Raw genomic sequence first — 115,070 nt, forward strand, 5'->3', positions numbered from 1 at the left:
GAACTGATCGCCAAGGCGACGCAGCGCCCGGCCGGGACGGTACCGGTGCCGATCGGCGTGACCGACTCGGGCGCGTCGCTCATGCTCGACGGCGGTGACCACCTCAACCCGCACGTTCTGATCACCGGCGCACCCGGCGCGGGCCGCGTCGCCCTGCTGCGCACGATCGTGGCGAGTCTCGCGCTCACTCATCCACCGCAGAGCGTCGTCTTCGCGCTCGCCGACCTGGGCACGGGGAACGCGTTCGAGGGCCTCGGCGATACGCCCGGAGGTATCGTCGCCACCACGTTCGGGGCCGCGGAGGCCGCGCTGCTGGCCACAGCGCTGACGGACGAGATCGAACGCCGGGAAACGGGCCTGCGCGACGAGCTTCTGCCAACCCTGCCCGCCCTCTTCGTCGTGGTCGACGAGTTCGGGCCCGCGCTGGCGCGGAGCCCCTCGCTCGCTGAGGTGCTCGAACGGCTGGTGGAGCAGGGAGCTCGCCTCGGCATCAAGCTGGTCCTGGCATCGACGGAAGCGCCGCCCTCGTTCGCCGAGTGGCAGACGTCGCGGATCGTTCTCCAGAACGAGGCGGGTGTCGGCCACCTCTATCTGCGCGGGTTCCCGCCGACGCGCTTCCGCGTCGCGAAGGCACCCTCGGAACTGGCCTCCATCCTCGACCGGATGTGGCGGGGCGACGAGTGGCGGGTGGAGGAGTGGCGCAGGGACGAGTGGGTGCCGGTCACGCTCGGGACGAACGAGGAGGGGCCGGTCCGGCTCGACGTCATGGACGGCCTCGTGCCGGGCCACGGACTGATCGTCGATGAGCAGGCGTCCGGCCGGTCGGAGGTGACGCGGAGGCTCGTGACAGAGCTGGCCGCCGCCCATCCGCCCGAGCGGATCAACTTCCTTCTGGCCGACTACTCGGCGGGCGCCACGTTCGCCGGCGGTTTCGAGGAGCTGCCGCATGTCGCCGACGTGGTCGTCGGCATCGAGGACGATCCCGGCCTGGCCGACCGGTTGCAAGAGGCGCTCCTCCGCGAGCTGGACCGGCGGCAGGGCTTCCTCGATCAGGCGACTGCGAGGGCCTGGCATCACTACCAGACGGCCGCGGCGCGGGACGCGTCGTTCCCGCCGCTGCCGGCCCTCTTCGTGCTCGTGAACGGGGTCGACCGGCTCACGGCGGCACGACCGGACTTCGATGAGGTGATTGGGCAACTCGTGGCGCGCGGGCCCCTGCTCGGCGTGCAGCTCACCATGATCTCGACCGGTGGCACGCTCACCCCCCGGCATACCCCGGACTGGCACGTCACGGCTTCCGCGGAACGCGGTCGCGTGTATCTGCGCAAGGGGTCCATCGCGTTCGAGATGACCAGGCCCGGCCGGGACGTCCTCGCGCTGGCGCGGGCCATGTCCGCGTACGGGTCGGAGGCGCACTGGCTCATGCCGAGGCGGCGTCCTGGCCAGGTGACCCTCGACGACGCGCTGGCGCCCGTCAGGGTCTCGGTCCAGTCGAGCTCCGTCCAGGCGCAGCTCACAGCACTCGCCGAACGGGAACTGGAAAGGCTTCACGGGAACGAGCCGCCACGTCACCTGCACCTGGCGTTCACCGGTCCCCAACTGGCCGGCAAGAAGCCGGCTGCCCGGGCCTACGCGTCCGCGCTCATCCAACTCGGCGTCCTGCGTAAGCCCGGGATTGTCGAGAGCACCTGGCAGGGCCTCACGCTGCACGACATCTCGGAGGCCTACGGCGGCCTGCTCTACGTCGAGGACAACGGGGAAGGCCCAGTGGGCGACGCGGAGGCCGGCGCGATGATGGAACGGCTCCGCCCGGAGGCGGTCGTCGTCTTCGGGGGCGAGAGCGAGGCCGTCGCGCGCTTCCTGCGCGACCACCCGGCCATCGCCGCGAGCGTGGACGCGACGGTCACCTTCGAACCGCCGTCCACCACCGGGATGGACAGCGATCTGCGGTTGCAGGACCTCGATCTCGGCGAGCGGCTGGGCATGGGCGGGATGAGCACGCTCTATTCGATGATCCGGCTGAGCGACGAAATGCTGTACAAGGAGTATCGAGGTCAAACGACCGAGACCGACGCCGACGCGGTCGGTCGGCTGGTGTCGTTCCCCGCGACTCTCGGGCCGGATCTCCGAGAGCTGCTGCTGAGCCAAACCGCCTGGCCGGTGGCCCGGGTCATGGACGGTGACCGGCTCGCGGGGGTCGTGGTGCCGCGCGCTCCAGAGCGGTTCTACGGCCGGTTCGGGCCGCGCGGTGCCGATTCGGTCCGGGTACGTGACCTCAGCTATCTGCTGTACCAGCGCAGGACCACCTGGGGCGAATCCGAGACACCGCCGGATGCGGCTGATCGGATCGAGATAGTGCGGCGGATCGCGGCGCTGTTCGGACTGCTGCATGAGCACTCGCTGGTCGTCGGGGACGTGTCCCCGACCGGCGTTCTCTGGTGCGCGAGTCCCATGAGCGTCTATCTGCTCGACTGTGACGGCATGCGGTTCGCCGGCGCGCCACTGGGCCGGGCCGCTCTGGAAACCGTCGACTGGGACGACCCGCTGGGCCTCGACGAGACCGCAAGCCTGGACAGCGATCGTTACAAGCTGGCGCTGCTGATCACCCGCGTTCTCGCCCGGTCCGCACACGTGCGGCCGGGTCAGGCGTTCGAGTTCGTCGAGGGCGTCCCGCCGCGCATCGCCGCCAACGTCTCGAACCTGTTCACCCGAGCCGCAGGGCCTCGGGGCACTCGTCCCACCGCAAGCGAGTGGGTGCAAGCACTCAGCGAGGGCACTGAGGGCTGAGCGTCAGCGCATTGCGGCGATGGATGTGCGGAGGCGTAGGTCTCGGATGCGGTGTTCGTACGACGCGCCTGTGAAGAGCAGGGCCAGCCCTGTGACTGCGATCGGTGCCCAGCGCGGTCCCTGGCCGACGAGGTCGAACAGCGCCGGGCCCACCTCGTGCGCCGCGTTCAGCACCAGCACGCCGCCACCCAGCAGGAGGGGCGCCTGGAGCCGGGTTCACGCTCCCGCCAAGGTCGCGGTGAATGCGGCTCGGACGCGGACGATCCGATCGGCAGCCTCGTGGTCAACTCGACCGTCGAGCTGGGCCCGCACGATCCGGCTGTCGTCGCCGTGCTGCGGAGGGATCTGGAGCGGCGGCTCGACGCGTTGACGGCGGCGATCGAGGCCGGGCAGCGCCGAGGTGAGATCGGCACCAGTAGGGACGCCCGGGAGCTCGCCAATTTCGTGAACGCCACGATCAGCGGGCTCTTCTCGGCCCTGAACGGCCAAGCAGGGAGGCAGAACGATGCCGTTGGCCATCTACATCCTCGGGTTGTCCATCTTCGCGCAGGGCACGTCGGAGCTCATGCTCGCCGGGCTGCTCACCGAGATGGCCACGGACCTGGGCGTCTCCGTCCCGCAGGCAGGCCTGCTGATCTCCGCATTCGCACTCGGAATGCTTGTCGGCGCGCCGGTCCTGGCGGTGGTGACGTTGCGATGGCCACGCCGGGACGCACCGCTCGTGTTCCTGGCGGTCTTCATCGTGGCGCACATCGTGGCCGCGCTGACGCCTGGATACTGGGTGTTGTTCGCGACTCGCGTCGTGGGTGCCTTCGTGTACGCCGGGTTCTGGGCTGTGGCGGCGACGACGGCGCTCGGCCTCGTTCCCGCGAACGCGCGCGGCAAGGCGATGAGGATCGTCGCGGGTTCACCGTGGCCTCGATCGCCGGTCTTCCGGCGGGCACCGTCATCGGCTGGCGCGCCGCGTTCTGGACGGTCGCCGCCCGTACGGAGTCGGCGCGCTCATCGGCATCACCACCGGCGGCCGCACATCGGACACACACCCCTTCCGCACTCTCGCGGGCGTCACTGGTCTGACCGTGATCTCAATGGCACTCGCGCTGACCGCAGGGATGGCGATCCCGGTGGTCGCGCTGGTGTTCTTCTGGGCGCGTTCGGATTCGCCACCAATCCCGCGCTCAACACCCGGGTGTTAGCGCTGGCCGAGGGCATTCCGACGCTCGCCGCCGCAGCCGACGTCTCCGCGTTCAACGTCGGCATCACAGCCGGCACGAAGCAGGCTCACTCCGTACCGGCCCTCGCGTGTCAGCGGCACTCCCTGGCGGGCATGCTGTAGAGCACTCGCCCCTGCCACTTACCGCTCTTCGTCTGTCGCTTCTCGGGATGTTCGGCGACGGTCCAGACCTGGTGCGTATCCCGGTAGCAGGACATGTCCTCCGGGCCGTACGAGATCGTCGACCTGGAGAGGACCGTGAACTTTCCGCCCGCGTACTTCGCCCGGACGAGCTGGCCGCGGTTGCGCACGGTGCCAGGTTCGAGCGGCTTCTCCTGCTTGGGCACGTTGCGGGTGAACCACCAGTTGCCGCGCGTCCCGACACCGCCCTGGACGTTCGTCACCGGCAGGTTGACCACGAAGGAGGGGTTGGCCCGCCCGTTCCTGTCCATCACCAGGTCGCTGCCGCCCTTGCTCCCGATGGGGAACGCGGCGACACGCCCGCCCCCGCCCATGCAGAACTCGCCCGAGATGAGCTTGTCCTTGCCCGCGCGGTCGATGGACAGCCACGAATGGTTGGGCGTGCCAGCGGCAGTGCAGGCCTTGCCAGACCGTGTGTTCGGTACGTACGAGGCGACCTGCGGCATCACGTAGCGGTAGCCATAGCCGTAGTACGTCTTGCCGTGCAGGCCGATCAGCTTGGGCTTGCTGGTGGAGCCGTTCTTGCTCTTGCCCAGGTCGAAGATCTGCCGCATGTCGAAGACGCGGATGCCCGTGCTGGTGTCGGCGACGTAGAGCCTGTTGCCGTACCACGCGAGTCCACCGGCGTGGATGCCCTTGTCGGTGCCGTGAGTGCCGACCGGCTCGTACGTGGTCTTGCCCTTGGCGTTCTTGTACGGCCAGACCAGGATCGCGTGGCGGTAGGTGTTGTTCTTCAGGTTGACGAACGTCACCCGCGCGCTCTTGTGATAGCCGTCCTTGCGGTTGTCGTACCAGCTGACGAGCAGGGCTTTCCCGCCCTTGCCCCACGAGCCGTCGGCCTGGGCGTCGGACGTTCCGGTGACACCCTGCGGGTACCACTGGACGGTCTTGGTGTCGGCCGAATCGAAGCAGAACCAGTCACCCTGCTTGGGGGCCGCGGCCTTGGTTGCGCAGGCTCCCTTCCGGGAACCTTTGCGGTTGCCCGCCTTGTCATTGAGCAATGCGGTGACGCTGCTGGTCTTGAGGTTCTTCGCCATGCCGCCGAGGGCAGCGCTGGCCGGAGCCTTGCCGACCTTGAGCACGTAGGCGCTCTTGCTGGACGCGGTCGCGGCGACCGCCTCGGCGTTATTCGCTTTATCTGAAGCCACGTGGGCGTATGCAGGAAAACCGGCCGCCAGAGCCGCCAGCGAGGCGACGACGACGAGGGAGCGCCGGACGTTCAAGTGATCACCTCCAGGTGATCATGGAACGTAACATTTCCCCACTCTCCGTTAAAAGATCACCAATCGCCCCACAATGGTCACCCTGGGAGAGATGACGCAGGTCAGCGGCAGATGCTTGGCACGGTCCACAAATGCACGCCGGACGTGAGGTTCGTAACAACGCAGACGGGCCGGTCCCGATCGGCATGACCGGGACCGGCCCTTGTCGGTGATGTCGGCGCTGCCGGCGTGCCGGACGTCCTAGCGGACGCGGCAGCTACCGGTGTCGACCTTGGTCGGGTCGCTCTCCGAGGTCGCCTTCACCACGAGCCTCGCCTTGCGGTCGGCGCCGGGCGCGGCCTTGGCCCACACCTGCACCGCCGTGGTCCGGCCCACCTTGGCGGTGGCCAGCGCGTTCGGCAGCAGGGTCGTCCAGCCCTTGCCGGTCGACGAGGCGCTCAGCCGGAAGACGTCCGAGCCGTACACGCCGGTGCCGCCCTTGCCGGAGTTGCGCAGCGGCACGGTGCACTTCACCCAGCCGGAGCCGGCTGGACGCGCGAAGCCGTTGCCCACCTTGACGCCGCGGCGCTGCTTGCCGGCGCCGTCCAGCGAACGGACGGCGACGGTGTAGGACAGCACGCCCTTGCGGTCGCGCTTGAGGTCGAGCACGTAGAAGTGCAGGCGGTTGGCCGCGTCCACGTGCTCGTACTCGCTGCCGGAGTTGGTGCCGGCGTGCATGAGCGCGTCCGACAGCTGCCGGTAGTCACCGATGGTCATCTTGACCTGCTGACCGTTCGGCAGCACGTAGTCGACCTTGTCGATGTCCTGCGGGTTGGAGTCCTTGACCCAGATGAACGGCGCGTCGGTGTCGGCGTCCTTGGTCTTCGCCAGCAGCACGCCCGAGTCCGGCGTGAACGAGTCGAAGCCCATCCGGTCGACGACCTCGACCGTGTAGTTGTTGTACTTGCCGCCGTCGCACAGCGGGTCCTTCTTCACGTCACAGGGAGGGCTCAGGTCGGCTTTCTCCCCCGCGCCCAGCCGCACGTTGATACCGGCCAGCGCGTCCCGGCCCGGCTGGACGGCGCGCGCGGTCACCTTGGCCACGACCGTGCCGTCCTTAGGCAGCGTCGCCCGGTCGAGCTGGAGGACCTTCTTCGGGTCGACGATCTTCAGCGCGAGCTTGTTGCGCAGCGTGTGCTGCGCGCCCATGGACGCGCCGCCGGTCGCCGGGATCATCCAGCGGCTGTGCGGGCCGCCGGGGCCGTTGAAGCTGCCGCGGCTCAGCATCTCCCACGGACCGGTGTACGCGCGCCGCGGCGGGTCGCTATACGGGTTGTTGTAGTTGTCGAGGATGCCGAGGATGTGGCTGAACTCGTGGGCGAAGACCCCCATGCCGGAGCTCTCGGCCTGGGTCGAGCTGCGCGGCGGAGCACCGATCACGGCGTTCGGCCAGTGGTTGGACGCGGCCTGCCACGACGTCCAGGGCACGTAGCGGGTGGTGGCCCAGTTGGGCATCTTCGAGTCCGGCGGCCCCCACTCGTCCGGCACGTCCTCCCTGGTCGGGAACTTCATCATCCCGAACTCCTGCCAGGTGGCCGACTCGTCCTGCCCGGCGGTGAGGAAGAAGACGAACTCGTACTGGTCGGCGACCTTCTTGCCCACGTCGGCCTCCCAGGCCTTCCGCGCGTCGGCGCGGATGTCGCGGAAGCAGGTGTCGCCGAACGGGCAGTCGGTCTTCTCCTGGAACTGGCCGATGCCGTACTCGTGGTCCTTGGCCGGCATGGTGTACGCGCCGAACGCCTTCAGGTCGACGCCGTACCGGCCGCCGGAGTCCTCCATCCAGTACTCATGGAGGGTGTGCCCCTTGTTGAGGGCCTGCGGCTTGTTGAGGAAGTCCTGGTAGAACTGCGCGACCTTGTCCTTCGGCACGTTGCCGACGAGGCTCGGGTTGCCGTAGATCGTCGAGTTCTTGGGCTGGGTGACCACGAACGGCTGGTTGGGGTAGTCGACGAGGACGACCGCGCCCTTGAAGTTCTTGATCGACCCCTTCTTCTTCGGGTCGGCCCACTTCGTGCCCGGGATCGGCTTGTAGTCGTCCCAGGTCATCGTGTCGGGAAGCTCGTAGTTCTGCGGGTCGATCGGCTTCGGGGCGCCGGGCGCCGCGAACGTCCGCACCTGCTGGCCCTGCTGCCAGGGTTGCGTCTGCGGCCAGTGCCGCATCTGCCAGGGGTTGGGGGTGGGGTCCGGGATCGGCGCCTTCGCCTGCGCGGTGGCCGCGGTGGCCGGGACGGCCGCCAGGCCCGCGGACAGCAACATCGCTGCCACGGCGGGCGCCAAGAGGAACTTTCTGGAGTTCATGTCTCCCCTGTCTCAAATGTCATCCGAGACGGTAGAGACGGCCCCGATCATGATCAATGGCTGTTGTGGCCGACGTTCCCGCCGGTCCGCTGGCAGGTGACGACAGATGTGACGAAGCATCGCCCGCGCGCGTCAGCCGCGACGGCGCCGGGTATCGATGCGGCATGAGCAGCCGGACCGTGGCCGAGAAGCTGGGCATCAAGCCCGGGCACGCCGTGCACGTGATCAATGCGCCCGGCGATTACGCGCAGCTGGTCGGGGGGCTTCCCGAGGGAGCGGAGGTCACCGCGACCGGGCCGGCCGACGCGGTGCATCTGTTCGCCGAGGGCAAGCTCCAGCTCGACGCCTCCATCCAGCGGGCCATCGACGCCGTGCGCCCCGGCGGACTGCTGTGGGTGTCCTATCCCAAGGGCGACGCGTCCGACATCAACCGTGACAGCCTCTGGCCGACGTTCACCCCGTACGGCTGGCGGCCCGTCCGGCAGATCTCGGTCGACGCGCGCTGGTCGGCCCTGCGGTTCCGGCCGGAGGACGACATGCGCGGGACGGGTGAGCGGTCGCCGTAGCAAGAGGGCGGTCGCCGTAGCAAGAGGGCGGTCGCCGTAGCAAAAGGGCGAGGGCCCCTAGACGAGCTTGCGGGCGGCCACGACGATGCCGTCCTCGTCGCTGTAGAGCCAGTCGTTCTCGCGGAACTCCACGCCGCCGAAGCTCACCGGCTCGTCCACCTCGCCCGCTCCGTCCTTGGCGCTCTTGCGCGGGTTGGAGCCGAGAGCCTTGACGCCGAGTTCCAGCGTGCGGAGCGTCGCGACGTCCCGGACGGCGCCGTTGATGACCACCCCGGCCCAGCCGTTCCGTACGGCCGCCGCCGCGATCAGATCGCCCATGAGGGCGGACGCGAGCGAGCCGCCGCCGTCCACGACCAGTACCCGGCCGTCGCCGGGAGTGTTGAGCAGCCGCTTCACCAGCCCGTTGTCACGCAGGCAGCGCACGGTCGCGATCGGACCGCCGAACGTGGTGAGCGCGCCGTACTGGCGGAACTGCGTCTCGCAGCTCTGCAGCTCGTCCCCGAAATCATCGATCAGGTCAGCGGTAGCGAAGTCCATGGGGAGATCCTACTCACTGGTAACCCTGGGCCCGGAGCCGATGGAGGGCATGATCACCTGACAACGGGCGCCGGTTTCGATAGAACCATGGACAAACTCCACCAGGAGGTCACACATGCAGCCGCCTGCCCCGCCTGCCCCGCCGGCTGCGGCCCTCGCGCCGCTCAGGGCTGGCGACCCGCCGCTCGTCGGCGGCTACCGGGTCCTCGCTCGGATCGGCGCGGGGCGGGTGGGCCGGGTCTACCTCGCCACGACGCAGAGCGGGCGACGGCTCGCGATCAAGGTCGCGCGGCCGGAGTTCGCGGGCGACCCGGAGTTCCGGCGGCGCTTCCAGGACGAGGTCAGGGCGGTACAGCGCGTGGCGCACCGCTTCGTCGCCGCGGTCGTCGACACGCATCCGGACGGGCCGCAACGCCCTTGGGTGGCCACCGAGTTCGTACCGGGGCCCTCGCTCGCCCGCGCCCTCGCCGAGCACGGCCCGCTGCCGACCGACACCGTGCGGGCGCTGGTCGCCGGGCTGGCCGAGGGCCTGCGCGCACTCCACGACGCGGGCGTCGTCCACGGCGACCTCAAGCCGTCCAACGTCCTGCTCGGCGCGGCCGGACCCACGATCGTCGACTGCGGGATCGCCCGGGCCGCCGCAGCGGTCCAGGCGACCGGCTCGCCGTTGTTCATGGCCCCCGAGCAGGCGCGGCCCCATGACGTGACCCCCGCCGCCGACGTCTTCGCGCTCGGCCACCTCGCGTTCCACGCCGCCACCGGACGCACGGCCTTCGGGACGGCCGCGGACGAGATCATGGTGGCGCCGGTCGCCTACGACCGGCCCGACCTGACCGGATGCCCGAGCGTCCTGCGCGGCCTGGTGCAACGGTGCCTGGCGCCGAGCCCCGGCGACCGGCCGTCCCTCGACGCGGTCCTCGCCGAGCTGGAGCAGGACCCGCCCGGCGAAGGCTGGCTCCCCGCCGCGGTGGCCGCCCGGCTGCCGCTGTACGAGGCGGATCCTCCAAAGCCGGCCCCGCCGCCGCTCGCTTCGTCCGCCCCGGCCATGCCGCAGATCCTGCCACCGGTCGAGATCCCGGTCGCCCACGGGACGCCGGTCCAGGCGCCGCCCGTCACGGCCGGGCGCGACTCCACCGCGATGCTGATCCTGATGGCCGTGCTGGTCGCGGTCGGCGCGGTCTGCTCGTTCGTGCTGGTCGCGATCCTGCTCTGAGATCGGCGGCCCGGAGGCGATCGATCAGGAGGCAGGGGTCAGGAGGCAGGGGTCAGGAGGCGGGGAGTCAGGAGGCGGGGGCGTCGATCGGGCGGCCGATCAGGCGCGACAACACGATCGCGGTCTTGGTCGCGGTGATGTTGTCCTCGCGGCGCAGCCGCTCCAGGGCCTGCTCCAGGTGCTGGATGTCGCGGACCCGGACGTGCACGAGAGCGCTGGCGTCCCCGCTGATGGTGTAGGCGGCGACGACCTCGGGATGCTTGCGGATGCTGGAGTAGATCTCGTCCGGCGACGTGGCCCCCGTACAGAAGATCTCGATGAACGCCTCGGTCGTCCAGCCGAGCGCGGCGGGTTCGACGACCGCGGCGAAGCCGGTGATGACGCCGTCCGCGCGGAGGCGGTCGACCCTTCTCTTGACCGCCGGAGCCGACAGTCCGACGCGGTCCCCGATCTGCGCGTAGGACGCCCGGCCGTCCTGGAGCAGCTGCGCAACGATTCGGTGGTCAAGGTCGTCAATACGCAATGAATATCTCCCCCCAAGTTCTCTTTCGTCATTGGTCGTCGGTCATTCCCGAACATACGCTGGCCACGGGACCGATGACCACCATCCCCGTCGGCCCGCCCACCCCCCGCCGGCACCGGGCACCCCGGTGTCATCAGCGATCCCGGCCACCCGGCCGGGCCGACCGGTGTGAAGGAGCGTCGTGAGCAGAGCCGACGAACTGCGTGCGATGTCTGAGGAGCACAGCGCGCACAACTACCATCCGCTCCCCATCGTGATCGCGGAGGCCGACGGGGCCTGGGTGACCGACGTGGACGGCAACCGGTACCTCGACATGCTCGCCGCGTACTCGGCGGTCAACTTCGGCCACCGCAACCCGCGGCTGACCGCGGCCGCCAAGCGTCAGCTCGACCAGGTCACGCTGGTCAGCCGGGCGTTCGACCACGACCAGTTCGGACCGTTCGTCACCGAGCTCGCCGAGCTGTGCGGCAAGGACATGGTCCTGCCGATGAACAGCGGCGCCGAGGCCGTGGAGACCGCGCTCAAGACCGCCCGCAAGTGGGGCTACGAGGTCAAGGGCGTGCCCGCCGGCCAGGCCAACATCATCACGTTCGAGGGCAACTTCCACGGCCGGACGACCACGATCGTCAGCTTCTCCACCGACTCCGACGCCAAGGACTCCTACGGCCCGTACACGCCGGGGTTCCGGACCGTGCCGTACGGCGACGTCGAGGCACTCAGGGCCGCGATGGACGGCTCCACCGTGGGCGTGCTCATCGAGCCGATCCAGGGCGAGGCCGGTGTCAACGTGCCGCCGAGCGGCTTCCTGGCCGCAGTGCGCGAGCTGTGCACGGCGAACGGCACGCTGATGATCGCCGATGAGATCCAGTCGGGGCTCGGGCGGACGGGCACCACGTTCGCGTGCGAGCACGAGGGCGTCGTGCCGGACGTCTACATTCTCGGCAAGGCGCTGGGCGGCGGCATCATGCCGGTGTCCGCCGTCGTCGCGGACTCGGACATCCTCGGTGTCTTCAAGCCCGGCCAGCACGGCTCCACCTTCGGCGGCAACCCGCTGGCATGCGCGATCGCGCGTGAGGTCGTCGCCATGCTGCGGACGGGCGAGTTCCAGGAGCGGTCGCGGGAGCTGGGCGCGCACATGCACGAGCGGCTCGGCCGGTTGCCGGGCGACCTCGTGCGCGAGGTGCGCGGCCGCGGACTGTGGGCCGGCGTCGAGCTGCACGGCAAGGCGCGGCCGGTCAGCGAGCGGCTCATGGAGCTCGGCGTGCTCGCCAAGGAGACGCACGAGACCACGATCCGGCTGGCGCCGCCACTGGTGATCAGCCGCGCGGACCTGGACTGGGCGCTGGACCAGCTGGAGATCGCCCTGAAGGGCTGACGGACCCCTGACTCCCCTCGCAGGGGACTGAACGAGGGCTTCCCACAACGGCGTGGGGAGCCCTCGTCGTCGTTTCGGCCACGTTAGACAGCTCCATCCGTCTGGATTAGTCTACTTGGACTAATACAAGTCGGACTAAGGCTGACATTTTATGGCACGTCCCATCACACCCCTGGCGCTGATCGTGCTCCGGATGTTGCACGAGCAGCCCATGCATCCGTACGAGCTGCAACAGCGGATCCGCATCCGCGCGTACGACGTGGCGGTGAAGCTCACCCATGGTTCGCTCTACAACACGGTCGAACGGCTGGCGGCCACCGGGCTCATCGAGCCCATGGAGACCAGCCGCGACGGACGGCGGCCCGAGCGCACCGTCTACATGATCACCGAGGCGGGGAAGGACGCGGCGTCCTGCCGCCTGACCGAGATGCTCGGCCGGTACACCCCCGAGTTCCCGCTCATCGGTGCCGCCCTCGCCGTCATCACCCTGCTGCCGCCCGCCGAGGCGCTCATCCACCTGCGCACCCGCGCGGTGGTCCTGGAGTCCATGGTGGCGGCCGAGCAGACGGCCTACGACGCCCTGCGCAAACGCGGGCTGGAGCGGTGCAGGCTGCTGGACGGCGAGCTGAAGATCGCCCAGCTGCGCACCGAGCTGCGCTACGTCCAGGACCTCGTCGCCGACATCGCCGCGGGCCGGGTGGACTGGGAACCGGTCGTCATCAACTGTCGCCTGGACAGTGGCGACAGCGCTGACGCTGACGCTGACAAGGAGCACGCATGAGCAAGTGGCGCGGCAACCCCTGGGCGATCCTGCTCACGCTGTCCCTCGGGTTCTTCATGACCCTGCTCGACCTCACGATCGTGAACATCGCGATCCCGAACATGATCGACAATCTGCCCGCGACGCTGGACCAGGTGCTCTGGGTCAACAACTCCTACATCCTGGTGCTGGCCGTCCTGCTGATCACCGCCGGCCGGCTCGGTGATCTGTGGGGCAAGAAGAACCTGTTCATCGCGGGCGTGACGCTGTTCACGCTGGCGAGCCTGGCGTGCGGGATCTCCCAGGACCCGGCCCAGCTCATCGCCGCCCGCGCGGTCCAGGGCCTCGGCGCGGCGATGCTGATGCCGCAGACCATGTCGATCATCATCGACACGTTCCCCTCCGAACGGCGCGGCACCGCGCTCGGCGTCTGGGGCGCGGTGGCCGGGGTGTCCACCATCGCCGGGCCCACGCTGGGCGGCCTGCTGGTCAGCACGCTCGACTGGCGGTGGATCTTCTTCGTGAACCTGCCGATCGGCATCCTGGTGCTGACGATGGCGGTGCCGATCCTGCCCGCCAACGTGCGCACCGTCCGGCACCGCTTCGACATCGTCGGCGTGCTCCTCGCCTCGGCCGCGCTGTTCTGCCTGACCTTCGCGTTCACCGAGGGCCAGAAGTACGACTGGAACGGCTGGATCCGGGGACTCATCGGCGCGTCCGCCGTGCTCTTCACGGTCTTCCTGCTGCACCAGCGCGGCAAACAGGACGACGAGCCGCTCGTCCCGTTCGTCCTGTTCAAGGACCGCAACTTCAGCATCCTCAACTTCGTCGGCGCGACCGTCTCGATCGGCATGGTCGGCATGTTCCTGCCGATGACGATCTACCTGCAGTCGGTGGAGGGCTTCAGCGCCCTGGAGGCGGGGCTGGTGATGGCGCCCTCGTCGGTGGCCTCGATGTTCCTGGCACCGGTGGCCGGCCGGCTCTCCGACAAGATCGGCGGCAGGTTCATCCTGATGGCCGGGCTGACGCTGTACGCGACCGGCACCCTGTGGATCATCGCCGTCGCGGACGTGGACACGCCGTGGACCTCGTTCATGCTGCCGCTCATCATCACCGGCATCGGCGTCGGCGGGGTGTTCGCGCCGATGGCCACCGAGGCCACCCGGAACGTTCCACCACGCCTGGCCGGGGCCGCGTCCGGCGTTAACAACACCATCCGCCAGGTCGGTTCGGTGCTGGGCAGCGCGGCGGTCGGCGCCGTTCTGCAGAACCAGCTGGCGAACGCGCTCAAGGAGCAGGCGGCCGAACGTTCCGCGGCGCTCCCGCCGGACGTGCGGGGACGTTTCGTGGACGGCTTCGCGCAGGCGGCCAAGGGCGGGCTCGAAGTCGGCGCGGGCCAGCACGACGCGCCGCGGCAGCTCCCGCCGGGCACACCGCCGGGCCTGGCCCAGCAGTTCCAGCAACTGGGCGACGCGGTCTTCAAGCACGGTTTCGTGGACGCGATGCGGCCGACCATGCTGCTGCCGGTCGTCGCCGTCCTGCTCGGCGCGGCGGCGTGCTTCGGCGTCCGGCGCTACCGCGCCCCGTCGCCGGGCCCGGCCGATCAGGCGAGCGAGCGGTACGTGCCCTCGTAGAAGATCAGCGGCTTGCCCCGCGGGTCGGGGACGTCGAGGCTCAGCACCTCGCCGACCACGATGCTGTGGTCACCGGCGTCGTGGACCGCGTAGGTGCGGCACTCCAGTGCCGCCACCGCGGACGCGAGGATAGCCGCGCCGGTGACCGGCCCGCGGGTGTGGGGCCAGGCCTCCAGCTGGCCGTCCAGGGCGCGCCCGCGGGTCGCGAACCAGTTGGACGCGTCCCGCATGTCGTCGGTGAGCACCGAGACCGCCCACTGCCCGCCGGCGAGCACGAACTCGTGGAACCGCGCGATCTTCTCCACGCAGAACAGCACGAGCAGCGGCTCCAGCGAGACCGAGGTGAACGCGTTCACGGTCATCGCGTGGTCGGTGCCGCCGGCCACGGTGGTCACGACCGCCACGCCGGTGGCGAAGCGGCCGACCACCTCCCGGTAGAGCGCCGGATCGACGAGAGGTTCGGAGCTCACGACGCGTCCGGCCTCATCCGTGGGTACGGCCGGCGCCCCCGAGCAGCCAGTCGCCGGGCTGCCGCCGGGACGGCACCATCGAGATGGCGATCACCGCGGCCATCAGTCCGCCGATGAGGAAGACGTAGCCCGCCAGGCTGCCGGGGATGACCAGATCGCCCTCGGGCCGCTGCTGGGACATCAGGAACACGACGACGGCCCAGGTCAGTGTGGGGACGACCGCGCCCATCCGGCCGCCCATGGCCCAGCCCGCCAGCCGGACGAAACCGAAGTTGAGGACCACGAGGAGGATCGCGGCAACCGGGACCGAGCCGATCGTCCAGTCCTGGAGGAACGAGCCGACGACGGCGAACAGCGCGCCGAGCAGCCCGAGCGCCCCGTAGGCGGCGCCGCCGACGAACGCCTCGGCCCGCGGTCCCAGGACCGGGTCCGCCGGGTTCACCGAGTCCGCCGGGGCCGGTGCGGCCGGTGCGGCCGGGGCGGCAGGCTCGGGCGGCGCGGCCGGGTTGGCCGGGCCGACCGGCTCGGCCGCGGCGGGTGCGGCCGGTACGGCGTCCTTGGCCAGCGACAGCTGGGCGTCTTCGTCCTTGTCCACGGTCGTCAGGGTATCCGGGTGCGCGGCCGTCAGACCTGCCGCGTGCCAGGTCCGGCGAACAGATCGGTCTCCCGGCCGCCGGGAGCCACGGGCCCGCGCTCCCCGGCCAGCAGGATGAAGAACTCGGTGCCGAAGGCCTGCTGGCCCAGCCCGTTCGACAGGGCGAAGAACGGCCCCACCTCGTCCGGCGCCACCACGATCTGGGTGCGGTGGGCGCGGAGCGCGGCCAGCTTGGCGGGCAGGTAGGGGCGGGCGTCCACCATCGTGGTGATCCGGTCGTCCGGGACGCCCGAGCCCAGCTCGTCGAGTCCGGCGACCCGGTCGAACGGCAGCTTGGCCTCGCGCATCACCGCGATGGCCCGCGCGAGGACCGTCCTGGGAGTCGCGTACGCGTAGAACTTCGCGGCCTGCCACGGCTCGCCGTCCCCGTAGGCCGGGTCGGCCGCCAGTTCGAAGGCCCGCCAGGTCACCCGGTGCGCCTGGATGTGGTCGGGATGCCCGTAGTTGCCGCGCTCGTCGTAGGTGACGATCACGTGCGGGCGCACCTCGCGGATGATCTTCACCAGCTCGCCCGCCGCCTCGTCGGCGTTGGCGCGCCAGAAGCAGCGCGGGTCGTCGTTGGTGGAGCCGCCCATCATCCCCGAATCACGCCAGCGTCCGGCGCCGCCGAGGAACCGGTGGTCGGCGACGCCGAGCGCCGCGCACGCGTCCGCCAGCTCGCCGATCCGGTACTCGCCGAGGCGGTCCTCCTTGTCGGAGGCCAGATGACGCAGCTCCGCGGGGATGATCTCGCCCTCCTCGCCCAGCGTGCAGGTGACGAGACAGACCTGGGCGCCCTCGGCCGCGTACTTGGCCATGGACGCCCCGGTCCCGATGGACTCGTCGTCCGGATGCGCGTGGACGAACAGGATCCGCGGCTGGTTCATAGGAAACGAGCGTACTAACAAGGATGAGCTCAGCCTGAGCCGCCGCCCGCGCCGCTGCGGGCACCCGTGCCGGCGCCCTCGCCGGGGTCGGCGCCACCGCCACCGCCGCCGCCGTTCCCGCCGCCGTCACCGTCACCGCCTCCGCCGCCTCCACCGCCGCCGCCGGACGACGGCGGGGTGGACGGAGGCGTTGACGGAGGCGTGCTCGGCGGCTCCGAGGTCGGCGGGGTGCTCGGCGGCTCGGAGCTGGGCGCCGTGCTCGGCGGATCGGAGGGCGGCGTGCTCTGCCGCCGCGTCGGGGTGTCCCTGGTCGGCGGCGTGTCGGCCGTCTCGTCGTCGCTCGGCGAGACCGAGTCCGGCTCGGAGGTCGTGGGCGTCGCCGGGCCGCCGCCGGGCTCGTCGTTGTTGGTGGCCGCCATCACCACGCCGACGATGACCGCGATGAGGAGGATGGCGGCCACTCCGGCGACGATCGGCCACGGACCGCGCCTGCGCTGCGGCTCGTAGTAGCCGGGCGCGGCGGGAGGGGCGGCGCCCGGAAGGGTGCTGCCGCCCGCCGCGCCCATGCGCTGCGTACGGTCGTAGGACACCGTCTGGTCGGCCGCCGACATCCCGGCGGCCCCGCCCGCGGCCCCGGCGGCGCCCGCCGCCATCATCGTCGTGGCCTGCGCGGCGTCGTCGAGCCGGGTCTCCTGCGAGCCCGTCCCGATCATCGCCATCATGATCTGCTGGGCGGTCGGCCGCCGCTCCGGCTCCTTGACCAGGCACGCCGAGATCAGCCCGCGCAGATCCGCCGGCACGCCCTCCACCGAGGGCTCCTCGTGCAGCACCCGGTTGATCACGGCCATCACCGTGTCGTCACCGAACGGCGGCGTCCCGGTGGCGGCGTAGACCATGGTCGCCGCCCACGCGAAGACGTCCACGGCCTCGGTGAGCGTGGCCCCCGCCACCTGCTCGGGCGCCATGTAGGAGGGGGTGCCGATGGCCTTGGTCGCCGCGGTCTGGCCGGCGTCCAGCGCCCGCGCGATGCCGAAGTCGATCACCCGCGGCCCGTCCGGCGCCATGAGCACGTTGTGCGGCTTGAAGTCGCGGTGCACGATCCCGGCCTGGTGGATGGCGACCAGCGCGGTCGCGGTGCCGATCGCGAGCCGCTCCAGCGCCGCCCCGATGATCGGTCCCTGCTCCTTGACCTGCTTGTACAGGCTCGGTCCCCGCACGTACTCGCTGACGATGTAGGGCTGGTCGCCGGCGACGTCGGCCTCGATCATCTGCGCCGTGCAGAACCGCGCGACCTGCTTGGCCGCCTGCGCCTCCCGCACGAACCGGTGCCGCGCCGACTCGTCCTCGGTCAGATCGGCCCGCAGCAGTTTGATCGCGACGTTGTCACCGGAGGCGTCCCTGCCGAGATAGACGACCCCCTGGCCGCCCTCGCCGAGCCGTTCGAGCAGTTCGTACGAACCCAGCCGCCGTGGATCACCCGGCTGCAGTTCCGGCATGGACCTTCTCCTCTGACCGGTGACGTTGCGTAAAGCGGGAAGCCTTGAGCCTACGCGACCTTAAAACGCAATCATGGGTTGTTCCCCAGGGACGGGGAACAACCCATGATCTTCAAATCGAAACGTCAGGCACCGTACTTCCACAGCATGGCCTGGATGTCGTACATCGGAGTCGGGCGCCGGTGATGCCCCGCCGCCCACACCGAACGCGTGCCGGGGATCAGCGTGAAGTCGCTGATCGAGTCCATCCGGTTCCGCACCCCGGGCACCCGGTGGAACCTGACCTTGCCCTTCGACCAGTGCGCCATGGCCTGCACCGCGCCTCGGCCCGGGTCGCCCGCGAGGGCCCAGATGCCGCCGGCCCCGTCGCCGTCCAGCGCGCTGAGCACCTTGGTCCTGATGACGTGCTGCCGCCAGGACTTGCCGTTCCAGTGGGCGAGGACGCTCTTGTTGACGGCCGTGCCGCCCTTGGTGATCGTGATGGTGGTCCACACGTCCCTGGGTCCGCGCGCCAGGACATCGGTGGCATGGCCCTCATGGCCCCTGGGCAAGACGACCTTCGGCCCGGTGACCTTCTGCCACCGCTTGCCCGTCCAGCGCACCAGCCCGGGCCGGTACGCGGTGGAGCGCACAGGCGTCGAGTCGGTGGTCGCCCAGACACCGGTGCCCTTGCGCGCACTGAGGCGGTAGGCGCCGGCCTTCGACTTGGGGACGGGCACCTTCCGCCAGGCCTTGCCGTCGAACCGCTGGATCCACGGGCCGCACACCTTGCCATGGCCACAGGAGTGCCTCGCCGCCGCCACCCAGACCTCACCGGGCTTGCCGGTGGTGATCACGTCATTGATCCGGGCGAAGGGGAACTCCTTCTTGGTCCAGCGAGTTCCGTCCCAGTGCAGCCCGTAGACGACGCGGCGTTCGTCGGCGTCCTGCCAGAACGCCGACCCGAAGACCCAGACGTCCTTGGGAGACGTGGCGACGACGCGGCCTACCTCGACCTGGTCGGCGCCGACCAGCGAGGTGGGCACGGCGACCGCTCGCCACGAGGTCCCGTTCCAGTGCCGTAGGAGCGAGCCGTCGGCCCCTCCCAGCGCCCAGGCGTTCTTGGGCCCGAGGGCGAAGACGTCTTTGAAGGAGTCGCTGCCGTGCTGCGATGTGCTGGCGTAGACGGTCCGCCATCCTGGTGCGGCGGCGGATCCGGAGGCGGCGGATCCGGAGGCGGAGGCGGCGGCAGTGCCGGCCCCGGCCGCCATGACGCCCACCGCACCGACGCACACGATGCGGCGAAGGAGTTCGGTCATACGCGAGTTCCCTTTCCCTGGACAGAACGAAGAGCCCGGGGCGGGGAGCCGGAAAGGCCAACGAAGATCGTTGACCTTGGGTGGCACGTGACAATACCGGCAAAGTCATGGGTTGTCCCGGAACCCCGGGACAACCCATGGTCTTGAGCGAGTCGTCAGGAGCCGTACTTCCAGATGACTCCGGTCTCCCAGTTGTCCTTGTTGCGAATCGTCCCGGCGGCCCACAGCGACCGCGTCCCGGGAATCCGCAGGAGGGAGCCGACCTGGTGCCCGGTTCCCGCGCCCGGCGCCTTGAGCCGCGCCGTCACCTTGCCGCCCACGTAGTGGAGCAGCATGGCGTCCCAGGACCGCGCCCAGAAGCCGCTGCCGCCGTCACTCTCGATGTCCCGCAGGCTGTCCTTGGCGTTGACCTTGACGAACTTCCAGCGCTTGCCGTCCCAGCGCCCCAGGTAGGCGCCGGGCAGGTAACCGTCGGCCAGGTTGGACGCGGTGACCGAGACCCACACGCTCTTACCGCTGCGGGCATGGATGTCGCTGAAGTGCCAGATGCGCTTGCCCGTGCTCGTGAGCTTCGGCCGTGGGACGTACCGCCACTTCCGGCCGTTCCAGTGCGCCAGCGTGTTCTTGGCGAGCGGGGTCTTGCGCGCGTTGGCCAGATTGACCGTCGCCCAGATGTCCTTGGCCGAACGTACGTGAAGCACCCCCACACTCGCCGGCACGGAGAACGGCTTCCAGGCCTTGCCGTCGAAGCGCTGGCCGATCGGCTTGCACGTCCAGCCCGCACAGGCACCACGCCCGACGACGAGGACCTGGCCGTTCTTGCCGATCGACGCCGCCTGGCCGATGCGCTTCACGTGGGACGGGAAGATCTTGCGGGTCCACTTGGCGCCGTTCCAGTGGACGCCGAACACCACGCCTTCGTCCTCGGTCGTCCGGTGCGTCGCCACGCCGAAGGCCCAGACGTTGTTCCACGCGCTGGCCGCGACGGTGGTCAGCTTGGCGTTGGCCCGTGGCGCGAGGGACGCGGGGACCGCGACGCGGGTCCACGCACGCCCGTCCCAGCGCTTGAGCAACATCTCGTACCGGTAGGGGGCGCGTACGTACCCGGCCGCCCACGCACCCTTGGCGCTGGTGGCCGCCACGTCGGTCACCGCGGCGTCCCCGCCGTCCGGAACGGACGTCACGTTGCTCACGCGCCAACCCGGCGCGGGAGCGGCCTGCACGGCGGGAGCCATGGAGGCGATGGCCAACGCGCCCGCCGCGCCGGCGAACAGTGACCGTTTGAGAGGGGTCATGCCTTGCCCTTTCGGGGGGTATCGGTGTCCCGGGGCGGGGGGCCGGGCCGGACGGTGATCGTCCGAATAAGTGATCGAGAACACTACCGGCGGCACCGGCGAAGCGGAACGGGGTTTGCGGTGAGCCGAAACGTCCGCCGGATGGGCGGATCACGCGGGTCCGGCTGGCAGACTTCGTTGTCATGACCATCAGCTATCCGCGGCAGAGCGCCCGCACCCGGCGGTTCACCCTCGGGGTGCCGCGGGCCTTCCAGATCGCGGCGGACGAGTCGTACGTGGCGTTCCTGCGCACGAAGGCCGGCGACGACCCGGTCACCTGCCTGTGGACGCTCGACACCGCGACGGGCGCGGAGCGGCTGGTCGCCGACCCGACGGCGCTGGACGTGCCGGGCGAGGAGAACCTGCCTCCCGAGGAGAGGGCCCGCCGCGAGCGCGCGCGCGAACAGGCCGGGGGCATCGTCGGGTACGCCGTGGACCGCGACGCGCGGCACGCCGCGTTCACCCTGGGCGGCCGGCTGTACGTGGCCGACCTGCGGTCCGGGACGGTGCGCGGCCTTGAGGCGCGGACGCCGGTCTTCGACCCGCGGCCCGACCCTGCCGGGCGCCGGGTCGCCTATGTCTCCGGCCGGACGCTGCACGTCGTCGAGCTGGACGGCCGCGACGACCACGCGCTCGTCACGCCCGAGAGCGACCAGGTGTCGTACGGGCTCGCCGAGTTCGTGGCCGCCGAGGAGATGGACCGGATGCGCGGCTACTGGTGGTCGCCGGACGGCGGCTCGCTGCTCGTCGCCCGGGTCGACGAGACCCCGGTCAACCGGTGGCACATCGCCGACCCCGCCAACCCGGAGCGGCCCGCGACCGAGATCGCCTATCCGGCGGCGGGCACGCCCAACGCGATCGTGTCGCTCGTCCTGCTCAAGGTGGACGGCGGCCGGGTCGGGGTGGCCTGGGACCGCGGCGAGTTCCCCTATGTCGTGACCGCGTCGTGGGACCGGCACGGTCTGCTGATCGTCGTCCAGTCGCGGGACCAGCGGGCCCAGCGGATCCTCAAGGTCGATCCGTCGAACGGGGAGACCGCCCTGCTGCACAACGCGCACGACCCGGTCTGGACCGACATCGTGCCCGGCGTGCCCGCCCGCGCCGGCAACGGAGACCTGGTGTGGGTGACCGAGGACCGCGAGACCGAGACGCGCCGGATCACCGTCGCGGGCGAGCCGGTCACGCCCGGCGGGCTCCAGGTGCGGTCGGTGCTGGGGGCCGAGCGCGACACGATCCTGTTCACGGGCTCGGAGGAGCCGACCGAGATCCACGTCTACGAACACGGCCCGCAAGGCCTCACCCGGCTGACCGAGGGCCAGGGGGTCTTCGGCGGCACCCGTTCCGGCAGGACGACCGTGCTGAGCGGCTCACTCCTGGACCGCCACGGCGTCACGGCAGAGGTCCGCACCGCGAACGGGACGCACCCGATCGAGTCCCGCGCCGAGACCCCGGTCATCACCCCGAACGTGGAACTCCTGCGCGCGGGCGAACGTGCCATCCGTACCGCCCTCGTACTGCCGACCGGATGGGAACCGAGCCAGGGTCGCCTGCCCGTGCTGATGGACCCCTACGGCGGCCCGCACGCCCAGCGGGTGCTCGCGGTGCGGCGGGCGTACTGCGAAGCGCAGTGGCTGGCCGACCAGGGCTTCGCCGTCGTGATCGCGGACGGCCGCGGCACGCCCGGCCGCGGCCCCTCCTGGGACCGCGCGGTCCGCGGCGACTTCGTCGGCCCGGTCCTGGAGGACCAGGTGGCGGCGCTGGAGGAGGCCGCCCGCCGCCACCCCGCGGCCCTCGACCTCGATCGCGTCGGCATCCGCGGCTGGTCGTTCGGCGGCTGGCTGGCGGCGCTGGCCGTGCTGCGCCGCCCCGACGTGTTCCACGCGGGCGTCGCCGGGGCGCCGGTCACCGACTGGACGCTGTACGACACGCACTACACCGAGCGCTACCTCGGCCATCCCGACGAGGAGCCGGACAACTACAAGGCCAACTCCCTCATCGAGGACGCCGGCAGACTCGAACGCCCCTTGTTGATCATCCACGGCCTGGCGGACGACAACGTGGTAGCGGCCCACACACTGCGCCTCTCGTCGGCCCTCCTGGCCGCAGGCCGCCCCCACACCGTCCTCCCCCTCTCAGGCGTCACCCACATGACCCCCCAAGAGGTCGTCGCGGAGAATCTCTTGCACCTTCAGGTCGATTTCCTGAAACGCAACCTCATCTAGCCACGCACCGCGAGCGCGCGGCGCTGAGCGGGGAGCGAGCCGAAGGCGAAGCTTCCCGCGAAGATCGCGAAGCGATGTCGCGCTCGCCGCTATGGACGTCAAGCGGAGCTTGTCGATTGATGGGTGGCGGGCGGGGCGCTGTGGGATGGCGGTTCGGGTCTGAGCCGCCAGGCGAGGACCCGAGGCCGCGAAAGCCAAACTAACGCTGCCACGACGACCAGAGGGCGGCGTAGGGGCCGTTGGCTTCTATGAGGTCGTGGTGGGTGCCGAGTTCGGTGATGCGGCCGTTCTCGACGACGGCGACGCGGTCGGCGTCGTGGGCGGTGTGGAGGCGGTGCGCGATCGCCACGACCGTGCGGCCTTCGAGCACGGCCGCCAGCGACCGTTCGAGGTGGCGGGCGGCGCGCGGGTCGAGCAGCGAGGTGGCCTCGTCCAGGACGAGGGTGTGCGGGTCGGCCAGGACGAGGCGGGCGAGGGCGAGCTGCTGGGCCTGGGCGGGTGACAGGGGCTCGCCGCCGGAGCCGACGACGGTCTGCAGTTCCGGGCCGTCCCAGTCGACGGCGGCGAGGGCCGCGGTGATCTGCTGGTCGGTGGCGTCCGGGCGGGCCATCACCAGGTTGTCGCGCAGCGTGCCGCGGAAGACGTGGTGTTCCTGCGTGACGAGGGCGACGTGCCCGCGCAGGTCGTCGAGGGGCAGCTCGACGAGGGGAACGTGTGCGACCTCATCTCCGACGGTCACCGAACCGGCGCGCGGCCCGTCGATTCCTGCGAGGAGGCGGCCCAGCGTGGACTTGCCCGCGCCGCTCGGGCCGACCACCGCCAATCGTTCTCCGGGACGGAGGGCGAGGTCGATGCCTTGCAGGACGTCATGCCCGTCACGGTAGGCGTAGTGGACGTCGCGTGCGGTCAGGGTCTCCCCCGCCGGGCGTCTCCCGTTCGGGGAACGGTCGGGGCCGACGTCGCCCACGCCGAGGAGCCGGGCCAGGGACGCGCCACCGAGCTGCAGTTCGTCCAGCCACATGAGGAGCATCTCGACCGGTCCGATCAGCTGCTGCACGTACAGCGTCGCCGCGGTCACCTGCGCCAGCGACGCCATGTCGTGCATGTGGAACCAGCCGCCGACCAGCAGGGTGGCGGCGACCGGCAGCACGAAGCTCATCTCGATCACCGGGTAGAGCACCGTCCGCAGGCCCAGCGTGTAGCGCTCGACGGCGTACGCGGCGGCGATGTCGTCGTCCACGCGCCGGTGCCGGCGGCCGGCCAGGCGCAGCGCCTCGATCGTGCGGGCGCCGTTGACCGTCTCGGCCATGCCGTCGGTCATGTCGGCCCACGTCGCGTTCTCGCGCAGGTAACCGGCGTGGGCGCGCGGCAGGTACCAGCGCATGACGCCCCACAGCAGCGGCAGCGCGACCAGGCAGGGCAGCGCCAGCAACGGCCCCACCAGCAACAAGGCGCCGAACGTGAACGCGCAGGCGACGATGGCGATCAACGTCTCCGGCACGGCGTAGCGGACCGTGGTGGCGAGGGCGTCGACGTCGCGCGACGTCCGGGTGACGAGGTCGCCGGTGCCCGCCCGTTCGACCCGGGACAGCGGCAGCGCCAGCACCCGGTCGACGAACTCCTCGCGCAGCTCGGCCAGCACCCGCTCGCCGAGCCGTGCCGACGCCAGGGAGGCGTACCGGATCAGCACGCTCTGGACGATCACGAACGCGGCGATGGCGAGCCCGACGGTGTCGATGTCGACGCTGTGGTCGCGTACGCCCTCCACCAGCTCGCCGAGCAGGCGCGGGGTGACGAGCCCGGCCACCGCCGCGAGCCCGTGCAGCGCCAGCGCGCCGAACAGGGCACGCGGGTGCCGCAGCGTCAGGCGGCGCGCGTACGCGCGCACCTGCGCCGGTGTCGCCACCGGCAGCGTCTCAGCGCTCACCCGACCGTCTCTCCCCTGGTCACGGTCGCCGCGTAACGCGGCTCGGTCTCCAGCAACCCGCGGTGGCGTCCCTCGGCCACCACCGCGCCGCCGTCGACGAAGACGACGTGGTCGGCGCGGTCGAGCAGCAGCGGGCTGGTCGTGCACACCACGGTCGTACGGCCCGCGCGGGCGGCGGCGAGCCGGTCGGCGACGCGGGCCTCGGTGTGGGCGTCGACCGCGCTCGTCGGCTCGACCAGCACGAGCACCTCCGGGTCGGCGGCCAGCGCCCGCGCCAGCCGCAACCGTTGCTGCTGGCCGCCCGAGAACTCCCGGCCGGCCTCGACGACATGCGCGTCCCAGCCCACCGCCTCGACGATGTCCTCGGCGTTCGCCGCCGCCACCGCGGCCTTCAGCCCGGCGGGCGAGCCCGCCGGGCTGAGGCTCTCGTGGAGGGGGCCGGAGAAGAGCCGGTCCTCGTTCACCGCCACCAGAATCCGTTCGCGGACATCGGCGAAGTCGCGCAGCGGCAGGCCCCCGTACGTGACGTCGCCCTCGGCGTATCGGCCCAAGCGGTCAGCGACCGCCTGCGCGTCACGCGGATCGGAGGCGGCGACGGCGGTGAGCTGTCCGGGCCGTACGACCAGGCCGGACGCCACGTCCACCAGATCGCCGGGCGGCCCGTCCGGCCGTGCCGTCCCGGTGTGCCGGATCTCGGGCTCGATGTCCAGCAGCCGGATGACCCGGCCCGCCGCCACGTGCGCCTTCGTCAGTTTGCTCGCGGCCTCGCCGATCGTCTTCAGCGGGTGGATCAGGAACACCGCGTACCCGTAGAACGCCACGAGCTCACCGGGCGTGATCGTGCCCTCGGCCGCGAACCGGGCGCCGAGCCAGGTCACCAGCGCGATCAGCAGCCCCGGCAACAACGTCTCCGCGCCGGTGAGCCGCGACTCCGCCCGCGCCACGTTCACCCCGGCCTGCCGCACGCGCTGCGACTCGGCGCGGTAGCGCCCGGCGAAGAGGTCCTCACCGCCGATGCCGCGCAGCACCCGCAGCCCGGCCACCAGGTCGGTCGCGCGGGAGTTGAGCTCGCCGACCAGCTCGCGGTGGCGTTGCTCGCGTTCGCGGTACGGGCGCAGCAGCGGCGCGGCGACCGCCAGGATCACCGGGACACCGATCAGCACGACCAGGCCCAGCGGCGGCGAGGCGGCGAGCAGGATGCCCGCGACCGCCACGATGGCGACGACCGCGCCGGAGCCCCGCGACAGGATGTCCATCGCGTCCCCGATGTGGGCGACATCCGCGACGCCCACGCTCACCACCTCTCCCGTGCTCAGCCGTTTCGGCAGGGTGGCGCCGAGGCGGGTGGACTGGCGGACGACGAGCTGGACGGTGCGGTACGCGGCGGCCAGCCAGTTGAACACCGCGAAGCGGTGCCGGGTGACGCCGCTGGCCGCCTGGACCGCGCCCAGGCCGGCCAGCACGGCCGCCCAGGTCAGCAGGGCCGTGCCGTCCTTGGCCGCCACCCCCGCGTCGATGGCGCGGCCGATCGCGGCCGGCATCAGCGCCTGGCTGAGCATCCAGACCACGCCGAGCAGCGCACCGGCGATGATCGAACGGGCCTGGGTCCGGGCCAGCCAGCCGAGGTAGCGCGCCGGTGAACGATGGTCCGGGGTCCCGGGGTCCGCGACCGGCAACGACTTCACGAGCTGGAGACTAGGCATCACCCGGAGCGAACTTCGACTGATTTTCCGGCAGAACGGACTGTTACCCGCAAGCACTACATACGTGACTCAAGCCGCAAGTGCCCCTCCCGGGATGCACAATCGTGATCAGAGACGCTATGGTCGGTGCAGTACGGAGCGACGTTCTCTCCGCTCCATGAGCCGGGACCCCGGCGGCTATGCAGCAGCCGCCTCCCCGGCGCGGCCCGTTCCGCCGGACCTGGCCCCCTGGGGGTCTCCGCCGCGGTCAGGCCGTCGTGGGCGCCGAGCCAGTCAACGATCGCCATCGCCATCCCAGCGAAGTCCGGAAACCGGTATTCCTGTGAGCACCACCAGCCAGCACCCGCATCCCGTCGCCCAGGGCGCCGAGGACAGGATCGACCTGCTCCTGATAGGCCATGACCCCGCCGACGTGTTCCTGGTCGAGAAAATGCTCTCCGAGACCGGACTCACCGCGCAGATCACCGTCGCCGAGAGCCTGGACACCGCGCGCCGGAGGCTCACCCGCCGCACGCAGTGCATCATCGTCGACCTGTCCGCGCCCGGCATAGACCGCATCGAGGGGCTCCGCCAGGTCCTCGCGCTGTCCGAGCGGGCCGCGGTCGTGGTGCTGACCGGCCTGAACGACGCGCATCTGGGTGTCCGGGCGGTCGCGGCGGGAGCCGAGGACTACCTGGTCAAGCAGGAGGTGGACGGGCCGCTGCTGGCCCGCGCCATCCGCTACGCCATCGAGCGCAAGCGCGCCGAGGAGACCGAGCGGCGGCTGGTCGAGGCCCGGATCACCGGCCGCGAGAACGCCCGGCTGGAGCGCGGCCTGCTGCCCGTCCCGCTGATCGACGACCCGACCCTGCGGCACTACACCCGCTACCGGCCGGGCCGCCGCCGTGCCCTGCTGGGCGGTGACTTCTACGACACCGTGCAGACCGAGGGCGGCGCGGTGCACCTGATGATCGGCGACGTCTGCGGGCACGGGCCGGACGAGGCGGCCCTCGGCGTCCAGCTGCGGATGGCCTGGCGCACGCTGGTGCTGGCCGGGCACTCGGGCGAGCAGCTGCTGGCCACGCTCGACACCGTTCTCGGGCACGAGCGCCGCAGCGAAGAGATCTTCACGACGCTCTGCATGATCACGATCGCGCCGTCCCGCCGGACCGCCCGCATGCATCTGGCCGGTCATCCCGCGCCGCTGCTGTTCCGGGCGGGCCAGAAGGGCGAGCCCGAGGTCTTCGCGCTCCCCGAGTACGCGCACGGCCCGGCCCTCGGCCTGCTGCCCGGTGCCGAGTGGCCCACGACCGAGATCGACCTGGGCGAGTCGTCCTGGAGCCTGATGCTCTACACCGATGGCCTGATCGAGGGCCGGGTCGGCGACGGCGCCCACCGCCTCGGCACCGAGGGCCTGGTCGATCTCGCCTCCCAGGCCGGGGCCCGCGGCGCCACCGGCCGCGGCCTGATCGACGAGCTCGTCACGCGGGTCGAGGAGCTCAACGGCGACGCCCTCACTGACGACCTTGCGGTGTTGCTGCTGTCCCATGCGGCGCATTCCTGACGCCGGATCGCAGTTCCCCCAGGTCGTGTGAGGTCCCTCACCTTCGGGCGCGGTAAAGATCGAGGAAAGCCCGGTGCGGCACGGTTCATAGCCTGTGGCTATCGAAACAAGTGCGGCGATGACTTGGATCGGTTCAGCGCATCGGTCATACCGTGCGATCTGTGGCTATAGCGATACCTGCGATCTACCGGTCGACCGTCGGGAAGAAGGCGGTCATGGCCGTCACGGGCGCCATCATGGTGCTGTACCTGATCGCGCACATGGTCGGGAACCTGAAGATCTTCATGGGCGCCGAGGACTTCAACCACTACTCCCACTGGCTGCGCACCCTCGGCCAGCCGGCGGTTCCGCGCCGCACCGTGCTGACGGCCATCGAGGTCGTCCTGGCGGTCTCGATCGTCCTGCACATGTGGTCGGCGATCTCGCTGGGCAGGCGCGCCGTGCACGCCCGCCCGGTCAAGTACAAGTCGAAGAAGAAGTCGCACGCGCAGGGCTACGCCGTCCACACCATGCGGTACGGCGGCATCATCATCGCGCTGTACGTGATCTGGCACCTGCTCGACCTGACGTTCCTCGTCGTGAACCCCGCGGGCCGCGGCGCCACCCCGTACGAGCGCGTGATCCAGGACTTCCAGCCGTCCCACTGGTACGTCACCGTCTTCTACATCGTGGCCGTCTCGCTGGTCGGGCTCCACCTCCGGCACGGAGTGTGGAGCGCGATGCAGACCCTCGGCATGCGTTCCCCCCGCAACGACCGCGCGCTGCGCGCGCTCGCCGCCACGATCGGCGCCGTGGTGGCCCTCGGCTTCATCGCGGTGCCCGTCTCCGTCACCTTCGGATGGGTGGGCTGATCATGATCGACGACAGCTTCTACAAGAGCGGCGAGCCGATCGCCGACACCAAGGCCCCGGCCGGCCCGGTCGAGGATCGCTGGACCACGCGCAAGTTCCAGGCCAAGCTCGTCAACCCGGCCAACAAGCGCAAGAAGAAGATCATCATCATCGGGACCGGCCTGGCGGGCGGCTCCGCCGGCGCCACCCTCGGCGAGGCCGGCTACCACGTCATCCAGTTCTGCTTCCAGGACAGCCCGCGGCGGGCCCACTCCATCGCGGCGCAGGGCGGCATCAACGCGGCCAAGAACTACCGCAACGACGGCGACAGCGTGCACCGCCTCTTCTACGACACGGTCAAGGGCGGCGACTTCCGCGCCCGCGAGTCGAACGTGCACCGCCTCGCCGAGATCTCCACGCAGATCATCGACCAGTGCGTCGCGCAGGGCGTGCCGTTCGCCCGCGAGTACGGCGGCCTGCTCGACAACCGCTCGTTCGGCGGTACGCAGGTCTCCCGGACGTTCTACGCCCGCGGCCAGACGGGCCAGCAGCTCCTGCTCGGCGCCTACCAGGCCCTCATGCGCCAGGTGGACGCCGGCAACGTCGAGCTGCACGCGCGGCACGAGATGCTCGACCTGATCATCGAGGACGGGCGGGCGCGCGGCGTCGTCGTGCGCGATCTGATCAGCGGCGAGGTCAAGAGCTACACCGCCGACGCGGTGGTGCTGGCCTCCGGCGGTTACGGCAACGTCTACTTCCTGTCGACCAACGCCATGGGCTCCAACGTCACCGCGTCCTGGCGGGCGCACAAGCACGGCGCCTACTTCGGCAACCCGTGCTACACCCAGATCCATCCGACCTGCATCCCGGTCAGCGGCGACCACCAGTCGAAGCTGACCCTGATGTCGGAGTCGCTGCGCAACGACGGCCGGGTGTGGGTGCCGAAGAAGACCGGCGACGAGCGCAGGCCCGCCGACATCCCCGAGGACGAGCGCGACTACTACCTGGAGCGCATCTACCCCTCGTTCGGCAACCTGGTCCCGCGCGACATCGCCTCCCGCGCCGCCAAGAACGTCTGCGACGAGGGCCGCGGCGTCGGCCCCGGCGGCCTCGGCGTCTACCTCGACTTCGCCGACGCGATCGAGCGGCTCGGGCTGAAGGCGGTCGAGGCCAAGTACGGCAACCTCTTCGAGATGTACGAGCGGATCACGGGCGAGAACCCGTACGAGATGCCGATGCGCATCTACCCCGCCGTGCACTACACGATGGGCGGCCTGTGGGTGGACTACGACCTGGAGTCCACCATCCCCGGGCTCTTCGTGATCGGTGAGGCCAACTTCTCCGACCACGGCGCCAACCGCCTCGGTGCGTCCGCGCTGATGCAGGGACTGGCCGATGGCTACTTCGTCCTCCCGACCACGGTCGGCAACTACATCGCCGAGCACAACCTCGGTGAGGTCGGCGAGAAGCCGGTGGCCGAGGCGGAGCAGCGGGTCAGGGACCAGATCGAGAAGCTGCTCTCGATCGATGGCGACCGCAGCGTGGACTCCTTCCACCGCGAACTCGGCCACATCATGTGGGAGTACTGCGGCATGGAGCGCACCGAGGAGGGCCTGCGCAAGGCCCTCGAACTCATCCCGGCCCTGCGTAAGGAGTTCTGGGAGCGGGTCAAGGTCACCGGCAAGGGCGAGGAGCTCAACCAGCAGCTGGAGAAGGCCGGCCGCGTCGCCGACTTCCTGGAGCTGGGCGAGCTCATGGTGATCGACGCGCTGCACCGCGCCGAGTCCTGCGGCGGCCACTTCCGCGCCGAGAGCCAGGACGAGGACGGCGAGGCCAAGCGCGACGACGTCAACTTCGCCTACGTCGCCGCCTGGGAGTGGGCCGGGGAGGGCGAGCAGCCCGTCCTCCACAAGGAGGCCCTTGAGTTCGAATACGTCAAGCCGAGCCAGAGGTCGTACAAGTAATGAAACTCAAGCTGCGCGTCTGGCGCCAGGACGGGCCGAAGGACAAGGGCAAGATGGTCGAGTACAAGCTCGACGACATCTCCCCCGACGCGTCGTTCCTGGAGATGCTGGACGTCCTGAACGAGGAGCTCATCGCCAAGGGCGAGGAGCCGGTCGCGTTCGACCACGACTGCCGCGAGGGCATCTGCGGCATGTGCTCGCTGGTCATCAACGGCACCCCGCACGGGCCCGAGAAGATGACCACGACCTGCCAGCTGCACATGCGCAAGTTCTCCGACGGCGAGACCATCGACGTCGAGCCGTGGCGGGCCAGGGCGTTCCCGGTCGTCAAGGACCTGGTCGTGGACCGTTCGGCGTTCGACGACATCATCAAGGCCGGCGGCTACATCACCGCGCCGACCGGCACCGCGCCGGAGGCCCACGCGACGCCGGTGCCCAAGCCGGACGCCGACAAGGCCTTCGAGGCCGCCGAATGCATCGGCTGCGGCGCCTGCGTGGCGGCGTGCCCGAACGGCTCGGCGTCGCTCTTCCTCGGCGCCAAGGTCAGCCACCTCGGCCTGATGCCGCAGGGCCAGCCCGAGCGCTGGGACCGCGTGGTCGACATGCTGGAGGCGCACGACGACGCGGGCTTCGGCGGCTGCACCAACACCGGCGAGTGCACCGCGGCCTGCCCGAAGGGCATCTCCCTGGACTTCATCAGCCGCCTCAACAGCGACTACCTGAAGGCCACCGCGGGCGGCAAGAAGAAGTAGCCCGCCCTCCCGCCCTCAGCCGTACGAGGAGCGCCCCGGACCGCATCGGCCCGGGGCGCTTCTTGGTACCTGCGGCTCGTTACTCCAGTTCGTGGCCGTCGTGGGCGTGGCGGAACGCGGTGGCGGCGGCGTCCTCGACGGTGCCCGGGAACCGCTCGAACGTGTCGGGGTCGATGCCGTACACCCTGCCGGTGGACAGGTCGTTCAGCATGTTGGTGAGACCGGCGGTGACGGCGCGGGTGAAGCGCTCCGACTGCTGGTGGCCCATCGTCTGCGTCTGCCCGCGCACCTCGAACAGGACGGTGCCGGTGCCGATCATCGCGAGCGAGCAGCGGGCCTGGCCGGGCAGGTCGCGCGTCGGCGCGTGCGGGTAGCGTGCCCCGATGTAGCCGCGCTTCTCGATGCCGCGGAACGCGCTGACGGCCAGTTGCTTGGAGAGCTTCTTGGCGTACGTCTTGGCGTACGCCGCGTACTTGCCGCCCGGCTCGAAGAACTTGTCGGGCAGCGGCGGATAGTCGACCGCGACGTCGAGGAGCCGGTTCTGGGCGTCCTCACGTACGCAGGCGCCTTGGTGGTGAAGGTCCACGTAGACGTCGACCTTCCCCTTGCGCGCGCGCAGCTTGGTGTAGATGTCGCGCAGCGTCTGCGACTCGGGGTTGAGGAACCAGCCGGGCTTCGCCGACTCACCCGGCACGTCCTCGGGCTTGGGGACGTACTTCAGGTTCGGGTTGAAGTCGCGGTTGAGGTCGAACCCCGGCCGCTTGGTGTAGTCGTCGCCCTGCAGCGAGGTGTTGAGGTAGTTCCACGCGGGAGGCCGTCCGGCCAACTGCGGGAAGTCCTTCTGGACCTCGGCCCAGGCGTTGTCGTTGCCGCGCCGGTCCAGTTCGGCGCCGTCCGGGTTGATCTTCGGTACGGCGACGAACGTGACGGTGCGGCGCAGGCGCTTGGCCTCGGGAGAGCCGGATGTGCCGAGCCACTTCAGGATGCGCAGCAGCGCGGTCGTCCCGGTCTTCTCGTTGCCGTGGATCTCGCTGGTGACCAGGAAGACCTTCTTGCCGGTGCCGACCGTGGCCGTGTAGATGGTGCGGCCGCGGTTGGACTTGCCGACGGCCTTGACGTCCACGCGGCCACGGCTGATCCGTTCGATGTGGGCGAGCTCGCGGCGCATCTCGCGGTAGTCGACGAACTTCCAGGTGGGAAGGTCGCGCGGCTCTTCGTTGCACTCCGGGGGTGCGGCGGACGCGGTGGCCCGCGCCGGTGCCGCGGACGAGGCGGGCGCGGCCGACGCCGGCGGCGCCACCAGCACCGGGAGCGCGAGAGGAACGACCAGGAGCGGGGTCAGGCGGCGGAACGGGGAATGCATGACGTCTCCGAGGGGCTAGAGATCGTTTTGCGTACAAGCCGGACACTAGGTCCGCAGGCCGGGGCAGGGGTCCACAAGAAGCGCCGAGAGCGACGGCCGAGAATCGGTGAGGCTTGTCGTTGACGGCCTCAGCCGGTGGTCGAGGCGGAGACGAGCGACTCGACCCCGGCGGGCAGGCTCCCGGCCAGGGCGGCCTCGATCAGGAAGGTCTCCAGCGTCTCCTGGAACGCGCGGGCGGCGTGGGTGAGGTCCACGTCCTTGCGGTGCGCCAGCGCGATCGTCCGGAGCAGGCCCGGCCCCGGCTGGCCGCGGCGGGCGACGGCGTCCTCGTGGTGCTCGGTCAGGACGAGCGGCGTGCCCCGCAGTCCGGGCCGCCCCGCCAGCACCATGCTCGGCACCACGGCGATCCCGAGCCCCGCCTCCACGAACCTGAGCACCGCGTCCATCTCACCGCCCTCGACGGCGAACCTCGGCTCGAACCCGGCCGCGCGGCAGGCCCCGATGGTGGCCTCGCGCAGGTCGTACCCCGACCGGAACATCACCAGAGGCCGGTTGCGCAGGTCCTCGATGCGCAGATAGGACCTGCGCGGCACCCCCGAACCCCCCGCCGGGGACGCCACGACCAGGTGCTCGCGCAGGATCGGCGTCGTCTCCAGCGGCGCGTCCCCGTGCAGGGGCAGGATCACCAGCGCCAGGTCGAGCGACCCTCGGGTCAGCTCGCGGACCAGGTCGCGCGAACCGCCCTCCTCGACCAGCAGCTGGACGCCCGGGTAGGTGTCGTGGAAACGCCGCAGCGCGTCCCCCAGCAACCCCGCGCACAACGACGGTGTCGCCCCCAGCCGGACCCGTCCGCGCCGCAGCCCCGCCAGCTCCTGGACCTCCAGCCTGGCCGTGTCGACGTCCGCGAGAATCCGCTTGGCCAGGGGCAGCAGCGCCTCTCCGGCCGGAGTCAGCGTGATGTTGCCCCGCGCGCGGCTGAACAGCGAGGCGCCGAGCTCGTTCTCCAGCGCCCTGATCTGTTTGGACAGCGACGGCTGCGCGACGCGCAGCAGCTCGGCCGCCTGGGTGAAGTGCCGCACCTCGGCGACGGCGACGAAGTACGCGAGCTGCTGCAATTGCACGCTCTATAGCGTAGGGCTATCGAAAACGGCACCCTCATGCCGCCCCGTCCGTCAGCGCGCGTGCCGCCGGAGGGCCTGGAGATCATGCACGATGACGCGCCGCCGGCCGGTCTCGATCCAGCCGTGCCGCCGGAGGGTGCGCAGGGCCTTGCTGACCGCCTCGCGCGAGGCCCCGACCCAGCCCGCCAGCTCCTCCTGGGACAGGTTGAGGGTGATCCGGACGCTTTCGCGCTCGTAGGGGACGCCGAACCGTTCGGCCAGTTCGACCAGGCGCTGCGCCACCCGCCCGGTCGCGTCGAACATCCCGAACTCGACCCGTTTGCGGTCGGCGTCACGCCACCGCTGGCACAACGTCCGCATGATGAGGATCGACACCCGGCCGTGCGCCTGGAGGAACGCCATGAACTCGTCGGCGGTCAACGCCAGGGCCCGCGCCGGCTCCAGGGTGGCGACCGTGGCGGAACGCGGCAGCCGGTCGATCGCCGCGACCTCGCCGAGCAGCGCACCCGGCCCGCGCACCGCCAGCAGTGCCTCGCCGCCGTGCTCGCGATAGGAGAACGCCTTGACGCGGCCGGCCAGCAGCACCGCGACCCAGGTCGACCGCTCACCCTCGGTGAACAGCACGTCCCCGCGGCCGAAATCGCGTGCCCGGCCCCGCGATTCCAGGTCGGCACGTTCCATCGTGGTGAGTTCCGCGAGGAACGAACCCGGCTCCAGGGGGTGCATGTACTCACGCTAGAGCGATCCCGACGGCAGGTAATCCTCTGCGGAATCACGAATGCATCACGCGTTGTGTGTACTTCTCCCTATTCAGCCAGCGATACCGGGTGAAGGATGATCACGGCGCGTGCGGCCGCGGGGGCCGCTCGCGCACTATGACGTTCACGGGGAACGGCGGCACGGCGGGCGGCGGTGACGGGGGCGCGCCGCCCGTCGGCGTGTCCGCGGACGATGACGAGGCCGGTCCCTGGGAAGGGACCGGCCTCTGTCACGTTCAGGCGGACGTCGAACGCGGAGAACGTCGCGGTCAGGCGGCCGTCGCGGTCAGGCGGCCGTCGGTGGTCAGGCGGACGGGGTGTCCTGGCCCTTCTTGACGATGCCGAGCTTGGAGCCGAGCCAGACCACGGGGTCGTAGCGGCGGCCGACGACCCGTTCCTTCAGGGGGATGAGGGCGTTGTCGGTGATCTTGATGTGCTCCGGGCAGACCTCGGTGCAGCACTTGGTGATGTTGCAGAAGCCGAGGCCGTGGTCCTCCTGGGCGATCTCGCGCCGGTCGGCGGCGTCGGCCGGGTGCATCTCCAGCTCGGCGATCCGCATGAGGAAACGCGGGCCCGCGAAGGCGGGCTTGTTCTCCTCGTGATCACGGATGACGTGGCAGACGTTGTTGCACAGGAAGCACTCGATGCACTTGCGGAACTCCTGCGAACGCTCGACGTCCACCTGCCGCATGCGGAACTCGCCCGGCTTGGTGTCGCCCGGGTCGAACGAGGGGATCTGCCGCGCCTTCTCGTAGTTGAAGGACACGTCGGTCACCAGGTCGCGGATCACCGGGAACGTGCGCACCGGCGTGACCGTGATGGTCTCCTCCGGCTCGAACGTCGACATCCGGGTCATGCACAGCAGGCGCGGCATGCCGTTGATCTCGGCGGAACACGAGCCGCACTTGCCCGCCTTGCAGTTCCAGCGCACGGCGAGGTCCGGCGCCTGGGTGGCCTGGAGGCGGTGGATGATGTCGAGGACGACCTCGCCCTCGTTCACCTCGACGGTGTAGTCCTTGAGCTCGCCGTCGCCCTCGTCGCCGCGCCAGACCCTGAACTTGGCCTCGTAGCTCATTGCTCGGTCTCCTCGGTGTCGGCCGCCGCCACGGCGCCGGGCAGCTCCTCGGCGGTGAGGTACTTCTTCAGCTCGTCGGTCTCGAAGAGGGTGATCAGGTCCTCGCGCATCGGCTCCATCGGCTGGCGCCGGAGCTCCACGCGCGGGCTGTCGGGATCGCCCGTGAGGCGGCAGACCAGGTTGACCTTCCGCCAGTCCGCCGACATGCCGGGATGGTCGTCACGGGTGTGCCCGCCGCGCGACTCCGTCCGTTCCAGCGCGGCCTTGGCGATCGCCTCGGACACCAGCAGCATGTTGCGCAGGTCGAGGGCGAGGTGCCAGCCCGGGTGGTAGCCGCGGCCGTCGTTGACCGCGACCGGCTCCACGCTGACGTTGGCCACGCGCTCGCGGAGCTTGTCGAGGGCCTCCAGGGCCTGCTCCAGCTCCTCCTGCTTGCGGATGATCCCGACGAGCTCGTTCATCGTCGTCTGCAGCTCGGCGTGCACCGCGTAGGGGTTCTCGCCGCCCTTGCGCTGGAACGGGGCGAGAGCCTCGGTGGTGGCCGTCTCGACCTCGGCCTCGGGAACGGCGGGACGGCCCGTACCGAGCGAGTCCACGTACTCGGCGGCGCCGAGACCGGCGCGGCGGCCGAAGACCAGCAGGTCGGTGAGCGAGTTGCCGCCGAGCCGGTTGGAGCCGTGCATGCCGCCCGAGCACTCGCCCGCGGCGAACAGGCCGGGCACGAGCGCGGCCCCGGTGTCGGGGTCGACCTCGACGCCTCCCATCACGTAGTGGCAGGTCGGCCCGACCTCCATCGCCTCCTGCGTGATGTCGACGTCGGCCAGCTCCTTGAACTGGTGGTGCATCGCGGGCAGCCGGCGCTTGATCTCCTCGGCGCCGCCGGGCATGCGCCCGACGACGGTCAGGAACACGCCGCCGTGCGGCGATCCGCGTCCCGCCTTGACCTCGGAGTTGATGGCGCGGGCGACCTCGTCGCGCGGCAGCAGCTCCGGCGGGCGCCGGTTGTTGTCCGGGTCGTCGTACCAGCGGTCGGCCTCTTCGGCCGTGGTCGCGTACTTGTCCTTGAACACCTCGGGGATGTACTCGAACATGAACCGCTTGTCGTCGGAGTTCTTCAGAACGCCGCGGTCGCCGCGCACCGACTCGGTGACGAGGATGCCCTTCACCGACGGCGGCCAGACCATGCCGGTGGGGTGGAACTGCACGAACTCCATGTTGAGCAGCGTGCCGCCGGCCAGCAGCGCGAGCGCGTGGCCGTCGCCGGTGTACTCCCAGGAGTTGGACGTGACCTTGAACGCCTTGCCGATGCCGCCGGTGGCCAGCACGACCGCCGGGGCCTCGAAGACCACGAACTTCCCGGTCTCGCGGACGTAGGCGAACGCGCCGGCGATCCTGTCGCCGTCCAGGAGCAGCCGCGTGACGGTGGTCTCGGACCACACCTTCAGGCGGGCCTCGTAGTCGCCGTGGTCGCGGTGGTCCTCCTGCTGGAGGGCGACGATCTTCTGCTGGGCGGTGCGGATCAGCTCCAGGCCGGTGCGGTCGCCGACGTGCGCCAGCCGCGGGTACTCGTGCCCGCCGAAGTTGCGCTGGCTGATCTTGCCGTCCTTGGTGCGGTCGAACAGCGCGCCCCAGTGCTCCAGCTCCCAGACCCGGTCGGGGGCCTCCTTGGCGTGGAGCTCGGCCATGCGCCAGTTGTTGAGGAACTTGCCGCCGCGCATGGTGTCGCGGAAGTGCACCTGCCAGTTGTCGTTGGGGTTGACGTTCCCCATCGCCGCGGCGGCGCCGCCCTCGGCCATCACGGTGTGGGCCTTGCCGAACAGCGACTTGGAGATGATCGCCGTCTTCTTGCCCTGGAGGCGGGCCTCGATGGCGGCGCGCAGCCCCGCGCCGCCCGCGCCGATGACGACGACGTCGTACGAGTGCCTCTCGATCTCAGTCATCAGCCGGCTTCCTTAGTTGAAGAATCGCAGGTCGGAGATCGTCTCGCTGGCCACCAAGGCGACGTAGAGGTCGGCGACGACCAGCGAGCCGAGCGTGATCAGCGCGTACCGGCCGTGCTGCTGGTTGAGCTTGGAGACCTGCCCCCACATCCAGTAGCGGACGGGGTGCTTGGAGAAGTTCTTCAGCCGCCCTCCGACGATGTGGCGGCAGGAGTGACAGGACAGCGTGTAGATCCAGAGCAGGATGACGTTGGCCCACAGGATGATCGTGCCGAGACCGACGCCGAAGCCGCCGTCCTTGCCATGGAACGCCAGGATCGCGTCATAGGTGTTGATGAGCGAGATGACGAACGCGGCTATCCAGAAGTAGCGGTGCAGGTTCTGGCCGATGAGGGGGAAGCGGCGTTCGCCGCTGTACTTCTTGTGGGGCTCGGCCACCGCGCACGCGGGCGGCGAGGCCCAGTACGAGCGGTAGTAGGCCTTGCGGTAGTAGTAGCACGTCAGCCGGAAGAGCAGCAGGAACGGCAGCGACAGCGCCGCGAACGGGATCCAGCCCCGGGTGCTCTCCGGCAGGAACGTGCCGAACTCCGCCGCGTCGCCCGTGTGCCCGTTGACCGTGACGTTATTGCAGATCTCGTTCACGCAGGGCGAGTAGAACGGCGTGAGGTAGTGATACTCCGGGACGAAGAAGGCGGCTCCCCAGAACGCCCTGATGGTCGCGTACACAACCCACGCGGTGAAGATCACGAATGTGGTGATCGGATAGATGCGCCAGTTGTCCTTGCGGAGCGTACGTTCCTTGATCTGGGCGCGCTGCTTGCCGGGCGCCTCCACAGTGCTCATCGATCGCTCTCCTGAGCTCGGGTCATCGGGGTCCCCGTACCACGGTTGAGCGCACCCATGCCGCCGCCCGGTCACGGCCGTCGCGCCCGGCCGCGGGCAACGGGAGGCGGGCGTCGAAGCAGACGGTGACGCCTCGTGTGCGCTTCCAGCGAAGCGACCCTACGCCACCAGCCTGGCACTGTGACACACATAACAGCCAGGCCTTGATGTGACCCTGACCACAGACCTTGGACCGTCCATCGTGCTGGTCACGGCTGTGCAGCGGTTATGGCCACGCGGAATCGAGACGAGCGCGAACGGGCATGGCGGAAGCCGTGCCGCCACGGCCACTACGGACCGCTACAGCCGATGCGGCCGCTAAGGCTGCCCTAACCGCCGATGGTGCGCTGGAAGTGCGCTTCGGCATCGCCCGTACGTCCATTGCCGTACACCCGGAGGACCTCGGCGAGCTCGGGATGGCCGGACTCGATGAGCCCGGCCGCCTCCTCGATCTCCTGTGCTGAGGCCGCGGCACGAAGCAGCGCTTGCAGGGCCCGTACGGGTGACGCCTCGTTCGTACGCGCCACCGGCTCGGCCTCCGCGCCACCGCCCGTCCGGACCTGGGACGTCGTGGTCGCCGTCTCGGCGCGGATCCGCTGGAGCCGTTCCGTCAGCTCGTGCGGGGGCCACTGATCGAGCCCGGGGTCGGCGGCGAGCTCCTCGACGGCGAGCAGCCGGTTGATCACGGCGGGATTGCTGATCTTCGCGCGCTGGGCCGACATGAGCTGCGACAGCATGGGCGCCGACAACCCCAGCACACCGGCCAGCCCGGACTGGGAGAGGTCGAGGCGGTCGAGCAGGCGCCGGAACCGGTCGCCCAAGGGCTCCCCGTACCACTCGGTCTGCAACGCACGATTCCGCACCACGGTGTCCTCGGCCACGCTCACGCTAACCCCTTGACGATTCGCACTTGCAAACACTAGCTTTCCGTATGCATAGAGACGAGGTCCTACGAAGCCCATAGTGCCATGTACGCCATGGTTTGCATATGCGACAGGAGAACCCCCATGCAGTTCAGACGACGCGCGGCCGCCGTCGCGGCCTCCGCCGCGCTGCTCACCGGCGGGCTCACCGGATGCGCACTGCCCGGTGACGACGAGGACGGTGGCGGCGGCAACGGCGCTGGCGGTGGCGGTGGCGGCGGGAACGGTGTCGCCGCCAGGTCGGTCGGCAAGGGCGACCCCAAGGTGGTCGACCCCAGCAAGCTCGTGGTCAAGACCACCGCGGACTCGACCCTGGGCAAGGTCGACCTCGGCATCGCCGGCCTCACCGTCCGCGGCAGGCTCGCGCACCTGATCGTTTCGCTGACGCCCCATGTCCCGCCGGGCCGCCCCTCCCCCACGCTCTACCGCCTCAACGGCACCAACGACGCCTCCCTGCTGGACACCGTCAACCTCAAGCGCTACGTCGTCGTCAAGGACTCGGGCGGCAGCCAGCTCGGCCCCGGCATCCACGACGACCTCAACAACGACGCTCCCAACACGCTGACGTTCACCTTCGCCGCACCGCCCGAGAACGTGAAGGCGGTCGACGTCCAGATCGGCAAGTTCCCCATCTTCCGAGACGTCCCGATCGAACGATGAACCGATCACCGAAACCCGCCACCATGGCCTCCGCCGCCGCCCTCGCGGTCGCGCTGCTCGTCACGCTCGGCTCGCCCGGCATGGCCGGCGCGGCCGAGGCTGATCCGGTCGTGCCCGAGACCAGCCTCCGGCAGTCGACCTTCGACCTGAATACGGCCGAAGCGACGCTCGACGTCCGGGCGGCCGAAGCCGTCTTCGACATCCGGCTGGCCGAGTCGATCCAGCCGCTGGAGGACGAGCGGATCGAGGGCGGCAAGGTGACCGTCCGCCTCTCGTCCGACGTGCTGTTCGACTTCAACAAGGCGACGCTCACCGCGGCGGCCGAGCGCCGCATCCGGCAGCTCGCGCCCCGGTTGCGCGGCTCGACCGGTACCGTTCAGATCTCCGGGCACTCCGATGCGATCGGCTCGCCCGCCTACAACCTCGTGCTCTCCCGGCGGCGGGCCGAGGCGGTCAAGGCAGAGCTGCGCCGCGTGCTCGGCGGCGCGGACGTGACGATCGACGCCGCGGGCTTCGGCGAGACCAGGCCCGTCGCCCCCAACAAGATCGGCGACAGGGACAATCCCGACGGCCGCGCCAAGAACCGGCGCGTGGACATCACCTTCCACAGGGGCTGACGATGCGCACTCCCACCCTCCTCACCGCGGCCCTGGGCCTCACCCTGGCGACCACGGCCTGCGGAGACTCCCCGGACAGGCCGGCGGACGCCAGGGCACCGGCGACCACGGCGGCACCGGCGCCCGAGCCGACGTCCTGTCCCCACGGCGGACAGCTGATCAAGGCCGTCGAGATCCCCGCCGTCCACGCCGATCCCGTGCACATCCCCGAGACGACGATCAGCGGACGGACGATCCCGGCCGTCACCATCCCCGCCGTGGACATTCCCGCGCAGCGCGTCCCCGCCCAGTGCGTCGACATCAGGCCCGCGCCGGGCGGCTGCCTGAGCGGGGCCACGATCCCGGCGGTCACGATCCCCGGCGCCCGTATCCCCGCCGTTGAGATCCCGGGCGTGGACGCCGACGGCATCAAGGTGGCCCCGGTACGGGCGGAGGCGGTCGTCGCAGATCCCGTCAAGGCGGACGCGGTCTCCGCCCAGGAGGTCTGCCAGGTCGTGCCCAAGGACGGCGGCACGGCCTACGGCGTGACCCGGTACGGGATCACGCGCTATGGGATCACCCGCTACGGCATCACGCGTTACGGCATCACCCGCCACCGAGCCTGCAACGCCAAGAACGAATGCGTACCGCGCGTGGACGTGCCCCGCATCGACGTTCCGCGCGTGGACGTCCCGCGGGTCGACGTTCCCCGCGCCGACATCGAACGGCGCGAGGTCGGCCAGAGCGAGCTGCTCAAGGGCAAGGACTCCATCGCCTACAACATCAAGGCCGACGTGCTGTTCGATTTCGGCCGGGCCGACGTCAGGCCCGCCGCCGCGGCCGAGCTCGCCAGAATCGCCACCTCCGTCAAACGGGAGGTCCCCGCCACCGCCGTGATCCAGATCGACGGCCACACCGACGACAAAGGCGACGACGCGGTCAACCGGCGGCTCTCCGAGCAGCGGGCCCGGGCGATCGTCGAATGGCTGGCGGCCAAGGGCGGCATCGACCGTTCCCGCCTCAAGGCCACCGGCTACGGCGAGACCAAACCGGTCGCCGCCAACACCAAGCCCGACGGCTCCGACGATCCGCAAGGCCGGGCCAAGAACCGGCGAGTCGTCATCTCCGCCCAGCAGACCTGACAGGTTCCCCATGCAAATGATCACCACTCGCGCGCCCGTCCTGCTGGCCGCGCTGACGATCCTGCTGACCGCCTGCGACTCGGGCGGCGGAGGGTCATCGACATCCTCCACCGCTTCCACCGCGCCCACCACCGCGAAGGCACCGCCGCCATACAGCGGCGCGCTGGTCAAGGAGGCCTGGTCGGGCCTGCCGGCGTACCGCTCGCGGGTCGAGATGAAGCAGATCGAACGGTACGGCGACCATTCGGTGCTGCGCTTCTACGTGACCAACCTGGAACAGACGCCGAGGAGCATCACGTTCGCGCTCGGGATGGTGCCGTCGGGCAACCATGACTTCAAGCTCATCGACCCGGTCGGGCACAAGGCCTACTTCCCCCACTACGACGGCGCGGGCGACACGGTCGGCAGCCGGACGTGGCCGACGTCCCACGTCTCCGGTGTCCGCTACGAGACCCTGCTGCACTTCCCGCCCATCCCGCAGAACGTGCGGACCCTCACCGTTCTCACTCCGAGCACCGCCGGCGAGTTCACCAGCGTGCCCGTCGTCGACGGCACCGGCTCCGGCGGTCCGGTCGCGCCTCGCGCCTCCTCCGAGCCCGCGCCGGGCAGCACCGTCTCCTGGCCGATGCGCGGCACGACCGGCAAACCGGCGGACGCGGTGGTGGACATGTACGGGCTGACCGAGAGCGAGGTGAAGTCCCGCAGCACCACCGGCAACGAGGAGAAGATCGGGCTGCGCGCCGACGTGCTCTTCGACTTCGACAAGGCGACGCTCACCCCGGGTGCCAAGCAGATCCTGGACGACGTGGCCGGCGAGACGCGCGCCAAGGCCGACCCCGCCAAACCGCCGATCGTCATCACCGGGCACACCGATGGCAAGGGCAGCCACGACTACAACCAGCGGCTCTCCGAGCAGCGCGCCCAGTCCGTGCTCAAGGAGCTCCAAGCCCGGCTCGGCACCGACTACCAGTACCGGGCCGAAGGAAAGGCCGCGACCCGGCCCGTCGCCAAGGAGGGCGGCACCGACGACGAGAAGGCCCGCGCCCGCAACCGCCGCGTCGAGGTCGCCTACCAGATCAAGCAGCGGACGACCCAGACCACGGAGACCACCACCCGTGCGCCCCAGGAGGGCACGACCGGCGGCGGCGTCCCCGCCCCGTTCCACCCCGCCGACGGCGGCACCATCGCCACCCGCACCATCGAGGGCACCCTCTTCGGCGCCAAGGTCAAGCGGCGCCTGGACGTGAAGCCGTTCTACCGGGACGGCGCCTACCTCGTCGTCGTCTTCGAGATCACCAACCTCGGCCCCGACGACCTGGTCCGCCCCGTCACCGGCTACACCGGCAAGAACGGCGGCGCGTTCGGCTCGTTCGGCGTCGTCGACCCGGTCAGCAAGACCACCTACAAGAGCGTGCGCCTCGGACCCGACGACGGCACCGTCACCCGCCGCTACGCCGACCAGGACACCTCAGTGCTCAACGTCAAACCGGGCACCACCAACCGGGGCTTCTTCTACGTACCCGCCCCCACCGCCAAGACGGTCACGCTCGACGCCGGTGAGTTCGGCCAGATCCCCAACCTCCCCGTCCCCTGACTCCTTGTCCCACTGCCACCGCCCTGTCCGCCGGACGGGCCCGGGGCTGCCGCCGCCAACTCCGACTTGGCGGCGGCAGCCTCGGCTCAGGCGCCGGTGCTCGGGGCGGGGGGCGGGCCGAGGTGGTCGAAGATCTGCAGGGGCTCACCGCCGAGCGTGCGGACAGGGAAGTCGAGCGAGAGGCCGCATGCGGCCAGAGCGCCGCGGGCGGCGTCGGCGGAAGGCGGCCGGTCGCCAGGGTCGTGCGCGCACAGGCCGGTCACCAGATCCCACAAGTTCCGGGGCACGCCCGGAGGCGCGGCTCCGATCGGTTGCCGTACCTCGGGGTCCCCTGCGCCCGTGAGCATCCGCCAACAGACCATGCCCGCGGCATAGAGGTCCTGTGGGGGGCCCGGACGATTCCAGTCGAGCACCTCAGGCGCCATATATCCCGGCGTTCCCACGGTGAACCCCGTCGTCGTCAGGCGCATCCCGTCGTCGCCGAGCGCGATGCCGAAGTCGGTAATGCGGATCTGTGGCGCGCCTACGGGACTGGGTTCCAGGAGCAGATTGCTCGGCTTCACGTCCCGATGGACCACGCCGACCGCGTGAATGTGGCTCAGCCCTGCCAGCAGTTGGTCGAGCACCTCCGCGGCGTACGCGGGCGGCAGGCGCCCGTAGTCACCGAGAAGCGTCTCCAGCGACCCGCCCCTCACCAGCTCCATCGCCAGCAGAACGTCATCGTCGGCCGGGTACCAGGCGTACGGCGTCACGACATGCGGATGCGCCAGCCGCAGGGCCCGCTCGCGCACCGTCCGCAAGATCGCCGTTGGCCCCTCCCTGCGGACCAGCTTGGCCGCGCAGTACTTCCCGAGCTGCCGGTCGTACGCGCGCCACACCCGGCTCGTGCCGCCCGCTCCGATCCGGTCGAGCATGGCGAACCGCTCGCCGATCACCCACCCCGCTGTCACGCCCCGATCGTACGGAAGCCACCGTCTCTCCAGGCAGATCACCGAGCCTTCGCAGCTGCAAATGCGGAGCGGTCCACAATGTTGGATCACCGTGTCAACAGATCGGGTGTTTCGCGCATCCAACATCAGAGGCGCCGTCACCATGCGGCGCGCTGCATAAACTGGCAAACCCCGCATTCACGACAAACCTCGCCCCTGTGGGGCCTGCCCGAGACGGAACCGGATGAGCGACAAAGACCCCCGCAACGAACACCTCACGGGGGACACCGCCGCCCAAGGCGGGGACAGCCCGGGTGAGCACGCCCCGGACGAGGGCGCCCAAGGCGACAGCGCCCAGAGCGGGGAGGCCCAAGAGGCGGGCGCCCATCGTCGAGGCTCCAGGCGCAAGCCGAGGAGCCGCAAGCAGAAGATCCTGCGCGGTACGGCGATCGGAGCCGCGGTGATCGTCCTGACCGGCGGAGCGGGAGCGGCCGGGCTCTACTACGACCTCAGGGGCGACATCAGCCAGAAGAGCGTCAAGGACCAGCTCGGCACGGACCGGCCCGCGAAGCTCAACAAGTCCCTCAACGTCCTGCTGCTGGGCTCCGACACGCGGGAGGGCGACAACTCCCGCTACGGGGCCGGGATGCTCGGCGCCCGCTCGGACACCGCCATCCTGCTCCACCTCTCGCCCAACCGCGACCAGGCCATGGGCATCAGCTTCCCCCGCGACTCGATGGTGAAGATCCCCGAGTGCAAGAAGGAGAAGGGCGGCACGGTCCCGGCCCAGTTCGGGATGCTGAACGCCGCGTTCGCCTTCGCGGGCCCGACCTGCACCTGGAAGACCCTCGAATCGCTGACCGGCATCCACATCGACCACTTCGTGCAGGTGGACTTCTCCGGGTTCAAGCGCATGGTGGACGCGCTCGACGGCGTGGAGATCTGCGTCGACAAGCCGGTGCACGACCCGCGCGCGGAGCTCTCCCTCAAGGCCGGGAAGCAGACCGTCAAGGGCGACCAGGCCCTCGGCTACGTCCGCGCCCGCTACTCGCTCGGCGACGGCGGCGACCTGGGCCGGATCGAACGCCAGCAGAAGTTCATGGCGTCGGTCGTCGACAAGGCGACCAGCGGCGAGGTGCTCACCGACCCCGCCAAGACCTACAAGTTCCTCAAGGCCGTGACCAAGTCGGTGACGACCGACGACGAACTCGACCTGTCCACGATGAAGAAGCTCGCCGAGGGCCTGAAGGGCATGAGCGCCGGGCAGGTGCGGTTCGTGACCGTTCCGGTGAAGGACTACCCGCCGGACCGCAACCGCGTTCAGTGGGACATGGACCTCGCCAAGCCCATGTTCGAGGCGATCCGGCACGACAACGACCTGCCCGCCGCGCCGCCGCGGAAGGCCGCCAAGGCGGAGCAGGCCGTCGCGCCCGACAAGGTCAAGGTGACGGTCGTCGACGCGGGCGGGAAGCCCGAGCTGATCGACCGCATCGTCAAGCAGCTCGGCAAGCGCGGCTTCGACGTCGCCAAGAAGGTCGAGAAGGGCTCCGCGAGCTCCACCAGCCGCATCACCTACGCACCCGCCGCCGAAGGGCAGGCCACGGCGCTGGCACGGGTGGTGCCCAACGCGGAGCTGACCGCCGACGGGAAGGCCCCGGCGGGCGGCGTACGGCTGGTCATCGGAGAGCAGGGCGTTCGCCTCGCGCCTGACCCCGCCGCGTTCAACAACATCCGCGGTGGTGTGAAGCCCGGCCAGAACCTCTGCGAATAGCGACTCCGCGCGACCCGCCGCGGTCAGCGTGGGAGAGACGCGCAGTCGGTTTCGTCGGGGAGCAGCGGGCGTGCCGTGAGCGCGTAGTGGCGGCTTTGGCTGGCCCAGTGGGTCTTAGGCGCGCTCTCCAGGAGCTGGCCGATGGTCGCGGCTTCGGAGCCTGCATGAAGGGTGCAGGCTCCGGGCGACAAGGAGTGCAGCGGCCAAGGACGGATCTGCGGGGCCGGGCTGGTTTGCGAGGCCGTGCCCGTGTCGTTCTTGGGAACCTCATGTGCCAGCAGGGCGATGCGGGTGGGCTGGTACGGGCGGGCAGGGCCGATCAGGTCGCTACGGGACGGTTCGCCCTTGCTCTTGCCGAGGGCCAGCCGCTTCAGCAACTGGTCGATCAACCACACCCGCGGCCCCGCGGCTCCGGACTCCAGGGTCGTGACGCGGGGCCGCCCGTTCGCCAGGAGTGTGATCTTCGTTGAGCCGCCGTCCAGGACCTGCACGTCGCTCTTGATGACACGGGCGTCGCCGAGGCCCGCCAGCCGGGCGTCGCGGTAGATCTCGCGGTAGGCACGGTCGGTGAGGCGCATGTCTCTGACCAGCTCCCGCGCGGGCATCCGGTCAAGGTCGAGCGAGGTGACGATGAGCCGACCGTCGCCGTACAGGGACAGGTCCGGAACGGGGCGTGCGCCGGCGGGTCCCATGCCTGCCGTGAACCGCACCCGCAGCACGAGCGCGTTCGGGTCGCGGGGCGGGTCCGGTGCCCACCACAGGCGCAGATGGCCGACCGCGAGCACGCCCGCCGCCATGAAGGCGGCGAGGGCCCCGGCGATGATGATCCGCCGCGTCCGCACTGACACGCGGCTTGGACGACGCCTGTGCCGTGCCGGTTCCCTAGCAGCCGAAATCGATGCGCAGGAAGCTCCGGTAGTGGTTCGCCGTGTAGTACATGCCCTTGTGGCCCGCACTGCCTGCGGCGACGATGCGGCGGGCGCCACGGGTCGGTGACCCGGGGGTCTTCACGGTGTACTCGCGGTAGAAGCCGCGCGGCTGCTGGGGCAGCAGGCCTTCGCGGTTGTAGAAGATCGCGCCATCCTTGGGATAGGGGAACGGACCACCCCTGTCGATCAGGCGGACGGTGTCACCGGCCTCCCTGGGGAGCCTCGATTCGCAGATCGCCTCGATCGCGGCGGCGAAAGTCGTGGCGGAAGCCGTGGACGCGACGACGCTGGAGTACCCGGCGGCGGATGCCGTTTCCACCGCCGTGCCGGAGAGCCCGGCGGCGAGCAGCGGTACGAGGAGCAGCGAGCGCGCGGGACGGCGTGGGCGGGACGGCTTGGGCGGGGGACCGGGTCTGGGCGAGGGACCGGGGGCCGGTGAGGGACCGGGCTTGCGCGGGCGGGCGGCGACCATGGGTCGATCCTGCGTCGCGGGACCGCCCTCCGGTCAATACGGACCCGATCAGTTCATCAGAAATTGACGATCTTGTGAGCTGGATTTCGGCACAGTCAGCGGATTCGACGGCGGCCGACGACGAGCAATATCTCGCGAAGGGCGTCGGCGGCGTGCCGCATGGCCTCCTCGGAGACGCCGCCCAGCACTTCCTGATGGGCCCGGCCGGTCACCTTGAGGCCCGCCTCGGCGGCGCGCAGGCCCTCGGGAGTCAGCCGTACCCATCGGCTGCGCGCGTCGTCCGGGTCGGCGTCGCGTTCGACGTAGCCCTCCTTGGTGAGCCGCTGCAGCACGTTGCTCGTACCGCCCGACGTCAGGAGGAGGGCGCGGGTGAGCTCGGTGGGCTTGAGGCGGTACGGGTCGCCCGCACGGCGGAGCGCGACGAGCACGTCGAACTCGGCGTACGTGAGGCCCAGCTCGGCGAGTCCGGCGCGCATCGCCTGCTCCAGCACGTTGCTGAGCCAGGCCGCCCGCTTGCTGAGCTCAAGGGTGGCGATCGTCGCCGGTGGCAGGCCGTCCTCCACCCATTTGGGCACGAGCGCGTCGATGACGTCCAGGTTCTCGGCTTGCGGCACGTCCAGAGGATACTCGGCCGGATGGATTGCTTTTCGAAAAGCTTTCTTCTAACCTTTCGAGCATGACATCAGTCCTTCTCCGGGGCGGCGTCGTCATCGACACCGACCCCTCCCCCACCGTGCTCGGCGTCTCCGACGTGCTCGTCCGGGACGGGGTGATCGCGGCCGTGGGTCCCGCCCTGCCCGCCGAGACCGGCACCGAGGTGATCGACGCGAGCGGCACGATCGTGCTGCCGGGATTCGTCGACACCCACCGCCACACCTGGCAGTCCGGGATTCGCGCGATCCTCCCCGACAGCACCCTCCCCGCGTACCTGGAACGGGTCTTCTACGCCATCTCCCCGCGCTACGAGGCGCGCGACGTCCACGCCGGTGTGCTCGGCGGCGCGCTCGAATGCCTGGACTCCGGAATCACGACCCTGCTCGACTGGTCGCACATCCAGCACACGCCCGCGCACACCGACGCCAACGTCGAGGCGCTCAAGGCATCTGGCATCCGGTTCGTCTTCGGCTACGCGTATCCGGTGACGGGCGACGCCGGCACGATGGCCATCGAGGCCCGCCGCGTCCTGCGCGAGCACTTCGGCGACGACCGGCGTTCCATGGCGATCGCCGCGTTCGGCCCGGAGATCGCCGGAGCCGAACGCGGCGTCGCGGAGTGGCGGCTCGCCCGCGAACTCGGCCTGCCGGTCTCCGCCCACATGGGCGGGCGCGACACCGAGAGCGCCGAGCGGGGCATCGCCGTCCTCGAACGCGCGGGGCTCCTCACCCACCCGGCCACCTACATCCACGCCAACCACTACGCCGACGAGGCGTTCAAACGGATCGCGGCGAGCGGCGGCAGCGTCTCGGTGACACCGACCAGCGAGACCATGCTGAACATCGGCTACCCGCCCACCGGCCGCGCCCGCGCCGCGGGACTCCCCACCTCGCTGAGCGGCGACACGGTGGCGAGCGGCCCCGGCGACATGTTCAGCCTGATGCGCGCCGCGTACATGTTCGAGCGTGTCCGGCCGGACGGTGCGGGCCTCGGCTTCACGACCCGCGATGTCCTGTGCATGGCGACCATCGAGGGCGCTGAGACGCTGGGCCTTGGCGACGTCACCGGTTCGCTGCGCCCGGGCAAGCAGGCCGACCTCGTCATGCTGCGGACCGACACCCTGGGGATGGCCTCGGCGCATGATCCGATCGCCGCCGTGGTCCTGTGCGCCGACACCAAGAGCGTCGACACGGTGCTGGTCGGCGGCCGGATCGTCAAGCGCGGCGGCCGCCTCCTCGGGCACGACATCCCCGCCGTGCTGGCAGACATCGCCGAGTCCGCGGCGCGGGTCGGCAGGTAGGCGGACCGGCTGACAACTCGGAGGTGCCGGAAGACGATCGCGTGGCATGCTGGCGAGGTGGACGAGCCGGACGACAATCACGAAGCCGTGTTCTTCGAGATCTCCGAGACACTGACGCCGTTCCTGCCCGCGTCCCGGCGGCGCGCACGGCAGCGGATCGCCTACGACGGAACGTCGACGATCGGTCACCTGGTCGAGGCCCTCGGCGTTCCGCTCCCCGAGGCCGGGCCCATCACGATCGGCGGCACCGCGGTCGAGCCGTCGCACCGGCCCGCCGCGGGTGACGTGGTGCATGTGGCGCCGATGCCCCGGCCGCAGCCGGTGCCGCTGGAGCCGGGGCAGGAGGCACCGCGGTTCCTGCTCGACGTTCACCTCGGCACGCTGGCCCGCAGGCTGCGGCTGCTCGGCCTCGACACCGCCTACCACAACGACATGGACGACCCGGCGCTGGTCGTGCAGGCGAACGAGGAGCGGCGCGTCCTGCTGACCCAGGACCGCGGCCTTCTGCGGCGGCGGGCGCTGTGGCTCGGCGCGTACGTGCGCGGCTCACGGCCCGACGACCAGCTGAGCGACGTGCTCGACCGGTTCGCCCCCGCGCTGCGGCCCTGGACGCGCTGCACCGCCTGCAACGGCGTGCTCGTCGCCGTCGGCAAGGCGGAGATCGAGGCGCAGGTCAAGGCGGGTACGCTCCGTAACTACGACGTGTACGGGCGCTGCGGCGACTGCGGCCAGGTCTACTGGCGCGGGGCCCACGGCGGGCATCTGGAGGAGATCGTCGAGAGGGCCTCCCGGACCGTCGCGGCGGCCGGAGCCTGAGCCCGGCGGCCGGAGAGGTGATGACCATCAACGTTGTCGTAGGTGCCGCGATCATCCGGGACGGCCGCCTGCTCGCCGCCCAGCGGGCCGAGCCCGCCGAGCTGGCGGGCGGCTGGGAGTTCCCCGGCGGCAAGGTCGACCCGGGCGAGTCCGATGAGGACGCGCTGGTCCGCGAGTGCCACGAGGAGCTGGACGCCAAGGTCGCGCTCGGTGAACGCGTCGGCGGCGACTGGCCGCTCGGCACCGGGAGCGTCCTGCGCGTCTGGACGGCCGAGATCGTCGAGGGCGAGCCGTCGGCCCTGGAGCACCTGGCGCTGCGCTGGCTGGGCCTGGACGAGCTCCACGAGGTGGAGTGGCTGCCCGGTGACCTCCCGGTCGTCGAGGCCGTCACCGCCTACCTCCGCTGACGTCCCGCCGCCGCTGACGTCCGGCGCCCGGCGTCCGGCGTCCGGCGTCCGCCGGCGGCGCTCGCGTGGGCGTTCAGGTCAGGAGACGCGGTTGGCCCCGGCGTAGTCCGAACGCTCGGAAAGCTTGGAGATCTTGACCACGTCGCCGGTCTGCGGGGCGTGCAGGTAGTGGCCGCCGCCCACGTAGATGCCCATGTGGTGGAGATCGCCGCCGAAGTAGACCAGGTCACCGGCGCGCAGCTCGCCCTTGCCGACCTTGCTGCCGAGGTCGTAGAGATCGCCGGTGTAGTGCGGGAGGCCGGACTTGCCGACCTTCGCGTACGCCCACACGACCAGGCCCGAGCAGTCGAAGCTGTTCGGGCCGGCGGCCGCCCACACGTACGGGCTGCCGAGCTTGGTGAGGGCCTTGCGCGTCATCTTGGCGGGCAGGTCGGAGCCCTTGATCACGGCGGTGTACCCGGACGTGGGGTCCTTGACCCGGGTGGTCGTCAGCTTGTCCAGCTGCTCGGTGACCTCGTCCACCTTGGCCTTGGCGGCCGACCTGGCCTTCCCGGCGTGGGCGGCGGCCTGCCGAGCGGCGGCGTTCTTGGCCTGCGCGTCCCGCTGGGCCTTGGTGGCCTGGTCGATCCGCGCCTGCAGCGCGTTCACGACGGAGGCCTGGTTCTGGGCCAGGTACGCCGAGGCGGCCAGCCCTTCGGTGCCGCCGCCGGAGGCGGCCATCAGGTCCGGGCCGCCGGTCATGTAGTTGTTGGCGGCGAAGCGGCTGAGCTGCTCACGGGCGGGAGCGGCCTGGGCCGCCAGGGCGGCGGCCTGCCGGGTGGCGTCAGTCAGGGCGTTCTTTGCCTTGCCGAGCTCGACCCGGGCCTTGTTGTACTGCTCGGTCAGCCTCTCGGCCTCGGTGTTGAGGGCGTCCAGCTTCTTGCGCAGCTCGCTCTCGGTGGGCTTCCCGGTGGAGGTCGGCTTCCCGGTCGAGCGGGGATCCGGTGTCGGGGCCGCGGGCGCGAGGGCGGCGGCCCGTCCGGGAACGGCTGGAGCTGCCTGTGCGGGGGCGATGGCGGTGCCGATCGCGATCACCGCGGCGGCGGAGGCCGTGGCGGCGACGGGCACGACGAAACGGCGCCACTGGGGGTCCGGTACCAAACCGGGGTTCTCCTCTCCTCGTCCGCCTACCGGGTTAGCTGACGGGCTCGGGCCAGGAGTCGCCCTACCGCGTCGCGCGGACGCGGATTCGCCCCGGGGGTTGGGTCCCCGGCTCCCCGTGAGGGGACTCGGCGGTCCGGCCGCCGCCCTGGGCAGGACGTCGAGCGGCCGGAATTCGCAGGAGCGTACAAAGGAATGGCAAATTACGCCAAACCGGACACCGTGGCGTCCAAGTGATCAGGAGACCTTCACCACACCCGCGGCGACTTCCGCATCGCTCGCGACGGCCTTCAGATCTCCACCTCCGGGCCATGATTGGCGTGGTGGGGACCAGGGCCGCCACCCCATGCAAACGGCACGAACAGCGACAATCAGGGCGTAGAGTACGAGGCTTGCCCGGAGATCGGCCGGGACGGGGCGACGCGGCACGTAGAATCGGAGAGGCCGCACGTCTGCGGCGATCTCCAATCCTTCACCCAAGCGAGTTCGCATGCCCTTCTCCACGCGCGATGACCTGCGGAACGTCGCGATCGTCGCCCATGTCGACCACGGCAAGACCACGCTGGTCGACGCCATGCTCTGGCAGTCCGGCGCCTTCCGCGAGAACCAGGACGTCGATGATCGCGTCATGGACTCCAACGACCTGGAGCGCGAGAAGGGCATCACCATCCTGGCCAAGAACACCGCGGTCCGGCACAACGGGATGACGATCAACATCATCGACACCCCGGGCCACGCGGACTTCGGCGGGGAGGTCGAGCGCGGCCTGTCCATGGTCGACGGCGTCGTCCTGCTGGTGGACGCCAGCGAGGGTCCCCTCCCCCAGACCCGGTTCGTGCTGCGCAAGGCCCTGGAGGCCCGGCTGCCGGTGATCCTGGTCGTCAACAAGACCGACCGGCCCGACGCGCGCATCGACGAGGTCGTGGACGAGACCTACGAGCTGTTCATGGACCTCGACGCCGAAGAGGACCAGATCGAGTTCCCGATCGTCTTCGCCTCCGGCCGCTCCGGGCGGGCCTCGCTCAACAAGCCGGGCAACGGCGAGCAGCCCGACAGCGAGGACCTGGAGCCGCTGTTCGAGGTCATCAAGAACACGATCCCGGCACCCTCGTTCGACCCGGACGCCCCGCTCCAGGCGCACGTCACCAACCTGGACGCCTCCAGCTACCTCGGCCGGATCGCGCTCTGCCGCATGTACGCGGGCACGATCAAGAAGGGCCAGCAGGTCGCCTGGTGCCGCCACGACGGCAGCATCGAGCGGGTCAAGATCACTGAACTGCTGATGACGGACGCGCTGGAGCGCAAGCCCGCCGACCAGGCCGGCCCCGGCGACATCATCGCGATCGCCGGCATTCCGGAGATCATGATCGGTGACACCATCGCCGACCCCGACGACCCTCGCCCGCTGCCGCTGATCACGGTGGACGAGCCGGCGATCTCCATGACCATCGGTATCAACACCAGCCCGATGGCCGGCCGGGAGAAGGGCACCAAGGTCACCGCCCGCATGGTCAAGGACCGCATCGAACGCGAACTGGTCGGCAACGTGTCCATCCGCGTGCTGCCGACCGAGCGTCCCGACACCTGGGAGGTCCAGGGCCGCGGCGAGCTCGCCCTGGCCATCCTCGTCGAGAACATGCGCCGCGAGTCCTACGAGCTGACCGTCGGCAAGCCCCAGGTGGTCGCCAAGGAGATCGACGGCAAGAAGCACGAGCCGGTCGAGCGGCTCACCGTCGACATCCCCGAGGAGCACCTGGGCGCGGTCACGCAGCTCATGGCGGTCCGCAAGGGCCGCATGGAGCAGATGACCAACCACGGCACCGGCTGGATCCGGATGGAGTTCCTGGTCCCGGCGCGCGGGCTGATCGGCTTCCGTACCGAGTTCATGACCGAGACGCGCGGCACCGGCATGGCGCACCACGTGTTCGAGAAGTACGAGCCGTGGTTCGGCGAGCTGCGCACCCGTCCGTCCGGCTCGCTCGTGGCCGACCGCACCGGTCCCGCCACCGCGTACGCCATCACCAACCTGCAGGAGCGCGGCACCTTCTTCGTCGGGCCGACGACCGAGGTGTACGAGGGCATGATCGTCGGCGAGAACTCGCGGTCCGACGACATGGACGTCAACATCACCAAGGAGAAGAAGCTCACCAACATGCGTTCGTCCACCGGTGACGAACTCGAACGGCTCACCCCGCCAAAGATTCTCTCCCTCGAAGAAGCCCTCGAATTCTGCCGCGAGGACGAATGCGTCGAGGTCACGCCGAGTGCCGTGCGGCTCCGTAAGGTCGTACTGGACGCAAAAGAACGCGAGCGCACCCGCGCACGCGCCAAGCGGGCGGGTTAATCGCATATTCTTTGGCGCAACCCGCACTGCGGGGTGCTCGAACCCGCGTTACGGCGGACCGAACGCTGCGACCGACCGCGGCGGACCGAGCGTTTACGGCCGACCGAGCGCCACGGGAACGGGGGCCGTCCCACAAAGGGGCGGCCCCCGTTCTCCTTTTCTCCGGCAACCGGCGTTCACCGAGCACCGCTTCGGCGGGTGGCCGTGGTAATCGTTCCGGGAAATGGGCTTTGAAGGAGCCCCGGAGTTCGCCTTGGCGCAAAGGAAGGGCGGCCTCCTGATGGAGGCCGCCCTTCCCGCGTCGTGCGGCGGATCAGTTGAGCTGGACGGTGCCGGTCACGTCGGCGGCCAGGCGCAGCTGGTCGCCGTCGCGGAGCGGGGCCTCGACCCCGCGCGGAAGGCGTTCACCGTTGACGAACGTGCCGTTGGTGGAGCCCTCGTCCCGTACCCAGGCGGTGCCCGACGGGTCGAGCCAGACCGTCGAGTGACGCCGGGACACGTTGTCGTACTGCGTGAAGGTCGCCGCGACCGGCGACTGGCCCGCGTCGCGACCCAGCACCAGGTGCTGCCCGACCGACACCTTGAGCTCCCCGGTCGGGAAGTGCACGCGCAGGACCGGCGTGCCCTTCGCAGGGAGGGGACGCAGGCACGAGTCGCACTGTGAGGCGCCCGGGTTGCTCAGCACCGCCTCGCAGTAGGGGCACATGAACGCCGTGTTGTCGGCACCCGGTCGCGGGGGCTGACCCAGCTGCTCGGGCGGGAGCAGGGTCTGCTCACGTCCGGGCGGCGGCGGCATGGGCTGCTGCTGCGGGGGCGGCGGGAACGAGTGGTCGCCCGGCATGTGCTGCTGGTGCTGCTGCTCCGGCGCCTGTGGCGCGCCCCAGCCACCCTGCACCGGCGGTGGGGGCGCACCCCAGTCTTGCTGTTGCTGCTGCGGCGGCGGGGGCGTGTGCCCGCCCGGAGGCGGGGGCGCCTGATGCTGCGGCGGAGCTTGGTGCTGAGGGGCCTGGTGCTGAGGGGCCTGCTGTTGCGGGGGCGCCTGCTGGTAGGGGTCCGGTGGCTGGTACGGATCGGGCTGGTAGGGGTCCGGCTGGTACGGGTCCGGAGCCTGATGCTGCGGCGGAGCCTGCTGCTGCGGAGCCTGCGGCATCGGCGGGCCCCATTGGTCGTGCCCGGGCTGCTGATGCTGATGCGGCTGCTGCTGGTGCGGTTGCTGCGGTTGCTGCGGCTGCTGCTGATCAGGCTGCGGCGGGCCCCAGGGGTCCTGCGCAGGCGGCGCCTGCTGCTGAGGCGGCGCCTGCTGGTAAGGCTCCTGCTGGTAGGGCTCCGGCATCGGCGGGGCCTGATGCTGAGGGGCCTGCTGCTGATACGGGTCCGGAGGCTGCTGCTGGTACGGCTGCTGAGGCGGCGCCTGCTGGTAGGGCTCCTGCTGATAGGGCTGCCCGTACTGCTGCTGCGGCGGGTACGGCGGAGCACCCTGTCCCGGAGGCTGAGGAACGCCCGTGGCCGGCGGCTGGGCCTCGAAGCCGCCCGCACGGCGGCCACCGCCCGCGCGGGCCAGGTTGGCCCCGCAGCTCAGGCAGAGAAGGTCGCCAGGCTGGAACGGCTCATCACAGACAGGACAGTTCAAGGTCGCCATGACACATCCCCGGCGCGCACCCCGGCGCGGTCGAGCGTCGATGTGAGGTGATCCATATCACCCCTACGCGGGATCCCGATGTAGTACACCCGCCTTCCCTCCGGCCCCTCGTCCACGGACACCTGAACTCGGGGTCCTGCGTCTTCCTTTGCCATATCGCCGTCGGCGACCGCCCCGTACCGCCGGAGTCCCAGGGGGGACAACGGCACGATCCGCTGGTTGGCCGACCCCCTCCAGAGTAGAGAGCCACCCCCGGGGTGTCGCCCCCCGGGATTGAGCCGGTCGACGTACGGCCCCGTGATGACGGCGTCACACATGTCCAGGATCTCGCGAGCCTCAGAGTCACGCGAGAGCCGTGTGTAGACATATCCGCTGTACACGAGAATGTCCAACGGCAGTATGTCACCCCCTTGGCCAGGCCCGGCCGTCTCCGGGGTCTCACGTGCGGGGTCGTCCCGCCACATGCGGATCCCCGTCACCAGCGCCGCCAGGGCGGCCGGCTGCTGGAACGGTTCCCCGCCGGAGATCGTCACGCCGTCCACCGGGCCCGGCAACGAGGCGAGCCAGCCCAGCACCGCCTCGACCGGAACGGCCGTGGCGGGGTCCGCCTCCCAGGTGTCCCTGGACAGGCAGCCCGGGCAGTGAAGCGTACAACCCTGCATCCAGATCCCGGCCCGGTTTCCGGGGCCGAGAGTGGTCACAGGGTAGTGGGCCTTGGCGAGCAGCATCGTGGTCACTGTAGGTCCAGGCTGACGATGCTGCCCTCGCGGTGGATGCCGGAGACGGTGACCTTCTCGTCGGGAACCAGCTCGCGGTCGAAGAGGGCGCGGGCCAGCGGGTTGACGAAGTACGCCTCCAAAGCCATCCCGATGCCCCGGCCGCCCTTGTCGAGCTCGCCGGTGCACCACTCGCGCAGGGTGGTCAGCGCGTCGCCCTTGACCGCCAGGACGAGCCGGTGCTCCTCGGTGACCCGCTTGCAGATGTTGCCGAACTGCAGGTCGAAGATCTTCTCCGCGGCCTCGGCCGAGATGTAGTTGAAGACCACGATGTTGTCGCCGAAGCGGTTGAGCAGCTCGGGCCGGTTGAGCACCTCGGTGAAGTGCTCGGCGACCGCGCCCTTGATCCGTCCCTCGACCTCGTCGTAGGTCATGCCGGGTGTGATGTTCTGCACTCGGGTGGGCGCGGGGTGCGCGGGATCGGGACGCACCGTGATGTCGCGTGCCTGCGTGTACATCCCGAGGTTCGACGTGAAGATCAGGATCGACTCGGAGAAGTGCACGGTGTTGCCGCGGCCGTCGGTGAGCCGGCCGTCCTCCAGGATCTGCAGGAACTTGTCCAGGATCCGCGGATGCGCCTTCTCGATCTCGTCGAAGAGGATCACCCGGAAGGGGTCCTCGCGGACCGCGTTGGTCAGCTCGCCGCCCGCCTCGTGGCCGACGTACCCGGGCGGCGAGCCGATCAGCCGGTCGCCGGAGCCCTCCCCGGAGAACTCGCTCATGTCGAACCGCAGATACGCCGACTCGTCCCCGAACACCAGCTCGGTGATCGCCTTGGCCAGCTCGGTCTTGCCGGTGCCCGTCGGCCCGGCGAAGAAGAGCACGCCGCGGGGACGGCTCCCCGATCGGGTGGCCTGAGCGCCGGAGAGGCCGAGCACGGCGCGCTTGAGGATGTCGAGCGTCTTGGTGACGGCCTGCGGCTGCCCGATCACCCGTTCGGGCACCCGCTTCTCGCCTTCGAGGACGCGGCGGCGCAGGTGACCGCGGCTCCACGGATTGTCGAGCACGCCGAGCTTGTAGGTGCGCACGGCGTCCGGGAGATCACCCAGGGAGACGTTACGTTCCTTGGCGAGCCGGGTCACCTCGATCATCGACTGCAGGGTGAGCCCGTCGGCCTGCTCGGCGAACGCGTCGCACGCCTCGGCCGCGGCCTGGTCGGCGTCCACGTCGGTGACCCCGAAGGCACGCGCCAGCAGCCGGGCCGTCTCCTGCCGGTCGCCCAGGTGCGGCCGCGGGATCGTGATCTCGCGGATGTTCTCGTTGTCGGCGGTCATCCAGGGCGGCAGGTCGCCGGGCCGTTCCACCAGCCACAGGATCGGGTTGTAGAGCGGCTTGGGCCGAGGGCCCACGACGCGTACGGGACGGGCGGACCGCGACAACTTCGTGCAGAAGCGGAAGAAGTCGCGTTCGGCGGGCTCCAGGTCGATGGGCGTACGGGCGATCCGGGACGCCGAGTCGATCACGAACGCGGCGCGGACGTTCTCCTGCGGCCGCGCGACCGCCGCCAGATGCTTGGTCAGGCCCTCCAGGGACGGCTTGTCGTCGGCCTTGAGCTTGCCGAGCAGCTGCTCGGCGGCCTTCGCGGCCTCGTCGCCGATCTCGTCGCCGGTGTCGGGCAGCACCTGCAGGCCGTCCAGCGGGTCGTACACGATCATGCAGGAGTACCCGCTGGACCGCAGCGACTCCCACAGCAGGTCGCGCAGCGGGAGCAGCCGGGCCGCCACCGAGGACTCCAGCGGCGGCGCCAGGAAGCTGTCGTAGAGGTTGCCCGACAACACGTACTGGGAGTGCACCGACAGTGTCGCGTCCAGTTCGCGGATGAACGGCGGCCAGCCCGGCAACCGCCCCCCGAGGGTCGGGGATTCAGTCATCACTCACTCCGCTCGCGTTCCCGGCGACGTTCTCGTTGTTCGGCCCGCGTCCTAGTCTGCCGTGCGTCGGCGGCGACAGGCAGATCCTGGACACCCGGGTCAAGCCGCCACGTCACGTCCGACCTGATCCCGGCCTCGGCCAGCCGGGCCCGCGCGGCCTCGAACGTCTCGCACCACTCCTGCTCGCGTTCGGTGTCGAGCCGCCGGTCGTCCTCGCTCTGGGCGGGCCGCTCGCGCCGCATCGCCGCCCGGATCTGCCGTGGCCCGGGCACGCCTCCCGCGCCCGCCGCCTCGTCGATCCGCATCCTGACGCTGTGGTCGGGCCAGGTGCCCTTGGTGAGAACGACCGTGCCGTCCTTGGCGGTCAGCGTCTCGAAGCCCGTCTGAACCTCGTACCCCATCTCCTCGAACGCCGAGGTGACCGACTCCAGCACGTAGCGGCGCTCGGCCTCCGCCTGCTCGGCCGCCTCGCGCTCGGCGGCGCGGCGGCGCTCGGCGGCCCGCTGCTCCTCCGTACGGCGGTTGGCGTCCCGGATGCGCAGCCGTACCTCGGTGAGGATGCCCTCGGCCTCGGCCTCGCTGGGCGCCTCCACGATCAGCTGGGCGGCCTCCGCGACCATCCGCCGGTCGCCGTCGGTGGCGTCGGGCAACAGGCGCGCCAGCACACGTTCAAGCGTCTGCTGGACCTTCACGAGATCGCGATCGGACGCCGCCGTACTGCCACGTTCGGACGCCGCCGCATCGGTGCGTTCGGGCGCGGGCGACGCCGAGGTGTCGGAGGTGAGACCCTCAGCCGGAACGGCGAAGAGCTGGGCGGTCACGTCGGCCGCGAGACGTTCGGAAATGCGTTGCTCGGCGGCGTCGAGAACGGTGTCGGTGGCGGCGCACCACGCGGTGAGTTCGTCGAGGGGCCGTTGATCGTCCAGCGGCAGCGGCGCGGGCAGGTCCACGGCCGCACCGGCGCGCTCACGCGTCGCGGCGAGCGCGGAGATGCGCGCGTTGCGTTCGACGACGGCGCGCAACGCCTGGTCGTACGCCTCGATCTCGGCCAGGGCCGCGGCCCGCGCCTCCGCCCGGCCCGCGGCGAGGGCGGCGAGCGCCTCCGCGCCGCGCCCGGCGAGACCGGCCGTGCGCCCGAGCACCCGGTTCATCCCCAGGGTGAGGACGACCGCCGCGTCCAGTGCGATGTCGGCCTCGACGCCGCTGCTCACGTGCGCGCCTCCTTGGTGTCGTACGTACCGAACGTGCTCACAGGATCGTCGCACCGGCGCCGTCGTGAAGAGCCTTCTGCCTCTCCCTCTCATGCGCCTGCCGCCAGCGGTGCAGCCGTACGCCCGCGGCCACCGCGTGCGCGACGGGCGCGGCCAGCAGCACCATCAGCCACAGCAGGCTCGCGACGGGGGTCACCGCGGCAAGGAGAAGCAGGATGATCAGCAAGGGAACCGTGCCCGCGAGCAGCAGCATCCCGCAGCCGCGCCGCCCGGTCCGTCGCGCTGCGCCGGAGAGCGTCTGGGAGGCCTTGGAGAGACCGCGTCCGCCCACGCCGAGGAGTTGCGACATCCATGACCACGGCCCGTACGGCAGATAGTCGTTGCCCTGCGCGCGCGCCAGCATGACCTCGCTGCCGCACTGCACCGCCCAGGTGACGAACGACAGCACCGCCAGCACGACGAACGGCACACCCGAACTCTGCTGCAAGCCGCCGACCGACCGCGTGCCGTCGCCGTCGTCGCCGCCGAACAGCGCACCGACGACCCAGCTCCCCGCGAGCCAGAACGCGAGCAACGGCGACGACCACGCCACCGCACGGGCCACGGCGCTCCCACGTCCCGCGAGCCGAGCACGTTCCTTCTCGTCCCAGCGTGCCCGCAGCGCCTGAGCCTCCTGCGCGGCGGCATGGCGGCCCCGGACCCGGGCCTCCGCGTCCACGACGGCCTCAGGCGCCGCCCGGACGACCGCGAGCAGCCGCAACGGATCGTCGCCCGCGCCCTCCACGAGCCAGGTGAACCACGGCACCTGCTCGGGCACCGCCGCCCGCGCCCGCTCCGCCGCCTCGGCCAGCGAACGCCGCGTCTCGGCGGGGCGCGCGGCCAGGGCGAGCAGGGTCAGCAGGACGACCGGCGGATCGTCCGCGACGGCCCGGCCCGCGACACGCTCGTCACCGAGGCCGCCGGCGGCCGGCAACCGGGTGGCCAGGCGCGGCGGCGTCGACTCGTGCTCGCGCAGCCACCCGGCCAGCCGGTTCCAGGAGGCGACATGCGAACGCCACTGTTCGTCGATCCGGGCGAGATCACGGCCGCCTTCGAATCCGGACAGCACCTGGAGGAGATGCTGGTCCCAGAGCTCTCGTCCCAGCAGGCACGCCACCCGGTGATCGGGATGCGCCGGGTCGCCGGCCAGCGCCGCGAGCCCCGGCAGATCTTCCGAGGTGACGCGCCGCCCCAGAAAATGCGGCGGAAGCGCCGGATCAAGCCACCGCACCAAATGAAGGAGCTTCACATCCGGCGCCAGCGCCGTGGTCAGATAACCGTCGATCAAACTGATGCGGCTGTCATCGAAGTCCGACAGCCATTCCCGAAGAGTGCGCCAGGCCTCCCCGGACTCGCCTCGTCCAAAGAAATAGAGCGCCGCGTAATCCCACTTTTCAATGAGCGCCCGCGCCAGCTCCGCACGTTCGGTATAACGCCTCCCGTTGAACGGCAGCCCCGGCCCCTCCGGCGCGACCGGATGGGCCGGCTCGGCCGCGACCGCAGGCGTACCGCCCTCAAGCCACTCGGCGACCTGCTCATCGGTCCACCTGCGGCGCGGATCACGTGTGAGCAATCCCTGGCACAACAACCGGAACCGCGGATCCGGCACGTCGTCCGCGGGCACCGGCCGAGTCGCCAGGTGATCGACGACCGCGGTCTCGCTCAGCCCCAGGAACGGCGGCCGCCCCGTCAGCAGCTCACGCACGATCATTCCCAGCGACCACCAGTCGCGGGCGGGCGACACCTGCCCCGACAACGACTCGGGCGCCGCATACGCCAGCGTCCGCGACGACGACGCGAACACCACGCTCTGCTCAAGGACCTTGCTCAGCCCGAAGTCGGTGATCGCCACCCGCAACGGATCGGCGTCAAGGATCAGCACGTTCTCCGGCTTGAGGTCACGATGCACGATCCCGACCCGGTGCAACGCCGCCAGCCCCGCCGCGAGCTGGCCCACGATCCTGGTCACCGCCTCCACCGGCAGCGGCCCCGCCATCAACCCCCGCAGATTGCCGTCCGGCGCGTAAGCGGAAACCTCATAGTCCCGCCCGTCCGCATGCCCGGTCTCCAGAATCCGCATGACGTAGGGCGAGTCGAGCCCGGGAAGCTTGGCCCACACGTCCCGGTCGGCGTCGTACCCGCGCCGGAAGACCTTGACGACCCGTTCCGCCCGCAACGCGTCCCGTACGAGCAGCAGATCGGATTCCGCTCCCTGAACCGGCAACTCGGACACCAGCTCATAGCGCTCCGCCAACCCGGCGGGCAGCCGCATGAGCGGCCCACCCGGCCGCGCCCCGTCCCGCCGAGTCTCCCCCGCCCCCGGATCCCGCCCCGTCACGCCCGGGTCCCGCCGTGTCTCCTGGAAGTCGGCCACCTGCTTTGCCCCGTCTATAAGTCCGCGTGACTCCCGCGAGCCTAACGCCGCCGCCTAGATCCTGTCCTTGATCGCCCGCAGGTACTCGCTGATCTTGAACTGGTTGACGAGGAACTCAAGCGCCATCCGCGAGGTCAGCACGAGGAAGAGCCACACGATCGGAGTCGCGATCAAGGTCATGACGCCGAGTGTCGTGTTCCATTCGAGAAAGGCCAGGCCATACCAAGCCATCACGATCGCCAGCAGAGTGATCACCATGAGCTCGAGCCGGTAGACCAGCTTGATCATCTTGACGGTGACCATGTGGTCGAAGTTCGTATCGAGCAACGTCGCGAACAGCCCCTTGTCCGCCGGTACCGCCGGACCGGGGACCGGTCGCCCATGGGGCGGCCCATATTGCGGCCCCAGATCGGTCCGCGGACGTTCACCGGGCCCATGCGGCCGCGGCCCCGGAACGTGGCCCTCCACTGGAGGTCGCGGAGCACCTGCAGGGCCGGATGGTGGCTGACCGTAGGGGCCGGGGGGTGGGGGGTATTGCGGCTGTCCGGAGTCGGACGGGTTGGTCATCGCTGTCTCCTGGGGGGCTCATCTGGGGGGCAGCCTTGCACAGCCGACCTTAGAACGATTCCCCTTGTCCGGGCCCGCCGCACTGGCGGAGGAGGATCACGCCGCCGAAATCAGCTTTATGACCCCGGGGGGTATTGCAGTACAACATCACGCGTACGCGCAGCGTTGACGCTGTGAGTCTGGTGCGCTAACTCTGGCGGTACGGGCGGAAGGGACGCACAGAAATGGTCGCCACGCGGCGCTGCCGGGAGCCGGTGGCGGAACGGTGAGCCGGGCGGAGCAGGCGGCGGCGCAACTGCAACGGGTCAAGCAGTTGGCCGAGGAGCATGGCCCCGCCTTGAGACAGGCGTTCGCGGCACTGCTGGAGGGTGCCCTGATAGGCCCTGCCGGTGAACGGCTCCTGGGTGCCCTTGCCGAACGCCACCGTGACGTGCGTTCAGACTTCTACGCCGCGTTCGATGCCGTAAAGGCTTTGGCGGCCGAAGCCGAGGGCGGCCCGCCACGTATAGGCGAGCCCTATATCCCCGGACCGCCTCGCGGTGGACTGCGAGGTGGAGACGTGCGAGGCGGTTCGCCCGATGCGCTGCATCGCCTGGGCGTAGAGCTGGACCGGGCAGGTCGTAACTGGCAGGACGCGGGTCAGGCGCTTTCCAACGTCCTCGGGAGTCTGGGGCTCGCCACCGCCCCGGCTCAGGACATCATCCGCGCCGGAGGCTGGGTCGCCGGGCAGAAACACGACGTCGTTCGCCGCCGCGACGAACTCATCAGGGCCGACCAGCAACAGCTACTTCAAGCCGCCTACGGCACCGTGCAAGGCCTGGGCCATGCCCTCAGCCAACCGGACTCGAACGTACTCAACAAAGCCTGGCACGACTACGCCCGCCGCTACCTGCCCGGCCTGTGGGACGGCGTCAAGGACGTAGGTCTGGCCGGACTGGCCAGCAACCCGTTCACCGCTCCTATGTACGCGATGGCCAGTCCACACAGCTGGATGCAACGCGGACCGATCGGCCAATTCAAAGGACTGGTCCAGGGCGCACAACATCCGGTCGCCTTCACCAAGGCAATGATCAACTGGGACCTCTGGAAGCAGGATCCAATCCGTGCCTACGCCCAGACCGTCCCGTCCATCGTCATAGGCGCAGTCACCTTGGGCACCGGATCTGACAGCGGAGCGACCCGCCGCCAGACCGGACCAGACAAGCCCGAAACGCCGCTCACCGCCACGGGCAAGGCCGTTCGTGCGCTGGACGACGCAGCGAATCAGGCCGAGAAGACCGACGCCCTGGGCCAAGAGAACACCCAGACGCCCTCACCTCCAGCCTCGTCCAAACCAACCAAGCCCGTCCCTCCCAACATGGAGGTTGTCGGCAACCAGCCGAAAGCAGCCGGCGGCAGCGAGACGGGCGGCCGCACGGTGGTGGGGCCCAGCACACCTGCGCCGAATGCCTCTGCCGAGCAAGCGCCGCTTCAATCTCCCCAGGAGCTGATGGCGATCGCCCGCTCCGGCCTCAGCCTCCAAGAGATCTTCGACGACTTCGGAGCTGAAACCACCGGACGCGTGATCGGCGAAGTCGCCCGCCAGGACCACGCGAAACTCCAAGCTGGCGAAGGGCAGCACGCCTACATGATGCGGCGCTTCGAAGAGCTCGACGTACCGCGTGAGAAGCGGGCCGACGTCATGATGCACACCGCCAGGCAGGCCTGGGGTGAAGCCGGGCGGTTCAAGCTTCCGAGCGGCGAGATCGCCATCGTCACTGGTAAAGATTCCGTCCCGGACACGTTCATCATCCGCGAAGATGGCAGCATTTTCACCCGCAAGACCGAGCGGTGGCGTGACCCTGAAACCCACGAGTGGAGGCTCAGGTTTCTCGACTGAACCCAAGCCGGAGAGTCATGGCAGACACTGAGATCAGCGAGCTACGGCGCGGCGAAGGCGACCGAGCCATTATGGAGCGGTCATTCCGCTATGGGACGACTTTCCTCTCGATATCTGTGCGACGCCGGCCAGCAGGCGCCGCCGCACTTACAAAGTGATCTGTAACCCAATTGAGTCGTGAGATGTCCCGCAGCGCTGACGAATTCCCAAGCTCCAGTCCTCGCACGTGTACCGGGGCGGGCAAGCTACACTTCGTGGATGGCCAAGCGGAGACATGTGATCTACTCAAAATTCAGCCATCTAGAATTCTAACGGTGACAGTGTTAGGCAGGTAGCCATGGACATCGATCAGGCTCGTCGCCTGGCCGAAGTACACCTGGCAGAGAACTCTCCTCCCTCACGACCGGTAGCACTGTTCGAGGACGAACTCGTCGAAGACCTTGGCTGGTGCTTCGTGTTTCCGTGGAATACCGCCCGCTATGGAGAAACACGGGACATGGCGGACATCATCGGGCCCCGGCTTCGGTCCGATCGTCGTCGTCAAGGAGAATGGTGAAACATGGATGATGAGCGGCTTCCCTCCACCCGATCAGCAGTTGTCCGCCTACGCGGCGTCACATGGAATGTCTGCCGAGGGCGATACGCGACCACGGAGGCATCGATGAACCCTCCGCGACCTGAGTACTAGGACCCCGAAGCATGCTCTGAGGCTGAGAATAGAGACCGCCCTGTCATGTCTTCCCCTGAAGAGGTCACCCATGTGTGGGTACCGGCCGCTGCCACCGGTGCCGTACCGGTCCTGCAGACCGACGATCGGCGGATCGTCGTGGCATTCACCTCTGAGGAGAGCCTGCCGCCGGAGCTGCCGCCCGGCTGTGCCGAGTGGCAACACCTGCCGGTGGAGCAGTTGGCGCTCGTCTTTCCGGACGACGTGGTGCTTCTCCTTGAGCCGGGCGGACACATCATGGAGCTCGACGAGCCGCGTGAACGCGCCACGGCTCTGGTGAACGCCGCCAGCCAGTACCTGGACAAGCAGATCGATGCCGAGCAGCTGGTCGATGTCTTCCGCCGATCGGTCGTCTACTGCCAGGCCGGCGATGAACCGGCCTTCCTCGCACATGCCGAGACGATCGCGGTGTTCAGTTCCCTGATGACTTTCACGCAGGCCTTGGGCGACACGGAGTGGTTCTCAACAACGGGACAGGATGTCCTCGACCAGCTCAACGACAGATATGAGCTGTTTCTCGACCCGTGGACGCCTCATGCCACGGAGATCCCGCGCGTCGTTCGATCGACCGAGCCCCGCCACCAGCGTTGCGACTAGCGGAGCATAATCGCGAGCAGGCGGAGCTCAAGCCTGGATGTTCTTAGGCTGGCGACAACGCTTAGAGCGTTGGAGCGTGTCGTGGCGATTCCGGCAAGTTTGCGGGACGGCTCCCTGGTTGGGGGCGGTTGATCGTGGAGTGTTCAGCCTCCGGTGGGGCCGCCGGCTTGGGCTTGGAGCTCGGCCAGCTTCTTCTTGATGTCGGGGCGGGCCAGGGGGCGGGTTGTGCCGACCCAGTCGGAGCGTTTGTAGGGCTTGACGCCGATGTTGGGGACACAGGTCGAGCAACTGGCGACGATCATCTTGTTGGGGCCGATGACCATACCGACGTGGCCGGGGCGGTTGGAGGAGGTGCCGGGGCCGGAGTTGAAGAAGACCAGGTCGCCGGGTTGTTCGGTGCCCTTCTCTACACGGACGCCGAACGGCCATTGGCCCCAGGTCGCAGGGGGAATCGTGATGCCGACCTGGCGGTAGGCGGCTTCGAGCAGGCTTGAGCAGTCCCAGGCGTCGGGGCCGTTGGCGCCGAAAACGTAGCGCTTGCCGCGTTGTGCCATGGCGAAGGCGATGATGCGCTGAACGATGCCTTGGACGTTGGCCGGAAGATTGTTGTCCTGGCACTCGACACCGTTGGACTGCACGACCTTGAAGTCGCCGCCACCGTACTTCTTGGCCCAGTCGAGGACGAGGTTCACGTAGTCCCAGGAGTGGTTGTACATGAAGATCGCGGTGCGCATGCGCTCTGGAGCACCGTTGTGCTTCAGGTAGCGAGCGGCTGAGGGGATGGCGTCTTCGGGGTCGTAGCGGTTCTTCTCCTTGTCCTTGTTGCCGTCTACTCCGAAGGCCTTGAACGTCGCGTCGAGGAACTGCATCGGACCGCCCGCGCCAGCGTAGTTTTCGCCGCTGCTGACTCCGGGGAGCTTGGACGTGCCATGGCTGGTCTCGACCTTGCCGATGCCCGCCAGGACGTTCCAGGGGATGCCGTAGTCCGCGCCCGCCTTCTTGTAGAGAGCCAGGTAGTTGGAAGGGATCGCACGAGCATCCCCCGCTGCGGCGGGCTGAACACCTGCCCGCGAGACGTCCACGCATCCGCCGCTACCCACACCGCCGCCGTACAGGAACTGACTTGCGCCGAACAAGACCGGAAGAACCATCAACGCACCGAACAAGATGCCAACTGCAGCGAGGGCGACGGCGAACAGCACCCTACGGCGGTTCATCCCGTGTCACCCGCCTGCCCCGCGTCGGCGGGTTCGAAGGCGTAGACCTTGAGTGAGCCGCCATCTCGGGCGACGGTGACCGCGTACTGCTTGCTGTCGGTGCTCTGCTTGCCGGATTTGGTGATCTGCTGCTTGCCGGTGACCAGGAAGATGATCGAGTTGTCCTCGATGTCACGGACCCGGTCGAGCGTGGCGGTGCCCTCGGCGACGATCTGCTGCGCTCTGCGTTCGTCGAGGATGCCGGGGGAGGTCGCGCCGCGTTCGATCTCGCCGCGCAACTGGTCGGTGACCAGCCCGGCCAGCCGGGCGGCGAACACCTTGGGGTCCTCGTCGAAGCGGTACGTGCCCTGGGCCGCGATGAAGCGCTGCGCCAGATCGGCCGCCGTGGTGAATTCGCGCTGCGAGAACGGCAGGAGCCGGTAGATGTCGAAACCGCTCGGCGCGACCGCGCCGGAGATGCCCGGCGGCGGGGAGGCGGGCCCGGTGGGGCCCGCGGACGCCGCCGTCGTCGGCGTCGTAGGAGAACTCGCGCCATCGGAGGAGTCGTGGTCGGGCGCGGCGATCGTCAAATAGACGCCGACGACGGCGAGTGCCACCACGAGTCCTACGAAGAGGAGCTTGCGTTGGCGGTCCGTCAGGTTCATCACTCTTCCCGTTCTGACTCACGTTCGACCGGACGCAACCAGAACGGTATCGGCGGGCCGTCGTCGGTACCGCGCTTGCCCCACAGGGGCGGCGGTTCCTGCCCACCGCCCGTGCCTCTGGGCGCGGATCCGCCGGAGCCGCCACTGACACGAGGCTTCGGGACTCCGGCCGCCGGGTCCGCCTTATCTCTTGCTGGAGCACCGCCGCCACCGCCGCCGCGGCCGGACGATCCAGTGCCGCCACCTGCCCGGCCGCGCTCACGTCGACTACCCGAAGCGCCACCGGACGAGCGTCCGCTGCCCTTGAACCAGCCTCCGCCTGCCGCTGCCGCCGCGCCGCCTGAGCCCGCGCCTGCACCCGCGCCTGCGCCTGCGCCTGCGCCACCAGAGCTACCTGCGGCTGCCCCGCCGGTACCGCCTGAGCCTGTTCCGCTCGTCGGTCGTCCGGTCCATGAGGTCGGGCGGCCGACTCCGATGCCGGAACCGGCTGACTTCCCGCCGGAGGACGGGCCGTCTGAGCCGCGGGCTGTCGGGACGCTGGAATCATCCCTGCGGGCGTCGCGGACCGCACCCGCTCGGGTCGGCAGGTTGAGCGGCGGCGCGCCACGCCGCGAGCGTCCCTGTGCGGAGGCCGCACCGCTGCGTGGTTTGGCGGCCAGCACGGGAGCGGCGTCGGGCGAAGGTCCCTCTCCGGCCCCGGCGACCCCGATCGCGTTTCGCCGATCGGCGACGGCGCCCGTCCCGGCCGCCGAGGCGTCTGCGGCGGCTCCAGCCTCGGCCGCAGCGTCGCGCTTGCCCCAGCGGGCGAGGCGGTAGCCGGCGGCACCGGGGACGGCGGCTGTCGCCACCGCCGCGGTGCTCTTGCGTGCCTCAAGTATCGACTTGTCGAGTTGTGCCTCGCCCTTATCGCGCGCCCCCACCGCCGAGTAGCCCACAGCAGAGAAGAGATGCTGGAACGGCTTGCGATAGATGAACGCGGCGAACGTCACGAGTGCGATGAGCAGGATCTGCAGGCCCCACGGCAACGTCTCGCCGAGGATCAACCCGTACGCCCAGAGCAACAACGACAGCACGCCGATGAGGGCCGCCTGTTTCAGCAGCATCGACAGCAGGAGTTCGAGCCAGCGTATGGCGATCACGCGGCCTATGCCCGGATGGATGCCGATGCCCAGGAAGATCGGCCCGGCGACCAGCAACAGCAGGAACGCGATCTTCACCACGATGAGTGCGATCGCGATCACCATGATCAGCATGCCTGCGACGAGGGCGGCGAAGAGCCCACCGAACGCCACGGCCAACCGGCTCGTCCAGTTCTTGCCCTGGAAGACCGGATAGACCCCGGCGTGGTTCTCCTTGATGTCCTTGGCGACGGCCTTGTACGCGTCGGCCTTCTTGCCGAGATCGACCTTCTGGCCTCCGTGGGTCTCGGGCAGGTCGACCGCCTGCGCCCAGAGCAGTTTGTCGGCGTTGTCCTTGACCACCTTGGCGTTGGGATCGGTCGTCCCGAACTCGCCCATCAGCCACGGCTTGCAGACCAGCGCCACCCAGAGGCCGTTGGCGTTGCGGGTCGTGGCGTCGACCTCCGCCGACTTCAGGGGATCGGGCTGACCCTGCGGTGCGGGGATGCAGGTGCCGCCCTTGGTATCGCTCTGTGGCAGAGCCGCATTGAACGCGGCGCTGGTCGCCTCCGAGACCTTGGTGCCAAGCGTGGTGAAGTCGGCCGGACGAGCGACCAGCCAGATCAGGGCCACCATGGCGGCGACCATCCAGATGACGCCTTCGGTGACCTTGCTGGCCCGTTTGCGGACCAGCCCCCACCAGGCGAGCCACATCGCGCCGAGGATGACCACCCACGACCAGTAGCGCGCGTTGAACGTCTTCCCGATGCCGGTGATGACCCCGTCGACGGTGTTCTTCAGCCAGCCGAGCAGCGACTCCGACGCCGCCGCCTGGTAGACGCTGATGGTCGTACGGTCGATGGCCCGTACGAGGGTGAACGTGGTGTTGGCGAGGGCGTTGCCCATCATCGCCATGGCGTCCGAGCAGCCCATGTCGACCGCGTACCAGCTCTGGCCGGCCGTCCCGTACCGGTCGTAGTACGTGAGGTCCTTGACCGGAGTGGTCTTCAGCTTCTGGCTCGGATAGTCCGGCGGCTTGATCAGCCCGTCCGTACCCGACCCGTACTGCTCGGGCGCCGGGTTCGGAGCGGGCGCACAGACGTCGTTCGGATTCGACCCCGGCGGCAGCGGAATGTCCGCGACCGCAGGAGAGAACGGGCTGAGCATGAAGAAGGCCATGAGGACGAGCAGGACCGCCGAGCGGCGGTGTCGCCTTCGTCGCGGGTGTCCGGCGGCTCGTGCCCGGGGCCGCCGGCGGCGGCCAGAGCGATCGAAGAGGGCGGCCCTATCAAGGCCCTCCTCGGGCGAGCGCTGGATGCGTGGCTCCCGATGCCGGGGACGCCTCATCGACTGACCTCCTCGGCCTCGGCCCCCGCGGCCGTCAATTCGGACGAGCCCGGACGGGACCGGGTCGGGTTGGTGTCGAGCCAGCGCTGCAGCTCGTCGGAGATCAGGTCGACGCCGATGCGCCCCGCCCGGCCGTCGAGATCACGGAAGATGCACTCGCCGTTGCCCAGGTTGCGCAGCACGGCCTTGTGCTCGTCGGACGACTCCACTCCCAGCAGGGACATCACGTTCCCGACCTCGACACGTTCGGACGAACGGAAGGAGAACACCGATGACAGGCAGTTGGTCACCTGCTCATTCAAGAGGTCTCCGGCATTCTGTGACACAAGGATCAACGCAGTGTTGCGAGAACGCCCCATTCGCGACACTTCCGGCACGAGCTTGGCCCCTTCCGGTGTCGATGTGATGGCCCACGCCTCGTCCAGGAAGATCGCCTTCGGCAGGCGCCGGTCGAGGCCGTGCATCAGGCGCCGCGCGAACTGCGACACCAGGTACATGAGCGCCACCGAGAGGCGCTGTTCGTAGGAGTAGTCCTCGCGGCCGATCGTCACGTCCGGCAGGGTCAGGCCGCCGAGCGTGAAGACGGTCGTCCATCCCGCCGTGTCGATGCGGTCGCCGCCGGACGGGTCGAAGCACAGCCGCGCGAGCCGCATCTCCGACATCGACCGCAGGACGGCGCCGAGGTTCTTGGACGCCGGGTCGTCGGAGCCTTCGAGGTAGTCGACGACCTTCCCGAGCGAGGGCCGTTCGGCGTTGGCCACGGCGCCGACCGCCTGGATCATCGCGGATTCGCGTTCCTCCGACATCCTCGGCAGCAGCAGCCGCAGCGTCTCCGTGGCCATCGTCTTCTTGGCGGCCAGGTCGTCTCCGAACGAGAACGGATCCAGCAACCCGGGCGCGGCAGAGCCCAATGGCAGGATCCGGGCCTTCCGCCCGCGCGCCTTGAGCAGCTCCACGAGCGACTCGGCGTCGCCCTTGGGGTCGATCGCCGCGATGGTGACCCCGCGCAACGCCATCTGGTAGAGCAGCAACAGCGCCAGGGTCGTCTTACCGCCGCCCGGCTCGCCGGTGATCGCGACGGCCGTCGGACGGTTGCGGGCGGCCGCGACGAGCGGGTCGAAGTGCACGATGGCGCGGGCCCGGCCCAGGGTCTCGCCGATGTACGGGCCGACCCAGCCCTCGGAGTTCTCGTCCGGCCGGTCACCGAGGTCCACCGTGGCGGTGGGCATGCCGCCCGCGATCGTCCGCAACGGCTGGCGCTGGGCGTAGGCGTTCAGCCGGATGCGATCGCCCGGCAACGACTCCAGGAACAGCGAGAACTGGTCGCCGGTCGAGTTGACCACGTCGATGCCGATGTCGCGGTAGTGCTCCACGACGGCGTCCACCCGTTGCGCGAGCAGCTCCGCCGTAGGCGCCGACACGATCATCCGATGCCAGCCGTACACGAACGGCAGCCGTTCCTTGGTGATTCCGTGCTCCAGCATCCGCGCCGCGTCGATCTGCTCGGCCAGCGCGATCGGCGCTTCGGCGCCGGCCTCCCGGATGTGCTGGTCCATGTCGCGCGCGTGCGCCAGCTTGCGTGACACGTCCTTCGACGCCTTGGCCGGGGGGATGAGCTTCATGCGCGCGCTGATCTCGACCGGGAACGGCAGCGCGTCGGCGTAGTGCAACCACGGTTCGCCGTCCGGGAACGGCATCAGATCCGGGAAGCGCGCGAACGACAGGTACGCCACGTACGACTGGGCGATCGGCCCTCCGCCGTTGTTGCTGGTGTTGGGCTGCTCGACCTTCAGGTACGAACGGCCGTTGTGGATCGCGCCCTCCACAAGCGCCTCGATCTCGCCCTTGCCCCACGTACGGCGGGCCACGGCCGACGGCGGCGGATCGGCGAGCGAGGCCGTCACCGCGTGCTGGAACAGCCAGGCCACCTCGGTCGACGCCGCGTGCCGCGCGTACAGCGCCGATCCGCCCAGCGCCCGGCCGACGCGTTCAGCCTGCTCGGTCCAGCGCGCGATCTCCTTCTTGTCGATCGCGTCGTCCTCGATGCCCAGCGCCTGCTCGCTGCGCTTGTAGAAGCCGAGCAGCTGCGGCAGCACGCCGCCCGACAGCTGGGCGCCCATGCCGCGCGGCCCGAGCCGAACGCCGAGGTAGACCTCCTTGGTCCAGAAGTCCTTCGCCCAGACGTGCGCGTACGTCTCCTCCAGGTAGTCGCGCCATCCCGAGCCGCCGTCTGAGGTCTTGTCCAGCGCGAGCGCCCAGTCGGCAGCCGGATACGTGCGGTGCGCGATCCTGAGATGCACCTCGGCGTCCTGCATCCGGATGCCGGCCAGCGCGATGGTGATGTTGGTCGCGAGCGCCTCGCGTTCCTCACCGGTCGTGAACTCGTACGACACCGTCGGCAACCGGAAGTACGCCCAGGCCGCGTGGTCGGTGAGCAACACCCGATCGTCGAAGTACCGCACGGCCAACCGGCTGGACCGTGCCTTCGATGCTCTGCTCATCGCCTCGCTCCGCCCAGCGGCTCGCAGCTCGGTCCGGCCGCCGCGCGGCGGCTCGCGGGGGTCATCGAGTGGCCTCCTGCTCCTGTTCCTGAAGCTCCTGCAACTCCTGGTACCGCTCGGGCATCACGTTGAACCCACCCGCGACGACACCGGCGAGAGCGAGGTAGGCACGGCGCGTCGGCGCCCGCAACGACTTCAGCTCGTTGCGGGGCGCGCGGTCCATGCTCAGGTGATCGTCCCACGGGATGCGCACCAAGGCGCGGCAACGGCCACGGGCGACGGCCTCGGCCTGCTCGACGTCGTCCATGCTGCGCCGGCTCACCCCGTTGATCACGGTCACGGCCCGGGATCTGAGCTCGTCGTACCCGTGCCCGTCCAGCCACTCGAACGTCATCGACACCGCCCGCGGCGCGTCCGAACTCGCCGGCGCGACGAGCACGATCTGATCGGCGTACGGCAGCACCCGCGCCACCACCGCCGCTGCCGCGTCGAGCAGCGTCACCGAGTAGAAACGGTCGATCGTACGGATCGCCAGCGCGTAGTCGCGGTCGTCCAGGGCCTGCAGCGGATTGCGCCCAGCCGCGATCACATCCAGCCCGGACTTGGCCTGCGACGTGTAGCGCCGCATCGCGGTCAGGCTGTTGACCTGGTCGGCCCGCGTGATGAGCCCGGTGAGCGTCTCGTTCGTCTCGCTGCGAGTCCTGCGCGCGAGCGCGCCCGGCCCGGGATTGACGTCGATCGCCACGACCGGTTCGCCGTTGTGCTGGGCGAACGTGTGACCGAGCATCAACGCCGTCACCGTCTGCCCCGCGCCGCCCGTGCACCCCAGCACAACAATGTGCCGCGTCCCGTGGAACGGTTGCTGCAGCCGCGCCTCGTACTCCGCGTCGGCCTCACCATGACCGCCGCCGACCGCCTGGATGAGCCGCCGCAGACCACCCGTGCTGACCTCATGATCAGGCCCCGGCGGTGTGATCGCCGGTTCGGACGGCGGCGCCGCCGGAGGCGGCGGCAACGGCCGCGGCCGCACTGGCGACGCAGGCCCGGAACGCACCTCGCGCGGAGGCGGAGTCTGCTCGGCCGGAGGCAGCTGCTGCGGCGGTGGCGGCTTGACCGGAGTCCCCTGAGGCGGCCGCGCCGGGAACCGCTGCGGCGAACCCTCCTCGCGCCGAGGCGAAGCCACAGGTGGCCAAACCAACGCGTCGGTCGCCGACGCCCTCAGCGGCTTGGACAACCCCTTCGACCAAGGCTTCGGCGGCCGAGCCCCCTCACCCGTCTGCCCCTCCGCCGCAGCGGCAGGCGTCTCGCCCTGTTCACCTGGTTCAGCCTGCGGCTGCACTCCCTGCCCCCACCGAGGTTGCTGCCCCCACTGGCGCCCGCCCTGCGGCTGCCGCCCAGCTCCCGACTCCTGCTGCCCCGACCGCCCCCGGCCCGTACCCTCCTCCTGACGCGCCCGCCCAGGCCCCTGCCCCGAACGCTCCTCACGCCCTGCCTGCGACTCCGCCCTGCCCGCCTCAGCGTCGGCCGCCTCTGGCGAACCACCGGCTCGCGCCCCTGGCGCTCCCTGCTCTTGCTGCTCTTGCTGCGGCGCCCGGCCCGATCCCGACCGCTGACCACCCTGCGACTCCACCTCGGACTGCGCCCCCGTAGCCCCCTGCCGGTGCGCACGCCAAGGTGCCTGCCCCGAACGCTCGACGCGCGGCTCCGCCTCAGACCGCGACTCCATCTGGGCCTGCGCATCCGCACCTGCCGGCGGCCCTTCAACAGGCTGCGCCCCAGCCACACCCTGCTGCCGTGGCCAAGATGCCTGACCCGAACGCTCCTCGCGCTCCGCCTGCGGCTCTGGCGCTCCCTGCTCCTGCTGCTGGCCAGCCTTCGACTCTGTCTCAGCCCGTGCGCCTGCACCCGCCTGGGACCCTTGCTCGACCTGGCCCGAACGCGCCTCACGCTCGGATTGGGCTACCACATCGGAACCTGGCGCCTGGCCTGCCCGCGCCCCTGGCGCACGCTGCGCGTCGGCACCTGCCTGCGGCTCTTGGTCGGCTTGCGCCCCAGTCACACCCTGCTGGCGGGCGCGCCAAGGCGCCTGGCCCGCACGCTCCTCGCGTCCCCGCTGCGGCTCTGGCGCTCCCTGCTCCTGCTGCTGGCCAGCCTTCGACTCTGTCTCAGCCCGTGCGCCTGCACCCGCCTGCGATCCTTGCTCGGCTTGGGCCGCCGACACCGCTTCTTGCGTCCGCCGAGATAGTGCGCCCGAACGCTCCTCACGCCCGGACGGCGCTGCCACATCGGACTTTGGTGCCTGGCCTGCCTGCGCTCCTAGCGCACGCTGCGGCTCCGCCCCGGACTGCGTCTCTGCGCCTGCATGCGGCCCTTGGTCAGCTTGGGTTTCCGGCGCATTCTGCTGGTGCGCACGCCGGGGTGCCTGGTCCGAACGCTCCTCGCGCTCGACACGCGCTGCCTCATCCCGTCCTGGTACTCGCTGCGGCTGCCGGGCTGGGGGCGGCTCTTGTGCGCGCTCGTTCTGCTCTGGCTTCTGATCACGGTGCGGTTGCCAGGGGACGGCGCCGGGCCATCCGCCGGTCGCCTGCCCCTTGCGTGTCTGGCTGGTGGGCGCATCGGTGGCGGAGCGGTCGGCTGGCGCGGAGGGTGGATGTTCGGCGGCCGCGTGTTCCGGCTCGTCGAGCTTTTCCTTGGCCGAGCGCCATTCTGTGTCGTTCTCGGCTGCCCCGAAGGCGCCGGGGACCGTGGGGATGTCGGGTCTGGTGGCGGGGGGTGTCTGGGGGATGTCCGGGCGGGTGGCCGATGCCTCCGTCGGCTGGTTGATGGCCGTCCAGAACTCCGCTGCGGCGCCGGGCCGCCGGACACCCGAGGCCAGTGCGCGCTTGCCCGAGCCGACCGGCTCCTCGGATGGAACGCGGGCAGGTGGGACTTCGAGCTGAGGGGTCGCGGGAGGGTGTTCGATGTCCGCGGTCCCCTGCGCCACGACCTGGATGTCGTCCTCGTGCGCGATCTCACGGGTCGTACGTCGCCACGGTTTGGGCGCGCGTGCTGGGGCGTGGCCGGCGATCGTTCCCGCCACCAGCACGTCCGTCTCCGTGCCGAGCGTTCCAGGAGCGGGCTCCGGCGCGGGGGCGCGCTCGGGCTCGGCCTGCGTGGCGGACATCGGCACGCTCGCCGCGTAATCGGCTAGGGACTGCGGAGCGTCCACGAATGCGGGCCCCGGCAAGAGGGTGGCCGCGGTGGGGACGGTGGCCTCTTGAACGACCGGCTGGGCCTTCTTCGCCTTGCGGGCCTTGCGACGGGACTTGATGGCGGCGCGTTCGGGGGCGGCCACGGGGGCGGGGGCCTCGGGGCGGCGCCAGACTCGGGCGACGATGACGACCTCGCGCGGCTCGCGGATGGGCGTGAGGCGGCACCAGGTGCGCGGCTCGGCCACGTAGCGCGCCTGCGAGATCAGCAACTCGGTCAGGCGTTTGCCTTCGATGACCGGACGTGTCGCCAGCCAGGTCAGGATGCCGGGCGGCACGATGTAGAGCACGTGCCAGGGGGTCTCGAACGGGATCCCGACGAACAGGAGCAGCATGATCCACGGCACGAACACACCGGCGAACACACCGATCTGGACCAGCGGCAGAGGCATCGGAAGCCGCAGGTCGTACAGCTTGTAGAGCCTCTTCTCAATGCGCCATATGTTCGTGTACGTGGGTAGATCCACGCCCCTACTCCCCTAACTGTGCAAGCACAGTGTCGCCTGCCGCGGCCCCGTACGGGGCCGACCCGACCTCGGTGTCCGCCATCCGGGGGTCAGGTCACGTCCACTCCCAGGGCTTTGGCGATCGCCTTGGCCATGGTCTCGATGATGTTCGGTACGTAGAAGACCACCCCGACTCCGATCGCCAGGACAATGAACTGCACAAAGCGGGTTATCTCACGAGTGAACAGAAAAAAGATCGCCACAATTGACACGATCACCAAGAACAACGGGCCGAAGAACTGCCGCAGAAACTCAGCGAGGTCATCGGTTTTGAGTTCGTCGTTCGGCTCCGCCAAGACCTCGTACGGAATCGACGCCATGATGTGGTGCAGCATCGACCACTACCTTCCTAGGTCGGCGGGATATGAGGGGAAGTTCAGACCCCGGGGTTGTCTCACGTCGCGGCTTCTCATGATGCGCCCTGCCCGGGCGTGCCGCGGATGTCTCTCACGAACCAGTTCGCGCCCTTCTTCACCATCTCGAGCTGGTAGGCCTGCTCAAGCTCGCCACCGTTGCCGCCCCCGCTGCCGGGGATCTGCCACGCCACCGTCGCCGTGACAGTACGCTCCCCCGCCGGGCCTCTGGGAGCGATCACTTCTTTGACCTGGAAGAACGTGACCGAGCCAGCAAGGCCCGAAAGTGTCTTGCCATCGGCATAGCGTGCCAGCGCCGCAGGGTCACCGTGCGCATAGGCCTGGAAGAACGGGCTCAGCACCGACTGCAGCTCGGTCTCCAGTGCCTGGTCACGGTCGCGTACACCCGCCTGCGGGAGGGCCGCGCGGGCGGGCGGCGGCAGCAGCGCGGGACGCCCGGAGATCACCAGCGCGCCGTCCTTGGCGTAGACCGGCACGGCTAGCCGGAACCACTTGTCCTGGCTGCGGGCGAGGACGGTCACGGTCGCATTGTTGGCGTCCCGTGCGTCCACTCCGGCCACCTGCACCGACTGAACCTGTAGCGCTCCGACGCCGTTCCACCCGAATTGACCGTCCGCGCCCTCGGGGATGAACGCACGTATCTGTGCCTCGCGGGCGGCCGCCGTCTTCTGGTCGTAGTTGAGATAGACGTTCGCGAACTGCATTGCGAACGCGCTCGCGGAACTGCTCGGGAACTGCGCGGCCTTGCTGGGCTTCGACGTTCCGGTGGAGTCGCTCTCACTCGCGGTGAACCGTTCGAACGGAGCCCTGATGCCGTTGATGAGGACGACGAGGATGACCGCCCACAGGATCGCGCGCCCGACCCACATCCACCAGCGCCCGCCCGAGCCGCCCCAGCGGCCACCGCCGCCCCGGCCGCGATCGCGCCGCTGCTGTGGAACGTCCCAAGGATCGGCGGACGGATCGAGGGCGAGGCCGGCCGCCGGGGCCTCCTCGACAACAGCAGCCTCACGACCATGTCGCACGGCCGACCTGCGAGCCATCATGCCTCCGCTCGCGCCTCGCCCCCGGTCGGCGCGTCGTCATGTCCTGATCCTGTGCCGGTGCGGGTCATTCCGGACCCCACCACAGGCCCAGAGTAACCACGGGCGTCAATTGTTCCAGCGCATCGCGAGGAAGCACAGCCCCGGCACGCGGTTGTGGATAATGCAATCCACCTCAGCCGGAACCGGGAAGATTGCCAAACGGTGACGATCCCCTGTCTACCCGGCGAAAGACGTGTCGCACTCCTATCCACACTGGTACTCCGCCACGGCAGTTGCTTGTCGACCAGATGTCCATCTCGGACGACATTCCCTTCCCGGCGAATCAGTCACTGTGCCCCTTTCGGGACAAAGCTCCCGACACGCCGCGTACACCACCCAACACCCCGCGCACGGAAGCCACTGGACCGAACACCGTCTCACCAACGCCCGAACAAGCCCGCCACGCATGAAGCAATCCAACCGCGCCCGCCATACACCCACCCCCACGCGGACAGCTCACTCTCACGCCCGATCGGCGGGCCACAGAACCCTCACCAGCACAGAAGCCCCAACCACGTTCTCCGCACGACCGCTGGACTGTACACGCGGCTACCCGCGTGGAGCCTGGCGCTATCCGTACGCAGATTTGCGCTACGCGCGCGGGGCCCGCCGTTCGCGCGAGGGTCGTCCGGACGGAGGCCCACGCAGCCCCTGCCACAAGCGCTGGACGCACGTACGGATAACTGAGCTCCGCACACAGACGGCCGACCCGGCACCAGCGGCTGGACGCACGGATGGTCAGCCTCGCGTACGGATCGCGCGACCCGGCACCAGTGGTGGACACACACGGACAGATGAGCTTCGCGGACCGCAGGGCCCAGCACCGGCGGTGGACGACGGACGGGCGAGTGAGCTCCGCGTACGGATCGCAGGGCCGGGCAGGAGCGCCCGACCACACACGGCAAGTTAGCTGCGCCTACGGACCGGGAGCCCGGCATCAGTGGTGGACGCACGTACGGGCGGGTGAGCTTCGCGTACGGATCGCGGGCCCGGTGGATGCGCGTACGGGCGGGTCAGTTTTGCGTGCGGATTGCGAGGGCTGGTGCAGGCGCGTGGCTGTGAGGGAGGCTTGCGTGTTCGGGGTTAGACGTTGAAGCGGAACTCGACCACGTCGCCGTCTTGCATGACGTAGTCCTTGCCTTCCATGCGGACCTTGCCGGCGGTGCGGGCGGCGGCCATGGACTTGGCGGCCATGAGGTCGTCGTAGGAGACGATCTCGGCCTTGATGAAGCCGCGCTGGAAGTCGGTGTGGATGACGCCGGCGGCCTCGGGGGCGGTGGTGCCCTTGCGGATGGTCCAGGCGCGCGATTCCTTGGGGCCCGCGGTGAGGTAGGTCTGCAGGCCGAGGGTGTTGAAGCCGATGCGGACGAGCTGGGAGAGGCCGGACTCCTCTTGGCCGAGGCTCTGGAGGAGCTCTAGGGCCTCGTCGTCGGGGAGTTCGATGAGTTCGGACTCGATCTTGGCGTCCAGGAAGATGGCTTCGGCGGGGGCGACGAGTTCGCGGAGCTTGGCGCGCAGGGACTCGTCGCTCAGCTCCTCTTCGTCCAGGTTGAAGACGTAGAGGAACGGCTTGGCGGTGAGCAGGTGCAGCTCACGGAGGAGGTTCAGGTCGACCTTGTCTCCGGCGGCGAAGAGGGTGGTGCCCTCGTTCAGGATCTGCTGTGCGGTCTGGACGGCGTCGACTACGGCGAGCTGTTCTTTGTCCTTTTTGGTGCGGGCCTCCTTTTCGAGGCGGGGCAGGGCCCTCTCGATCGTCTGGAGGTCGGCGAGGATCAGCTCGGTGTTGATCGTCTCGATGTCGCGGGACGGGGCGACGTCGCCGTCGACGTGGGTCACGTCGGGGTCGTCGAACGCCCGGATGACCTGGCAGATCGCGTTGGTCTCCCGGATGTTGGCCAGGAACTTGTTGCCGAGCCCCTGGCCTTCGGAGGCGCCCTTGACGATGCCGGCGATGTCGACGAACTCGATGGTGGCCGGGATGATCTTCTGGGAGCCGAAGACCTCGGCCAGTCCCTCCAGGCGGGGATCGGGCACCCCGACCACGCCGACGTTGGGCTCGATGGTCGCGAACGGGTAGTTCGCGGCCAGCGCGTCGTTCTTGGTCAGCGCGTTGAACAGGGTGGACTTGCCGACGTTGGGCAGCCCGACGATTCCGATGGAGAGGCTCACGGCGGTCAAGTTTATGGGCCCGCCGGACCTCCCTTGACGAACTCGGCGATGTGGCGGAACGCGGCCTTTCCCTCGGGCATGTAGTCCGCGAACACCGGGAAGACATGGACGAGCCCGTCCCACTCCTGGTAGACGGCCTCCACACCGGCGGCCCTGGCCCGTTCGGCCACGTCCCTGGTCTCGTCGCGCAAGATCTCCGAGCCGCTGGCGATGAGGAGCATCGGCGGCAGGCCGCTCAGGTCGCCGTGCAGGGGCGAGAAGAGCGGGTCGTTCTCCTCCTTGTCCCGGCAGAACTCCCGGCCCAGCCAGGAAAGCTTCCCGGCCGGGATGAGGGCGTCGCTGTGGCGGTTGAGCTGGTGTGATTCCGACTGGCAGAGGAGGTCCACCCAGGGCGAGAGGCAGAACGCGGCGCCGGGGAGGGCGGTGCCGCGTTCCTTGAGTGCCAGGAGGAGGGCGAGGGTGAGATGGCCGCCTGCCGAGTCGCCTCCTACGGCGATGTTGTGCGGCTCGTACCGCCGCAGGAGGAAGTCGTAGGCGGTGACCGCGTCCGCTAGGGCGTCGGCAGGGGTGTTGCGCGGGGCCAGCCGGTAGTCGAGCGACAGCACGGGACGCCTGGTCGACGCCGACAGGCGCCAGTTGAACGGGCGGTAGAGACGTGGGCTCCCGAAGAAGTAACCGCCGCCGTGCAGATAGAGGACGACCTTGTCGTCCTCCGGAGCGCCGGCGCGGACCCATTCGGCCGTGCAGGTTCCGAGGTCCTGCTGGTCGATGGCCACACCGCGCGGTACGGCCTGCAGCCGTCCGAGGAGGTCGGTGGCGCGCTGGATGCGGATCAGCCCGGCCTCCGAGTCCGGCCCGTACTGCCAGGCGGTTTTCAGCAGGATCTTGATCACCCGGTTGCCGATGCGCGCCTGGAGGCTCGGCGGGCCGCCCGGTTCGAGCGCGATCGCCTGGGCCACGCGCCGCTCGGCCGCGGTGGCCGGGGCGAGGCGGATACGGGTGCTCAGGGTCATGCGCGCTCACTCCTGGTGTCCGTTTCGCGGCCTTAGTGAACGATGAGTCTAATTGCCCGGTGCGGATGCCGTCTCGGCGCGTCGCGCGGGCACTCCCCGAGTCCGCTGTCACGATGAACGGATGGATCTCGCGCTCCTCGCCGGCCTCGCCATCGGGGCGGTCTTCGGCGTGGTGGTCGGCTTCGCGCTCGCCACCGGACGGCAGGGCGCGCTGATCGCGCGGGCGAGGGCGGCCGAGGAGAAGCTCGCGTACGCCGAGGAACGCATGGCCGAGCACTTCGAGAACCTGTCGTCCAAGGCCCTGGACGCCAGCAACCGGCGTTTCCTCGAACTCGCCGACGCCCGCCTCAAGGCCGCCGGTGTCGAGGCGGCGGGTGAGCTCGAACGCCGCAAGCTCGCCGTCGAGCACCTCGTCGCCCCGCTCCGCGAGACCCTGGCCAAGGTCGAGGAACAGCTCCGCGAGGTCGAGACCGGCCGCCGCGAGTCCCATGCGATGCTCGCCCGGCAGGTGGACTTCGTCCGGCAGAGCTCCGAGCAGCTACGCGCCGAGACCCAGACCCTCGTCCGGGCGCTGCAACGCCCCGAGGCGCGCGGCCGCTGGGGTGAGCTGCAGCTGCGCCGAGTGGTCGAGCTGGCGGGCATGACCCACCACTGCGACTTCGACGAGCAGGCGAGTGCCACCGGGGAGAACGGAACGGTCCGCCCCGACATGGTCGTCCGGCTGGTCGGAGGCAAGAACATCGTCGTCGACTCGAAGGTCTCGCTCGCCGCCTACCTCCAGGCCGCCGAGACCGGTGAGCCGGTACGCCTGGAAGCCCACGCGCGGCATCTGCGCGACCACGTCGAACGGCTCGCGGCCAAGTCGTACTGGCAGGCCTTCACGCCCGCGCCCGAGTTCGTGGTGCTCTTCATCCCGGGCGAGGCGTTCCTGGCTCCCGCGCTCGAACGTGACCCCAGCCTGCTTGAGTACGCGATGAGCCGGCGCGTGCACATCGCCACGCCCACGACGCTGATCACGATGCTGCGCACCGCCTCGTACGCCTGGCAGCAGGAGGCGCTCTCGCGCAACGCGCGCGCGGTGTTCGAGCTCGGCAAGGAGCTGTACGAACGGCTCGGCACGATGGGTCAGCACGTGGACGAGCTCGGGCGTTCACTGACGAACGCGGTCAAGTCGTACAACCGCACGGTGGGCTCCCTGGAGACGCGGGTGCTCGTCAGCGCGCGCAAGCTGAACGAACTCGGCGTCGTGGAGACCGCGCTCGACGGCCCGAGCCCGATCGAGGAAAGCCCCCGTTCCCCCTCCGCCGCCGAATTCTCCGAAGACGTCACCGCCGAAGAACAGGCCCGGCTGGACGAGCTCACCACCAAGGAACGAGAGCATCTGGACGAGCTGGCGGGCAGGTCCGGCCGCGTCCCCGAGTCATCCGGCACCGGCGAACACGCCACCGGGGAGCCGCGTGAGGACGAGCGAGACCGACCCGCCTCGGCTACGAAACCGGTAGGTTTCGGCGGACGGGCCATCCCCGAGCAGGTCGACCGCAGGGAGAGGTGGCAATGAGTACATCGGTACGCGACGCGTCGGGTGACGCCTCGCCGGCTCCGGGGGGACGTGTGCGACGTGAGGGCCGCGCCGCCTCGCGTGCCGCGTCCTCCGGCGGCGGTGCGATCGCCCTGACGGGGCGCGGCGGCATCGTGGTCGTGTTCGGCACCGGGCTGTTCGGCGCGTTGTTCGCCCGCTGGTTCGACCTGGCGATCCTGGCCGGCCTCGCGTTCGCGGTCGGCTGCGCGCTCGCCGCGTTCATGACCCGCCCGGCCGATCTGCTCACGCTCGCCGTCAGCCCGCCGCTGGTCTTCTTCGCCGTCACGTTCCTGGCCGAGGTGCTGACCACGGTCGGCGAGGGTTCGCTGGTACGCGGCGTGACCGTCGGCCTGGTGACCACCATGGCGAGCACCGCTCCCTGGTTGTTCCTGGGCACGATCCTGGTGATCGCCATTTCGGTCCCGCGCGGCCTCGTCACCGCGTTCCGGGAGCTGCGCACCAAGCTCGCCGGCAGCCGCCTCTTCGAGGAGGAGGAGAACGAGAATCCGGTCCGCTGGGACGAGACGCCCGCGACCGGCCCCGGTCCCGTCCCAGGCCCCGGCCCTGGCCCCGGTCGCCCGCGCCACGCCCGCAAAGAGGAACAACTGCCCCACGGCGACGTCGACTAGCCTCCGCCAAGCACGACCCCGGCCAGCGCACATCGCCACTCGGGCATGCCTAGGATCGGCGCGGCCGCGCCTCGTTCATCGCGCTCAGACGGTACGCAGGTCCTTGCGGAGCTCGTGCGGGAGGGCGAAACGCATGCTCTCCTTGACCGACTCGATCTCTTCGACGTCGCCGTAGCCGCGTTCGGCCAGCCAGGCCAGCACGCCCTGCACCAGCTCGTCCGGAACCGAGGCGCCGCTGGTCACGCCGACCGTCGACACCCCCTCCAGCCACGCCTCGTCGATCTGCTCGGCGTAGTCGACCAGGTAGGCGTTGTCGGCGCCGTGCTCCTTGGCCACCTCCACCAGGCGCACCGAGTTGGAGGAGTTGGTCGAGCCCACCACGATGACCAGCTCGGAGCCGGCGGCCATCTCCTTGACCGCGACCTGCCGGTTTTGGGTGGCGTAGCAGATGTCGTCCGACGGCGGGTCCATCAGGCTGGGAAAACGCTCGCGCAGCTTGGCGACCGTCGCCAGGGTCTCGTCGACCGACAGGGTGGTCTGCGACAGCCAGGCGACCTTCTCGGGGTCGCGCACCCGCACGTTGGCCACGTCGTCCGGACCGTCCACCAGGTGGATGTGGTCGGGGGCCTCGCCGCTGGTGCCGATGACCTCCTCGTGGCCCTCGTGGCCGATCAGCAGGATGTCGTAGTCGTCCTTGGCGAACCGCACGGCCTCCTTGTGGACCTTGGTCACCAGCGGGCACGTCGCGTCGATCGTCTTCAGGCTCAGCCCGCGCGCCTCCTCGTGCACGACCGGCGCCACCCCGTGCGCTGAGAACACCACAATCGACCCCTCGGGCACCTCCTCGGTCTCCTCGACGAAGATCGCGCCCTTCTCCTCCAGCGTCTTCACCACGTGCACGTTGTGGACGATCTGCTTGCGCACGTAGATCGGCGCCCCGTACTTCCGCAGGGCGATCTCGACCGCCTCGACGGCACGGTCGACACCGGCGCAGTAACCACGCGGCTTGGCGAGCAGGACACGGCGCTGGCTGGTGGAGGTCATGCCCCCTATCGTACGAGGCGTCCCAGCCGCCCCGCACCGCGTGCTTCATCACCCCCGCGGAGCCCGGAGGCCCGACGACCAAAGCTCTGGTGAAGCCCGCAATGTGACCCAATCCACGTCCTCTTGGACAGAATTCCATTAAGGCGGGGTGACCGGGTTCGCACCCATACGGCAAAGTGAGGGTTGACAGACGGTGCCGAATCGACCCAGTCCAGCGATCAGGACAGCAGGGAGAGGGAGAACGATGGTGAAATCGCCGCGCCGCCTCAAGCAGCAGGTGCAGGACACGGTGGGCGAACAGGTCCGCGACCTCCCGCTGCACGCGGTCCGGCTGGCCATGTTCGGCGTCGGCCGGGCGCTGCTGCTGAGCGACCGGGTGACCAAGGACTACAAGGAGATCACCGAGGGCGGCGGCGTCAAGCCCGTGCTCGGCAGGCTTCGCGACGACGTCCAGCACACCGCCGAGTTCGTCGTGGGCCGCGTGGTGGAACGGGTGCGCGGCGCCGAGGAGCCCGAGCCCGCACCCAACAGGTCCCGTACCGCGGTGGCCGAGCCCCCGGCCAGGAGCAGGACCACGGTCGGCACCGGCGGCTCGGAGATCGCTATCGGCAAGCCCAAGGCGGCACCGGCGCCTAAGCCGCAGGCCAAGCCCGCTACCGAAGCCAAGCCCGCCGCGCAAGCCAAGCCCGCCGGTGAGGCCAAGCCCACTGAAGCCGCAGCCAAGCCCAAGCCCGCTGAAGCCCAGCCCAAGCCCGCTGAGACCAAGGCCGAGGCCGCCGCCGCTGACCCCAAGCCGGAGTTCGAGCCGAAGCCCGAGGCCAAGCCCGCCGCGCAGGCCGAGGTGGAGAAGATCGCGGCCGAGCTGCCGGTGCCGAACTACGACCAGGCCACGCTGCCGCAGCTGCGCGCACGCCTGCGCGGCCTCTCGGTCGACCAGGTGAAGCTGCTGCGCGAGTACGAGCGCAAGCACGCGGCCCGTGCCGACGTGCTCAAGATGTATGAAAACCGCATCGCCAAGCTCAACGGCACCAGCTGACCCGCCCGCACCGACGCACGACGAACGGCCCCCGGAGACCCGGGGGCCGTTCGACTTTCGGCCTTCAGACGATCCGGGAAAGCCCACGGCGCCGACCTTCTCGCTCGCGTCGTACACGGCACGGACGTGGGCGTCGGGGGCGTGTTAGGGGGCTAGGAGGCGGTTCAGGGCGGGGAGGGCCGCCTCCAGTGCCGCTCGCTGCTCGTCGTCCAGGGTCGCGAATCGTTCGGCCAGGAACGTGATGCGCTGTTCGCGGGCGGCCTGGAGCTGATCGGTCCCGTGGGGTGTCAGCTCCACGGTGACGACCCGGGCGTCGGAGCGGTCGCTGCCACGGGCGACGAGCGCGTCGCGTTCCAGCCGGTTGATCTGGGCGGTCATGGTCGGCAGCCGGACGCCGTGCTCCTCGGCGAGCTCGGTCATCCGACGCGGGCCCTGCTGGAGGGAGCCGAGCACCGACAGCTGCTGGCCGGTGATCGGCTGGTCGGCGCCGACCCGGCGCAGGAGGAGCACGATGTCGCGCAGCGTCCGGTTGAAGCGTTCGGCGAGCTCGCGGTTGCGATCGGACAACGGGCCACCTCTCTCGCCTGGCCGAATTGACTCGGCTTGGCCAAGCATTCGTCGCTCGTCTGTACCGGCCTTAGGAGATCACGGTAGGCGGGCGGCCCAGATTCCGCGCACATGCCGGAGGTGATGGCGCATCAGCGACTCGGCGGCGGCCGCGTCACCGGCGGCGACGTGGTCCAGAAGCTCAAGGTGCTCGGCGGCCGAGGGCGCCAGCCCGCCGCGTTCGGCCAGGGACGGCACGCCGTAGAGCCGGGACCGGTGCCGCAGGTCGCGGACCACGCCGATGAGGTGCGCGTTGCCGGCCAGGGAGAGCAGATCCAGATGGAAGGCCTGGTCGGCCTCGATGTACGCCAGGATGTCGCGGCGTTCGGCGGCGGCGACGATGGCCTCCGCGCGAGGCCGCAACGCGAGGACGGCCTCGACCGGCACCTCGGCGGGCACGGCCGCGGCGACCCGGCCGACCGTGGGCACCTCGATCAGCGCGCGTACGTCGGTGATCTCGTCCAGATCGCGTTCCGACAGCGCGGTCACCCGGAAACCCTTGTTGCGCACCGCCGTGACGAGGCCCTCTTTGGCCAGGTCGAGCATCGCCTCCCGCACCGGAGTGGCGGAGACGCCGAAGCGCTCGGCGAGCGCGGGCGCCGAATAGACGACGCCCGGCCGCATCTCCCCCGCCACCAGGGCGGCACGGAGCGCGTCGGCGATCCGCTCGCGCATGTTCCGCCGCGCGCCGAGAGCGGGCAGGTTCGGCTGGTCCCGTCCCGGCATGGCCGGCTCCCCTCGTTCTCCCTGGAACGCCCGGTTCAGACGCCGCCGAGGTAGGCCTCCACCACGCGGGAGTCTTCGGCCAGCTCGGCGGCCGTGCCGTGCAGGACCGTGACGCCGTTCTCGATCACGTGACCGCGGTGCGCGATCTTGAGGGCGGCCTTGGCGTTCTGCTCGACGAGCAGGACGGCGGATCCGGCGGCGTTGATGTCGCGGATCACGTCCATCACGGCGGTCACGATCAGCGGCGCGAGGCCCATGGACGGCTCGTCCAGCATCAGCAGCCGGGGCCGTGCCACCAGCGCGCGGCCGATGGCGAGCATCTGCTGCTCGCCGCCCGACAGGGTGCCGCCCTGCTGCCCGCGCCGTTCGGCCAGGCGGGGCAGCAGCTCGTACACCTCGTCGATGCGCCGCCGCAGCTGACGCCCGTCCCGGACGAGGTGACCGCCGAGCTGGAGGTTCTCGTGCACGGTGAGCAGGCTGAAGATCCGGCGGCCCTCCGGGACGTGGACCACACCGGCCGCGACCACCTTGGGTGCGGTCGCCTTGGTCAGGTCGCGCCCGCCGAGCCTGATCCGCCCGGACGTGGGCCGGACCAGGCCCGAGATCGCGGAGAGCGTCGTCGTCTTCCCGGCGCCGTTGTTGCCCAGCAGCGCGACGATCTCCCCTTTGCCGACCGTGAGGCTGAGGCCTCGCAGCGCCCGCACCCCGCCGTAGCGCACGTCGAGATCGGACACCTCCAGGAGCACGTCAGTCCCCTTCACCGCGCACCTTCCCTCCGCCACGGGCCTCATCTCCGCCGCGGACCGATCCTCCGCCGCCGACCTCTCCTCCGCCGCCGACCTCTCCTCCGCCGCGGACCTCTTCGCGGGCGGCGGCGAGTTCCTCCTCGTCGGCGTCGCGGCCCAGGTAGGCCTCGACGACCGCGGGGTCACGGCGCACCTCGGCCGGGCCGCCCACGGCGATCTCACGGCCGAAGTTGAGGACGACGACGCGTTCGGAGACCTCCATGACCAGGCCCATGTCGTGCTCGATGAGCGCGATCGCGGTGCCCAGCTCCCGGATGCGCCGGATGAGGTCGAGCAGCTCGCCCTTCTCGGTGTGGTTGAGCCCGGCGGCGGGCTCGTCGAGGAGCAGCAGCCGCGGCCGCCGTGCCAGCGCCCTGGCGATCTCGACGCGGCGCCGTTCGCCGTACGGCAGGTTGCGGACGAGCCCGGCCCGTTCGCCGCGCAGCCCCACGAAGTCGAGCCAGCGGTGGGCCTCGTCCGTCGCCTCCTGCTCGCTGCGGCGGTAACGCGGAGTGTGCAGCAGCGCGTCGAAGACGCTTTGCCGCAACCACAGATGCGTCCCGGCGCGCACGTTGTCGAGCACCGACAGCTCGCCGAACAGGCGCGGGTTCTGGAACGTGCGGGAGACGCCGAGGGCGGCGATCGCGGCGGGCCGGCGGCCCGTCACGGGCGTTCCGTCCAGCAGCACGCTGCCGCCGGTCGGCTTGTAGAAGCCGGTGACGCAGTTGAACGCCGACGTCTTGCCCGCCCCGTTCGGCCCGATCACCGAGACGATCTCGCCCGCCCCGACCTCGAACGACAGCCCGTCGATCGCGCGCACGCCGCCGAACGACAGCCGCAGCTCCGTCACCTGGAGCAGGCTCGTGCCGTGCTCCTTGCGCAGGGACGCCTCCTCGCTCCCGGAACGCCTCCTCATCCCACGGGCTCCTTCGAACGGGCGGCGGTCCGCGCGTCCTCCCGCGACCGGTGCGGCCACACGCCCTGCGGCCGAACGATCATCACCAGGATCAGCAGCACCCCGAACACGAAGAACCGGTAGTCGGCCAGGTCGCGCAGCAGCTCCGGAGCCAGGCTGATGAACACCGCGCCCACCACGACGCCGGGCGTGGAGCCCATCCCGCCGAGCACCACCGCCATCAGCACCAGCGCCGACCACAGGAACGTGAAGCTCGGCGGCGAGATCGCGGTCAGGTGCGCGGCGAACAGCACGCCCGCCAGGCCGCCCCACACGGCACCGCCGATGTACGCGGCGAGCTTGACCCGGTAGGTGTGCACGCCCATGGCCTCCGCCGCGTCCTCGTCCTCACGGACGAACCGCCACGCCCGGCCCAGCCGTGAGCGCCCGAGCCGCGCCGCGAGCAGCACGGCGACCGCGACGATGATCACGGTCACGTAGTAGAACGCGGCGGGTTCGGTGAGGACGTCGTCGCCAAAGAGGCCCGGGATGCCGTAGATGCCCGACGGCCCGCCCGTCACCTCCAGGTTGTTGGCGCAGATCCGGATGATCTCGCCGAAGCCGAGCGTCACGATCGCCAGGTAGTCGCTGCGCAGCCGCAGCGTCGGCGCGCCGATCACGATGCCCGCCACGACGGTCACGACGAGCACGACCGGCACGGTGGCGACCAGCGGGATGTCGAGCTCGGCCGCCATGACCCCGCCGGTGTAGGCGCCGACGGCGAAGAACGCGGCGTAGCCGAGGTCGAGCAGCCCGCAGTAGCCCACCACGATGTTGAGCCCGACGGCGAGCATCACGAAGATCGCGGCGCTGGTCATCACGTTCAGCGCGTACGGCGTCGCGATGATCAGCGGCGCGCCGAGCGCGACGGCCAGCCCGATCCAGCCCAGGTGGCGCGTCTCCATCAGCCGGGTCAGGAGCGACGGCCCGCGCCCGCGCACCGGCTTGACCGGCGGCCCGTGCTTGACGGGCGTGGGCTCCTCCGCGCTCATACGCGTTCCGTCACACGTTCGCCGAGCAGGCCGGTGGGCCGCACGGTCAGGAACAGGATCAGGCAGCCGAACGCGAAGACGTCACGCCATTCGCCGCCCAGCAGATCGGTGCCGAACGACTCCAGGAGCCCGAGGACCAGGCCGCCGAGCATCGTGCCCTGCATGTTGCCGATGCCGCCGATGACGGCCGCGGTGAACGCCTTGAGCCCGATGATGAACCCCATCAGGAAGTCGATCTTCCCGTAGTAGCCGCCCGCCATCACGCCGGCCGCGCCCGCCAGCGCCGACCCGATGAAGAACGTGCGCGCGATGACCGCGTTCACGTCGATGCCCATCAGCTGCGCGGCCTTGGGGTCCAGCGCGATCGCCCGCATCGCCCGCCCCTGGCGGCTGCGCATCACCAGCCAGTTGAGCGCGAACATCAGCCCGATCGCGATCCCGACGAGCACGAGCTGCTGCACGGTGATCCGGGCGCCCAGCACGTGGATCGTCGTGCCGCCGAGCCGCACCTGGTAGACGCGGGGGTTGGGCCCGGCGACGATCCGCGTCCCGTACTCCAGCGCGAACGAGGCGCCGACCGCCGTGATCAGCAGCGACAGCCGCGGCGCCCCTCGGAGCGGCCGGTAGGCGAGCCGTTCCAGCGCCACCCCGCCCATGCCGGTGACCGCCATCGTCGCGACGAGGACGAGCAGGAGCGCGAGCAGCGACTGCGACTCCACGAGCCCGCCCATCGCGCCGAGCATCGCGAAGCCGGAGAACGCCCCGAGCATGTAGAGGTCGCCGTGCGCGAAGTTGAGCAGCTTGATCACGCCGTAGACCATGCTGTAGCCGAGCGCGACCAGCGCGTAGAACGACCCGACGAACAACCCGTTCCAAACGAGCTGGCTCACGCGATCTCCTCGCCTGGCGGCTCGTCGAACGCGCGAGCCATTTGCGCGCTCTGCTCATTTTTGTTCGCTGCGCTCACGGCAGCTTCTCCTGCAGGACGAACGTGCCGTTCTTGACGACCTGGATCTCGAAGCCGCCGACGATGGTGTGCTGCGGCGTGAATTTCAGCGGCCCGCTGAAGAGCTTGAAGCCGTTCATGCCCTCCAGCGCCTTGACGATCTTGTCGCTGTCGGTGCTGCCGGCCTTGGTGATCGCCTCGGCCGCGAGCCGGATGCCGTCGAAGGCCTGCGTCGAGTACGGGCCGGGATCGGCGCCGAACTTGCTCTTGTACGCGGCGATCCAGCCCTCCGCGCCCTGGAGGGTCGTGGGCGTCGGGGTCATCGTCGCGTACACGCCCTCGGCGTTCTTGCCGCCCGCGATCTGTGCGAACTTGTCGGCGACCGCGCCGTCCCCCACCAGGAACTTGCCCTTGTAGCCGGCCTGCTTGAACTGCCGGACGAGCAGCCCGCCCTCGGAGTAATAGCCGGTGAAGTAGATGTAGTCGGGCTTGCCCTTGAGCACGCTGGTCACCGCCGCCGAGAAGTCGGTCTCCTTGGGCGTGATGGCCTCGTTCGCGGTCTTGTCCGGCGCGCCCGGCTTGTCGAGCTCGGCGGCCGTACGGTCGGCGATGTCCTTGGAGTAGGAGGTGTTGTCGTGCATCACCGCGACCTTGGTGGCGCCGTCCTTGGTCAGCCACTTGACCGCGGCGGCCGCCTGCTGGTCACCCGTACCGTTGATCATGAAGACGTGCTTGAGCCTCTGCGCGGCGAGCTCGGCCGAGTTGGCCACCGGGATGATCATCGGGATCTTCGCCCGGTCGAACACCGGCAACGTCGGCAGCGTCGCGCCCGAGCAGTAGCCGCTCACCGAGACCTTCACGCCCGCCGAGACGAGCTTGTTGGCCGCCGCGACCGCCGTCTTGGGATCGCACGCGTCGTCCTCGGCGCGCAGCTCCAGCTTCCGGCCGCCGAGCACCCCGCCCTTGCTGTTGATCTCGTCGATCGCCAGTTGCGCGCCGTTCTTCATGTACGGCCCGATCTCGGCGCTGTCGCCTGACAGCGGGATGTCCATGCCGATGAGGATGTTGCCCTTGTCCTCGTCATCGCCGCCGCCGAGCAGTCCCTGCCCGCATCCCGAAACCGCCAGCCCTCCGGCCAGCATGACCGCGACGACACTCCGCCTCTGCCTGATGGGGGTCCACTCCATTGGGGTCCGCCTCTCCACGAGATCCGCTCCCCCGACCGGCGCTGTGCTGTGTGACATTGCACCTCCGCCTCGGAAGGTGTTCAAGACCACATCCGCCGATCATGTTGGCCGAAACCGGCCGCCGCGAGCCCAGGCCCTAGGCTTCAGGGATGGCTATGGAGACCTCCGCGGAATCACCCGTCCCCGTCCGGACCGTCCTCCAGGCCGTCGGGGGCTGGATCGGCAAGCTGGGCCGCATCTGGGTCGAGGGGCAGATCACCGACCTCAACGCCCGCGGTGGCACGGTCTATCTCACGCTCCGCGACCCGGTCGCCAACATGTCGGTGCGCGTCGTGGGTCCGCGTCCGGTCTTCGAGGCCGCGGGTCCCGCGGTCACCGACGGGGCGCGCGTCGTCATCCACGCCAAGCCCGACTTCTGGATCAACCGCGGCACGTTCTCGCTGAGCGCCATCGAGGTCAAGCCCGTAGGCGTCGGCGAGCTGCTGGCCCGGCTGGAACGCCTCAAGCAGCTCCTGGCCTCCGAGGGCCTCTTCCGCCCCGAACGCAAGAAGGCCCTGCCGTTCCTGCCCCACAAGATCGGCCTGATCTGCGGCCGGGACTCCGACGCCGAGCACGACGTCCTCAAGAACGCCCGCCGCCGCTGGCCGGCCGTCGCGTTCCAGGTCGAGAACACCGCCGTCCAGGGCCACTACGCCGTGGGCGAGGTCATGGAGGCCCTCCGAAAGCTCGACGCCGACCCCGCCATCGAGGTCATCATCATCACGCGCGGCGGCGGCTCCATGGAGGACCTCCTCCCGTTCTCCGACGAGGCCCTCATCCGCGCCGCGTCCGCCGCCCGCACCCCGATCATCAGCGCCATCGGCCACGAGCAGGACAGCCCCCTCCTGGACCTCGTCGCCGACGTCCGCGCGTCCACCCCCACCGACGCCGCCAAACGAGCCGTCCCCGACGTACGCGAGCAGCTCCAGCTGGTCCGCCAGCTCCGCGACCGGGGCCGCCGCTGCCTGTCGGGCAACCTGGACCGCGAGACGGCTTGGCTCACCTCGATCCGCTCCCGCCCCGCCCTGGCCGACCCCGTCCGCGAGATAGAACGCCAATCCGAGCAGGCCGCGTCTCTCCGGGACCGGGCCCGCCGCTGCCTGTCCGCCGCCCTCGACCGTTCAGCCGACGAGCTCACCCACACACGGGCCCGTCTCCTGTCGCTCTCCCCCGCCGCCACCCTCAACCGCGGCTACGCCATCGTCCAGCGCGCCGACGACTCGGTCGTCCGCAGCAACACCGACGTCAAGCCCGCCGAGCCCCTCCACATCCGCCTCGCCGAAGGCCACCTGGACGTGACCGTCACCGAGGAGCCCTAGGGTGAACGACGTGGCCGAAGAGAAGCTGACCTACGAACAGGCACGCGACGAGCTAGCCGACGTCGTTCGCCGCCTAGAAGCCGGTGGCCTGACCCTGGAGGAGTCCCTCTCCCTCTGGGAACGAGGCGAAAAACTAGCCACCACCTGCGAAGAATGGCTGGAAGGCGCAAGAGCCCGCTTGGCCGCCGCCATGTCCGCCCCGACCGAAGGCGAAGCACCCACCGCCAACGACACCCCGTTCTGACGCCTAGACGGCGAACGGGCCGGTCTCCCTTGCTGGGGAGACCGGCCCGTTGTCAGTTACGGCCGTTGTCAGGTACGGCCGTTGTCAGGTACGGCCGTTGTCAGGTACGGCCGGCTGCGGCGTCAGCCGCAGTGGGACCAGCCGCTGTACCACTTGGTGCTGCCGATGTAGCCGCCCCACCTCACGCACTTGTTGCCCGCGGCCGCCTTGACGGGGCCCGCGTACTGCGTGAAGTTGCCGGTGTCGGTCTTGGCCTTGCCGCCCTTGACCTGGAGGAAGGCCGACATCTTGACCTTCTTGCCCTTGCCCTTGACGGTGATGACGCAGTTGTTCTTGTTGGACTTGTTGTAGCCCAGGTAGACGCGGCCCGCCTTGCCGAGGGCGTGCGAGTTGATCTGCTTGTAGCCGCTACCACAGATCTTCGCGACCGGGCTCGTGGGCGCCGGGGTGCCGCCGCCACCGCAGGACTTCAGGTACGCCGGGCCCGGGTACGGGAAGCGGCGGCCCTCGAAGGACACGGCGATCGGCGGGTAGGAGTTCGGGCTGCGGCGCAGCTCGTAGTGCAGGTGCGAGATGATCTTGTACTTGGCGCTGGAACGGCCGACGGCGCCGATCTTCTGGCCCTTCCTGACCGTCTGGCCCACCTTGACCGAGCGGTACTTCAGGTGCGCGTAGACGGTGGTGTAGCCACCCGAGTGCTGCACGTAGATGACGTTCCCGTAGCCGCTGGTGGTGCTGTAGAACGAGCGCACCACCTTGCCGGCCGCCGAGGACACGACGGTCTTGCCGTTGTCGGCCTCGCCGCTCGAGCCCCAGTTCCAGTCGATCTCGTAGCGGGTGTGCGCGCCGCTGCCGGTGCTGCCGCGCCAGGTCTGGCCACAGGGGAACGGCATCTGCAGCCGCGGCATCGCGGCGGCGGAGGCGTCCTGGGCGGCGACCTTGGCGGCCGGCTTCGCGGCGGGCGTGCCGGTGCTCGCCGCGACGCCCACGCCGGTGGCGACCAGCCCGGCGGCGGCCGCGCCGCCCCCGATGAGGATCGCGATCTTACGCTTGATGTCCATATGTGTTCGTGCCTCTCGTCTGACCCTTGGTGAAGCATGCGAGACCGGCGCGTCACCGCGTCCGGATCTCAAGGAACGTGTCGTCAGCCGCAGTGCGACCAGCCGCTGTACCACTTGGTGCTGCCGATGTAGCCGCCCCACCTCACGCACTTGTTGCCCGCGGCCGCCTTGACGGGGCCCGCGTACTGCGTGAAGTTGCCGGTGTCGGTCTTGGCCTTGCCGCCCTTGACCTGGAGGAAGGCCGACATCTTGACCTTCTTGCCCTTGCCCTTGACGGTGATGACGCAGTTGTTCTTGTTGGACTTGTTGTAGCCCAGGTAGACGCGGCCCGCCTTGCCGAGGGCGTGCGAGTTGATCTGCTTGTAGCCGCTACCACAGATCTTCGCGACCGGGCTCGTGGGCGCCGGGGTGCTGCCCTTGCAGGCGGTCAGCGTGACGCCCGGACGCGGCGCCGGGTACGGGAACCGCTTGCCCGAGAAGTACGCGGCGACCGGCGGGTACTGGCCGTTCTTGCGGACCTCGTAGTGCAGGTGGGCCGTCATGCCCTTGCGGCTCGGCTTGGTGGTGCGGCCGAGCGCGCCGATCTTGGTGCCGGAGCCGACCTTCTGCCCCACCTTGACCGAGCGGTACTTCAGGTGGGCGTACCAGGTCTGGTAGCCGCCGGAGTGCTGGACGACGACGTGGTTGCCGTAGCCGCTCTGGTTGATGTGACGCGTCGAGCGGATGACGGTGCCCGCCGCGGCGGAGACGACCGTGCGGCCCTCGTCCACGTTGGACAGGTCCGGTCCCTGGTTGAAGTCGATCTCGTACTTCGTGTGGGCGCTGCTGGCGACGGTGTCACCGCGCCACTTCTGCCCACAGGGGAACGGGAGGCGGAACGGGGGCATCGCGGCGGCCGAGGCGCCGTCCGCGGAGACCTGGGTGGCGGCCTTGGGCGTCGCCGCGTTGCCGGACGTGGCGGCCAGGCCGCCGATGACGAGGCCGGAGGCCACGGCCACGCCGCCGGTGGCGACCACGACCCTGCCCTTCCAGCTGCTCAGAATATGTGTCACTGCATCGTCCTTCGTTTTCTGACCCTGATGCGCGCATGTGATCACGCAGATGCGCATGGATCATGACAAACGCCGGGGTCCGGTGTGAAGTGAACGCGCAAGTTTTGTGACCAATCTCGTTCAGACGGCCTCGTCTGGACAAACATCGCGGCGCTTGGACATTTGCTCTGAGCAGTCAGGACACCGGTGGGGACGCCGGTGTGGATCCCGCCGGGAGCCGGGCGCCGTTCTTCGGCTGCGGCTTGAGCGCGGCGGCCAGGATCGCGAGCTCCTCGTACGGCGCGGTCCCGGTCACGACCAGCGAGACGCCGTCGGGCAGGGTGCGCGCGAGGGAATTGGCCTTCTTGTCCTTGCGGTGGTACGTGGTCCACGTGATGCCGGCGACCTGCATCGAGCCGATCGACTTCTTGTTGTTGGTCATTCGGTGGACGTAGTCGGCGGCCTTCTCGTTGCTCTGTTCCAAAGCGGCATAGTGATCACCGGGAGTCACGAAGCCCAGATGCCAGGCGACCGGTCCTTTGCCATTCAAACCGTTGATTCTTGAACTGGTCGGGCGCCAGGTCGCGGGCAGCCCGACCGGTGCCCAGACGGTGTAGGGCGCGTCCTTCGTCATCGCCCACTGCTGGCTGCTGTAGTCGATGGTCGGCAGGACCTCCTCGTCGCTGCGCGGAGTTATCAGGTAGATCACGCCGACCAGCACCAGGCACGCCGCCATCGCGAGCGAGAAGCCGCCCAGCCCGGTGGTCAGCCGCTTGTAGACCCCCGGAGCCACCTGCACCGTGGGCCGCGCGCCCGCCGGCGGGCGCGCGGCGGCCGTGCCTTCGGCGGCCGGTGCCTCGCCCGTGCCATCGGGGGACGCGCCGCTACCGGAGGACGCGCCAGTGCCGGCGGTCACGCCGGTAGCCGGGGACGCGCCGGTGCCGGCGGACTCGGCAGACTTCGCGCTACCGGCAGACGCGCCGCTACCGGCAGACGCGCCGGTGCCGACGGATGCGCCGGTGCCGGCGGACTCGGCGGACCCCGCGCTGTCGGCGGACGCGCCGGTAGCGGCGGTGCCGGCGGACTCGGCGGACTCCGCCGTGTCGGCGGTCTCGGCGGGCGGGGAAGGGGTCTTGTCGGTCACCTTCTCAGGATCCACCACGGTCAGCTCTGCTCCGTACCGGGGTTCCTGATCGTGCCGACGATGGCCATGATGTCGTCGGCCAGGCGGCGGGAGGCCTCCTCGTCGTCGCTCAGCGAGACCTCCGACACCGCGCCCGCCATGGCGCCGGTCAGGACCACGACCAGGGCCTCGTCCACGCCCCCGTCGGCGGTGTGGAAGAGCGCCGCGTTGCGGCGGGCCCACTTGTTGAGGCGCTGGCGCATGACCCGGTCGAACCCGGGCGGGCCGTCTCCGGAGATGAAGAGGCGCGCCACGTCGCGTTCGGCCAGGCAGCCGTTCAGGTAGGCGCCCGCCCCGGCGATGAACTGCCGCATCGGGTCGCTCTCGCCCGCCTCCCGGACGGCGGTGATCGCCTCGCGGGTGCGCTCCTGCTGCCGGACCTGGAACTCCTCGAACAGCGTCAGGTAGAGGTCGGCCTTGCCGTTGAAGTGGTGGTAGAGGCTGCCCACGCTGGCGCCGGCCTTGGCGACGATGTCGGTGACGGCGGCCTGGGCGAAGCCGGCCTCGCAGAACACGTCCCGCGCCGCGGCCAGCAGCGCGTTGCGCGTGGCCGCCCCGCGGTCCGAGGTCGCCCGGGCGGGCGCGTCGGCTGCCGTGGCCGGCCCGGCGGACGGGACATCGATCTCGCTGCTCATGACCCGAGAGATTACGCCCTCGCACGCTGATGGAACGATCCCTTCCTCTCCGTGGCCGGGAAAACACTCGTCCGGATGGGTGACGGCGATCCCCTGGTCTGGTCCAATTTGTGTCCCAGGGCTGGTCACACGGAGAATCCGAGTCATCCGCCGACCGAAAGGGCTGCCTCGCATGTCCGACGAAACCACCGTCTCCTCGCCGCTCGCCACCGAGCCGGCGGCCCCGGACCGGAACCTGGCGATGGAACTGGTCAGGGTCACCGAGGCCGCCGCCATGGCCGCGGCCCGCTGGGTGGGCAGGGGCGACAAGAACGGCGCCGACGGCGCCGCGGTCAACGCCATGCGCCAGCTGATCAACACGGTGTCCATGCGGGGTGTGGTGGTCATCGGCGAGGGCGAGAAGGACAACGCCCCGATGCTCTACAACGGGGAGGAGGTCGGTGACGGCGGCGGCGCGGAGTGCGACGTCGCGGTCGACCCGATCGACGGCACCCGGCTCACCGCGCTCGGCATGAACAACGCCATCGCGGTGCTCTCGGTCGCCCCGCGCGGCTCGATGTTCGACCCGTCCGCGGTGTTCTACATGGAGAAGCTCGTCACCGGTCCCGAGGCCGCCGACGTCGTCGACATCGAACGGCCGATCTCCGACAACATCCGGGCCATCGCGCGGGCCAAGGGCTCGGCGCCCGAGGACGTGACGGTCGTCATCCTGGACCGGCCCCGCCACGACGGCATGGTCAAGGAGATCCGCGAGGCCGGCGCCCGGGTCAAGCTGATCACCGACGGCGACGTGGCCGGCGCGATCATGGCCGCGCGCGACGGCACCGGCGTGGACCTGCTGCTCGGCATCGGCGGTACGCCGGAGGGCATCATCGCGGCCTGCGCGATCAAGGCGCTGGGCGGTGTGATCCAGGGCCGGCTGTGGCCGCAGGACGACGCCGAACGGCAGAAGGCCGTCGACGCGGGCCACGACCTGGGCCGCGTGCTGACCACCGACGACCTGGTCACCTCCGACGACGTGTTCTTCGCCGCGACCGGCATCACCGACGGCGAGCTCGTCGACGGCGTCCGCTACAGCAAGGGCACCGCGTTCACCCACTCGCTGGTGATGCGCTCCCGCAGCGGCACGATCCGCACGGTCTCCAGCGAGCACCAGCTCAGCAAGCTGCGCGCCTACAGCGCGATCAACTTCGACACGGCGGTCTGAGCCGCCGCACAGGGGACGCAGGGCACGAACGGGCCGCGGGACGATCCGTCCCGCGGCCCTTCGCCGTGATCAAGCCTGCGGCCCGTTCAGCGCTCGCGACTTCACCGCTTGCGGCCGAGGCGGCCGCGCACACGCTCGCGGAGGGTCTGCTTGGGCGCCCGCGCACGGATCGAGCCGAAGATCATGGTCCCGCTGATCTCGACTGTGGGCCCCTCGTGGCCGGGCCGGGTACGCAGGTCCCGGGTGGTGACGAACGTCCGGCCGGTGACGTCCACCCGGACGCCCTCGGGCACGAGGATGCGGATGCGGCCGCCGAGGACCATGGAGTCGAGCACCACGTGCCGCCGCTGGAGGACCGCCTCGCGCAGGTCCAGCTCGACCGTGCCGAAGAGCGCGACGAGCGGCAGCCGGACGGGCACCACCCAGCGGCCCTCGCGGCGCGTACGGCCGAAGAGGATCGAGATGGGCCGGTCGTCGACCAGGATCGGCTGGGCCTCCTCGGGACTGAGATCGGTGGTGAGGCCGGTCAGCTCGCCGAGGGTGCGGGCGGCGTAGGCGGCCGAGGTGCGCTCGGAGTGCTCCTCCATGGTGAGCCGCCCGTCCGCGAGCGCCTCGCCGAGCACGCTCACCACGCGTTCGCGGTCGGAGTCGGAGGCGCGCAGGTCGCGCACGGGGGTGGCCTGGTCGGCGGGAGACCGTCGCCTCGGCATGTCCACATCAAGAAGGGTAAAGGACCGTGGCCTCGGATAGGCCGGGCGTGGACGACCGGAAAAGCTGTGGGGTTTTGTCCGGTCCTGTGCTTATCGTGACGGCATGGCGGTGCAACGGACCGAAGCCATCTCGATCCAGCGAGCGACCGACCCGGCGGTGGCGATCGACCTGCGGGGGGTCGTGAAGCGCTTCGGCGGGCTCACGGCCGTCGACGGGCTCGACCTCGATGTCCGCACCGGCATATGCCTGGGCCTGCTCGGTCCCAACGGCGCGGGCAAGTCGACCACGATGAAGCTGCTCACCGCGCAGGCCGTGGCGGACGAGGGCACCATCGAGGTGCTCGGCTTCGCCGTGCCGCGCGAGTCCAAGCGCGCACGGGCCGCGATGGGGGTCGTCCCCCAGCAGGACAATCTCGACGAGGAGCTCACGGCCCGCGAGAACCTGGAGGTCTTCGCCCACCTCTACCGCGTGCCGCGCGGCGACCGGCGGGCCGCGGTGGACGACGCGCTGGAGCTGGCGCACCTGACCGGCCGGCAGCGGACCAAGACCGGCGATCTGTCCGGCGGGATGCGGCGGCGGCTGCTGATCGCGCGCGGTCTGGTGCACCGTCCGGCCCTGGTGCTGCTGGACGAGCCCACCGTGGGCCTCGACCCGCAGGTCCGGGCCGAGCTGTGGGGGCTGATCGACGGGCTGCGGTCGCGCGGCACCACCGTCCTGATGTCCACGCACTACATCGAGGAGGCCGAGCGGCTGGCCGACGACTGCGCGCTGATGTCGCACGGCAGGGTCGCGGCGCGCGGCGCGCCCGCCGCTCTGATCGCCGAGCACGCGGGCGAACGCGTCGTCGAGCACTACGGGCCGCCCGGGCGCCTGGAGGCCGTGGAACGGCTGGCGCGCGCCGCCGGGCTGCCCACGCGCCGGACCGGCACGTCGGTGTCGGTGCTCAAGGCCGAGACCATGCCGCCCTCGCTGGTCGACGACCTCGGCCCGGACGGGGTGGGCCGCGCGGCCAATCTGGAGGACGTGTTCGTGGTGCTCACGGGAGAACGAGTCGAATGACGGAGACCATCGTCCGGACGTCCGGCGGCGCGGCGCCGCGGCTGCGGCGGTTCGAGCTCGCGCCCGTCAGGGGCGTGTGGCGGCACGAGATCGCGCTGTTCCGGCGTTACTGGCGCTCGGCGTCGTTCGCGTCGATGTTCGAGCCGACGTTCATGATGCTGGCCTTCGGCTACGGCTTCGGGTCGCTGGTGGCGGCGGTCGGCGACTACCGCTACCTCGACTTCGTCGGCACCGGCATGGTCGGCACGGCCGCGCTGTTCACCTCGGTCTTCCCCGGGATGTTCAACGGCTACATCCGGCGGGTCTACCAGCACACCTACGACGCGATGCTGGCCGCGCCGGTCGACACGCACGAACTGGTCACGGGCGAGGCGTCGTGGATCGCCTCGAAGTCGGCGCTCTACTCGTGCTCCCCGCTGGTGGTGGCCATGATCTTCGGGCTCGACCCGGCGCCCGGGATGGTGCTGGTGCCGATCGTCACGTTCGTCGCCGCGCTCGGCTTCGCGCTCTTCGGCATGTGGGCGTCGGCCGTCGTGCCGTCGATCAACTCGTTCGACTATGTGATCACCGGGGTGGTGACGCCGCTGTTCCTGGTCGCGGGCACGTTCTTCCCGGTCGACTCGCTGCCCGGCTGGGTGCACGTGGTGGCGCGGCTCAACCCGCTGTTCCACTGCGTGGAACTGGTCCGGCACGCGGTGTTCGGGCTCCGGCCGCTGGCCGATCTCGGCCATCTGGCGGTCCTGGCGGCGTTCGCCGGACTGATGTGGATCATCGCGGTCCGGGGCATGCGCCGCCGCCTCATCGCCTGAGTGAGCCCGGTCACGTTTGACCGGTGACCTCGCCGTCCCTACGCTGACGCGAAAATCTTTCACATTGAGTCGCTGCTCAGCGCGGCTCAGAGAGGTGGACGCCGCATGGCAGCGTCGGCCGGGCACGGCATCACCGGTGGTGGCTCAGCACGCGACCGCGGGGCGCGGTTCGCCACGTACGCCGCGTTCGCGATCCAGGGGCTGTGCTTCGCCTCGCTGGTCACCCAGGTACCGAAGATCCAGAAAACGCACGACCTCAGCGACGCGACACTCTCCCTGGTGTTGCTGATGGTCCCGCTGATCGCGGGCGTGGGAAGCGTGCTGTCGGGATTCCTGTTCGCCCGTCTCGGCAGCGGGCCTGTCCTGCGGATCAGCCAGCCGGCCGTCTGCCTGACCGTCGTCCTCATCGGCCTCACCGGCGACAACGATCTCGCCCTGTACGTGGCCGTGGCGCTGTTCGGGCTCTTCGTCGGCGGCGTGGACGCCTCCATGAACGCCCAGGCCGTCGCCGTCGAACGGCGGTACGGCGTCAGCCTGATCACCGGCTTCTACGCCGTCTGGAGCGTGGCGGGCATCCTCGGCGGCCTGTGGTCCTCGCTGGCCAACAAGGTCGACCTCTCGCTGCTCACCGGATTCGCGATCGCCGCCGCGGCGGGCGTCGCCGCCTCGCTCGCCACCGGGCACCGGCTCTACGACAAGGCCGAGGAGGCCGCCGGGCAGCCCGCGCCGGCGGACCTGCGGGCGGCCGGGCGCAGCGTGCCGTGGCGCCCGATCCTGATCGTCGGCACCGCGATGGCGGTGTTCTACCTCGCCGACGCGGCGATCTCCAACTACGGCGCGAAGTACCTGGAGGACGAGCTCTCCAGCAGCGACTGGGTCGGCCCGCTCGGTTACGTCGCCTACCAGGTGGCCATGGTCGTCAGCCGCGCCGTCGCCGACTTCGGGGTCCGCCGGTCGGGCCCCGTCCCGGTCGTGCGGGCCGGCGCCGCCGTCGGGCTCCTCGGCATGATCGGCGTGGTCGCCGCGCCGAACGCCTACGTCGCCATCCCCGCGTTCGCCGTCGCGGGCCTCGGGCTCAGCGTCATCGCGCCGGTCTCCTACACCGCCGCGGGCCGGGTCGACCCGACCGGGCTCGGCATCGCGGTCGCGCGCGTGAACGTCTTCAACTACGTGGGCTTCGTGCTCGGCGCGGCCGTGGTCGGCGCCATCTCGCCGATCAGCAGCGAGAACGGCCTGCGGCTCGCGTTCGTCGTGCCGACCGTGCTGGTCCTGGTCATCTTCGCCACCGCACGCGGCTTCGACCCCAAGCCCGTCAGGGGCGCCCGCGACGACACACCCGTCGCGGAACGCCCCGTCGTCTGACGTGCGTCAGGCCTCTTCCAGAGCCGCCACCGCGCGTTCGCCCTCGGAGTTGGCCTGCTCCGGGGACATGTCCTGGATGGCCCGTGCCAACGCGGTCTCCGCGGCGTCCGCCGCCGCGCGGGCCATGACCGCGTGCTCTTGGGCACGTTCCAGCTCTCCGAGCCCCACCAAGTCGAAAGCCACCTGGGAATCGTGAACGGCCATCTTGAGCTGCCGTGCCGCTTCTTCCAAACTCATCCGTCGCCTCCTCCGCTGAGACGAGCTACCTACCCCCGCACCTCCTGCGCAATCGCCTTGCCCAGCAGCTCGGCGGCCTCGGCCAGGCGCGACTCACCGAGGCGGCCATAACCGAGCACCAGTGCGGGCGGCGACTGGCCCGTCCTGGCCGGAGACCACATGGCGGCGGCTCCGGCCACCGAGACGCCGAGGCGTGCGGCGGCCACGACGACGGCGGCCTCGTCGGAGCCGGGCGGCAGCTCGACGTAGAGGTGGATGCCCGCCGAGACGCCGCGCACCTCGACCGAGGGCGCGTACCTGCCGAGGGCCTCCACCAGCACGTCCCGGCGTGCCCGGTACTGGCGGCGCATCGTGCGCAGATGCCGGTCGTAGGCGCCGGTGGAGATGAGGTTCGCGAACGCGTACTGGTCGAGGACCGGCGCGCCGAGGTCGTTCTGCGCGCGGTGGGTGCGGAGCCGTTCGGCCAGCTTCGGCGGCGCCGCCGCCCAGCCCAGGCGCAGCGCGGGCGCGAGCGCCTTGCTCACCGAGCCGAGCAGCACCACCCGGTCGGGGTCGACGCCCTGCAGGCAGCCCACCGGTTCGCGGTCGTAGCGGAACTCGGCGTCGTAGTCGTCCTCGACGATCAGGCCGTTCACGTCCCGCGCCCAGGCGATCAGCTCGGCGCGGCGGCGGGGCGACAGGACCACGCCGGTCGGGTACTGGTGGGCGGGGGTGACCAGGATCGCGCGGGCCCGTGTCCGGGCGAGCGCGGCGACGTCGACGCCCTCCGCGTCCACCGGGACGGGGACGAGCCGGACACCGGTGGCGTCCAGCATCGGGATCTGGCGGCTGCTGGTGGGGTCCTCCACCGCGAGCTCGCGGTGCCCGTCCCCGACCAGCATCCGGACGACGGCCGACAGCCCGTGCGCGACCCCGTTCATGATCACAACCTGCTCGGGGTCGGTGTGCGCTGCCCGGACCCGGCCGAGGTAGCCGGCCAGCTCCGCCCGCAGCAGCGGTGCGCCGCCCGGGTCGGGGTAGCCGAGATCCTCCTTCGGGAGCGTGCGCAGCGACGCGCGCATCGCGGCGAGCCAGCGTTCGCGCGGGAACGCGGCGAGGTCGGGCTGGCTCGGCCACAGGTCGTACGGGAACGATCCATCCGGCGTCTCCAGCGACGGCCGCGCCGCCGGTTCGCAGGGCCAGACCGGCGGGCGGCCGGCGGGCGGCGGCGAGTCCGCGCGGGCCAGCGGCGCCACCCGGGTGCCGTCGCCGCGGCGGGCGATCAGGAAGCCCTCCGCGATGAGCTGTTCGTAGGCGGTGACCACGACCCCCCGCGACACGTCGAGGTCGCGGGCGAGGTCGCGGCTCGACGGCAACCGGGTTCCGGCGGTCAGCCGCCCGGTACGGACGGCCGCGCGGAACCCCGCGGCGATCTGCGCGGCGAGACGTCCGGCGGCCCGGTCGAGGGTGAGATGCAAGTCGGTCACATCATGCTCAGCGTCCGGAACGTGGCCGGGCGTCACCCTCGACGCCTTGGTCCACGATCCTGTGGTCGGATTGGCCCTGTGCCAGGGACCAAACTCCTTCTAGCGTCCCATGTCATGACTTCGACGACCAGCACCAGGGGCATGCTCGGCGCCGGCAGCGCCATGTTCTTCGTCGGCACCCTCACCGCCGTGTCGGCCACCATCGCCGACTATCCGGTCTTCGGCGGCCAGGCCGTGCGGTACACGGTCGCCGCCGCGATCCTGCTCGTCGCCGTACGGCTCGTGGACTCCCGCCAGACCCGGCGGAGGTTCACCCTGCGCGACCTGACGGTGCGCGACCTCGCGCTGCTGACGGCGCTCGCGGGCACCGGGCTCGCCGCGTTCAACGTGTTCATCGTGGCCGCGACCCGTGACACCAGCCCCGCGACCATCGGCACGGTGATCGCCACGGTGCCGATCGCGCTGGCCCTGGTCGGGCCGATCCTCGAACGGCGGCGGCCGTCGCCGGTGATCGTCGTCTCGGCCGTCGTGGTGACCCTGGGCGCGGGCCTCGCGAACGGGCTGGGCAGCGGCACCCTGCGCGGGCTGCTGCTGTCGCTGGGCGCCCTGGGCGGCGAGGTGTGCTTCTCCCTGCTGGCCGTGCCGCTGCTGCCCAGGCTCGGCCCGCTGCGGGTGTCGGCCTACTCGGCGGCCCTGGCGGCGCCGATGCTCCTGGTCATCGGCCTCATCGCCGACGGCCGCGCCGTGCTGCGCCTGCCCACAGCGAGCGAGGCGGCGGGCTTCACCTACCTGTCGGTGATCGTCACGACCGTGGCGTTCTTCCTCTGGTACGACGCGATGGGGCGGCTGGGGGCCGACCGCGCCGGGCTGTTCGCGGGGATGATCCCGGTGAGCGCGGTGATCACCACCGTCGTGCTCGGCCTCGGCAGCCCTGGCCCGGCCGACCTGGCCGGCTCGGCCCTGGTCGCCGCGGGCGTGGTGATCGGGCTGCGGCCCCGGCGGCGCCGCCGACGGCTTCCCGAGCCCGTCCCGGCCACCGCCGATTCCGCCTCCGGGCCCGCTTCGCCCACCGAAACGGCCACGGCGACCTGCTAGCCGGATCGCCCTGCCAGCCGAACTGCGGGTGAGGGGCCGTACCCTGTAGGGCGGCCCCCATCAGAACGTGCGCGAGGATCTTCGATGCCTGAGTTCTCCTACACCGACCTGCTGCCGCTCGGCGCCGACGACACCGAGTACAGGCTGCTCACATCCGAGGGCGTGTCGACGTTCGAAGCGAACGGGCGCACGTTCCTGCAGGTCGAGCCGGAGGCGCTGCGGCTGCTCACCGAGACCGCGATGCACGACATCTCGCACCTGCTGCGGCCGGCGCACCTCCGGCAGCTCCGCAAGATCCTGGACGACCCGGAGGCCTCGCCGAACGACCGGTTCGTGGCGCTGGACCTGCTCAAGAACGCCGGGATCGCGTCCGGCGGCGTGCTGCCGATGTGCCAGGACACCGGCACGGCGATCGTGATGGGCAAGCGCGGCCAGCACGTCCTGACCGACGGACGCGACGAGGAGCATCTCTCACGCGGCGTCTACGACGCGTACACCAAGCTCAACCTGCGCTACTCGCAGATGGCGCCGGTCACCATGTGGGACGAGAAGAACACCGGCACCAACCTGCCCGCCCAGATCGAGCTGTACGCGGCCCCCGGCGACGCCTACAAGTTCCTCTTCATGGCCAAGGGCGGCGGCAGCGCCAACAAGTCGTTCCTCTACCAGGAGACCAAGGCCGTCCTGAACCCCAAGCGGATGCTCACCTTCCTGGAGGAGAAGATCCGCTCGCTCGGCACGGCCGCGTGCCCGCCGTACCACCTGGCGATCGTCGTCGGCGGTACCTCCGCCGAGTACGCGCTGAAGACGGCCAAGTACGCCTCGGCGCACTACCTCGACACGATGCCCACCGAGGGCTCCCCGCTGGGCCACGGCTTCCGTGACCTGGAACTGGAGCAGCAGGTCTTCGAGCTCACCCAGAAGCTCGGCATCGGCGCGCAGTTCGGCGGCAAGTACTTCTGCCACGACGTGCGCGTCATCCGGCTCCCCCGGCACGGCGCGTCCTGCCCGGTGGCCGTCGCGGTGTCGTGCAGCGCCGACCGGCAGGCGCTGGCCAAGATCACTGCGGAGGGCGTGTTCCTGGAGCGGCTGGAGACCGACCCGGCGCGCTACCTGCCCGACACCACCGACGAGCAGTTGGACGAGGAGGTCGTGGAGATCGACCTCAACCGGCCGATGGACGAGATCCGCGCCGAGCTCACCAAGTACCCGGTCAAGACCCGGCTGTCGCTCACCGGCCCGCTGGTGGTGGCGCGCGACATCGCGCACGCCAAGATCAAGGAACGGCTGGACGCGGGCGAGCCGATGCCGCAGTACCTGCGCGACCATGCCGTCTACTACGCCGGCCCGGCCAAGACGCCCGAGGGTTACGCGTCCGGCTCGTTCGGCCCCACCACGGCCGGCCGGATGGACTCCTACGTCGAGCAGTTCCAGGCGGCGGGCGGCTCGTTCGTCATGCTGGCCAAGGGCAACCGCTCGCAGCAGGTCACCGACGCCTGCAAGGCGCACGGCGGCTTCTACCTCGGTTCCATCGGCGGCCCCGCCGCCCGGCTCGCCCAGGACTGCATCAAGAAGGTGGAGGTCCTGGAGTACGCCGAGCTCGGCATGGAGGCGGTCTGGAAGATCGAGGTCGAGGACTTCCCCGCGTTCGTCGTCGTGGACGACAAGGGCAACGACTTCTTCGCCGACACCACGGGCCCGGTGCTGACGATCGGCCGCCGCTAGGCCGGCGTACGACCCTGGCCGAACGCGAGGATCGTACGCATTAGTCAGATTATTGTCGCCAAATCCAAGTTGGTGCCTAGGTCTCCAATATGACCACATGGCCACTCCGGTATCTTTTCCGCCATGTCTCAGTCAGGTGGCCTCGTACTCGCGACGCGCTACCGGCTGGTCTCGGAACTGGGTTCCGGTGCCAACGGCACCGTGTGGAGAGGCCATGACGAGCTCCTCGATCGCGCCGTGGCGATCAAGGAGCTGCGGCTCCCCGAGGATCTCTCCGAGGACGACCGGGTCGTCTTCTACCGCCGGACGCTGCGCGAGGCACGGGCCCCGGCGCAGTTGCGCTCCCCCGCCATCGTCGAGGTCTACGACGTCGTCATCGAACAGGGCCGGCCCTGGATCGTGATGGAGCTGATCCAGGCGCCCAGCCTCGAACAGCTCATCGAACGGTCGGGACCGATCTCCGCCGCCCAGGCCGCGCACATCGGCCGCCAGCTGCTCAGCGCGCTGGCGGTCGCGCACAAGGCCGGGATCGTCCACCGCGACCTCAAACCGAGCAACGTGCTGCTCGACGGTGACCGGGTCGTGCTCACCGACTTCGGCCTCGCCTACTCCTCGGGGTCGGTCAGCCTCACCAAGACGGGCCACTTCATGGGGTCGCCCGCCTACGTGGCGCCCGAGGTCGCCGCCGGTGAGAAGGCCACCCCGCAGTCGGACCTGTGGTCGCTCGGCGCCACGCTCTACGCCGCCGTCGAGGGCCGTCCCCCGTTCGAACGGGAGAACGTGATGGCCACGCTCAGCGCACTGGCCAACGAGAACGTCGCCACCCCGCAGAACGCCGGCGCGCTCACCTCGGTGATCACCGGGTTGCTGGAGAAGAACCCGACCCGGCGGCTGAGCCACGCCCGCGCGTCCGACCGGCTCGAACGGGCGCTCGCCGGGCCCCGCTCCGGCCGCCGGCCGCCCGCGCCGCGTTACCGGCTGGCCGCCGTCATCGCGATGATCGCCGCCATCGTCGCCTCGTGCGGCATCGGCGCCACCGCGCTGATCGTCGGCATGATGAAGGAGAGTCCCACCCCGTCCCCGACCGCGCCCACCTCGGCCGCGAACGGCGATCCGACGGCCGCGCCGCCGGGCGCCGGCTCCAACGCCCTGGTGATCCGCGCGCTCACCGGGTCGTGCCACGTCTTCGTCTCGGTGCCCGGGCAGACCATCAACGTGCTGGCCAACGAGACCCTCGCCGAGGGCGACACCCGCCAGTACGACCAGCCGCAGCTCAACGTCGTCCTGCAGGACGCGGGCGCCTGCGCGGTCTGGATCAACGGCAAGCAGCAGCCGCCGGGGCAACCGGGGGTCACCCAGCGCCACACCGTCCACAAGGCGGCCTCCGGAGGCTGACCCGCGGGGAATGCGCGAGGCGGCCCGCGGGCTGGGAATGGGAAGAGGGTGAGATTCATAGACGGAGGTGGCTGAGCCATGGCCGAGCAGGAGTTCCGGATCGAGCACGACTCCATGGGCGAGGTACGGGTACCGGCGACGGCCAAATGGCGGGCCCAGACACAGCGGGCCGTGGAGAACTTCCCGATCTCGGGCCGCGGCCTGGAGCCGGCGCACATCGCGGCGCTCGGCCACATCAAGGCCGCGGCGGCCACCATCAACGCCGACCTCAGCGTGGTCGGCAAGGACCTGGCGGCGGCGATCAAGGAGGCCGCGCTGGAGGTGGCCGCGGGCCGGTGGAACGACCAGTTCCCGATCGACGTGTTCCAGACGGGCTCGGGGACGTCCTCGAACATGAACGCCAACGAGGTCATCGCGACGCTGGCCGAGGAGCGGCTGGGCGCCCCCGTCCATCCCAACGACCACGTGAACGCCTCACAGTCGTCGAACGACGTCTTCCCGTCCTCCATCCACATCGCGGCCACCGGGGCCGTCCTGAACGATCTGATCCCCGCGCTGCGGCATCTGGAGGGCGCGCTCAACCGCAAGGCCATCGAGTTCGCCGCGGTCGTGAAGGCGGGCCGTACCCATCTGATGGACGCGACGCCGGTGACGCTGGGCCAGGAGTTCGGCGGCTACGCGGCCCAGATCCAGCTCGGCGTGGAGCGGCTGGAGGCCGTGATTCCGCGGCTGGCCGAGCTGCCGCTCGGCGGCACCGCGGTCGGCACGGGCATCAACACCCCGGAGGGCTTCGCCGAACGGGTGATCGCCGAGATCGCCCGGCTGACCAGGCTGCCGCTGCGGGAGGCGCGCAACCACTTCGAGGCCCAGGGCGCGCAGGACGGGCTCGTGGAGACGAGCGGCGCGCTCCGTACCGTCGCGGTCAGCCTCATCAAGATCGCCAACGATCTGCGCTGGATGGGCTCGGGACCCCGCGCCGGGCTGGCCGAGATCCGCCTGCCCGACCTGCAGCCGGGCTCGTCGATCATGCCGGGCAAGGTCAACCCGGTGATCCCCGAGGCGGTCGCCCAGGTCGGCGCGCAGGTCATCGGCAACGACGCGGCGATCGCGTTCGGCGGCGCGTCGGGCAACTTCGAGCTCAACGTCATGCTGCCGATGCTGGCCCGCAACCTGCTGGAGTCGATCACGCTGCTGACGAACGTCTCGCGGCTGCTGGCCGACCGCGCCGTCGACGGCATCGAGGCCGACGTCGAACGCGCCCGCGAGTACGCCGAGTCGTCGCCCTCGATCGTGACGCCCCTCAACCGCTACATCGGCTACGAGGAGGCCGCGAAGGTCGCCAAGCAGGCCCTCCGGGAACGCAAGACCATCCGGCAGGTCGTCCTGGAACGCGGCTACGTCGACCAGGGCAAACTCACCCTGGACCAACTCGACACCGCACTGGACGTCCTCGGCATGACGCGTGCTTAAAGCTTTCGTGGCCTCGGGGGGCTCGCCTAGCGGCTCGCCCCCCGAACCCCAAAAGCGGCGAACGCGACATCGCTTCGCGATCTCTCGTGAAGCTTCGCCTTCGGCTCCCTTCACGACCCGTTAGCGCGTTCGCGTGCGTAGCCAGGTCGCCGATCAGGTTTTAGTACCAGCCTGAAGCTTTGATCCCTGCCTGCGGCTCAGTACCAGCCGGTGGCTTGGAAGTGGCCCCAGGCGGCGCAGGGGCTTCCGTAGCGGTGCTTCACGTACCGCAGGCCCCACTTGATCTGGGTGCGCGGGTTCGAGCGCCAGTTCGGGCCCGCTCCGGCCATCTTGGAGCCGGGCAGTGCCTGCGGGATGCCGTGGGCGCCGCTCGACGCGTTGTGGGAGTGCTCGTTCCAGCCGCTCTCGCGCGTCCACAGCTGGTCCAGGCAGCGGAACTGCGTCGCCTGGCGCCAGCCGTGCCGGGCCATCATGGCCTTGGCCAGCAGCTTGTTCGCCTGCTTGCGGCCGAGCTTGCGCTGCTTGACATGGATGCGTTTCAAAGCCCGCTTTTCATGGATCTTTTTCTGGGCGCCCACCGTGACGGTGCGCCGGGCCTCGGCCACGGCGCCCTCCGCCGGGCTGACGGCCATGGGACCGCCGACCACCGCGGCGGCCACGCCTAGAGCGATCACTCGAAAGCGGTTGCGTATGTGAGGTGACACGTCCCGTAGCGTGCTGCGGATCACCCGCCGATAATCAGCGGATCCGGTCATTTGTGCCAGGGCTTTGCCGACCTATTGGCATGCGCAGCCCATCGGGGGTGACAAAAGGGGCGGGCCGGAGCCCGCCCCTTCGTTCTGCCGCCGGGAGCCGCTGCCCCGAGCGAACCACGTCCTATCCGGACAGATCAGTACCAGCCACGCGAGTTGGAGTGGCTCAGCGCGCGGCAGGGGGTGCCGTAGCGGCCCTTGATGTAGCGCAGGCCCCACTTGATCTGGGTCCTGGGGTTGGTCCGCCAGTCCTTGCCGGCGCTGCGCATCTTCCGGCCCGGCAGGGCCTGCGGGATGCCGTACGCGCCGGAGGAACGGTTGCGGACCTTGTGGTCCCAGCGGCTCTCGCGGTTCCAGAGCTTCACCAGGCACTTGTACTGCCGGTTGGACCAGCCGCGCTTCTTGACCAGAGGCCTGGCGATCGCCTTGTTGCGCTGGGCGCGGGTCTTCTTCTTCGCCTGGGCCTTGGCGGCGACCACGGTCGTGGAAGTCGTGGGGGCGGCGGCCTGGGCGGGAACCGTCTCCGCGACGACGCCGAAGGTCAGCGTGGCGGCGAGCGCGAGAGTCGCGGAGCGACGGACGGACGTGCGAACCAAAACGAACCTTTCATCATGCCGGGCGGCCGGTCGGCCCAGCGGGCTTCACCTCGTTGGTGCGGCTCCGCGCAGGGCGGGGCGACCGGGCACCGAACGTCCGGGGGGACGAGGACACGTGCGGGCAGCACCCGGCGAACGGGTGGCCGTGCACGATTTCCGAGGCGACGGCGGGACGCCGCAGTGCGTCTCCGCCTGAGATGTGGGCGTTCCGGCGCATCCTTCACGCCGGTGCCGTGTTGTGGGCCCGTCAAAGGGGCCGGCCGCGTCAGCGCGGCATCATGCGCCGCGGGAACGACGTCCCGCGCGCTGAGGACTCACAGGTCCTCGCCGGGCGGCCATGATGAGGGCCGCCCGGAGTACAGGGGGATGTGCCTAGTACCAGCCCTTGGAACGGAAGGCGGACCAGGCGCCGCAGGGGGTGCCGTAGCGGCCCTTGATGTAGCCGAGACCCCACTTGATCTGGGTGCGGGGGTTGTTGCGCCAGTCGGGTCCGGCGCTGGCCATCTTGGAGCCGGGCAGGGCCTGCGGGATGCCGTAGGCACCCGACGGGTTGGCGGCATGGGTGTTCCAGCCGCTCTCCTTGTTCCACAGCTCGACGAGGCAGCCGAATTGGCCCTTGCCGCTGAAGCCGTAGCTCGGCAGGAGGGACTTGGCGATCGCCTGCGCCTGGCCGGCCGGTACGGGGTCGCCCATCGGCGGCAGGTCGCCGCCGCCGTCCTTGCCGGGCTTCTTGGTGGGGATCGGGGAGCCCTTGGGGCGCAGCACCGGGGCCTTGCCCTGCTTGGTGCGGGCCGCACGCGAGGCGCGCTCGTAGGCCTGGCGGCGCCGCTCGGCCTCCAGGGCCTTGGTGTCCGCCTGGGGCGCGTCGGCGGCCAGCGGGGCCGGCGAGACCGTCGCGTTGCCGCTCTTGCCCGCCTTGTCGTCACCGGAGTCGCCGGTCAGCGCGAACGCGGCGACCGCGCCGCCGCCGACGAGGACGGCCGCACCGGCCGCCACAGCGGCGATCTTGAGGCCGACGCCGGAGGGCAGGGTCGCGCGGCGCGGCGAGCGGTCGCTGCCGATCTGGTCGCGCGGGCCGTCGGGACCGGCGGCCATGGGGCCCGCGGGGAACGCGTCGACGCGCGTCGTCTCCGCCTCGGCCGGCTCGCCGTACGCAGGTTCGCCGTGCACCGGCTGGCCGAACGTGTGCTCGCCGTACGCGGGCTCGGCGTGCAGAGGCTCGCCGTACGGCTGCTCGGGCAGCGCCTGCATCGCCGCGGTGTCACCACCGGAGGCCGGGGGGAGGCCAGGATCCTGGGGGGCGGGCGAGCCACCCGCGACCTGCACGTCGTCAGGGTGGCCCGGGGAGTCAAAGCTCTGTCGATCGTCTCGCCTAGGGGACCTGGGGTGGTCTCCGTTCAAGGCGGTCCTTCCGACGGTCGCACGCGCATGGACACGCGCACGAGGGTGCGTCCACCCCCGGCCCGCCGTCCGCCCGTGAAAGGCGGACCCGGACCCGGAGCGGAGCATCGCCCGCGCGACGTTTCAGGGGACCGCCACGCACGCTCGCACCGCTCGGGGGGTGCTTACGAGGAGACACAATGCCCGACGTCGTGGAGTGCTCCGCAACCAAAACGAGACAGAAGCTCTGGGTGAGGCGTTTGTCAACTCGGTGCAAAGTTTGCCGAAACGGCGTGGGGACCTGGGCATCCTTACGTTCGCCTTAGTTCGTGTGACCTTCATCACAACTGACCGAGAGATGATCGATCATCACTGTGGGTGAGGGATTCTCGCGCGAAGGGCGCCCCGGCGGTGTCGGCCACCGCCGGGGCCCCCTCGGCGATCAACGCGCGGCCGGCAGGGTGCGCGGCACCGCCGATCAGCCGCCGACGTCGCCCAGCAGGTCGGTCACCAGAGCGGCGATCGGGGAACGTTCCGAACGGGTGAGGGTCACGTGCGCGAACAGCGGATGGCCCTTGAGCCGCTCGACGACCGCCGCGACGCCGTCATGCCGTCCGACCCGCAGATTGTCGCGCTGCGCGACGTCGTGGGTGAGCACCACCCGCGAGCCCGCCCCGATCCGCGACAGGACGGTCAGCAGGACGCCGCGTTCGAGCGACTGCGCCTCGTCGACGATCACGAACGCGTCGTGCAGCGAACGGCCGCGGATGTGCGTCAGCGGCAGGACCTCCAACATGCCACGGTCCAAAACCTCCTCGATGACCTCCGGGGTGGTCACCGCCGAGAGCGTGTCGTAGACCGCCTGCGCCCACGGCGACATCTTCTCGTTCTCCGAACCCGGCAGGTAGCCGAGCTCCTGGCCGCCGACCGCGTACAACGGGCGGAAGACCACCACCTTGCGGTGCTGGCGGCGCTCCAGGACGGCCTCCAGGCCCGCGCACAGGGCGAGCGCCGACTTGCCGGTGCCCGCCCGCCCGCCGAGCGAGACGATGCCCACCTCGTCGTCCAGGAGCAGATCCAGGGCGATGCGCTGCTCGGCGGACCGGCCGCGCAGCCCGAACACCTCGCGGTCACCGCGGACGAGCCGTACGGACTTGTCGGCCTGCACCCGCGCGAGCGCGGAACCGCGCTCGGACAGCAGCCGCAGGCCGGTGTGGGCGGGCAGGTCCCGCGCCTCGTCCAGATCCACCCGGCCCGACTCGTACAGCTCCTCGATCCGCCCCGCCGGCACCTCCAGCTCGCGCATCCCGGTCCAGCCGGACTCCACCACGGCGAGCTCGGCGCGGTACTCCTCCGCGGCGAGGCCGACGGCCGAGGCCTTGACCCGCATCGGCAGGTCTTTGGAGACCAGGACGACGTCGCGCCCCTCCCTGGCCAGCCAGCTCGCCACCGACAGGATCCGGGTGTCGTTGTCGCCCAGCCGGAAGCCGTCGGGCAGCACGCTCGGGTCGGAGTGGTTGAGCTCGACCCTGATCGTGCCGCCCTGCTCCCCGATGGCCAGCGCCTCGTCCAGCCTGCCGTGCTCCAGCCGCAGGTCGTCAAGCGTGCGCAGGGCCTGCCGGGCGAAGTAGCCGAGCTCCGGATGGTGCCGCTTGGCCTCGAGTTCGGAGATGACGACGATGGGGAGTACGACCTCGTGCTCGGCGAACCGGGTCATCGCTCCCGGGTCGGCGAGCAGGACGCTGGTGTCGAGGACGTACGTGCGCCGGTCCGGGCCGGTGGGCCCGGGGTTCCCGGAGGCGGGACGGCGCGTGGAGGATGTGGCCACTCGATCTCCCTGTTTCTGGGGGAACTACCCGTGGCGCGCCGGCCCTCCGCCCGGTTGCCCGACTCCGCACGGCCGCGGCCGGTCGGAGGACGGGCAGGACGGGCGAGGATCAGGGGTGGATGATCCTTAGGAACCGTAGCGCCGGTGGCGCGCGGCATACGAGCGGATCGCCCGCAGGAAGTCGACCTTGCGGAAGTCCGGCCAGTGGACCTCGCAGAAGTAGAACTCCGAATGGGCGCTCTGCCAGAGCATGAAGCCGGAGAGGCGTTGCTCCCCCGAGGTACGGATGACCAGGTCGGGGTCCGGCTGACCGCGCGTGTAGAGATGCTCGGCGATGTGCTCGACGTCGAGGACCTCGGCGAGTTCCTCGATGCTGGTGCCTTTGCCCGCCTGCTCCAGGAGCAGAGAGCGCACCGCATCAGCGATCTCACGCCTACCTCCATACCCAACCGCGACGTTCACAATCAGCCCCGGAGCACCCGATGTCGCCTCACCGGCATCTTTGAGGACACGGGCGGTCTTGTCGGGCAGCAGGTCGAGGGCCCCGACCGGCTTGACGTGCCAGCCGTCGGCGGCGAGGTTGCGGACGGTCTTCTCGATGATCGCCAGGAGCGGGTCCAGTTCCCTGGCCGGGCGGCCCAGGTTGTCGGTGGACAGCAGCCAGAGCGTGACCACCTCGACACCGGCCTCGGTGCACCAGTGCAGCAGCTCGGAGATCTTGTCGGCGCCGCGCTGGTGGCCGGTGTTGACGTCGGCCATGCCCATCGACCGTGCCCAGCGCCGGTTGCCGTCCAGGATGACTCCGACGTGGCGGGGGATGATGTCGGTGGGCAG

General features: G+C 70.2%; 97 protein-coding genes, 2 pseudogenes and 1 riboswitch (2 of these 100 running past the window's edge). Of the genes and pseudogenes, 39 read left to right on the forward strand and 60 right to left on the reverse strand.

What is annotated here, in order from left to right:
- Positions 1-2,787 carry the 3' portion of an SAV_2336 N-terminal domain-related protein gene (locus ABD333_RS20870; RefSeq protein ID WP_344543298.1) on the forward strand. The gene continues 1,638 nt to the left of window position 1, outside the view, so the window shows 2,787 of its 4,425 coding nt (coding positions 1,639-4,425); its start codon lies beyond the left edge, outside the window; the stop codon is at positions 2,785-2,787.
- 3 nt (positions 2,788-2,790) lie between these two features.
- On the opposite strand, the pseudogene ABD333_RS20875 reads toward ABD333_RS20870, so the two are convergent.
- Positions 2,791-2,991 (reverse strand): annotated as a pseudogene (locus ABD333_RS20875) (SCO7613 C-terminal domain-containing membrane protein); the annotation flags it as partial.
- 126 nt (positions 2,992-3,117) lie between these two features.
- Between ABD333_RS20875 and ABD333_RS47540 the strand changes: the two are divergent.
- Together ABD333_RS47540 and ABD333_RS20885 are read left to right on the forward strand one after the other, a co-directional pair.
- A pseudogene (locus ABD333_RS47540) lies at positions 3,118-3,201 on the forward strand (hypothetical protein); the annotation flags it as partial.
- Positions 3,202-3,292: 91 nt separating this feature from the next.
- Positions 3,293-4,123, forward strand: a complete 831-nt coding sequence (locus ABD333_RS20885) for an MFS transporter (RefSeq protein ID WP_344543303.1) — start codon at positions 3,293-3,295, stop codon at positions 4,121-4,123.
- On the opposite strand, the gene ABD333_RS20890 is transcribed toward ABD333_RS20885, so the two are convergent.
- Both ABD333_RS20890 and ABD333_RS20895 read right to left on the reverse strand, forming a co-directional pair.
- Positions 4,093-5,424 carry a hypothetical protein gene (locus ABD333_RS20890; protein ID WP_344543304.1) on the reverse strand — a complete coding sequence of 444 codons (1,332 nt, stop codon included), beginning with the start codon at positions 5,422-5,424 and terminating at the stop codon, positions 4,093-4,095. The two genes, ABD333_RS20885 and ABD333_RS20890, sit on opposite strands and share 31 nt — an antisense overlap.
- Before the next feature lie 240 nt (positions 5,425-5,664).
- The gene (locus tag ABD333_RS20895; RefSeq protein ID WP_344543306.1) at positions 5,665-7,761 is read right to left on the reverse strand and encodes a M6 family metalloprotease domain-containing protein; all 2,097 of its coding nucleotides are present in this window, start codon (positions 7,759-7,761) and stop codon (positions 5,665-5,667) included.
- A gap of 164 nt (positions 7,762-7,925) precedes the next feature.
- Here ABD333_RS20895 and ABD333_RS20900 point away from each other — a divergent pair, with 164 nt between their 5' ends.
- Entirely contained in the window at positions 7,926-8,327 is a 402-nt protein-coding gene (locus tag ABD333_RS20900) for a hypothetical protein (protein ID WP_344543307.1), read from the forward strand.
- Positions 8,328-8,384: 57 nt separating this feature from the next.
- On the opposite strand, the gene rraA is transcribed toward ABD333_RS20900, so the two are convergent.
- The gene (gene rraA, locus ABD333_RS20905; protein WP_344543309.1) at positions 8,385-8,864 is read right to left on the reverse strand and encodes a ribonuclease E activity regulator RraA; all 480 of its coding nucleotides are present in this window, start codon (positions 8,862-8,864) and stop codon (positions 8,385-8,387) included.
- A gap of 115 nt (positions 8,865-8,979) precedes the next feature.
- Between rraA and ABD333_RS20910 the strand changes: the two genes are divergently transcribed.
- Positions 8,980-10,077: a serine/threonine-protein kinase gene (locus tag ABD333_RS20910; RefSeq protein ID WP_344543311.1), complete on the forward strand. Its 1,098-nt coding sequence runs from the start codon at positions 8,980-8,982 to the stop codon at positions 10,075-10,077.
- 67 nt (positions 10,078-10,144) lie between these two features.
- Here ABD333_RS20910 and ABD333_RS20915 read toward each other — a convergent pair whose 3' ends face one another.
- A complete protein-coding gene (locus ABD333_RS20915) occupies positions 10,145-10,600 on the reverse strand; it encodes an Lrp/AsnC family transcriptional regulator (RefSeq protein WP_344543313.1) in 456 nt (151 codons plus the stop codon).
- Positions 10,601-10,808: 208 nt separating this feature from the next.
- Here ABD333_RS20915 and rocD point away from each other — a divergent pair, with 208 nt between their 5' ends.
- The 3 genes from rocD to ABD333_RS20930 all read left to right on the forward strand — a co-directional run bounded on the left by rocD (position 10,809) and on the right by ABD333_RS20930 (position 14,369).
- On the forward strand, positions 10,809-11,975 hold the full coding sequence (gene rocD, locus ABD333_RS20920; protein WP_344543746.1) for an ornithine--oxo-acid transaminase: 1,167 nt from the start codon (positions 10,809-10,811) through the stop codon (positions 11,973-11,975).
- 151 nt (positions 11,976-12,126) lie between these two features.
- On the forward strand, positions 12,127-12,756 hold the full coding sequence (locus tag ABD333_RS20925; RefSeq protein ID WP_344543315.1) for a PadR family transcriptional regulator: 630 nt from the start codon (positions 12,127-12,129) through the stop codon (positions 12,754-12,756).
- Entirely contained in the window at positions 12,753-14,369 is a 1,617-nt protein-coding gene (locus tag ABD333_RS20930; protein WP_344543317.1) for a DHA2 family efflux MFS transporter permease subunit, read from the forward strand. Before ABD333_RS20925 ends, ABD333_RS20930 begins: the two co-directional genes overlap by 4 nt.
- Here the strand turns inward: ABD333_RS20930 and ABD333_RS20935 are convergent.
- The 6 genes from ABD333_RS20935 to ABD333_RS20960 all read right to left on the reverse strand — a co-directional run bounded on the left by ABD333_RS20935 (position 14,339) and on the right by ABD333_RS20960 (position 20,449).
- On the reverse strand, positions 14,339-14,839 hold the full coding sequence (locus tag ABD333_RS20935; RefSeq protein WP_344543319.1) for a flavin reductase family protein: 501 nt from the start codon (positions 14,837-14,839) through the stop codon (positions 14,339-14,341). The two genes, ABD333_RS20930 and ABD333_RS20935, sit on opposite strands and share 31 nt — an antisense overlap.
- 13 nt (positions 14,840-14,852) lie before the next feature.
- Positions 14,853-15,434: a DUF6113 family protein gene (locus ABD333_RS20940; protein WP_344543321.1), complete on the reverse strand. Its 582-nt coding sequence runs from the start codon at positions 15,432-15,434 to the stop codon at positions 14,853-14,855.
- 29 nt (positions 15,435-15,463) lie between these two features.
- On the reverse strand, positions 15,464-16,360 hold the full coding sequence (gene mshB, locus ABD333_RS20945) for an N-acetyl-1-D-myo-inositol-2-amino-2-deoxy-alpha-D-glucopyranoside deacetylase (protein WP_344543323.1): 897 nt from the start codon (positions 16,358-16,360) through the stop codon (positions 15,464-15,466).
- A gap of 29 nt (positions 16,361-16,389) precedes the next feature.
- Positions 16,390-17,856 (reverse strand): serine/threonine-protein kinase, encoded by a 1,467-nt coding sequence (locus tag ABD333_RS20950; RefSeq protein ID WP_344543325.1) that lies wholly within the window; start codon positions 17,854-17,856, stop codon positions 16,390-16,392.
- A 125-nt stretch (positions 17,857-17,981) separates the two neighbouring features.
- A complete protein-coding gene (locus tag ABD333_RS20955; protein WP_344543326.1) occupies positions 17,982-19,154 on the reverse strand; it encodes a hypothetical protein in 1,173 nt (390 codons plus the stop codon).
- Between the two features lie 155 nt (positions 19,155-19,309).
- Positions 19,310-20,449, reverse strand: a complete 1,140-nt coding sequence (locus ABD333_RS20960) for a hypothetical protein (protein WP_344543328.1) — start codon at positions 20,447-20,449, stop codon at positions 19,310-19,312.
- Between the two features lie 182 nt (positions 20,450-20,631).
- Here ABD333_RS20960 and ABD333_RS20965 point away from each other — a divergent pair, with 182 nt between their 5' ends.
- The gene (locus ABD333_RS20965) at positions 20,632-22,710 is read left to right on the forward strand and encodes a S9 family peptidase (RefSeq protein WP_344543329.1); all 2,079 of its coding nucleotides are present in this window, start codon (positions 20,632-20,634) and stop codon (positions 22,708-22,710) included.
- A gap of 199 nt (positions 22,711-22,909) precedes the next feature.
- Here the strand turns inward: ABD333_RS20965 and ABD333_RS20970 are convergent, their stop codons facing one another.
- Positions 22,910-24,637 carry an ABC transporter ATP-binding protein gene (locus ABD333_RS20970; RefSeq protein WP_344543331.1) on the reverse strand — a complete coding sequence of 576 codons (1,728 nt, stop codon included), beginning with the start codon at positions 24,635-24,637 and terminating at the stop codon, positions 22,910-22,912.
- Complete coding sequence (locus tag ABD333_RS20975) at positions 24,634-26,322, reverse strand: ABC transporter transmembrane domain-containing protein (RefSeq protein ID WP_344543333.1); 1,689 nt, start codon at positions 26,320-26,322, stop codon at positions 24,634-24,636. Before ABD333_RS20975 ends, ABD333_RS20970 begins: the two co-directional genes overlap by 4 nt.
- A gap of 340 nt (positions 26,323-26,662) precedes the next feature.
- On the opposite strand from ABD333_RS20975, the gene ABD333_RS20980 reads away from it, so the two are divergent.
- The 4 genes from ABD333_RS20980 to ABD333_RS20995 all read left to right on the forward strand — a co-directional run bounded on the left by ABD333_RS20980 (position 26,663) and on the right by ABD333_RS20995 (position 31,429).
- Positions 26,663-27,883: a PP2C family protein-serine/threonine phosphatase gene (locus ABD333_RS20980; RefSeq protein WP_344543335.1), complete on the forward strand. Its 1,221-nt coding sequence runs from the start codon at positions 26,663-26,665 to the stop codon at positions 27,881-27,883.
- Positions 27,884-28,044: 161 nt separating this feature from the next.
- Complete coding sequence (locus ABD333_RS20985) at positions 28,045-28,734, forward strand: succinate dehydrogenase cytochrome b subunit (protein ID WP_344543337.1); 690 nt, start codon at positions 28,045-28,047, stop codon at positions 28,732-28,734.
- A 2-nt stretch (positions 28,735-28,736) separates the two neighbouring features.
- Complete coding sequence (locus ABD333_RS20990; protein WP_344543339.1) at positions 28,737-30,677, forward strand: fumarate reductase/succinate dehydrogenase flavoprotein subunit; 1,941 nt, start codon at positions 28,737-28,739, stop codon at positions 30,675-30,677.
- Positions 30,677-31,429 (forward strand): succinate dehydrogenase/fumarate reductase iron-sulfur subunit, encoded by a 753-nt coding sequence (locus ABD333_RS20995; protein WP_344543341.1) that lies wholly within the window; start codon positions 30,677-30,679, stop codon positions 31,427-31,429. The genes ABD333_RS20990 and ABD333_RS20995 overlap by 1 nt, the downstream gene beginning before the upstream one ends.
- Before the next feature lie 79 nt (positions 31,430-31,508).
- Here the strand turns inward: ABD333_RS20995 and ABD333_RS21000 are convergent, their stop codons facing one another.
- The 7 genes from ABD333_RS21000 to ABD333_RS21030 all read right to left on the reverse strand — a co-directional run bounded on the left by ABD333_RS21000 (position 31,509) and on the right by ABD333_RS21030 (position 39,455).
- On the reverse strand, positions 31,509-32,792 hold the full coding sequence (locus tag ABD333_RS21000) for a M14 family zinc carboxypeptidase (protein WP_344543343.1): 1,284 nt from the start codon (positions 32,790-32,792) through the stop codon (positions 31,509-31,511).
- Between the two features lie 128 nt (positions 32,793-32,920).
- On the reverse strand, positions 32,921-33,913 hold the full coding sequence (locus tag ABD333_RS21005; RefSeq protein ID WP_344543345.1) for a LysR family transcriptional regulator: 993 nt from the start codon (positions 33,911-33,913) through the stop codon (positions 32,921-32,923).
- Between the two features lie 51 nt (positions 33,914-33,964).
- Positions 33,965-34,639 (reverse strand): Crp/Fnr family transcriptional regulator, encoded by a 675-nt coding sequence (locus ABD333_RS21010; RefSeq protein WP_344543346.1) that lies wholly within the window; start codon positions 34,637-34,639, stop codon positions 33,965-33,967.
- 336 nt (positions 34,640-34,975) lie between these two features.
- Positions 34,976-35,746 carry a succinate dehydrogenase/fumarate reductase iron-sulfur subunit gene (locus tag ABD333_RS21015; protein ID WP_344543348.1) on the reverse strand — a complete coding sequence of 257 codons (771 nt, stop codon included), beginning with the start codon at positions 35,744-35,746 and terminating at the stop codon, positions 34,976-34,978.
- Entirely contained in the window at positions 35,743-37,686 is a 1,944-nt protein-coding gene (locus ABD333_RS21020) for a fumarate reductase/succinate dehydrogenase flavoprotein subunit (protein WP_344543350.1), read from the reverse strand. The genes ABD333_RS21015 and ABD333_RS21020 overlap by 4 nt, the downstream gene beginning before the upstream one ends.
- Before the next feature lie 12 nt (positions 37,687-37,698).
- Positions 37,699-38,529, reverse strand: coding sequence for a hypothetical protein (locus ABD333_RS21025; protein ID WP_344543352.1), 831 nt, complete (start codon positions 38,527-38,529; stop codon positions 37,699-37,701).
- Between the two features lie 368 nt (positions 38,530-38,897).
- The gene (locus tag ABD333_RS21030; protein ID WP_344543354.1) at positions 38,898-39,455 is read right to left on the reverse strand and encodes a helix-turn-helix domain-containing protein; all 558 of its coding nucleotides are present in this window, start codon (positions 39,453-39,455) and stop codon (positions 38,898-38,900) included.
- Between the two features lie 120 nt (positions 39,456-39,575).
- Between ABD333_RS21030 and ABD333_RS21035 the strand changes: the two genes are divergently transcribed.
- Genes ABD333_RS21035 through ABD333_RS21050 form a run of 4 tightly spaced genes read left to right on the forward strand, consistent with a single transcriptional unit; the run spans position 39,576 to position 43,483 of the window.
- A complete protein-coding gene (locus ABD333_RS21035; RefSeq protein WP_344543356.1) occupies positions 39,576-40,151 on the forward strand; it encodes a hypothetical protein in 576 nt (191 codons plus the stop codon).
- The gene (locus tag ABD333_RS21040; RefSeq protein WP_344543358.1) at positions 40,148-40,768 is read left to right on the forward strand and encodes an OmpA family protein; all 621 of its coding nucleotides are present in this window, start codon (positions 40,148-40,150) and stop codon (positions 40,766-40,768) included. Before ABD333_RS21035 ends, ABD333_RS21040 begins: the two co-directional genes overlap by 4 nt.
- 2 nt (positions 40,769-40,770) lie before the next feature.
- Positions 40,771-41,889 (forward strand): OmpA family protein, encoded by a 1,119-nt coding sequence (locus ABD333_RS21045; protein WP_344543360.1) that lies wholly within the window; start codon positions 40,771-40,773, stop codon positions 41,887-41,889.
- Between the two features lie 16 nt (positions 41,890-41,905).
- Positions 41,906-43,483, forward strand: a complete 1,578-nt coding sequence (locus ABD333_RS21050) for an OmpA family protein (protein WP_344543361.1) — start codon at positions 41,906-41,908, stop codon at positions 43,481-43,483.
- Between the two features lie 86 nt (positions 43,484-43,569).
- Here ABD333_RS21050 and ABD333_RS21055 read toward each other — a convergent pair whose 3' ends face one another.
- The gene (locus ABD333_RS21055) at positions 43,570-44,433 is read right to left on the reverse strand and encodes a serine/threonine-protein kinase (RefSeq protein WP_344543363.1); all 864 of its coding nucleotides are present in this window, start codon (positions 44,431-44,433) and stop codon (positions 43,570-43,572) included.
- Positions 44,434-44,656: 223 nt separating this feature from the next.
- Between ABD333_RS21055 and ABD333_RS21060 the strand changes: the two genes are divergently transcribed.
- Complete coding sequence (locus ABD333_RS21060; RefSeq protein WP_344543365.1) at positions 44,657-46,183, forward strand: LCP family protein; 1,527 nt, start codon at positions 44,657-44,659, stop codon at positions 46,181-46,183.
- Between the two features lie 23 nt (positions 46,184-46,206).
- Here ABD333_RS21060 and ABD333_RS21065 read toward each other — a convergent pair whose 3' ends face one another.
- From ABD333_RS21065 to ABD333_RS21075, 3 genes are all read right to left on the reverse strand, one after another.
- Positions 46,207-47,031: a hypothetical protein gene (locus tag ABD333_RS21065; RefSeq protein WP_344543367.1), complete on the reverse strand. Its 825-nt coding sequence runs from the start codon at positions 47,029-47,031 to the stop codon at positions 46,207-46,209.
- A 34-nt stretch (positions 47,032-47,065) separates the two neighbouring features.
- The gene (locus tag ABD333_RS21070) at positions 47,066-47,584 is read right to left on the reverse strand and encodes a guanyl-specific ribonuclease (protein ID WP_344543368.1); all 519 of its coding nucleotides are present in this window, start codon (positions 47,582-47,584) and stop codon (positions 47,066-47,068) included.
- A 95-nt stretch (positions 47,585-47,679) separates the two neighbouring features.
- The gene (locus tag ABD333_RS21075; RefSeq protein ID WP_344543370.1) at positions 47,680-48,198 is read right to left on the reverse strand and encodes a MarR family winged helix-turn-helix transcriptional regulator; all 519 of its coding nucleotides are present in this window, start codon (positions 48,196-48,198) and stop codon (positions 47,680-47,682) included.
- Between the two features lie 62 nt (positions 48,199-48,260).
- Between ABD333_RS21075 and ABD333_RS21080 the strand changes: the two genes are divergently transcribed.
- From ABD333_RS21080 to ABD333_RS21090, 3 genes are read left to right on the forward strand one after another with little or no spacing between them, the layout of a single operon-like run.
- Positions 48,261-49,538 carry an amidohydrolase family protein gene (locus tag ABD333_RS21080; protein ID WP_344543372.1) on the forward strand — a complete coding sequence of 426 codons (1,278 nt, stop codon included), beginning with the start codon at positions 48,261-48,263 and terminating at the stop codon, positions 49,536-49,538.
- A gap of 57 nt (positions 49,539-49,595) precedes the next feature.
- Positions 49,596-50,354: a Mut7-C RNAse domain-containing protein gene (locus ABD333_RS21085; protein ID WP_344543374.1), complete on the forward strand. Its 759-nt coding sequence runs from the start codon at positions 49,596-49,598 to the stop codon at positions 50,352-50,354.
- Between the two features lie 20 nt (positions 50,355-50,374).
- Positions 50,375-50,761 (forward strand): (deoxy)nucleoside triphosphate pyrophosphohydrolase, encoded by a 387-nt coding sequence (locus tag ABD333_RS21090; protein WP_344543376.1) that lies wholly within the window; start codon positions 50,375-50,377, stop codon positions 50,759-50,761.
- A gap of 78 nt (positions 50,762-50,839) precedes the next feature.
- Here the strand turns inward: ABD333_RS21090 and ABD333_RS21095 are convergent, their stop codons facing one another.
- On the reverse strand, positions 50,840-51,901 hold the full coding sequence (locus ABD333_RS21095; protein WP_344543378.1) for a C40 family peptidase: 1,062 nt from the start codon (positions 51,899-51,901) through the stop codon (positions 50,840-50,842).
- 7 nt (positions 51,902-51,908) lie between these two features.
- Positions 51,909-52,045: riboswitch (cyclic di-AMP (ydaO/yuaA leader) on the reverse strand.
- A gap of 346 nt (positions 52,046-52,391) precedes the next feature.
- Between ABD333_RS21095 and typA the strand changes: the two genes are divergently transcribed.
- Positions 52,392-54,245 (forward strand): translational GTPase TypA, encoded by a 1,854-nt coding sequence (typA, locus tag ABD333_RS21100; protein WP_344543380.1) that lies wholly within the window; start codon positions 52,392-52,394, stop codon positions 54,243-54,245.
- Positions 54,246-54,558: 313 nt separating this feature from the next.
- Here typA and ABD333_RS21105 read toward each other — a convergent pair whose 3' ends face one another.
- Entirely contained in the window at positions 54,559-55,140 is a 582-nt protein-coding gene (locus tag ABD333_RS21105) for an FHA domain-containing protein (RefSeq protein ID WP_344543382.1), read from the reverse strand.
- Between the two features lie 81 nt (positions 55,141-55,221).
- Here ABD333_RS21105 and ABD333_RS21110 point away from each other — a divergent pair, with 81 nt between their 5' ends.
- Entirely contained in the window at positions 55,222-55,935 is a 714-nt protein-coding gene (locus ABD333_RS21110) for a hypothetical protein (RefSeq protein WP_344543384.1), read from the forward strand.
- On the opposite strand, the gene ABD333_RS21115 is transcribed toward ABD333_RS21110, so the two are convergent.
- The 5 genes from ABD333_RS21115 to ABD333_RS21135 form a co-directional block, all read right to left on the reverse strand.
- Positions 55,872-56,612 carry a 4Fe-4S single cluster domain-containing protein gene (locus ABD333_RS21115; RefSeq protein ID WP_344543386.1) on the reverse strand — a complete coding sequence of 247 codons (741 nt, stop codon included), beginning with the start codon at positions 56,610-56,612 and terminating at the stop codon, positions 55,872-55,874. The two genes, ABD333_RS21110 and ABD333_RS21115, sit on opposite strands and share 64 nt — an antisense overlap.
- Before the next feature lie 5 nt (positions 56,613-56,617).
- Positions 56,618-58,531 (reverse strand): AAA family ATPase, encoded by a 1,914-nt coding sequence (locus tag ABD333_RS21120; RefSeq protein ID WP_344543388.1) that lies wholly within the window; start codon positions 58,529-58,531, stop codon positions 56,618-56,620.
- Entirely contained in the window at positions 58,531-59,742 is a 1,212-nt protein-coding gene (locus ABD333_RS21125) for a response regulator receiver protein (RefSeq protein WP_344543390.1), read from the reverse strand. Before ABD333_RS21125 ends, ABD333_RS21120 begins: the two co-directional genes overlap by 1 nt.
- 37 nt (positions 59,743-59,779) lie before the next feature.
- Positions 59,780-62,053 (reverse strand): serine/threonine-protein kinase, encoded by a 2,274-nt coding sequence (locus ABD333_RS21130; RefSeq protein ID WP_344543392.1) that lies wholly within the window; start codon positions 62,051-62,053, stop codon positions 59,780-59,782.
- Between the two features lie 156 nt (positions 62,054-62,209).
- Positions 62,210-62,623, reverse strand: a complete 414-nt coding sequence (locus ABD333_RS21135) for a DUF4282 domain-containing protein (RefSeq protein ID WP_344543393.1) — start codon at positions 62,621-62,623, stop codon at positions 62,210-62,212.
- Between the two features lie 364 nt (positions 62,624-62,987).
- Here ABD333_RS21135 and ABD333_RS21140 point away from each other — a divergent pair, with 364 nt between their 5' ends.
- The 3 genes from ABD333_RS21140 (at position 62,988) to ABD333_RS21150 (ending at position 65,925) form a co-directional block, all read left to right on the forward strand.
- Positions 62,988-64,601, forward strand: a complete 1,614-nt coding sequence (locus tag ABD333_RS21140) for a hypothetical protein (RefSeq protein WP_344543395.1) — start codon at positions 62,988-62,990, stop codon at positions 64,599-64,601.
- Between the two features lie 337 nt (positions 64,602-64,938).
- On the forward strand, positions 64,939-65,157 hold the full coding sequence (locus ABD333_RS21145) for a YrhB domain-containing protein (protein ID WP_344543396.1): 219 nt from the start codon (positions 64,939-64,941) through the stop codon (positions 65,155-65,157).
- 177 nt (positions 65,158-65,334) lie between these two features.
- Positions 65,335-65,925 (forward strand): SseB family protein, encoded by a 591-nt coding sequence (locus ABD333_RS21150; RefSeq protein ID WP_344543398.1) that lies wholly within the window; start codon positions 65,335-65,337, stop codon positions 65,923-65,925.
- Between the two features lie 143 nt (positions 65,926-66,068).
- Here the strand turns inward: ABD333_RS21150 and ABD333_RS21155 are convergent, their stop codons facing one another.
- From ABD333_RS21155 to ABD333_RS21195, 9 genes are all read right to left on the reverse strand, one after another.
- On the reverse strand, positions 66,069-67,127 hold the full coding sequence (locus ABD333_RS21155; RefSeq protein WP_344543399.1) for a C40 family peptidase: 1,059 nt from the start codon (positions 67,125-67,127) through the stop codon (positions 66,069-66,071).
- A gap of 11 nt (positions 67,128-67,138) precedes the next feature.
- Positions 67,139-67,786: a hypothetical protein gene (locus tag ABD333_RS21160; protein ID WP_344543401.1), complete on the reverse strand. Its 648-nt coding sequence runs from the start codon at positions 67,784-67,786 to the stop codon at positions 67,139-67,141.
- Entirely contained in the window at positions 67,786-70,083 is a 2,298-nt protein-coding gene (locus tag ABD333_RS21165; protein WP_344543403.1) for a type IV secretion system protein, read from the reverse strand. The genes ABD333_RS21160 and ABD333_RS21165 overlap by 1 nt, the downstream gene beginning before the upstream one ends.
- Positions 70,084-70,247: 164 nt before the next feature.
- On the reverse strand, positions 70,248-72,752 hold the full coding sequence (locus ABD333_RS21170) for an ATP-binding protein (protein ID WP_344543404.1): 2,505 nt from the start codon (positions 72,750-72,752) through the stop codon (positions 70,248-70,250).
- A gap of 61 nt (positions 72,753-72,813) precedes the next feature.
- The gene (locus tag ABD333_RS21175; RefSeq protein ID WP_344543406.1) at positions 72,814-76,467 is read right to left on the reverse strand and encodes a TcpE family conjugal transfer membrane protein; all 3,654 of its coding nucleotides are present in this window, start codon (positions 76,465-76,467) and stop codon (positions 72,814-72,816) included.
- Positions 76,468-76,556: 89 nt separating this feature from the next.
- Positions 76,557-76,841 (reverse strand): LptF/LptG family permease, encoded by a 285-nt coding sequence (locus ABD333_RS21180; protein WP_410555965.1) that lies wholly within the window; start codon positions 76,839-76,841, stop codon positions 76,557-76,559.
- 74 nt (positions 76,842-76,915) lie between these two features.
- Positions 76,916-77,905 carry a conjugal transfer protein gene (locus ABD333_RS21185; RefSeq protein WP_344543408.1) on the reverse strand — a complete coding sequence of 330 codons (990 nt, stop codon included), beginning with the start codon at positions 77,903-77,905 and terminating at the stop codon, positions 76,916-76,918.
- A gap of 1,143 nt (positions 77,906-79,048) precedes the next feature.
- Positions 79,049-80,134, reverse strand: a complete 1,086-nt coding sequence (ychF, locus tag ABD333_RS21190) for a redox-regulated ATPase YchF (RefSeq protein ID WP_344543409.1) — start codon at positions 80,132-80,134, stop codon at positions 79,049-79,051.
- An 11-nt stretch (positions 80,135-80,145) separates the two neighbouring features.
- Positions 80,146-81,147, reverse strand: a complete 1,002-nt coding sequence (locus ABD333_RS21195; protein WP_344543410.1) for an alpha/beta hydrolase — start codon at positions 81,145-81,147, stop codon at positions 80,146-80,148.
- A 121-nt stretch (positions 81,148-81,268) separates the two neighbouring features.
- On the opposite strand from ABD333_RS21195, the gene ABD333_RS21200 reads away from it, so the two are divergent.
- Positions 81,269-82,705: a DNA recombination protein RmuC gene (locus ABD333_RS21200; RefSeq protein WP_344543411.1), complete on the forward strand. Its 1,437-nt coding sequence runs from the start codon at positions 81,269-81,271 to the stop codon at positions 82,703-82,705.
- Entirely contained in the window at positions 82,702-83,355 is a 654-nt protein-coding gene (locus tag ABD333_RS21205; protein WP_344543412.1) for a DUF6542 domain-containing protein, read from the forward strand. Before ABD333_RS21200 ends, ABD333_RS21205 begins: the two co-directional genes overlap by 4 nt.
- Positions 83,356-83,439: 84 nt before the next feature.
- On the opposite strand, the gene ABD333_RS21210 is transcribed toward ABD333_RS21205, so the two are convergent.
- Entirely contained in the window at positions 83,440-84,399 is a 960-nt protein-coding gene (locus tag ABD333_RS21210; RefSeq protein ID WP_344543413.1) for a 4-hydroxy-3-methylbut-2-enyl diphosphate reductase, read from the reverse strand.
- Between the two features lie 244 nt (positions 84,400-84,643).
- On the opposite strand from ABD333_RS21210, the gene ABD333_RS21215 reads away from it, so the two are divergent.
- On the forward strand, positions 84,644-85,435 hold the full coding sequence (locus ABD333_RS21215; RefSeq protein ID WP_344543414.1) for a DUF8129 domain-containing protein: 792 nt from the start codon (positions 84,644-84,646) through the stop codon (positions 85,433-85,435).
- Between the two features lie 144 nt (positions 85,436-85,579).
- Here the strand turns inward: ABD333_RS21215 and ABD333_RS21220 are convergent, their stop codons facing one another.
- The 7 genes from ABD333_RS21220 to ABD333_RS21250 all read right to left on the reverse strand — a co-directional run bounded on the left by ABD333_RS21220 (position 85,580) and on the right by ABD333_RS21250 (position 91,632).
- Positions 85,580-86,002 (reverse strand): MarR family winged helix-turn-helix transcriptional regulator, encoded by a 423-nt coding sequence (locus ABD333_RS21220; RefSeq protein WP_344543416.1) that lies wholly within the window; start codon positions 86,000-86,002, stop codon positions 85,580-85,582.
- Positions 86,003-86,080: 78 nt separating this feature from the next.
- Positions 86,081-86,767, reverse strand: coding sequence for a GntR family transcriptional regulator (locus ABD333_RS21225; RefSeq protein ID WP_344543418.1), 687 nt, complete (start codon positions 86,765-86,767; stop codon positions 86,081-86,083).
- A 35-nt stretch (positions 86,768-86,802) separates the two neighbouring features.
- On the reverse strand, positions 86,803-87,528 hold the full coding sequence (locus ABD333_RS21230; RefSeq protein WP_425546924.1) for an ABC transporter ATP-binding protein: 726 nt from the start codon (positions 87,526-87,528) through the stop codon (positions 86,803-86,805).
- Positions 87,515-88,468 carry an ABC transporter ATP-binding protein gene (locus ABD333_RS21235; RefSeq protein WP_344543421.1) on the reverse strand — a complete coding sequence of 318 codons (954 nt, stop codon included), beginning with the start codon at positions 88,466-88,468 and terminating at the stop codon, positions 87,515-87,517. Before ABD333_RS21235 ends, ABD333_RS21230 begins: the two co-directional genes overlap by 14 nt.
- On the reverse strand, positions 88,465-89,499 hold the full coding sequence (locus ABD333_RS21240; RefSeq protein ID WP_344543422.1) for a branched-chain amino acid ABC transporter permease: 1,035 nt from the start codon (positions 89,497-89,499) through the stop codon (positions 88,465-88,467). Before ABD333_RS21240 ends, ABD333_RS21235 begins: the two co-directional genes overlap by 4 nt.
- The gene (locus tag ABD333_RS21245; protein ID WP_344543424.1) at positions 89,496-90,389 is read right to left on the reverse strand and encodes a branched-chain amino acid ABC transporter permease; all 894 of its coding nucleotides are present in this window, start codon (positions 90,387-90,389) and stop codon (positions 89,496-89,498) included. Before ABD333_RS21245 ends, ABD333_RS21240 begins: the two co-directional genes overlap by 4 nt.
- A gap of 73 nt (positions 90,390-90,462) precedes the next feature.
- Positions 90,463-91,632 (reverse strand): branched-chain amino acid ABC transporter substrate-binding protein, encoded by a 1,170-nt coding sequence (locus tag ABD333_RS21250; protein ID WP_344543426.1) that lies wholly within the window; start codon positions 91,630-91,632, stop codon positions 90,463-90,465.
- 149 nt (positions 91,633-91,781) lie between these two features.
- Between ABD333_RS21250 and xseA the strand changes: the two genes are divergently transcribed.
- Together xseA and ABD333_RS21260 are read left to right on the forward strand one after the other, a co-directional pair.
- On the forward strand, positions 91,782-92,990 hold the full coding sequence (xseA, locus tag ABD333_RS21255) for an exodeoxyribonuclease VII large subunit (RefSeq protein ID WP_344543428.1): 1,209 nt from the start codon (positions 91,782-91,784) through the stop codon (positions 92,988-92,990).
- Between the two features lie 10 nt (positions 92,991-93,000).
- A complete protein-coding gene (locus ABD333_RS21260; RefSeq protein WP_410555976.1) occupies positions 93,001-93,234 on the forward strand; it encodes an exodeoxyribonuclease VII small subunit in 234 nt (77 codons plus the stop codon).
- Positions 93,235-93,356: 122 nt separating this feature from the next.
- Here ABD333_RS21260 and ABD333_RS21265 read toward each other — a convergent pair whose 3' ends face one another.
- The 4 genes from ABD333_RS21265 to ABD333_RS21280 all read right to left on the reverse strand — a co-directional run bounded on the left by ABD333_RS21265 (position 93,357) and on the right by ABD333_RS21280 (position 97,144).
- Positions 93,357-94,295, reverse strand: coding sequence for a M23 family metallopeptidase (locus tag ABD333_RS21265; protein WP_344543430.1), 939 nt, complete (start codon positions 94,293-94,295; stop codon positions 93,357-93,359).
- 83 nt (positions 94,296-94,378) lie between these two features.
- Entirely contained in the window at positions 94,379-95,347 is a 969-nt protein-coding gene (locus ABD333_RS21270) for a M23 family metallopeptidase (RefSeq protein ID WP_344543432.1), read from the reverse strand.
- Between the two features lie 175 nt (positions 95,348-95,522).
- A complete protein-coding gene (locus ABD333_RS21275) occupies positions 95,523-96,470 on the reverse strand; it encodes a DUF4245 domain-containing protein (RefSeq protein ID WP_344543433.1) in 948 nt (315 codons plus the stop codon).
- A 20-nt stretch (positions 96,471-96,490) separates the two neighbouring features.
- On the reverse strand, positions 96,491-97,144 hold the full coding sequence (locus ABD333_RS21280) for a TetR/AcrR family transcriptional regulator (RefSeq protein ID WP_344543435.1): 654 nt from the start codon (positions 97,142-97,144) through the stop codon (positions 96,491-96,493).
- Between the two features lie 172 nt (positions 97,145-97,316).
- Between ABD333_RS21280 and glpX the strand changes: the two genes are divergently transcribed.
- Positions 97,317-98,351 carry a class II fructose-bisphosphatase gene (gene glpX / locus ABD333_RS21285; RefSeq protein ID WP_344543437.1) on the forward strand — a complete coding sequence of 345 codons (1,035 nt, stop codon included), beginning with the start codon at positions 97,317-97,319 and terminating at the stop codon, positions 98,349-98,351.
- 101 nt (positions 98,352-98,452) lie between these two features.
- Here glpX and ABD333_RS21290 read toward each other — a convergent pair whose 3' ends face one another.
- Positions 98,453-99,061 carry a DUF1707 SHOCT-like domain-containing protein gene (locus ABD333_RS21290; protein WP_344543750.1) on the reverse strand — a complete coding sequence of 203 codons (609 nt, stop codon included), beginning with the start codon at positions 99,059-99,061 and terminating at the stop codon, positions 98,453-98,455.
- 103 nt (positions 99,062-99,164) lie between these two features.
- Here ABD333_RS21290 and ABD333_RS21295 point away from each other — a divergent pair, with 103 nt between their 5' ends.
- The 3 genes from ABD333_RS21295 (at position 99,165) to ABD333_RS21305 (ending at position 102,292) form a co-directional block, all read left to right on the forward strand.
- Complete coding sequence (locus tag ABD333_RS21295; protein ID WP_344543438.1) at positions 99,165-100,121, forward strand: ABC transporter ATP-binding protein; 957 nt, start codon at positions 99,165-99,167, stop codon at positions 100,119-100,121.
- Positions 100,118-100,930, forward strand: a complete 813-nt coding sequence (locus ABD333_RS21300; RefSeq protein WP_344543439.1) for an ABC transporter permease — start codon at positions 100,118-100,120, stop codon at positions 100,928-100,930. Before ABD333_RS21295 ends, ABD333_RS21300 begins: the two co-directional genes overlap by 4 nt.
- Before the next feature lie 105 nt (positions 100,931-101,035).
- Positions 101,036-102,292 (forward strand): MFS transporter, encoded by a 1,257-nt coding sequence (locus ABD333_RS21305; RefSeq protein WP_344543441.1) that lies wholly within the window; start codon positions 101,036-101,038, stop codon positions 102,290-102,292.
- Positions 102,293-102,298: 6 nt separating this feature from the next.
- Here the strand turns inward: ABD333_RS21305 and ABD333_RS21310 are convergent, their stop codons facing one another.
- Positions 102,299-102,529 carry a hypothetical protein gene (locus tag ABD333_RS21310; protein ID WP_344543442.1) on the reverse strand — a complete coding sequence of 77 codons (231 nt, stop codon included), beginning with the start codon at positions 102,527-102,529 and terminating at the stop codon, positions 102,299-102,301.
- A gap of 29 nt (positions 102,530-102,558) precedes the next feature.
- Positions 102,559-103,995 carry a MocR-like pyridoxine biosynthesis transcription factor PdxR gene (gene pdxR, locus ABD333_RS21315; protein ID WP_344543443.1) on the reverse strand — a complete coding sequence of 479 codons (1,437 nt, stop codon included), beginning with the start codon at positions 103,993-103,995 and terminating at the stop codon, positions 102,559-102,561.
- A gap of 114 nt (positions 103,996-104,109) precedes the next feature.
- Between pdxR and ABD333_RS21320 the strand changes: the two genes are divergently transcribed.
- From ABD333_RS21320 to ABD333_RS21335, 4 genes are all read left to right on the forward strand, one after another.
- Entirely contained in the window at positions 104,110-105,090 is a 981-nt protein-coding gene (locus tag ABD333_RS21320) for a DMT family transporter (protein ID WP_344543445.1), read from the forward strand.
- A gap of 84 nt (positions 105,091-105,174) precedes the next feature.
- Positions 105,175-106,815 carry a fumarate hydratase gene (locus ABD333_RS21325; RefSeq protein ID WP_344543446.1) on the forward strand — a complete coding sequence of 547 codons (1,641 nt, stop codon included), beginning with the start codon at positions 105,175-105,177 and terminating at the stop codon, positions 106,813-106,815.
- A gap of 123 nt (positions 106,816-106,938) precedes the next feature.
- Positions 106,939-108,210, forward strand: coding sequence for a serine/threonine-protein kinase (locus ABD333_RS21330; RefSeq protein WP_344543448.1), 1,272 nt, complete (start codon positions 106,939-106,941; stop codon positions 108,208-108,210).
- Between the two features lie 78 nt (positions 108,211-108,288).
- Entirely contained in the window at positions 108,289-109,680 is a 1,392-nt protein-coding gene (locus tag ABD333_RS21335; protein ID WP_344543450.1) for a class II fumarate hydratase, read from the forward strand.
- Positions 109,681-109,877: 197 nt separating this feature from the next.
- Here the strand turns inward: ABD333_RS21335 and ABD333_RS21340 are convergent, their stop codons facing one another.
- From ABD333_RS21340 to ABD333_RS21360, 5 genes are all read right to left on the reverse strand, one after another.
- Entirely contained in the window at positions 109,878-110,384 is a 507-nt protein-coding gene (locus ABD333_RS21340) for an aggregation-promoting factor C-terminal-like domain-containing protein (RefSeq protein ID WP_344543451.1), read from the reverse strand.
- Between the two features lie 185 nt (positions 110,385-110,569).
- Positions 110,570-111,028 (reverse strand): aggregation-promoting factor C-terminal-like domain-containing protein, encoded by a 459-nt coding sequence (locus tag ABD333_RS21345; protein WP_344543453.1) that lies wholly within the window; start codon positions 111,026-111,028, stop codon positions 110,570-110,572.
- A gap of 372 nt (positions 111,029-111,400) precedes the next feature.
- Positions 111,401-112,354, reverse strand: coding sequence for an aggregation-promoting factor C-terminal-like domain-containing protein (locus tag ABD333_RS21350; RefSeq protein WP_344543454.1), 954 nt, complete (start codon positions 112,352-112,354; stop codon positions 111,401-111,403).
- Positions 112,355-112,886: 532 nt separating this feature from the next.
- Complete coding sequence (gene phoH2, locus ABD333_RS21355) at positions 112,887-114,236, reverse strand: RNA 5'-3' helicase PhoH2 (RefSeq protein ID WP_344543456.1); 1,350 nt, start codon at positions 114,234-114,236, stop codon at positions 112,887-112,889.
- Positions 114,237-114,362: 126 nt separating this feature from the next.
- Positions 114,363-115,070 carry the 3' portion of an isoprenyl transferase gene (locus ABD333_RS21360; RefSeq protein WP_344543457.1) on the reverse strand. It continues 111 nt past the right edge of the window, so only the last 708 of its 819 coding nucleotides appear in the window; the start codon falls outside the window, past its right edge — the gene reads right to left on this strand; it ends in the stop codon at positions 114,363-114,365.

Source organism: Actinomadura fulvescens (genome assembly GCF_039533225.1).
Taxonomy (GTDB): Bacteria; Actinomycetota; Actinomycetes; order Streptosporangiales; family Streptosporangiaceae; genus Spirillospora; species Spirillospora fulvescens.

Bases quoted from the DNA above. Each gene is read 5' to 3' on its own strand.
- ABD333_RS20885 (WP_344543303.1), top strand. From the start codon at position 3,293: ATGCCGTTGGCCATCTACATCCTCGGGTTGTCCATCTTCGCGCAGGGC.
- ABD333_RS20895 (WP_344543306.1), bottom strand. From the start codon at position 7,761: ATGAACTCCAGAAAGTTCCTCTTGGCGCCCGCCGTGGCAGCGATGTTG.
- ABD333_RS20900 (WP_344543307.1), top strand. From the start codon at position 7,926: ATGAGCAGCCGGACCGTGGCCGAGAAGCTGGGCATCAAGCCCGGGCAC.
- rraA (WP_344543309.1), bottom strand. From the start codon at position 8,864: ATGGACTTCGCTACCGCTGACCTGATCGATGATTTCGGGGACGAGCTG.
- ABD333_RS20910 (WP_344543311.1), top strand. From the start codon at position 8,980: ATGCAGCCGCCTGCCCCGCCTGCCCCGCCGGCTGCGGCCCTCGCGCCG.
- rocD (WP_344543746.1), top strand. From the start codon at position 10,809: ATGTCTGAGGAGCACAGCGCGCACAACTACCATCCGCTCCCCATCGTG.
- ABD333_RS20925 (WP_344543315.1), top strand. From the start codon at position 12,127: ATGGCACGTCCCATCACACCCCTGGCGCTGATCGTGCTCCGGATGTTG.
- ABD333_RS20930 (WP_344543317.1), top strand. From the start codon at position 12,753: ATGAGCAAGTGGCGCGGCAACCCCTGGGCGATCCTGCTCACGCTGTCC.
- mshB (WP_344543323.1), bottom strand. From the start codon at position 16,360: ATGAACCAGCCGCGGATCCTGTTCGTCCACGCGCATCCGGACGACGAG.
- ABD333_RS20950 (WP_344543325.1), bottom strand. From the start codon at position 17,856: ATGCCGGAACTGCAGCCGGGTGATCCACGGCGGCTGGGTTCGTACGAA.
- ABD333_RS20955 (WP_344543326.1), bottom strand. From the start codon at position 19,154: ATGACCGAACTCCTTCGCCGCATCGTGTGCGTCGGTGCGGTGGGCGTC.
- ABD333_RS20960 (WP_344543328.1), bottom strand. From the start codon at position 20,449: ATGACCCCTCTCAAACGGTCACTGTTCGCCGGCGCGGCGGGCGCGTTG.
- ABD333_RS20965 (WP_344543329.1), top strand. From the start codon at position 20,632: ATGACCATCAGCTATCCGCGGCAGAGCGCCCGCACCCGGCGGTTCACC.
- ABD333_RS20990 (WP_344543339.1), top strand. From the start codon at position 28,737: ATGATCGACGACAGCTTCTACAAGAGCGGCGAGCCGATCGCCGACACC.
- ABD333_RS20995 (WP_344543341.1), top strand. From the start codon at position 30,677: ATGAAACTCAAGCTGCGCGTCTGGCGCCAGGACGGGCCGAAGGACAAG.
- ABD333_RS21000 (WP_344543343.1), bottom strand. From the start codon at position 32,792: ATGCATTCCCCGTTCCGCCGCCTGACCCCGCTCCTGGTCGTTCCTCTC.
- ABD333_RS21010 (WP_344543346.1), bottom strand. From the start codon at position 34,639: ATGCACCCCCTGGAGCCGGGTTCGTTCCTCGCGGAACTCACCACGATG.
- ABD333_RS21015 (WP_344543348.1), bottom strand. From the start codon at position 35,746: ATGAGCTACGAGGCCAAGTTCAGGGTCTGGCGCGGCGACGAGGGCGAC.
- ABD333_RS21020 (WP_344543350.1), bottom strand. From the start codon at position 37,686: ATGACTGAGATCGAGAGGCACTCGTACGACGTCGTCGTCATCGGCGCG.
- ABD333_RS21025 (WP_344543352.1), bottom strand. From the start codon at position 38,529: ATGAGCACTGTGGAGGCGCCCGGCAAGCAGCGCGCCCAGATCAAGGAA.
- ABD333_RS21035 (WP_344543356.1), top strand. From the start codon at position 39,576: ATGCAGTTCAGACGACGCGCGGCCGCCGTCGCGGCCTCCGCCGCGCTG.
- ABD333_RS21040 (WP_344543358.1), top strand. From the start codon at position 40,148: ATGAACCGATCACCGAAACCCGCCACCATGGCCTCCGCCGCCGCCCTC.
- ABD333_RS21045 (WP_344543360.1), top strand. From the start codon at position 40,771: ATGCGCACTCCCACCCTCCTCACCGCGGCCCTGGGCCTCACCCTGGCG.
- ABD333_RS21050 (WP_344543361.1), top strand. From the start codon at position 41,906: ATGATCACCACTCGCGCGCCCGTCCTGCTGGCCGCGCTGACGATCCTG.
- ABD333_RS21060 (WP_344543365.1), top strand. From the start codon at position 44,657: ATGAGCGACAAAGACCCCCGCAACGAACACCTCACGGGGGACACCGCC.
- ABD333_RS21070 (WP_344543368.1), bottom strand. From the start codon at position 47,584: ATGGTCGCCGCCCGCCCGCGCAAGCCCGGTCCCTCACCGGCCCCCGGT.
- ABD333_RS21080 (WP_344543372.1), top strand. From the start codon at position 48,261: ATGACATCAGTCCTTCTCCGGGGCGGCGTCGTCATCGACACCGACCCC.
- ABD333_RS21090 (WP_344543376.1), top strand. From the start codon at position 50,375: ATGACCATCAACGTTGTCGTAGGTGCCGCGATCATCCGGGACGGCCGC.
- typA (WP_344543380.1), top strand. From the start codon at position 52,392: ATGCCCTTCTCCACGCGCGATGACCTGCGGAACGTCGCGATCGTCGCC.
- ABD333_RS21110 (WP_344543384.1), top strand. From the start codon at position 55,222: ATGCTGCGGCGGAGCTTGGTGCTGAGGGGCCTGGTGCTGAGGGGCCTG.
- ABD333_RS21115 (WP_344543386.1), bottom strand. From the start codon at position 56,612: ATGCTGCTCGCCAAGGCCCACTACCCTGTGACCACTCTCGGCCCCGGA.
- ABD333_RS21120 (WP_344543388.1), bottom strand. From the start codon at position 58,531: ATGACTGAATCCCCGACCCTCGGGGGGCGGTTGCCGGGCTGGCCGCCG.
- ABD333_RS21130 (WP_344543392.1), bottom strand. From the start codon at position 62,053: ATGCGGCTGCCCGCCGGGTTGGCGGAGCGCTATGAGCTGGTGTCCGAG.
- ABD333_RS21145 (WP_344543396.1), top strand. From the start codon at position 64,939: ATGGACATCGATCAGGCTCGTCGCCTGGCCGAAGTACACCTGGCAGAG.
- ABD333_RS21150 (WP_344543398.1), top strand. From the start codon at position 65,335: ATGTCTTCCCCTGAAGAGGTCACCCATGTGTGGGTACCGGCCGCTGCC.
- ABD333_RS21160 (WP_344543401.1), bottom strand. From the start codon at position 67,786: ATGAACCTGACGGACCGCCAACGCAAGCTCCTCTTCGTAGGACTCGTG.
- ABD333_RS21165 (WP_344543403.1), bottom strand. From the start codon at position 70,083: ATGGCCTTCTTCATGCTCAGCCCGTTCTCTCCTGCGGTCGCGGACATT.
- ABD333_RS21170 (WP_344543404.1), bottom strand. From the start codon at position 72,752: ATGAGCAGAGCATCGAAGGCACGGTCCAGCCGGTTGGCCGTGCGGTAC.
- ABD333_RS21180 (WP_410555965.1), bottom strand. From the start codon at position 76,841: ATGCTGCACCACATCATGGCGTCGATTCCGTACGAGGTCTTGGCGGAG.
- ABD333_RS21195 (WP_344543410.1), bottom strand. From the start codon at position 81,147: ATGACCCTGAGCACCCGTATCCGCCTCGCCCCGGCCACCGCGGCCGAG.
- ABD333_RS21200 (WP_344543411.1), top strand. From the start codon at position 81,269: ATGGATCTCGCGCTCCTCGCCGGCCTCGCCATCGGGGCGGTCTTCGGC.
- ABD333_RS21205 (WP_344543412.1), top strand. From the start codon at position 82,702: ATGAGTACATCGGTACGCGACGCGTCGGGTGACGCCTCGCCGGCTCCG.
- ABD333_RS21210 (WP_344543413.1), bottom strand. From the start codon at position 84,399: ATGACCTCCACCAGCCAGCGCCGTGTCCTGCTCGCCAAGCCGCGTGGT.
- ABD333_RS21215 (WP_344543414.1), top strand. From the start codon at position 84,644: ATGGTGAAATCGCCGCGCCGCCTCAAGCAGCAGGTGCAGGACACGGTG.
- ABD333_RS21225 (WP_344543418.1), bottom strand. From the start codon at position 86,767: ATGCCGGGACGGGACCAGCCGAACCTGCCCGCTCTCGGCGCGCGGCGG.
- ABD333_RS21235 (WP_344543421.1), bottom strand. From the start codon at position 88,468: ATGAGGAGGCGTTCCGGGAGCGAGGAGGCGTCCCTGCGCAAGGAGCAC.
- ABD333_RS21240 (WP_344543422.1), bottom strand. From the start codon at position 89,499: ATGAGCGCGGAGGAGCCCACGCCCGTCAAGCACGGGCCGCCGGTCAAG.
- ABD333_RS21250 (WP_344543426.1), bottom strand. From the start codon at position 91,632: ATGGAGTGGACCCCCATCAGGCAGAGGCGGAGTGTCGTCGCGGTCATG.
- xseA (WP_344543428.1), top strand. From the start codon at position 91,782: ATGGCTATGGAGACCTCCGCGGAATCACCCGTCCCCGTCCGGACCGTC.
- ABD333_RS21265 (WP_344543430.1), bottom strand. From the start codon at position 94,295: ATGGACATCAAGCGTAAGATCGCGATCCTCATCGGGGGCGGCGCGGCC.
- ABD333_RS21280 (WP_344543435.1), bottom strand. From the start codon at position 97,144: ATGAGCAGCGAGATCGATGTCCCGTCCGCCGGGCCGGCCACGGCAGCC.
- glpX (WP_344543437.1), top strand. From the start codon at position 97,317: ATGTCCGACGAAACCACCGTCTCCTCGCCGCTCGCCACCGAGCCGGCG.
- ABD333_RS21290 (WP_344543750.1), bottom strand. From the start codon at position 99,061: ATGCCGAGGCGACGGTCTCCCGCCGACCAGGCCACCCCCGTGCGCGAC.
- ABD333_RS21295 (WP_344543438.1), top strand. From the start codon at position 99,165: ATGGCGGTGCAACGGACCGAAGCCATCTCGATCCAGCGAGCGACCGAC.
- ABD333_RS21300 (WP_344543439.1), top strand. From the start codon at position 100,118: ATGACGGAGACCATCGTCCGGACGTCCGGCGGCGCGGCGCCGCGGCTG.
- ABD333_RS21305 (WP_344543441.1), top strand. From the start codon at position 101,036: ATGGCAGCGTCGGCCGGGCACGGCATCACCGGTGGTGGCTCAGCACGC.
- ABD333_RS21310 (WP_344543442.1), bottom strand. From the start codon at position 102,529: ATGAGTTTGGAAGAAGCGGCACGGCAGCTCAAGATGGCCGTTCACGAT.
- ABD333_RS21320 (WP_344543445.1), top strand. From the start codon at position 104,110: ATGACTTCGACGACCAGCACCAGGGGCATGCTCGGCGCCGGCAGCGCC.
- ABD333_RS21325 (WP_344543446.1), top strand. From the start codon at position 105,175: ATGCCTGAGTTCTCCTACACCGACCTGCTGCCGCTCGGCGCCGACGAC.
- ABD333_RS21330 (WP_344543448.1), top strand. From the start codon at position 106,939: ATGTCTCAGTCAGGTGGCCTCGTACTCGCGACGCGCTACCGGCTGGTC.
- ABD333_RS21335 (WP_344543450.1), top strand. From the start codon at position 108,289: ATGGCCGAGCAGGAGTTCCGGATCGAGCACGACTCCATGGGCGAGGTA.